Below are 111,910 nucleotides of genomic sequence, written 5' to 3'. Positions count from 1 at the left end.
GGCCTCCGCGCTGGAGCGCGCGGGCGTGCAGGTCGTCTATGGCTTCATCGAATGGAAAACCCACGCCAAGGTATCGATGGTCGTGCGGCGGGAGGAAGGCGGCTACCGCACCTACTGCCATTTCGGGACCGGCAATTACCATCCGATCACCGCCAAGGTTTATACCGACCTCAGCTTCTTCACCGCCGATCCGCGCGTCGGGCGCGATGCGGCGCAGCTGTTCAACTACATCACCGGCTATGTCGAGCCGACCAACCTTGAACTGCTGACCATTTCGCCGCTTCACCTGCGCGAGCGGCTGTCGGCGCTGATCGACGACGAGATCGCGCATGCCCGTGCGGGCCGGCCGGCGAGCATCTGGGCGAAGATGAACTCGCTGGTCGACCCCGCGATGATCGAGAAGCTCTACGCGGCCAGTGCCGCGGGCGTGCATGTCGACCTCGTCATCCGCGGCATCTGCTGCCTCAGGCCCGGCGTGCCGGGCCTTTCGGAGAATATCCGCGTCAAGTCGATCATCGGCCGCTTCCTTGAGCACAGCCGCATCTTCGCGTTCGGCAACGGCCGCGCGCTTCCCAATGACAAGGCGAAGGTCTTCATCTCGTCGGCCGACTGGATGCCGCGCAATTTCGACCGCCGCGTCGAATATATGCTGCCGATCGTGAACCCGACGGTGCACGATCAGGTTCTGGACCAGGTGATGGTCGCGAATCTGATCGACAATGAGCAGAGCTGGGAGCTTCAGCCGGACGGCTCCTATGTCCGCGATGTGCCGGGTGAGCGCCCGTTCAATCTGCACCGCTATTTCATGACCAACCCGTCGCTTTCCGGCCGCGGCAAGTCGCTCGCCAACAGCGACGCGGTGCCGACGTTGAGCCTGAGGCGCCGGTGAGCGACACCGCGCTGCTCGATCGCCCCGCCGCGCCTGCGCGCCACGCGCGTGCGGTCCGGTCTGCGATCATCGACATCGGTTCGAACTCGATCCGCCTCGTCGTCTATGGCGGCCCGGCGCGCATCCCGGCGGCGATGTTCAACGAAAAGATCATGGCCGGCCTGGGGCGCAGCCTGGATGCCACGGGGGCCATACCGCCCGCGTCGATGGACGCCGCGCTCCGCGCGCTCGCCCGGTTCAAGCTGCTCAGCGACGAGATGCGGGTGGAGCGGCTGCGCACCGTCGCGACTGCCGCGGTCCGCGACGCAGCCAATGGCGACGAGCTGCTGGCCCGCGCGGCGGAGCTGGGGCTGACGGTCGAGCTTCTTCCAGGCCAGGAGGAAGCGGAAGCGGCGGCGCTGGGCGTGCTGAGCGCCATCCCTGACGCTGACGGGCTGGTCGGCGACCTCGGCGGCGGCAGCCTGGAGCTCACACGAATCGCCGGCGGCCGCGTGCGTGATCGCGCGTCCTTCCCGCTTGGCGTGCTCCGGATCGCGGGACTCGACGGCCGCAAGGGCGCGCTCGACGCGCTGGTCGCGGAGCATCTGGCGCGCGCGCCCTGGCTCGCTTCGGCACGCGGGCTGCCGCTCTACCTTGTCGGCGGATCGTGGCGCGCTCTGGCACGGATCGACATGGCGCTGTCCGGCTATCCGCTCGCCATCGTCCACCAATATATGATGGCGCCGGCCGCCGCCGACCGGCTGGCCCGCACGGTCGCGCAAAGCAGCCGCGAACAGCTGAGGCTGGTGCCGTCGCTGTCCGGTTCCCGCATCGCGATGCTCGGCGAGGCCTCGGCGTTGCTGGCGGTGCTGGTCCGGGAGCTGCAGAGCAAGAGCCTGACCGTCTCCGCCTATGGTCTGCGCGAGGGGCTGCTGTTCCGCGACCTGCCCGACGATATCCGGGCCGAAGACCCGCTGATCGTTGCGTGCCGCGAGGAAGCCGAGGTGCAGGGCCGCTTCCCGGAGCATGGCGAGCTGCTCGATCGCTGGATCGCGCCGCTGTTCCCGAAGAACACGGACGCGCGGCTGCGGCTTGCCGCCTGCCTGCTCGGCGACACCGGCTGGCGCGCCAATCCCGAATTCCGGGCGGAGCGCGCTTTCGAGACCGGCGCGCACGGTAATTGGGTCGGCATCGACGCGCGTGGCCGCGTGCTGCTCGGCCAGGCGCTGTTCACCGCATTCGGCGGCGGCGCCGGCTCGCTCGGTGCCCTGGCGACGCTGGTCGGCGAGAACGACGTGCGCCGCGCCATCCGCTGGGGCCTCGCGATCCGCCTCGGCCAGCGCCTCAGTGGGGGCGTCGCCGGGCCGCTGCGCCGATCCTCGCTGAAAGTGGAGGGCAGGGCGCTATGCCTTAGCCTGCCCGGCCAGGACCGCGGTCTGTACGGCGAAGCGGTCGAAAAGCGCTTCCGCCAGCTCGCCGAGGCAATGGGGCTGGAAGCGAAATTGGTCTGACGCCAGGGAGCTACCCGCCCGCAACTTCCGTCCGCGTCATCTTCAGCTTGCCGTTCTTCACCGCGAAGGCGAGCCGGCCCTCGACCAGGTCGAGCGCGTCCTTGCCGAATTGCTCGCAGCGCCAGCCTTCCAGGATCGCAAGTCCGTCGCGCCGTCCCGCCGCCAGCAGCTCCAGCTCGTCGGTCCGGGCCAACAACCGCGGCGCCACGTCGATTTCGCGCGCGCGGATTTTCAGCAGCAGCTTCAGAAGGTCCGCGACCAGTCCGCCTTCCTTGCCGAGCCCGGGCCTGCGCTCCTCGCGCGGCATCTCGTCGGGGGCGAGCGGCGCGGCCTCGCCAAGTGCCTTCATCATCCTCCCGCCGATATCGTTGCCGCCCCAGCTGGCCGATAGGCCGCGGACTTTGGCAAGATCGCTCTGCTCGCGCGGCGGATGGGCGGCGATATCGGCCAGCGTCTCGTCCTTGACGATGCGGCCGCGGGGCAGGTTCTTGCCGCGCGCCTCGCGCTCGCGCCAGGCTGCGAGCGCCTTCAGCCGCCCCAGCACGTCCGCCTTGCGGCTCGGGATCTTGACGCGCTGCCACGCGAGCTCGGGATCGTTGACATAATTGGCGGGGTCCGCCAGCCGCTCCATTTCCTCGTCGAGCCAATAGCCGCGACCCTGCTTCACCAGCCGATTCACGATCAGCGGGAAGATGCGGACAAGGTGGGTGACGTCGCCGATTGCATAATCGATCTGCCGCCGGTCGAGCGGGCGGCGCGCCCAGTCGGTGAAGCGCGCACCTTTGTCGAGCTGGATACCGAGCCAGCAGTCGACCAGGTTGCCGTAGCCGATCTGCTCGCCTTGCCCCAGCGCCATCGCCGCGATCTGCGTATCGAAGATCGGGTGCGGCGTCTTGCCGGTCAGATTGTGGATGATCTCGACATCCTGTCCGCCGGCGTGGAAGACCTTCAGCACGTCCGGGTTGTCGACCAGCAGGTCCAGCAGCGGGGTCAGGTCGATGCCGTCCGCCTTGGGATCGATCGCCGCGGCTTCCTTCTCGTCGGCGATCTGGATCAGGCAGAGATCGGGCCAATAGGTGTTCTCGCGCATGAACTCGGTGTCGACCGCGACGAAGCGGGACTTGGCGAAGCGGGCGCAGAGATCGGCAAGTGTGGCGCTGTCGGTAATCAGCGGATGGATTTGCATGGTTGCGCAATAGCTTTGTCACGCGCCTTGACAATCCCGTCGCGCGCTAGGAAGCGCCCGGCCTGAACTTTCTCATCCGCTGGAAGACATCATGCACGCCTATCGCACTCACACCTGCGGCGCGCTCCGCGCCTCCGACGTCGGACAGACCGTCCGCCTGTCCGGCTGGGTGCACAGGAAGCGCGACCATGGCGGCGTGCTCTTCATCGACCTGCGCGACCATTACGGCATCACTCAGGTGGTGGCGGACGCCGACTCGCCGGCGCTGCCGGTGCTCGAAGGCGTGCGTGTCGAATCGGTCGTGACGATCGACGGCGTGGTGAAGGCGCGCGCCGCCGGCACCACCAACGCCAACCTGCCGACCGGCGACATCGAGGTCTTCGCCAACGCCGTCTCGATCCAGTCGCAGGCGCAGGAGCTGCCGATGCCGGTCGCCGGCGAGGCCGATTATCCGGAGGATATCCGCCTTCGCTACCGCTTCCTCGATCTGCGGCGCGAGCGGCTGCATGCGAACATCGTGCTGCGCAGCCATGTGATCAGCTCGATCCGCAGGCGTATGATCGACCAGGGCTTCACCGAGTTCCAGACGCCGATCCTGACCGCGTCCAGCCCCGAAGGCGCGCGCGACTATCTCGTGCCCAGCCGCGTGCATCCGGGCAAATTCTACGCGCTCCCCCAGGCGCCGCAGATGTTCAAGCAGCTGATCATGGTCGCGGGCTTCGACCGCTATTTCCAGATCGCCCCCTGCTTCCGCGACGAGGACGCCCGCGCCGACCGCAGCCCGGGCGAATTCTACCAGCTCGATTTCGAGATGAGCTTCGTCACGCAAGACGATGTTTTCGCGGCAATCGAGCCGGTGCTGTATGGCGTGTTCGAGGAGTTCGCGAACGGCCGTGCAGTGAGCCCGGCGCCATTCCCGCGCATCCCGTACCGCGAGGCGATGCTCAAATACGGCTCGGACAAGCCGGACCTGCGCAACCCGATCGTCATCACCGACGTGTCGGAGCACTTCAAGGGCTCCGGCTTCGGCCTGTTCGCGCGGCTGGTCGAGGGCGGCAGCGTCGTCCGCGCGATCCCCGCGCCGAACACCGCCGACAAGAGCCGCAAATTCTTCGACGACATGAACGACTGGGCGCGCGCCGAGGGCCATGCGGGCCTTGGCTACATCACCCAGAAGGGCGGCGAGCTGGGCGGCCCGATCGCCAAGAACCATGGCGAGGAAGCGACCCGCAAGCTCGTCGCGGCGCTGGGCCTCGGCCCCGATGACGGCATCTTCTTCGCCACCGGCAAGGAAGCGCAGGCGGCCAAGCTCGCCGGCGCCGCGCGCACGCGCATCGGGGAGCAGCTCGGGCTGATCGACCCGAACCGGTTCGAGTTCTGCTGGATCGTCGACTTCCCGATGTACGAATATGACGAGGAGGCGAAGAAGGTCGACTTCTCGCACAACCCCTTCTCGATGCCGCAGGGCGAGCTTGAAGCGCTGGAGACCAAGGACCCCTTGGACATCCTCGCCTACCAGTACGACATCGTCTGCAACGGCGTGGAGCTGTCGTCGGGCGCGATCCGGAACCACCGGCCGGACATCATGTACAAGGCGTTCGAGATCGCCGGCTACAGCAAGGAAGACGTCGACACGAACTTCGCCGGCATGATCAACGCGTTCAAATATGGCGCGCCGCCGCATGGCGGCTCGGCGCCCGGCATCGACCGCATCGTCATGCTGTTGGCCGACGAGCCGAACATTCGCGAGGTCATCCTCTTCCCGATGAACCAGCGCGCCGAGGACCTGATGATGGGCGCGCCCAGCCAGGTCACGCCGAAGCAGCTGCGCGAGCTGCATATCCGCACGGTCGACGGGCCCGGCTCGAAGGACGGGAAGGCCGCAGCGGCAGCGGTCGCGCCGGAATAAAACGCTTCTCCTCTCCCGCTTGCGGGAGGCCCCGGGGGAGGGCATGTTTCCGCCGCGCTTTGCGTCAGACGGATCAGGCCCCCCTGACTCCTCGCGCAAGCGGGAGGGGGGATTTGTGGGCGTAGACCTCAAGGATTTCGAGCGCGGCGCCGACTACCCCGGCGATTATGACGCGGATCTCGCCGCGCTGCAGGAGCGGCTCGCGCGTATCCAGGTCGCGCATATCGTCCACAAGCGCCGCGCCATCGTCGCCGTCGAGGGGTGGGACGCGGCGGGGAAGGGCGGCATCATCCAGCGCCTGACCGCCAAATGGGATCCGCGCTATTTCGAAGTATGGCCGATCGCGGCGCCCACGGACGAGGAAAAGGACCGGCACTTCCTCTGGCGCTTCTGGGAAAGGCTGCCGCGATCCGGCAACATCGCCCTATTCGACCGCAGCTGGTACGGCCGCGTGCTGGTCGAGCGCGTGGAGGGGTTCGCCAGCGAGGCGGAATGGAAGCGCGCTTATGACGAGATCAACGAGTTCGAGGCGCAGCAGCGCGACATCGGCACGACGATCGTCAAGCTGTTCGTGCACATCACCCAGCAGACGCAGGACAAGCGGCTGAAGAAGCGGTTCGAAGACCCGTGGAAGCGCTGGAAGACCGGTGTCGACGATTTCCGCAACCGATCGAAGCGCCCCGCCTATCTGTGGGCCGTTAATGAGATGCTAGGTGCCACCGATACGCGCTGGGCACCGTGGACGGTGATCGACGGCAACGACAAGAAAGCCGCCCGCATCGCCGCGCTCACTGCCATCGCCGATCAGCTCGAAGCGCGCGTGGACATGAACCCGCCGCCGCTCGACCCGGAGCTTGAGCGGCTGGTTGAGGACGAATTCAGGAGCGGCTGAGTAGCGCCGGGTCTAGGCCGCCAGCACCCGCCTCAACCGGTCGTCCCTGGTGGCGATCATGTTGCCCATGCGGAAATGATCGTCGGCGAGTTCATATGGCTTGAACGCGACATGGTCGGGGAAAAGCCGGCCGACCGCATAGCCAAAGCTCTCGAGCCGCGCCTGCACCTCGCCCAGCGTCCGGCGCGCCGGCAGCCAGGTCTCGCCATATTCGAACTGGATCATCGCCGGCGCATCGGGGCCGGACAGCAGCCCCGCCGCGCCATCCAGCACCGCTGCGTCATGACCCTCGGTGTCGATCTTCAGCAATCTGGGCGACACCTTGCCGGTCGCGAGATAGGAATCGATTGTGGTCGTGCGGCACGACACGCGCTCGACATCGGCGCCCTCGAACCAGCGGCCACCCGAACGCGGCGTGATCGCGTTGGTGCTGTCGTGGGAGTGGTTCCAGCTGACCTCCACTTCGCCGTCGCTGTCCGATAGGCCGACATTCTCCAGCGTGAACCATTGCGGATCGAAATTGCGCGCGCGAAGCCGCTCCGCGATCGGCGGAAGAATCTCGAAGCTTGTGATGCGCGCGGCCGGGATCATCCGGTGAGCGGTCTCGGCCCATTCGCCGTCATGGGCGCCGACGTCCCAGATCACGGTCTCGGCGTTGCCGTTCCAGGCGGCAAAACTGGACAAGGCAAAGCGCTCGCCATTCCGGTCGAACTCGTAGAATCCGTCATTGTGGTAGGCGCGCAGATATTTGTCGGCGGCCGATGCCAGCAGCCGGAACGGTGCCGCCCGCCGGTTGCTGCGGATGGCCTGGCGCAATGCTGCGAACATCGAAACTCCCCCTCGGACGCGATCAGCTTCTGGCGCAGGGATAGGAGATGCTCAAGACCTCATATTCCCGCTCCCCACCCGGGAGCGCGATGCGCCGCACATCGCCGATCGCGGCGCCGCGCAGCGCCCGGGCGATCGGCGCGTCCCAGCCAACCAGCCCCGTGCAGGCATCGGCTTCGTCGTTGCCCACCAGCGTCAGCGTGCGCCGGTTGTCGTCCTCGTCCGCGATGGTGACGGTCGCGCCGAAAAAGATTCTGCGCTTGTCGGGCTGACAGGCGGGATCGACGACCTTCGCCGCCTTCATCTTGGCGGAAAGCCGCCCGAGCGTCCGGTCGATCTCACGCAAGCGTTTGCGGCCATAGATATAGTCGCCATTCTCGGACCGGTCGCCATTGCCGGCGGCCCAGCTGATCGTCTCGACCAGCTTCGGCCGCTCCTCGCCGAACAGCCGGTCGTACTCGGCGCGAAGCGCGGCGAAGCCGGCGGGGGTGATGTAGTTGGGGCGGTCCATTTCCCCTCCCGCTTGCGGGAGGGGCTAGGGGAGGGCAAGTCCCTTCCGCTCAGTACTTCCGTCCAGGCCCTCCCCCGACCCCTCCCGCAAGCGGGAGGGGAGAGTTAGCCCCGTGAGCCTTTCCCCAGATACGCGCTCAGCAGGTTCGGCCCGCGCATCGTCGCCTTTTCCGGGTGCAGCGTGTCGTACACCACTGCATTCTCCAGCACGTGCTGGACATAGCCGCGCGTCTCGGAGAAGGGAATCTGCTCGATCCACTTGACGATGTCGGCCCCGGGCAAGCGCGGGTCGCCATTGGCGGCGATCCATTTGTTCACATTGCCCTGGCCGGCATTGTAGGCCGCGATCGCCAGCGGGTAATTGCCGCCATTATAGTTGAGCATCCGCTGGAAATAGCTCGATCCCAGCTGGATGTTGTAGCCGGTATCGGTGGTCAGCGCGCTCGCGTCATAGTCGAGGCCGATCTTGGCCGCCGCCTCGCGCGCGGTGCCCGGCATCAGCTGCATCAGCCCGCGCGCGCCGGCGCGGCTGACCGCCTCGCGGTCGAACTGGCTCTCCTGCCGCGCGATCGCATGGATAATCGTCGACCAGGCTTCCTGGCCCTCGGGCAGCTTCACCTGCGGATAGCCGGCGCGGACATAGTCGCTCGCGCCGTTGAGCCGCGCGCTGCGGCCCACCATCACTGCCAGGTCGGGGCGGCCGATGCCCTGCGCCAGCTCGTTGGCGAGCGCGTGGTCGGCGTCCGTCTCCACGCTCGCCGCGATCGCGCGGATGAACTGGCTCTGTGTCTGCCAGTCGCCCTGCTGGCCCAGAACACGCGCCGCGCGCACGATCTCGCGCTTGTTGAACGCGACGCGCTCGCTGGGCGATGGTGTCGTCGCCCCCAGCGTTCCCGGCGCCGGGATCGGACGGCCGAGCCGCTCCAGCGCCAGCTGCCCGTAAAATTGGTCCGGATGCTCCGCCGCTTCTTCGTAGAAGCGGTTGGCTTCGCCGGCGCGGCCTGCCGCCTGGGCAGCGCGCGCGGCCCAGAAATGCCCCTTGGCCTGGGTCTGGGGCGAGCGGGCGGCGCTCGCATAGCGTTCGAACATGCCCACCGCGTCGGCCGCGCGGCCGCCGTACAGCGCCGTCCACCCGGCGAGCCAGGCGATGCTGGTATAGTCGTCACGCTCGCCCAGCGGCTGGTCGCGCACGACGGTTCCGGGCGCATAGCTCTGGTCCAGCAGTTGCGCGATCTGGAACGCGCCGCGTGCGTCGCCGGCGCTCTGTGCGGTCCTCGCGGTAGACAGCAGCAGCTCGAACCAGCGCTCGACCTCGGCGGGCCGGCCGGTCAGCTGTCGCGGCCGCGCCAGCCAGGCACGGGCCGCATCGGGCGATGCGGTCCGCAGCCAGATCGCCTTGTCGGCGACGAAACCGGCGTCGTTCTGATCGACTGCCGGCAGCGCGTCGGCAAGCTGCTGTGCTCCCGGCGCGTTGGTGCGCAGCGCCAGCCGTGCCTGGAACAGCGCGCGTTTGGCGGGCGAGGTCAGGTCGATCTGGCGCTGCGCCGCGCTCGTCTTCCCGGCCCAGAGCAGCCGGTCCATCCGCTCGTCCTGGTCGGCCGGCGTGAATTGGCTGCCGAAGCGGCCCAGGATCAGCGCTTCGTCGGTGGGCGTCAGCGAGCCCGAGGTCCAAGCCTTGCGCGCGGCCGCGATCGCGTCGCCTGGGCGCCCGGCGGAGGCCAGCGCCTCGGCGTAGCGCGCCTGGCCGGTGTTGGTCAGCGGCGGGAATTTGTCGAAAAAGGCGATCACGCGCATCGGCGAGATCGAATCCGGTGCCAGCGCGCGCTCCGCAGCGCGGCGCATCGCCGCCTCGCCCGGCCAGCCCGGGTGCGCGATCAGGAAGCTCGCATAGCTGTCGAAGGGCAGGTTGTCGCTCTGGCGCAACGCGTTCCATTGCGGGATGGCGGCGACCACCGGATCGCCGGCGTCATAGGGCGCCTGCGGAGATGCCGGCTGCATCGCCAGCGGCGTGGTCGGGTCGGCGACCACCATGGTGGCCGTGCCGAGCAGCAGGACGGAGGGGAGCAGAAGCCGTTTCACCATGCTGGACAGGTTAGACGCCTGATCCTTATTGGGCGGTGAATTGGCCATGACGCTCCCCGTACCTGGTCTTCGACAATGCCTGACGCGGCGACTCGCGTGAAGGAGCAAATCTATGTTTTCCGGCTCGATTCCGGCCCTGGTGACCCTTTTTCGCGACGGAACGATCGATGAGGACGGATACCGGTCGTTCGTCGACTGGCAGGTCGAGCAGGGTAGCCACGCGCTGGTTCCGTGCGGGACCACGGGCGAATCGGCGACCCTGGGGTTCGACGAGCATTACCGCGTGATCGATCTCTGCATCGAGGCGGCGGCCGGCCGCGTGCCCGTAATCGCCGGCTGCGGCTCCAACGACACCGCGACGGCAAAGCGCCACATGGCCCATTCGAAGGCGGCCGGCGCCGCGGCCGCCCTGGTCGTGATGCCCTATTACAACCGGCCGAACCAGGACGGGCTCTACGCCCATTTCGCGGCCCTGGCCGATGCGTGCGACTTGCCGATCATCCTCTACAACGTACCCGGTCGCACGGTCACGGATATGACCGTCGACACAATGGCGCGGCTGGCGGAGATTCCGACCATCGTCGGCGTGAAGGACGCGACCGGCAATGTCGCCCGGGTGACGGCGCAGCGCCTCGCCTGCGGCAGGGATTTCGTCCAGCTCTCCGGCAATGACGACCTGGCGCTCGGCTTCATGGCGATGGGGGGGGTGGGCTGCATTTCGGTCACGGCCAACGTCGCGCCGCGGCTCTGCGCCGACTTCCAAAACGCCTGCCTCGCCCGCGACTGGGCCAGGGCGATGGAGTTGCAGGACCGGCTCTACCCGCTTCACGCCGCGCTGTTCAGCGACGCGTCGCCCGGCCCTACCAAATACGCCCTCAACAGGCTGAAGCCCGAATGGTCGGCCGAGCTGCGCCTGCCGATGACGCCGCCGTCGGAAACGAGCCGCCGCGCGGTCGATGCGGCGCTCGAACATGCAGGGTTGATCTGACTTGGCCCGTCCCCGTCCCACCGAGTTCGACAAGAAGAAGGTCGTCGCCGAAAACCGGCGCGCGCGGTTCGACTATTTCATCGACCAGGTGTTCGAAGCCGGGATCGTGCTGACCGGCACCGAGGTGAAGTCGCTACGCTTCGGCGAAGGCTCGATCGCCGAGAGCTATGCCGAGGTGAAGGGCGACGAGGTATGGCTGGTCAACTCGAACGTGCCCGAATTCAGTCACGGCAATCGCTATAATCACGAGCCGAAGCGGCCGCGCAAGCTGCTGCTGAAGCAGCGCGAGATCGCCAGGATGCACGGCGCGGTCGCGCGTGAGGGCATGACGCTGGTGCCGCTGTCGATCTACTTCAACGGCAAGGGCCGGGCCAAGGTCGAGCTCGCTCTCGCCCGGGGCAAGAAGGCGCACGACAAGCGCGAGACGATCAAGGAACGCGACTGGAAGCGGGAGCAGTCGCGCCTGCTGCGCGAGCATCGGTGATCGTGTGGGAGTGATAGCCGTCATCCCGGGCTTGGCCCCGGACCCACCTGCCTTCGGAAGAACGTAGGCCCCGGCTCAAGGCCGGGGTGACGGTGCGGAGTCCAATACCCGCGCCAACGCGACGAACTCATCCACGCTCACCGTCTCCGCGCGCCGCGTCGCATCGATCCCCAGCCGCGCCATCGCCTCGGCCGCGTCGGGTACGCCCTTCAGGCTCTGCCGCAGCATCTTGCGGCGTTGGCCGAAGGCCGCAGCGGTCAGCCGTTCCAGCGTCGCGACGCGGACGCCGGCGGGCGCCTCCGCCGGGACGATATGCACCACTGCGCTCATCACCTTGGGCGGCGGCGTGAAGGCGGAGCGGTGGACGTTCATCGCGATCCGCGCGGACGAGCGCCACTGGGCCAGCACCGCCAGCCGGCCATAGGCCTCGCTGCCGGGCGCGGCGACGATCCGCTCGGCCACTTCCTTCTGGAACATCAGCGTCAGCGAGGTCCACCAGGGCGGCCAGGCCTCGCCGGTCAGCCAGCCGACCAGCAGCGCGGTGCCGACATTATAGGGCAGGTTGGCGACGATATGGCCGCTGCCGCCCAGCGCGCGCTCGGCGTCGACTTTCAACGCGTCGCCCTCGATCACGCGCAGCCGTCCCGGCGCCCAATCGGCGAGCTCGGTGAGCGCGGGCAGGCAGCGCGCGTCACGCTCGACCGCAACCACCTCGGCACCGGCGCGCAGCAGCGCCCGGGTGAGGCCGCCCGGGCCCGGGCCGACCTCCAGCACGCGCTCGCCCGCCAGCGGCCCCGGCACGCGCGCGATGCGATCGAGCAATTGCTCGTCGAACAGGAAATTCTGTCCCAGCGCCTTGCTGGCGCTGAGCCCGTGCCGTGCGATCACTTCCCGTAAGGGGGGAAGGGAGCTCAAGCCGCGCAGCACTCCGCCTTGCGCCGCACGGCCGCTGCGGCCGCGAGCCGGATGGCGGCGATGGTCGCGCCGGGATGGGCGCGGTCCTGGCCCGCGATCGCGAACGCGGTGCCGTGGTCCGGCGAGGTCCGCACGATCGGCAGCCCCAGCGTCATGTTCACGCCGTCGTCGAAATGGAGCGTCTTCAGCGGGATCAGCGCCTGGTCGTGATACAGGCAGATCGCCGCGTCGTAGCCGGCGCGGGCGCGCGCGTGGAACATCGTGTCGGCGGCGAGCGGCCCGACCGCGTCGATCCCGTCCGCGCGCAGCATCTCGATCGCCGGCGCGATGAACTCGATCTCCTCGCTGCCGAGCGCGCCGTTCTCGCCGGCATGCGGGTTGATCCCGGCAAAGGCGAGCCGCGGGTTGGCGATGCCGAAATTGCGCTGCAGCCCGCGCGCGGTCGTCCGCGCCTTGGCCACGATCACTTCGACCGACAGGCTGTCGAACACCTGGCGGAGCGGCATGTGGGTGGTGACCGGCACGACCCGCAGGTCCGGCCCGGCGAGCATCATCACGACGTTTTCCGGCGCGATGCCGCAGCGTTCGGCGACGAACTCGGTCTGGCCGGGGTGGACGAAGCCGATCGCGTAGAGCTGCGCCTTCGAGACGGGGCCGGTGACCAGCGCGGCCGCCGCACCCGAGCGGGTCAGGCCGGTCGCGACTTCCAGCGAATCGAGCGAGCAGCGCGCACCTTCCAGGTTCGGCTCGCCGGGGACGATGTCGCCGCCGTCCTCCACCGAAAGGAGCGGCAGCGCGCGGGCAAAGACGTCCCGCGCCTCGGCGGGGGCGGCGATCCGTTCCACCGGCCCCGACCAGACCGCCTCGACCGAGCGGATATCGCCGACCGTGAAGAACGGCGGCAGCCTCTGTTCCGTGCGTGCACGCCAGGCCTTGACCGCGATTTCGGGGCCGATCCCGGCCGGATCGCCGAGCGCCAGTGCGAGCGGCGCGTCCGGCCAGGGCTCAGCGATAGTCAACCACGGCGTCCCGGCGCAGGTCGCGAAGGTAACGCTGCGCCCGCATATTCACTCGTTGTTCTTCCAGCTGCGCCATGATCGTCTCGGCGTTCGGCCCCTGCGCCGCCTGCGGGTCGTCGCGGCCGCACACGACCAGCACGCGCACGCCGTCCTGCACGGAGCCGAACGGCGGGCTCGCCTGGCCAACCTGGAGGCCCAGCATCATCTCCTGCAGCTGGACCGGCAGGTCGCGGACCTTGACCTGGTCGTTGTCGACCATCTCGGCGCCGACCTGCTCCGCGACCTTCTGGGCCGATCCGCAGCCGGCGATGGTATGGGTGGCGGCCGCGAACTGGGCGGCGCGCTGGCTCGCCTGCTCCTGCGTCGTGCCGGGCGGGAAGGCGATCGACAGCTGCCTGAGCGCCAGCACCGCGTCGCGCGGATCGGCGGTCAGCACCTGGCGCTTGTCGATCATGTAGAGGATCGAGACGCCGCCGGGCACCGGGATCGGGCCGGCCATCTGGCCGATCGTCATTGCCCGCGCTTCGTTGGCGAGCGCGTCGGGAAGCTGCTCGGGCCGCACCCAGCCCAGGTCGCCGCCGACCGCCGCCGTCGACGCCTGCGAATATTGCCTGGCATAGGCCACGAACGATCCGCCCTGCTTGATCGCTTCCATGATCTTGCGGGCATTCTCGATCGTCGCGGCTTCGGTCTCCGGCGTCGACGAAAGGAAGATCTCGCCGATGCGCGCCTCGGTCGCGCCTTTGGACGCTTCCAGCCGGTCGATGATGCCCTGCACTTCTTCCTGGCTGACGTTGACGAACGGCTGGATGCGCCGCTGCAGCAGGCGGTTCCAGGCGAGCTCGCCATGAATCTGTCGCTTCAGCGATGCCGCCGACGACCCGATCTTGTCCAGATAGGCCGCCATTTCCTCGGGCGTGCGCTTGAAGTTGCGCGCGACGCGGGCAAAGCTCTCGTCGATCTGCTGGGGCGTGATCTCGATCTTGTTGCCCTTGGCCTCCTGGATCTCCAGCGCCTCGTCGATCAGGTTGCGCAGCACCTGCCGGCGCAGCCGCTCGATCTCCTCCGCCGGAATCTGGCCGCCGCTCGCCGACACGATCAGCGCCAGCCGCTGCTCGACGTCGGTGCGGGTGATGATGTCGCCGTTGACGATCGCGGTGGGCTTGCGGATCGAGGGATCGTTCTTTCCGAACACGATCACGTCGGCGGGGATGTTGAGGCCGTTGGACGGCCCCTCGTCATCGCTCTGGCCGGTCTGCGCAACCGCGGCGCAGGCGAGGGCGGCCAGCGGCAACAGCGCCCAGCGGGTCGGGCGTAGCTTGGAAATCGTCACGTTCGAGACCATTCCGATCATCTGAAAGGGATAAGCTGCATTCTCTGCTGGAGCGGCTGAACGGGGGCTTAGCGGCCCAGGTTCTTGAATGAAAGCCTCAGCAGGAAAGTATTGCCGCGCCGCGCGTCGCCGGTGTCCTGATAGTCGCGCCGCCAGGTCAGGCCCATTTCAAGGCAATCGTCCTCATAGGCGATGCCGAGCCGGTGCCGGATCGGCTGATAGCCGTCCGCGGTCGAGAACGGGTCCTCCTGCCGGTCGGTCAGGTCGACGATGGCGGAGCCGAAAGCGGACCAGAACCGCCCGATCTGCACCCGCCCGCCGACGCGGATTTCCTCGCGGTCGCGCAGATCCTCGATCGAGGTGTCGATGTCGCGGTTGAGCCGCAGATAGCCGAGCAGCAGATAGGTCTGGCGGGATCCGATGGTGGCGTCGATCTCGTTGCGGCGGACCGCCAGATTGTCCTTGTCCAGCCGGTAGCGGTGGGTCAGCGACACGAAGTCGCGGAACCGGACCGTCGTGCGCCCGACGATGTCGGACAATTTGTCGGTCAGCCCCACGCCGTCCGGGAACAGGGCGGGGCGGTCCGACAGCCGGTAGCTCTGGCCGATATTGGCGTCGACGCTGATGCCCGGCAGCGTCAGCGCATAGTCGACGCCATAGGTGATGCGCGCGCCGTCCTCGAACCGGTCGTAACCGGGGAAGCGGTTCAGCGCGAACAGGTTGCTGTCTTCCAGTTCGATCGCGCGCGCGTCCTCGTTGGGAATATCGAGGTTGCGGATCGGCGGCGTCGCGACCAGCTGCACGCGCGGCGTGATCCGCTGGGTGCCGTTGCTGCCGACCGGGCCGATCAGCGGCCAGCGCACGTCGACGGCCAGCGCGCCGATCGCGCGGCTCTCCCAACCCGGATTACCGCGATAGATCAGCGTCGGCGACAGCAGGTTCTCGTCGCTGTGATAGACGTCGCCACGCGCGAACGCGGTGAAGGTCACTTCCTGGCCCCACGGCGTCAGCCGCCGCAGGTCCCATTTGAAGCTGGCGAAGGCGCGCTGCGTGTCCTGTCCGTCGGTCCGGCCGATCGCCAGCGTGTTCAGCTGCAGCTCGACGCGGCCGCCGAGCAGAGGGTCGTTGAAGCGATGCCGATAGTCGAGCTCGGGCAGGGCGATCGGCTGCTGGCCCTGGGGGTCGTTGATGCGCAGCGTCTGCGTCGCCCAGCCGGTCAGCGAGAAATAGCTGTCGGTATCGATCCGCTCCGCCCGAATGGTCGAGCGCAGCCGGTCGTCGCGCGAGATGTCGTAGCGGCGCAGGAAGGTGCGGTCGGTCGTGACGCGCAGCGATCCGCTGATGTCCCATTTGGGATCGAGCTGGAAGCGGCCGCTCGCATCCAGATAGCCGCGGATGTCGCGATCGGACGCGTTCGCGCCGGGATTGAGCTCCGCCGGCAGCTTGCGGCTCTCGGTCACCATGCCGCTGACCTGGTAGGCGCCCTTGCTCGTCAGCGCCCGGTACTGCGCCTCGATCGCGGGCAGCACGTCGCTGTAGATATGCGGCGTGATCGTCAGGTCGCGATTGGGCGCCAGCTTGATGTAATAGGGGACTGTCAGCTCGAGCCCGTTGACGCGGCTGAACTGGATATCCGGCACCAGCACCCCGGTGCCGCCCTGGTCCCCGGTCGGATTGGACAAGAGCGGCAGCGGCAGCAACGACAGGCCGAACAGATGCAGCCGCGCTCCCTTATAGAAGACGCGCTGCTTCTGCGTGTCATACACCACGCGGACGGCAGTGATCTTCCAGCTCGGCTGCTTCGGGCAGCCGTTCGAATCGACTACGGAGCAGGCGGTGTAGGCGGCATCCTCCAGCGTATAGAGATTGCCCTGCCGCGTGCCGCGCTCGGCCGCCAGCCGGCCGCCGCTCTGCAGCACGACCAGCAGATTGTCGACGACGCCGTCGCGCAGCGTATCGGTCAGCTGGACCGAGTCGCCATAGGCAACATCCCCCTGCGGGTTGGTGACGGCAACATCGCCCTCGGCGCGCACTTCGCCCGTCTGGCGGTTCCAGGTCACCTTGTCGGCGCGCAGCCGGTTGCCTTCGCGGAACATCCGCACGTCGCCGCTCGCGACGACGGTGTCAGTCGCGTTCAGATATTCCAGCGAATCGGCGGAAAAATCGACGATCTGCTCGTTCGCCGGGGCGGGCGCCGGGCTCGCCTCGGGCGGCGGCGGCGCGACGGGACGGTTCTGCAGGTCCTGCGCGTGCGCGCCGGCGGACCAGCACCAGGCCGCACTCGCCAGCCAGATCAACCGCTTCGCGTCCACGCCTACCCCGAACCACCCTGAAATGTCGCGCCGTCTGGCTTGCTTGTGCGGCGCCTATCGCACTCAAGCCCGCCCGCTGCAAATCGTTCCCGGGGGTTGCGAGCGGCGCGCGGAAGCTTAGAGGCGAAGGGGACGCGTTCAGACACAGGAAATTTCGATGCAGGTTCGTTTCGCCGACGCTCGCCCCCAGGGCTCCTATGATCTGGCGCTGATCGCGCCGCAGAGCGGCGAGGTGGCGGGCCTGCCGGCCGCGCAGACCGGGCTTGCGCGCGACGCCATGCGGGCGGCCCGGTTCGATGGCGAGGCAGGGTCAATCGTTGAGCTGTTCGTGGCCGACGAAGGCGCGACTCGCCGCCTGCTGATCGTCGGCGCCGGCAAGGGCGAGCCGGCCGATTATGAAAAGGCGGGCGGTGCGCTTGTCGCGCGGCTGCTGACCTCGGGCACCGAAACCCTGGTCGTCGACCTGAGCGGCGCCAATGCCCGGGCCGGCTCGGCGCTTCGGCTCGCGACCGCGGCCGCGCTCCGCGCGTGGCGGATCGACACCTACCGCACCAGGTTGCCGGCCAAGCAGCAGCCGACGCTGAACGAATTCGTCATCGTCGGTGCAGACGGCAGCGGCTGGGAAGATCAGCGCGCAGTGGCCGAAGGCGTGGCGCTGACTCGCGAGCTGGTCTCGCTGCCGCCGAACATCCTCTACCCCGAGAGTTTCGTCGAGCGCTGCCGCCACCTGACCGATCTCGGCGTCGAGATCACCGTTCTCGGCGAGGAGGAGATGCGCAAGCTCGGCATGGGCGCGCTGCTGGGCGTCAGCCAGGGTTCGGCGCGCGAGGGCAAGCTGCTGGTGATGCGCTGGGACGGCACCGGCGGCGCGCAGAGGGAGCCGGTCGCCTTCGTCGGCAAGGGCGTGACTTTCGATACCGGCGGCATCTCGCTGAAGCCGCCGCCCGGCATGGAAGACATGAAGTGGGATATGGGCGGTGCCGGCGCCGTCGCGGGCGCGATGAAGGCGCTCGCCGGGCGCAAGGCGAAGGCCCACGTCGTCGGCGTCTGCGGGCTCGTCGAGAACATGCCCGACGGCAATGCCCAGCGTCCGGGCGATATCGTCACGACGATGTCGGGCCAGACGGTCGAGGTGCTGAACACCGACGCGGAGGGGCGGCTGGTGCTGTCCGACGCGCTCACCTGGGTACAGCGCAATTACCGGCCGAAGACGATCGTCGATCTCGCGACGCTCACCGGCGCGATGGTGATCAGCCTCGGCCATGAGCATGGCGGCATGTTCGCGAACGACGATTCGCTGGCGGAGCAGCTGCTCGCGGCCGGCCGCGAGACGGGCGACAAATTGTGGCGGATGCCGTTGGGCGATGCCTACAACAAGCTGCTCGAAAGCCAGATCGCCGACATGAAGAATATCGGCCCGCGCGAGGCCGGCTCGATCACGGCGGCGCAGTTCCTGCAGCGCTTCGTCGAGGAGGGCGTGCGCTGGGCCCACCTCGATATCGCCGGCATGGTCTGGGCCGCCAAGCCCGGCACCACCTGGGAAAAAGGCGCCACCGGCTACGGCGTCCGCCTCCTCGACCGATTCATCGCGGATAACTGCGAGAGCTGACTCGGGGCGTCCTTCGACCGCGCGCCGGCGAGTTCCCAGCGCGCTATGGTTCCGGTCCCTGGCCGTGCCCATTGTCGCGTCGCGGCACAAGGCGACCTAATGGAAACTCTGGACGAGCAGCCCGGCATGTTGAAGCGCGGCAATGGCTGCGCCGTCATGGCCGGGCACCAGCACCAGTTGCGGGTGCTCGGCAGTCAGGCGGTGCAGGGCGATCGTCTGCAGTATCACCGCGCGCCGGTTCTCGTGCGTGAAGAAGTCGGTCACCAGCCGCGATCGGATGCGCTGCAGCCGCACATTGTCCGCCATCGATGCAGCGTCGCCTGTGAACAGGAACTCGCGCCCGTCCGCCCGGCGCACGTAGATCATCTGAGATCCCGGCGTGTGGCCCGGCGCCCGGATCAGCACGACGCCGGGCGCGATCGCCCGGACTCCGTGATAACGGAACGGCTTGTACCCCGCACGTACGCCCGGCGGCCAGCGCAGCGGCTTGATATAGGGTGAGATCGCGAACTGTTCGGGGTTGAGCAGCGCCTTGGGCAGGATCGCCCGCAGATGCGGGCTGGCCAGCAGACCGCCCAGATGGTCGCCATGTTCGTGCGTGATGACGATTGCGCCGGCCTCATCCATGGCCCGCACGAGCCGCCGCCAGGCCGCAGGATCGTAGCTGTCGTCGTTGGACGCGCGCGACGCCGCCTGATCGAAGGCTGTGTCGATCACGATCGAGCGGTCGGGGAAGACCAGCCGGTGGCTCATCCGCGCCACGTCGATCTTGCTCCAGTCGCTGCCGGCGACCATCGCGATCTTCGGCACGCGGACGTGCGACAACGTCTCGGTCTCGATCCGGACCGGGCCGCCGCCCGGCATGCGTGCCGCTTCGGCGCGGATCGCCGCCAGGTCGATCGGGAAGCTGCCCGATGTCGGCAGGCGATTGTCATAGAACAGCCAGTAAACCGCCACGACGGCGATCATGGCCAACACGCCCGCGGTTCCGATGATCCAGCGTCTCATCGCCGATCCCCCTGGAACTTGCATAAACCAGGGCGCGTCTCTAGGGGAGCGCGACTTTCCAACAGACCCAGACACGGAGCTCCCCGGCCATGGCCGCGAACCGCACTTTTTCGATCATCAAGCCCGACGCGACCCGCCGCAACCTGACCGGCGCCGTCACCAAGATGCTGGAGGATGCCGGCCTGCGCGTGGTCGCGTCCAAGCGCATCCGCATGACCCGGGAGCAGGCCGAAGGCTTCTACGCGGTCCACAAGGAGCGGCCGTTCTTCAACGACCTGGTCTCTTTCATGATCTCCGGCCCGGTCGTGGTGCAGGTGCTGGAAGGCGAGAACGCCGTGCAGCGCAACCGCGACGTGATGGGCGCGACCAACCCGGCGAATGCCGAGCCCGGCACGATCCGCAAGGAGCTCGCCGAATCGATCGAGGCCAACTCGGTCCACGGCTCGGACTCGGACGAGAACGCCGCGATCGAGATCGCCTATTTCTTCAAGCCGGAAGAAATCGTCGGCTGACCATCGACGCGGAGCTTGGATTCAACACAGCGCCTTCCCGTCAGCCTCCATTCACTGTAGTAGCGCCATAAGACACGGCAGGATTCTCCTGTGACTGACGGGCGCATGCGATACGACGAGGATTGGGACGACCGGCTGGACACGCTCGAGCCCTTGCCGGAGCTCGAGCCGCTGGCCCCGGACGTCGAGGAGCCGCGGCCGCCGCGCCGGCGCTGGATCAGGAAGCGCTACATCGCCGCCGGCGTCGTCGCGCTGTTCATGCTGCTGGTCGGCTGGCTGGCGATCACCGCGCCGCTGTCGCGCTCGCTCCAGCCGATCGCCCCGCCCAGCATCACTCTGGTCGCCGACGACGGCACCCCGATCGCGCGGCGGGGCGCGCTCGTCGCGCCGCCGGTGCGGCTGTCGGAGCTGCCCGCGCACGTGCCCCAGGCGTTCATCGCGATCGAGGACCGGCGCTACTATCGCCACTGGGGCATCGACCCGATCGGCATCGCCCGCGCCGCCTGGCACAACCTGCTCGCGGGCGGCGTGCGCGAGGGCGGCAGCACGATCACCCAGCAGCTCGCCAAGGGCGTGTTCCTGTCGAATGACCGCAGCTTCGGCCGCAAGGGCCGCGAGGCGCTGATCGCCTTCTGGCTCGAAGCCTGGCTGACCAAGCAGGAAATCCTCGAACGCTACCTCTCGAACGTCTATTTCGGCGACAATGTCTATGGCATCCGCGCCGCGGCCCGGCATTATTTCAGCCGTGAGCCGGAGGAGCTGACGCTCGGCCAGGCGGCGATGCTGGCGGGGCTGGTCAAGGCGCCGTCGCGGCTTGCCCCCACGCACAATCTCTCCGGCGCCCGCGCCCGCGGCCGTGTGGTGCTGCAGGCGATGGCCGACGCCGGCTTCATCACGCAGAAGAAGGCGCAGAGCGAACCGCGCGTCCGCCTGAAGGTCAGGCATGAGCGCGACATGCCCACCGGAACCTATTTCGCCGACTGGGTGATGCCCGCGGCGCGCGACCAGGCCGGCGCCGTCTATGAGCGCCAGGAAATCCGGACCACGCTCGACACGCGGCTGCAGAAGCTCGGCGAGGCGGCGGTGCGGCGGGGCGCGATCCGCGGCGCGCAGATGGCGCTGGTCGCGATGCGGCCGGACGGGCGGGTCGTCGCGATGGTCGGCGGCCGCGACTATCGCGACAGCCCGTTCAACCGCGTCACCCAGGCGCGGCGCCAGCCCGGCTCGACCTTCAAGCTGTTCGTCTATCTGGCCGCGATCCGGGCCGGCATGACGCCGGATTCCCCCGTGCTCGACAAGCCGGTGACGATCGACGGCTGGTCGCCGACCAACAGCGACGGCCGCTATCTCGGCGAAATCCCGCTGCGCCGCGCCTTCGCGCGCTCCAGCAACGTCGCCGCGGTCCGGCTCGCCGACCAGGTCGGGCGCAAGGCGGTGATCCAGGCCGCGCGGGATCTCGGCATCACCAGCCCGCTCGCCGACACGCCCAGCCTGGCGCTCGGCACCTCGGGCATGACCCTGCTGGAGCTGACCTCCGCTTATGCCGCGGTCGCGGGCAACAACCTGCCGGTGCGCGCTTATGGCCTGCCCAAGGAGCAGCAGGGCTGGATCGCGACGCTGTGGAACCGGCCGAAGCGGCTTTCGACCCGCGAACGCGACATGCTGCTGGACCTGCTCGCGGCCACCGTCGAGCGCGGCACCGGCCGCAATGCCCAGCTCGCCGTCGACGCGTTCGGCAAGACGGGCACCACCCAGGATGCGCGCGATGCGATCTTCGTCGGTTTCGCCGGCGATCTGGTGGTCGGCGTCTGGGTCGGCCGCGACGACAACCAGCCGGTCCCCGGCCTCGCCGGCGGCGGCGTGCCGGCGCGGGTGTGGCGCGACTTCATGAGCCACGCGATCCCCGGCGCCGCGATCCGCGCGCCCGAGCCGGTCGACGAGGATCCCGAGCCGGTGATCCAGCTTGACGAGAACGGCCTCAACGGCAGCATCGATGTCGGCCCGGTCCAGTTCGGCGTGTCGGCGGACGGGGAGGGCGTCACACTCTCTGCCCAGCCGAGCGACACGCCGCCGCCGCCGCCCGAATCGCGCCGTCCGCCGCCCGAGGAAGTCGATCCCGACATGGAGCCGCCGCGCTTCTAGCATGCCGTAGCGGCAGCCGGACCGCGCTTGCCGTTAACGTAAACCGCGCCTAACCTCGCCCCAAAAGGAGAGGTGTCGATGGACCTGGAATTCAGCCCCGAGGATCTGGCGTTCCGCGAGGAAGCGCGCGCCTTCATCGCTGAGAATTACCCGAGCGCCCTGCGCGGCAAGCAGGAGGAAGGCGAGGAGCTGGCGAAGGAGGATTTCCTCAGCTGGCACCGCGTGCTCGCGAAGAAGGGCTGGATCGCGCCCGCCTGGCCCAAGGAATATGGCGGCCCCGGCTGGACGACGACGCAGCGCTTCATCTGGTCGGAAGAGCTCGCCCGCGCCGACACGCTGCCGATCCTGCCCTTCGGCATCAACATGGTCGGGCCGGTCATCTACACCTTCGGCACTCCCGAGCAGAAGGCGCGCTTCCTGCCGCGCATCCTGTCGGGCGAGGATTGGTGGTGCCAGGGCTATTCGGAACCCGGCGCCGGCTCCGACCTTGCCAGCCTCCGCACCAGGGCGGTGCGCGACGGCGACCATTATATCGTGAACGGCCAGAAGACCTGGACCACGCTCGCCCAGCATGCGGACTGGGGCTTCTTCCTGGTCCGCACCGATCCGGACTCGAAGCCGCAGGAAGGGATCAGCTTCCTGCTGATCGACATGAAGTCGCCGGGCGTCACCGTCCGCCCGATCATCACCTTGGGCGGCGAGCATGAGGTCAACGAGGTCTGGCTGGAGGACGTGCGCGTCCCCGTCGACCAGCGCATCTATGAAGAGAATAAGGGCTGGACCTGCGCCAAATTCCTGCTCGCGCATGAGCGCACCGGCATTGCCGGCGTCGCGCGGTCGAAGCGGGGCGTCGAACGGATCAAGACCATCGCGCGCAGCGAGATGGACGGCGACAGGCCGCTGATCGCCAACCCGTTCTTCAAGCGCAAGATCGCCGAGCTGGAGATCGACCTGACCGCGCTCGAATATACCGAGCTGCGCACGCTCGCATCCGAAGCGTCGGGCCGCGGCCCGGGGCCGGAATCGAGCCTGCTGAAGATCAAGGGCACCGAGATCCAGCAGCGCCTGACCGAGCTCGCGCTGGAAGCGGTCGGCCATTACGGCGCGCCCTATTTCCGCGGCTTCGGCGAAGGGGACAACGAACACCCGATCGGGCCGGATTACGCTCACCGTGCAGCGCCGACCTATTTCAACGGCCGCAAGACCAGCATCTATGGCGGCTCCAACGAGATCCAGCGCAACATCATCGCGAAGATGGTGCTGGGGCTTTAGACCCCTCTCCCGCTTGCGGGAGAGGGAAAGACGCGCCGCAGGCGCGGCGAGGGTGAGGGCAGACCAGGCCAGACCCTCACCCGCCTCGCTTCGCTCGGCACCCTCTCCCGCAAGCGGGAGAGGGAAGGGGAGGAAAGATGAACTTCACCTACAATGAAACCCAGGACATGCTGCGCGACACCCTCGCGCGCTTCCTGGCCGACACCTATGATTTCGAAACCCGCCGCAAGATGGTCGCGTCCGACGCCGGCCGCGATCCCGGCATCTGGCGCGCGCTCGCGACCGAGCTCGGCATCCTCGGCGCACCGTTCGGCGAAGATCAGGGCGGTCTCGGCGGCGGCGCGGTCGAGAACATGATCGTGATGGAGCAAGTGGGCGAGGCGATCGCGATCGAGCCTTACCTGCAGACGGTGGTGATCGGCGGCGGCGCGCTGAAAGCAGCGGGCGGCGCCCAGGCGGACGCGCTGATCCCGGCGATCATCGGGGGCGAGGCGATCATCGCCTTCGCCTATGCCGAGCCGCAGGGCCGCTACGAGCTGCGCAACCTGCGCACCACCGCGAAGCGGGACGGCGCCGGCTGGGTGCTCAACGGGCACAAGGCCGTCGTCTATGCCGCGCCCTGGGCGACGCACCTGCTCGTCACCGCGCGCACCGGCGGCGGGCAGCGCGACACGGATGGCGTGTCGCTGTTCCTGATCGAGGCCAACCGCCCGGGCATCGTCCGCCGCGACTATCCGACCGTCGACGGCTTTCGTGCGTCCGAAATCTATTTCGAGAATTGCAGCGTGCCCGGCGAGGCGCTGCTGGGCGCAGAAGGCGCCGCACTGCCGCTGATCGAAAAGCTGGTGGACGAGGCGACCGCCGCCGTCTGTGCCGAAGCCACCGGCGTGATGCGCCGCCTCCACGCCGGCACGATGGACTATGCGAAGCAGCGCAAGCAGTTCGGCCGCGCGATCGCCGATTTCCAGGTGCTCCAGCACCGCATGGTCGACATGTTCATGGAAGTCGAGCAGGCCGCGTCGATGACCTTGATGGCAACGCTGAAGCTCGATCTGCCGGATGCCGAGCGCATGGCCGCGGTCAGCCAGGCCAAGGCGAAGGTCGGCAAGGGCCTCAAATTCACCGGCCAGAACGCGATCCAGATCCACGGCGGCATCGGCATCACCGACGAGCTGGCGATCGGCCATTATTTCAAGCGCGCGACGATGATCGAAGGGCAATTCGGGTCGGTGGATCACCACCTAGCCCGCTTCGAGCGGTTGTCGATGCCGGAATAAATCCTCCCCTGCATTTGCAGGGGAGGGGGACCACTCGGCGATAGCCGAGTGGTGGAGGGGCCCGGAGCGAAGCGGAGGGTCTGACTTCGCGCTTCGCGCTCAGCCCCTCGACCATGCTGCGCATGGTCCCCCTCCCCGAGCAAGCTCGAGGAGGAACTGGAGTTGACCCGCAACCCGCACGTCGCTATGTGCGCCCGACGCAGGACGCGGCGGCTTCGCCGCGCCCTTTTCGTTTCAACCGGACAGTTTTTGAGGACCCTCGATGGCGAATACGCCGCAAGCCAAGAAGCGCATCCGTCGCAACACCCGCCGCGCGGAGATCAACCACGCGCGTATCGGCCGCATCCGCACTTTCGTGAAGAAGGTCGAGGCGGCGATCGAATCGGGCGACAAGGCGGCGGCGGCGGCGGCGATCGCGGCGGCTCAGCCGGAGCTGGCGCGCGGCGTCGCCAAGGGCGTGCTGCACAAGAACACCGCATCGCGCAAGTTCGCGCGGCTGACGAAGCGGGTTTCCGCGCTCGCCTGAGCCCGTTCTGAAGCGGTTTGAAGAGGCCCTCGGCGCGATCCGCCGCAGGGCCTTTTTCATTTCGGAGGCGATTGTTTCCGCCAAGTGACGAAACTTACTTGATTCGTTCCGCGCGGCTTCCGCCGTTTCTTACAATATTGCCTACTATCATGTACTTAGGTTGGCGGCCGCCGGAAATGGCGGAAACCCGAGTCAACCGGGATTATTTCCATTTCGCGACATTCCGCCGCTTGATCGACTCGCGGAACGGGCCTTACACATGCCTTCCCGGCCCACGAATCGCGGTGCCGGGATCACGTCGCGAATGAGTTCCGAAGGCCGGTTCGTACCGATTCGGCCACAGGGGAACTTGCGTCCAACGAACGCCGGCGGCCGGGGGGCTCGGACAGGCGAGGGGAGGGGCAAAAGTGGGTCCAATGTTAGTGCGTGAGAGGCTGATGGATCGGGGCGAACATGTGTCCATGGCCTGGGCGGGAATCCGCGAGGGGCTGAAGCGCGATTGCGGCGCGCGGCTGTTCGACCATTGGCTGAAGCCGATCATGCTCGCCGGCGTCAGCGACAAGGCCGATGTCGTGCGCCTGACGCTGCCGACCGAATTCCACGCGAACTGGGTGCGCGCGCATTATGCCGACCGGCTGCTGCTCGCCTGGCGCGCGGCGATGCCGACCATCCGCGAAGTGCGGATCGAGGTGGCGCCCAGCGACGTCGTCACTCGCATCTACACCGCCGACGAGGCGGAGAGCGTGCCCGCAGCGCCGCCGGCGCCGGGGTTCGACGCACGCCAGACTTTCGAGCGCTTCGTCGTCGATGACGAGAATCGGGTCGCCTGCAACGCCGCCAAGGCGCTGGCGGCGGGCGAGCTGCGCTTCTCGCCTTTGTTCATCCATTCGGCGACCGGCCAGGGCAAGACGCACCTGATGAACGCGATCGGCGCCGCCTATCGCGCACGCGTGCCGGGCGCTGCGATTCTGTTCATGTCCGCCGAGCGCTTCATGGTCGAGTTCGTCTCGGCGATGCGCGACAAGGACACGCTGGCATTCAAGCAGCGGCTGCGTTCGGCCGACCTGCTGATGATCGACGACGTCCAGTTCATCGCCGGCAAGGGCTCGACCCAGGAGGAATTCCTCCACACGCTGAACGAGCTGACCTCGAGCGGCAAGAAGGTCGTGATCAGTGCCGATCGCGCCCCGCAGGCGCTGGACGGGGTTGAGACGCGCATCCTGTCGCGCCTCGCCAGCGGCCTGGTCGTCGACATCAAGCCGGCCACCTTCGCGCTCCGCCTGAAGATCGTGAAGGCGAAGCTTGCCGGCATGAGCGACGTCCAGATGCCCGAAGCCGTCGCCGAGCTGCTCGCTGCGCGCATCCAGACCAGCGTGCGGGAACTCGAAGGCGCGCTGAACCGCTTGACCGCCTATGCGCTGCTCAACGATCGCGCGATCGACCTTGCGTTTGCGCAGGAAGTCCTCGGCGAGATGCTGAACGCGTCGACTCGCCGGATCACGATCGACGAAATCCAGCGCGCGGTTTCGGCGCACTACGGCATGCGCCAGGCTGAGATGGTCTCCGCCCGCCGTGCTCGCGCCGTCGCCCGCCCGCGCCAGATCGCGATGTACCTGGCCAAGCGCCTGACGCCGCGCTCGCTGCCGGAAATCGGCCGCCGCTTCGGCGGACGCGACCACACGACGGTGATCCACGCGGTCAAGCAGATCGAGCGCCTCCGCGGCGAGGACGCCGACCTCGACGCCGACGTGCGCAGCCTGATCCGCCAGCTGGAAGCCTAACGCTCCGTCACCCCGGCCTTGAGCCGGGGCCTACCTTTTTCGTCAAACGAACAGGTCGGTCCCGGGTCAAACCCGGGATGACGATTGCGTTACCGCCGTTTCGGCGGCGGCACCGTTATCCGGACCGTCTCGCCGCTATTGCCGGGGAAGCCGGTGAACATCGCCTCGATCAGGTTCGGAACCAGATAGGGCAGGTCGTCGCTCCGCGACAGCGCCTTCGCGGTGCCTTCGAACACGCTCTTGCCGTCGCCCGTGCGGTCGATCTCCATGTGCAGCGCGCTCTGATAGACGGTGTAGCTGCGGATTTCGGGCCCGCCGAACGGGTCGCCCCACAGCCACGGATCGTACCAGCCATAGCGCCAGCCGAACCGGCCGGCATAGGGCCGGTAGAAGCCCGGTCCGCCCCAGCCATAGCCGCCCCAGCCGGGAATCGTCTCGATCCGGTCATGGCCCTGGTCGACCTCGTAGTCGAGCAGCACGACCAGGTTCGCCCCTTGCGCGCTCGCCGCCTGCCGATAGCCATATTGCTCCAGCCGCTGCGCGACCAGCTGGGCATAGGTCTGGAACTCGATGCCGCCCTGCAGCGCCGGATTGCGCGGCTGGACGACGAACGTCTCGCCCTGGGCGGGGGGCGGCAGCGCCTGGAAGCGCGACACGCGCGCGTTGAAGCCCTGCGCGCAGGCGCCGAGCGCGATCAGCGACAGCGGCGCCGCGGCCGCCAGGATTTTCTTGAATGCCGACATGGAGATAACCTTCTCGGAACACGAGCGGAACGAAGCTTAGGCCCGTTCTCGGCCGCTGTCACTGAACCGCGGTTGAACGTGCGTTCCGAACGGCTCAGCGCTGCAGGCCAAGCGCCCTGTAGGTCTCGTCGAGCACCGGCTGCGCGAGCGTCCGCGCCTTGCCCGCGCCCTCCTCGAGGATGCGGTCGAGCTCGGCATGGTTGATCTTCAGCTCGACGAAGCGCCGCCGGATCGGTCCCAGCGTCTCGATCAGCCGGTCCGCCAGCGCCGGCTTGAACGCGCCAAAGCCCTGGCCTTCGAACGCCGCCAGCACCTGCTCCACGCTCTGGTCGGTCAGCGCGGCGTAGATCGACACCAGGTTGCGCGCTTCCGGCCGTCCTTCCAGCCCGTCGGGCGAGGCGGGCAGGGGTTCCGGATCGGTCTTCGCTTTCCGGATCTTCTGCGCGATCATGTCGTCGTCGTCGGCCAGGTTGATCCGGCTCATGTCCGACGGGTCGGACTTGGACATTTTGGCGGTGCCGTCCCGCAAGCTCATGATCCGCGCCGCCGCGGGCGGGATGATCGGGTCGGGCAGTACGAACAGCTCGGTCTCGAAATCGGTGTTGAACTTGGTCGCGATGTCGCGCGCCAGCTCCAGATGCTGCTTCTGGTCCTCGCCGACCGGCACGTGCGTGGTGCGATAGATCAGCACGTCGGCGGCCATCAGCACCGGATAGACGAACAGGCCGACGCTCGCGCCTTCGCGGTTCTTGCCGGATTTCTCCTTGAACTGGGTCATCCGGTTCATCCAGCCGATCCGCGCCGTCCCGTTCAGCAGCCAGGCGAGTTCGGCATGGGCGGGGACCCGCGCCTGATTGAACAGCACCGATTTCTGCGGGTCGATCCCCGACGCGATCAGCGCCGCCGCCATCTCGCGCGTGTTCGCCGCCAGCTCCTCCGGCCTGTTGTGGACGGTGATCGCGTGGAGGTCGGCCAGGAAGAACAAGGTGTCGCCGCCCGCGGCCGCCACTTCGTCCTGCATCCGCACCCAGTTGCGGATCGCCCCCAGATAATTGCCGAGGTGGAGATTGCCGGTCGGCTGGATGCCGGAGACGATGCGCATGTCGGTCCTTACTTCTGGGTTGCCGCGCGCCGGGTGAGGAGCGCGCGCAGGTCGCTAACGCGGAATGCGCCGGTAAGGAAGCAGGCAGCGCCATAGACGGCGGCGCCGCCGCCGGTCAGCACGATCAGCGCGATCCCGCGCCGCACGATCGAGCCGGTCAGATACGGCCAGGCGATCGGTGCCAGCACCCACAGGGCCGCGCCCATGATCAGAGCCGCGACCACCAGCCGCGGGATCCGCCGCTTCAGCCGGGCATCCGCCTTGAAATGCCCGCGCTTCCTCAGCTCATGGTAGAGCATCCAGGTGTTGAGGCACGAGGCGAGCGCGGTCGCCAGCGGCGGCCCGATATGGCCGAAGCCGAACTGTCCCAGCGTCGGGATCAGGATCAGGTTTCCGATCAGGTTGACCCCGACCGAGATCGTCGCGAACTTGACCGGTGTCTTCGTGTCTGCCCGCGCGTAGAAGCCGGGGGTCAGCACCTTCACCAGCACATAGGAGGGCAGGCCGATCGAAAAGGCGGACAGCGCCCAACCGCATTTGATCGTGTCCTCGGCCGTGAAGGCGCCATGCTCGAACAGCCCGCGCACGATCGGCTCGGCGGCGAAGATGAACGCGACGGTCGCCGGTAGCGTCAGGAACAGCGCCAGCTCGATGCCGCGGTTCTGCGTGTCCATCGCTTCGCCGTCCTTGCCGGTCGAAAGCAGGCGCGAGATCGTCGGCAGCAGGATGGTGCCAAGGCCGATGCCGATCAGCCCCAGCGGCAGCTGGTTCAGCCGGTCGGCGTAATAGATGTACGAGATCGATCCGGCATCGAGCAGGCCGCCGGCCAGCGCGGTCGAGATCGCCAGGTTGATCTGCACCGCGCCGGCGCCGGCGGCGGCGGGCAGGATCAGCTTCATCAGCTGGCGGACGTCATCGTCCAGCCGCGGCATCTTCAGCTTCAGGTTCACGCCCGCCTGCCGGCACGCCCACATCAGCCAGCCGAGCTGCATCACGCCGCCGACAGTGACGGAAATCGCCTGCGCCCGCGCCGTTTCATAGGCATTGTCGCCGTGGAAGAACCACAGGGCCGCGATCATCGCTATGTTCAGCAGGATCGGCGCCGCAGCATTGACCCAGAAGCGGTCCAGCGAGTTCAGGATTCCGCCGAGGAGCGACGCGAGCGAGATCAGCATCAGATAGGGGATGGTGATTCGCGACAGCATCACCGCGAAGGCGAATTGCTCGTCCGTCGGATTCTTGAATCCGCCGGACAGCCCCCAGGTCACCGGCCAGGCCGCGACCAGCATCAGCACTGTGAAGACCGCCAGCACCGGAAACAGCACCGCCAACGCCCGCTCGGCAAAGCGCAGGCCGGCACTCAGCTCGCCGCTCTCGCCGACCTTCCTGTTGAACATCGGGATGAAGGCGGCGGAAAAGGCCCCTTCCGCGAACAGCGCGCGGAACATGTTGGGCAGCCGGAACGCGACGAAGAAGGCGTCCGACGCGAAGCCGGCGCCGACATAGGACGCCTGCAGCGTATCGCGCACCAGCGCCAGCACGCGGCTGACCAGGGTCAGTCCGCCGACGGAGCCGAGGGATTTGACGAGGGACATTTAGGTTGAAGACCCGATGAACACGGCCACACTCACCCCGTTCGGCCTGAGCTTGTCGAAGGCCTCCCTTCTTCTTCTTCTTGCGAAGATGCAGAAAAGGGAAGGGAGGGCTTCGACAACCCCGGTTCTAGTCCGGGGCCGAACGGTGTCTGGGTTCAACCTGCAAAGACCGAAGCTAAGCCTGGCCCGCCGCTTCGCCCTGCTGCAGCGAGGCCGCCTGCTGCGCCTGCTGCATGTAGAGGCCGGCGAAGTCGATCGGCTCCAGCAGCAGCGGCGGGAAGCCGCCGTCGCGCACCGCGTCGGCCAGCACGCGCCGTGCGAACGGGAACACCAGGCGCGGCGCCTCGGCATAGCAGAAGGGCTGAATCTGCTCTTCCGGCACGTTGCGGATGCCGAACAGGCCAGCATAGGAGAGCTCCACCGCAAAGGCGACGCCCTGGTCGCCATGCGCGCGCACCTCGACCTTCAGCACGACTTCATAAACATCGTCGGCGGCCTTGTTCATGCCGATGTTGAACTGCACGTCGATCTGCGGCTGCACCTGCCACTGATAGACGGCTGGCGCGTTCGGGTTCTCGAACGACAGATCCTTCACATATTGGGAAATGATCGCGACCTGCGGCATGTTGTCCGCGCCGTTCGGAAGCGTGTCTTCGCCGTGGGCGCCGGTTTCCTCAGTCATTCGTTCGAGCCTTTTCTAGAACTGGAGTGGGACCTTGAAGCCCCTCGGTGCGCGCGGTTAGCAGCCGCCGCGATGCGCGGCAATGCTTTGGGGCGCGCGCCGGGATCGAACGTCCCGCTCCAAGCATTTGAAACGTGCAGGGCATGCGCCTATGTTGCGCCTGTTCATTGTCGGAGGTTTGGTGGTCGGGATCGTTCTGCTCGCGATGGTTGCGGCGTTTTTGGCGCTGCGGCTCTACATGGTGCTCGGCAAGCGGAGCGGCCATGAGCAGGCGCTGCCGCCCAAGCCGGCGGAGGAGCGGCTTGCGCCCGCGCCCCAGCTTCGCGCGGTCGCAGAGCCGGTGAGCGAAGCGCCGCACGCTGCCGATTCGGTCATCGACGCGGGGGCAACCAGCGGCGTCCGCGCGGTCCTGTCCGCCGATTCGAGCTTCGACGTCGCCCGTTTCCTTGACGGCGCCAAGGCCGCCTACCGGATGATCCTCGAGGCCTTCTGGAAAGGCGACGAGGAAGAGCTGTCCTGGCTGGTCAGCGCCGATGTGCGCGAGGCCTTCGCTGCCGCGATCGCGGCCCGCAGGGAAGCCGGCCACACGCTCGACAATCGCCTGGTCTCGATCGAGGGCGCGCGAATCGAGGCCGCGCGGCTGGAAGGCCGCACTGCGTTCCTCACTGTCCATTTCGTGGCGGACATCGCCGCCGTCACGCGCGATGCGGAAGGCAATGTCGTTGCCGGCACGCTGACCGACGCGGTCGCGACCAACGACAGCTGGACCTTCAGCCGGAACCTGAAGGATTCCGATCCCAACTGGCTGCTCGTCGAAACCGACGAGGCCCAGTGATCGCGCGGCGCGGGGCGGCCATCGCCGTCCTGGCTTTCGTCACAGCCTGCGTTCCCAAGCCCAAGCCGCCGGTGGCGCCGCCGCCCGCGGTGCAGCCGTCGCCGACGCCCACGCCGCCGGCCAATGCGGTCAGCGCCGGCCTGCGCCCCGGCCCCGCGTCCCTGCCGATCACGGACGAGCAGGCAGCGCGGGCGCTGACGGCGTTCCGGATCAGCTGTCCGTCGCTGCTGCGCCGCCCTGATCCGTCGGGCATCGCCGCGGACTGGCAGCCCGCCTGCGACCGCGCGCGCACCGAAACCGACGCGCGCCAGTTCTTCACATCCGCCTTCGAGGCCGCCGAAGTGGGCGAGGGGACCGCGATGGTCACCGGCTATTACGAGCCGGAGATCGCCGCCTCGCGTGAGCCGATGCCCGGCTATGTGCCGATCTACCGGCTGCCCGACGATCTGGTCGAGCAGCAGCTGCCGGTCTGCCCGCCGCAGCTCGATCCGCTGGCGCCGCCGCCCGACCCCGCGACCTGCCCGCTGCAGAAGCAGCGTGGCCGCAGCGTCGACGGCCAGTTCATGCCCTATTTCGACCGGGCCGAGATCGACGATGGCGCGCTTGCCGGCCGCGGGCTGGAAATCGCCTGGGCGGCCGATCCGGTCGCGCTCTTCTTCCTCGAGATCCAGGGCTCCGGCCGGCTGCGCTTCCCGGACGGCAGCGTGATGCGGATCGGCTATGCCGGGCAGAATGGCTGGCCCTATACCGGCATCGGCGCGCTGATGAAGCAGCGCGGCCTGCTCGGGCCCGGCGAGACCAGCATGCAGGGGATTATCGCCTGGCTCCACGCGCATCCAGAGGAGGGCAAGGCGATCATGCAGGAAAACCGCAGCTACATCTTCTTCCGCGAGCTGACCGGGCCCGGGCCGCTCGGCGCGCTCGGCGTGCCGGTCACGCCGCGCGGCACCGTGGCCGCGGATCCCAATTTCACGCCGCTGGGCGCGCCCGTCTTCCTCGATGTTGACAATGCGGAGGCGGACGGCCTGTGGGTCGCCCAGGATACCGGCGGCGCGATCAAGGGCCCTAACCGGTTCGACACCTTCTGGGGCCCCGGCGAAGATGCGGCGCGGATCGCCGGCGGCATGCTCGCCCGCGGCCATGCCTGGCTGCTGCTCCCGCTCGGCACGCTCGACCGTCTCGCCCAGGGAGGGGCCGGTGGGGGATCGCCCGTTAAGCGCTGAGGAAGCCCGCCTCTGGGCGCGCCTCGTCGCCACCGTCGAGCCGCTGGAGAAGCTGCAAAGGCCGCCGGCACATCTCAGTGCTCCGGCGAAGGCCGAAGCGTTGCGGCACGCGGACCGCAAGCCCGAAGCAGCGCTCCGGCCTGCGCCGGAGCACAAAAGGGCGACGGCACCGCCTCCCCCCAACACCCTCGACGGCAGCTGGGATCGCCGCCTCGCGCGCGGCCTCGTCTCTCCCGAGCTCGCCGTCGATCTTCACGGCCACAGCCTCGATACCGCCTATCGCACGCTGGATGCGGGGCTGGAGGCCGCGATCGCGCGCGGCGTGCGCGTCCTGCTGCTGATCACCGGCAAGCCGCGCGACCGGGCGTCGGGCCGGGGCGCGATTCGCGCGGCGGTCGGCGATTGGCTCGCCGCCTCGCGCCATGCGGCCGATATCGCCGCGGTGCGCGGCGCGCATCCCCGCCACGGCGGGCCCGGCGCGCTCTACATCGTGCTGAGACGCGACCGCACCAGGGGCCGTTAACTCTTTATTAGCCTTGTCGTTTCGCCGCGCCTGCGCCACGGATCACGGGTGTTTCGTGGGAGTAGCGTCATGTTCAGGGGTGTGATCGCAGCTGCGCTGCTGGCGGGGATTTCGGTGCCGGCGAGCGCAATGACTTATGTCGCGCAGGTGAAAGGCGTCGTCACCTCGACGTTCGATACCGGCCTGACCGATCCCGCCGCGACCTCCGCGATCAGGATCGGCGACACGATCACCGCGACCTTCACCTATATGGAAGTGGAAACCGTCGCCGAGGCGTTGGCAGCCCGGATGGGCGATATGGGCCCGAAAAAGGTCACCTATCAGCTGGCCGGCTATACCTGGACCTCGGCGGGCGATTTCGACACCGATCTTCAGCCGGTCAGCTTCGATGTCGGTCGCGATCCGGTCAGCGGCTATCACTCGACGATGGACGACGCGCGCGGCACCGGCGACCTGCAGGTCAACGGCTATGATTTCCAGATCGGCGAGTTCGGCTACGCGCCCTATTTCGGCCCGGGCTTCAAGGGCAATTTCGACGCGAGCACGCTCGCCGTGTGGGTGAACGGCCGCCAGATCGTCGCGCCGAGCCATTCGAATCCGGCGTTCACGCCGCCGTCGAACGTGACCGCACCGGTGCCGGAGCCGATGACCTGGGCGATGATGATCGCCGGCTTCGGCCTGGCCGGCACCGCGCTTCGCGCCCGCAAGCAGGTTCGGGCTCTCGCCTGAAGGGGGAGGAGCGGCGGCATCCTCGCATGCCGCCGCTCTTTTTGCTGTCCTACACGCATAAAGCTGTGCCAGCATGGGCCGATGATGTTCGCCCACTCTGCCGCCCGGCCATTCCCCTCCCGCGACGGGAGGGGGAAATTTTCGCCCATAGCCAGTGCGACCTTTTGTGACCTTTCGCCGCGCGGAGCACGTGCGTGACTGAGCAGGCAGTCGCGACCGAAATGCGCGAATCGAACTGGCTGGACGCGGTCCGTCCCTATCTGGAAAAGGCGCCGCTCGCGTCCTTCTTCCTCGGCGTCTCTTCCGGCTTTCCGTACGCGCTGATCGGGGCCACGCTGACCACGCGGCTGGCGCAGAACGGCATCGACAAAAAGGCCGTGACCGCATTCGCGCTCGTCTTCCTCGCCTACAATTTCAAATTCCTCTGGGCCTGGATCGTCGACGGGGTGCGCCTGCCGATCCTCGGCCGCCTGGGGCAGCGCGTGTCGTGGATGCTGGTCACGGGCGTGCTCGTCATCGCTGCGGTCGCGAACCTCGCCTTCGCCGATCCCGCTGCGAACATCGCCAATGTCGCGACAGCCGCGATCCTGGTCGGCATTGCGGGGGCGACCTTCGACATCGTGATCGACGGCTATCGGATCGAAATCCTTGAGCCGCGCCAGCTCGGCGTCGGCTCGGGCATGAGCCAATATGGCTGGCGGATCGGATCGGCCGGGGCGGGCGCGCTTGCCCTCGTGATCGCCGCGCGCGGCGGTTGGGAAGCCGCCTATCTGGTCTGCGCCGCGCTCGCGCTTCCCGCGATGACCACCGCGCTCGTGGTCGGAGAACCCGCCCGTCATCGTGAGCCGAAACGGCGCGCCGGCCTGTCGCGCGCGGCGGAAGCGGTCTGGCGCCCCTTCGTGGAGTTCCTGACCCGGCGGGGCGCCGTCATCATCCTACTGTTCATCCTGGTCCACAAGATCGGCGACACGCTGGGACAGCTGACCGTCCGCCTGCTGTTCGACGATCTCGGCTTCACCAATGACGAGATTGCGATCTTCGACGTCGGCGTCGGCTTCTGGGCCTATCTGATCGGCATCTTCGTCGGCGGCGTCATCTATGCGCGGATGGGCCTGAAGCGCTCGGTGATGGTCAGCCTGGTCCTGATGGCGGTCTCCAATTTCAGCTTCGCGCTGCTCGCCGCGGCCGGGCACAGCAATGCCGGCATGGCGGGCGCGATCGGCTTCGAGAATTTCGCCAGCGGCATCGGCGGCGTCACTGTCGTCGCCTATTTCTCGGCGTTGACGGACCTGCGCTTCACCGCCGCCCAATATGCGCTGATCTCGGCTGCCGCGAGCATCGTCGGGCGCTTCGTCACCGGCACGTCGGCGGGCGCGCTGGTCGAGGCGATGGGCTATGTGAATTTCTATCTGCTGACCACGGTCGCGGCGCTGCCGGGCATCCTCCTTTTCTGGTGGATGATCCGATCGGGGCTCGTCGACGCCTCGATCGGCAGCGCGGGGCGCGAGCCTGCCTCGCCGGAGCAGAGCGAATAAAGGGAACCCGAGACGTTGCCGCTTCGTTCTTCAGAAACACACGCCCCGTTTCTGGAGCATTTCTCAAGTGGCAACCAAACTCGTCGCGGCCGCGTCGCCGCAATTCCTCAATAATGCTTTTCAGCGCACCCTTGCGCATTGGAACCGCGAGCGTCTCGCGCCCGCATTTCCCGACACGGATTGGCGCGGCGACTTCGACCGGAACATGCAGATGCTTCGGCTCGAAGGCGCGTTTCTTGACGAGCTCCGGGCCGAGGTCGCCGGCGACTTGGCCGGCGTGCCCGAGGAGCCCGATGCCTTCGTCGCCTGGTTCGAGGCGCTGAACGACAGCGGCCCGGGCCAGAACCATCCGCTTTTCGCCTGGCTCGCCGAGACCGCTACCGAAGGGCAGATGCGCTGGTTCCTGACCCAGGAAGCCGCCGGGGAGGCCGGTTTCGACGACCTGGTTGCCCTGACCCAGGTCAAGCTGCCGCTCGGCCCGAAGCTTGAGCTGGCCGGCAACTACTGGGACGAAATGGGCCGCGGCCAGCATCGCGGCATCCACACTTTGCTGCTTCGCGAGTTGATCGCCAACATGGGCATCGCGCCCGAGATCGACACGACCGTCTGGGAAAGCCTGGCGCTCGCGAACGCGATGACCGCCATGGCGACCACGCGCCGCTATGCCTGGCTGTCGGTCGGCGCGCTCGGCGTGGTGGAGCTGACGGCGCCGTGGCGCTGCGTCCATGTCGCCGCCGGCCTGAAGCGCCTCGGCTTTGGCCAGCGCGACCGACTCTATTACGACCTCCACAGCCATCTCGACGTGAAGCACAGCGAGACCTGGAACGAGAACGCCCTGAAGCCGCTGGTCGCGGAAGACCCGCGCCGCGCCCGCTTCATCGCCGAAGGCGCCCTGGTCCGCATGCGCTGCGCGGAACGCTGCTTCGACCGCTATGCCGAGCTGCTGGAGGGCGGGGCGGAGCTCTACTGAGGCGCCTCGCCGTTCAGCGCCAGCACGGTGCCGGCCAGATACAGCGAGCCGGCGATCAGCACCGGCTCGCCCAGCGCTTCGAGCGCGCAGGATATGTCGGTGCAGGCGCGAGCCTCCAGGCCGAGCGCGTGCGCCAGCCGGACAAGGTCCTCCGGCGCATGATGCTCATGGTTGGCCACCGGCACCGCGCTCACCGAGCGCACCACCGGCGCGAGCAGCCGGAGGAAGGCGCCGGCGTCCTTGTTGGCCAGCATGCCCAGGATCAGATGCGGCTCCGGCCGGTCGCGCAACGCCTCCGCCAGCGCCTCGCCGGCCGACTCATTGTGGCCGCCGTCCAGCCAAACCTCGCGCTCGCCGACCAGCGGACCGCGCGCGAGCCGTTGCAGCCGCGCCGGCCAACGGGCATCCCGCACCCCAGCGGCCAGCGCCCGGTCCGGTACCGTGATCGCATCCTGGTGCCGCAGCATCGCCACCGCCAGTCCGGCATTCAGCCACTGGTGCGCGCCGGGCAGGGCAGGGGCAGGCAGCGCGACCGCGCCGAACCGGTCGCGATAGGTCCCGTCCTCGACCGACCACGCCTCGCCTTGCTTCAGCCGGACCGCGCCGGTCGCCGCAACGACAGCCTCGATGCTCTCTTCCGCGGCTTGCGGATAGGCAAGCGTCACCAGCGGCACGCCGGCGCGCGCGATGCCCGCCTTCTCGCCCGCGATCTGCCCGAGCCGGTCGCCAAGGAACGCCTGATGGTCGATGCCGAGCGCGGCGATCCCGCATGCGGCCGGCTTCGGGATCACGTTGGTCGCATCCAGTCGCCCGCCAAGCCCGACCTCGATGATGCAGGCATCCGCGGGCGTCCGCGCGAAAGCCAGGAACGCCGCCGCCGTCGTCACTTCGAAGAAGCTGGCGCCGAGATCGCCCGCCGCGTCCAGCGCTTCCTCCAGCAACCCGGCCAGCGCCGCATCGCCGATCAGCTTGCCCGCGACCCGGATACGCTCGTTGAACCGCACCAGGTGCGGGCTGGTATAGACATGCGTGACCAGCCCCGCCGCCTCGATCGCGGCGCGCAGGAAGGCGCAGGTCGATCCCTTGCCGTTGGTGCCTGCCACATGCAGCACCGGCGGCAGCCGCCGCTCCGGATTGCGGAGCCGGCCGAGCAGCGCCGTGATCCGCTCCAGCCCCAGAATGTCGCGCCCGGGCGACAGCGCCGCCAGCCGGTCGAGCTGGCGCTGCACGGCGGGATCGGACGAGCGCGCGAAGTCCACCTGGGTTCAGGCCGCCACCTGCTCCGGCATCAGGAAGCCGATCACCCGGCCCAGCGTCTCGCGCAGCTCGCGGCGGGGGACGACCATGTCGAGCATGCCGTGGTCCAGCAGATACTCGGCACGCTGGAAGCCTTCGGGCAGTTTCTCGCGGATGGTCTGCTCGATCACACGCTGGCCGGCGAACCCGATCAGCGCGCCCGGCTCGGCGATCTGGATGTCGCCCAGCATCGCATAGCTCGCCGTCACGCCGCCGGTGGTCGGGTCGGTCAGCACGACGATATAGGGCAGCCCCGCTTCCTTCAGCTCGGCGATCGCGGCAGTCGAGCGCGGCATCTGCATCAGCGACAATATGCCTTCCTGCATCCGCGCGCCGCCGGCCGCGGTGAAGATGACATAGGGCAGGTGCGCGTCGATGGCGGCGCGGATGCCGGCGACGAACGCCTCGCCCACGCCCACGCCCATCGACCCGCCCATGAAAGCGAAATCCTGCACGCCGGCGACCACCGGATGCCCGACGATCGTCCCGCGCGCGTTCAGCAGCGCATCGGGCTCGCCGGTCGCGCCGCGCGCCGCCTTGATCCGGTCGGTATACTTCTTTGTGTCGCGGAACCTCAGCGGGTCCTCCGGCACGCGCGGTGCCGTCAGCAGCGTGTACTCGCCACCGTCGAAAATCTGGGCGAAGCGCTTCTTCGCGCCGATGCGGCCGTGATGGTCACAATTCGGGCAGACCGACAGATTCTCCTCATACTCCTTGGTGAAGATCATCTGCCCGCAGCTCGGGCATTTGTGCCAGAGATTCTCGGCGGTCTCCTTCTGGGTGACCGACGCGATCGCGTTGCGGACGCGGGTGAGCCAACTCATGCGGCATGCTCCTGACGGGCGCAGGCCTGGGCCAGCGCGGAAACGAATGAACGGACGGCCGCGGGGGCGTTCTCCCCTTCGCTGCCGACCAGGTCGACGATCGCCGAGCCGACGACGACGCCGTCGGCGACGCGGCCGATCGCTGCTGCCTGTTCCGGGCTGCGGATGCCGAAGCCGACGGCGATCGGCAGATCGGTCGCGGCGCGCAGCCGGGCGACGGCCGACTCGATCGAGTGCTGGGCCGCCTGCTGCAGCCCGGTGATCCCGGCGACCGAGACATAATAGAGAAATCCCGAGGCGCCTCTGAGCACCGCCGGCAGCCGCGCCGCGTCGCTGGTAGGCGTGGCCAGCCGGATCGGATGCAGCCGGGCTGCGCGCAGCGCCGGCCCCAGCGCCTCATCCTCCTCGGGCGGAATATCGACGCAGATCACGCCGTCCGCTCCCGCCGCTGCGGCTTCCCGGGCGAACCAGCCGGCGCCGCGCGCCAGCATCGGATTGGCATAGCCCATCAGCACCAGCGGCGTGTCGGGATGCCGATCCCGAAAGCCTCGCACGATATCGAGCAGGTCGCGCGTTGTCGTCCCAGCGCCGAGCGCCCGCAGGTTGGCGCGCTGGATGGCCGGGCCATCCGCCATCGGGTCGGTGAACGGCATGCCGAGCTCGATGATGTCTGCGCCGCCCTCGACCAGCGCATCCAGTATCGCGCCGGTCCCGCCCGGAGACGGATCGCCGCCGGTCACGAACGTCACCAGCGCCGCGCGTCCGTCGGCGCGGCAGGCGGCGAATCGGGCGGAAAGGCGATCGCTCACAGCGCCACGCCGAGCGCGTCGGCGACGGTGAAGATGTCCTTGTCGCCGCGCCCGCACAGATTGGCGAGGATGATCCGGTCCTGCTCCATTTCCCTGGACTTGCGCGTCGCCGCTGCGAGTGCGTGAGACGGCTCGAGCGCGGGGATGATGCCTTCGGTGCGGCACAGCAGCTGGAACGCGTCCAGCGCCTCGCGATCGGTCGCGCTCTCGTACCGGACGCGCCCGATCTCGTGCAGCCAGCTATGCTCCGGCCCGATACCCGGATAGTCGAGCCCGGCTGAGATCGAATGGGCCTCGGAAATCTGCCCATCCTCGTCCTGAAGCAGGTACGTCCTGTTGCCGTGGAGCACACCGGGGCGCCCGCCCGCCAGGCTCGCTGCATGCTGGTCGGTATCGAGCCCGTGGCCGGCGGCTTCCACACCCAGCATCGCCACCTCAGTGTCGTCCAGGAACGGGTGGAACAGCCCGATCGCATTGGACCCGCCGCCGATCGCCGCGACCAGCAGGTCGGGCAGCCGGCCCTCGCGCTCCAGCATCTGCGTGCGCGCCTCGCGGCCGATCACGGATTGGAAGTCGCGCACCAGCTCCGGATACGGGTGGGGGCCCGCCGCCGTGCCGATGATGTAGAAGGTATCGTCGACGTTCGCGACCCAGTCGCGCAGCGCCTCGTTCATTGCATCCTTGAGCGTCTTGGCGCCGCTTTCCACCGGGCGCACTTCCGCGCCCAGCAGCTTCATCCGGAACACGTTGGGCGACTGCCGCTCGACGTCGCGTGCGCCCATGTAGATCGTGCAGGGCAGGCCGAAGCGCGCCGCCACCGTCGCGGTCGCGACGCCGTGCTGGCCCGCGCCGGTCTCGGCGATGATCCGCGTCTTGCCCATCCGGATCGCGAGCAGGATCTGACCGATGCAATTGTTGATCTTGTGCGCGCCGGTATGGTTCAGCTCGTCGCGCTTGAAATAGACTTTCGGCCCCATCCCAGCCGGCGCGCTGTCGCGCAGCGCCTCTGTCAGCCGCTCGGCGAAGTAGAGCGGGCTCGGCCGCCCGACATAGTGCTCCAGCAGGTCGTCGAACTGGGCCTGGAACGCCGGATCGGCCTTGGCCGCGCGATAGGCGCGCTCCAGCTCCAGGATCAGCGGCATCAGCGTCTCGGCGACGTAGCGGCCGCCGAATTGGCCGAAATGCCCGCGCTCGTCGGGCTGGGTGCGAAGCGAGTTGGCGAGGGTCATGACCGCGCGACCGCTTGGAGGAAGGCGGCGATCTTGTCCACATCCTTCACCCCCGGCGCACTCTCGACGCCCGACGACACGTCGACCATCCGCGCGCCGGTCACCCCGATCGCGTCGGCGACGTTCCCGGGGGAGAGCCCTCCGGACAGCGCCCAGGGCAGCGGGTGCGAGAAGCCATCGAGCAGCTTCCAGTCGAAGCGCAGGCCCATACCGCCGGGCAGCGCGCCCGCGGGAGTCCTGGCGTCATAGACCAGGCGCTGCGCGATGCCTTTCCACCCTCGCCCCTGGTCAAGATCGGCCCGCGTCCTGATGGCGATCGCGATCCATAGCGGCAGTCGGAAACGGGCAGCGATCGCCGCAGCGCGCTCTCCGCGCACCTTGTGCAGCTGCAGCGCATCGAGTCGTCCGGTCTCGATCGCCTTGGCCAGCAGCGCGTCGTCCGGATCGACGAACACGCCAACACGTCCGACCCGCGCAGGCACGCATGCGGCCAGCCCTGCGGCGAGGTCAAAGGTCAGGTGCCGGGGGCTCTGCGGGAAGAACACGAACCCGACATGGCTCGCGCCGCCCGCGATCGCCGCGTCGAGCGTCTCGGGCGTGGACAGGCCGCAGATCTTGGTGGCGACTCGCAACTTCAACTCCGTGATCCGCCCGGAATGCGGGCGCTCCGCTTTTGCGGGACCGACGCAAAGCCCCCTAAAGCGTCGCCTCGATCGCCCGCGCGGCTTCGTCAGGATCGGCGGCCGCGGTGATCGGCCGTCCGACCACCAGGATCGACGCGCCGTCGTTCAGTGCCTGGCGCGGCGTCACGACGCGCTTCTGGTCACCGGCCTCGCCGTCCGCCGGCCGCACGCCAGGCACTACGAAGAACCCGCCGGGCCACAGCTTCTTCGCTGCCTTCACCTCGGCGCCGGAGCACACGACACCATCCAGCCCGGCTTCGCGCGCGAGTGCCGTCAGCCGCTCGACCTGCGCGTGCGGATCGCCGGCCAGCCCGATCGACGACAGGTCGCTGCCGTCAAGGCTCGTCAGCACTGTCACAGCGACCACCTTGGTGCCGGACGGGGCCGCGGCCTTCGCGTCCTCCATCATCGCCCGGCCGCCGGCGGCGTGGACGGTCAGCACGGCAGGCTCCAGATCGCGCAGCGCCTGCACAGCCTTGCCGACCGTGTTCGGGATGTCGTGCAGCTTCAGGTCCAGGAAGATCGGCAAGCCCAACTGCGCCATTTCCTTGACGCCGGAGCGGCCATTCGCAGCGAAGAATTCCAACCCCAGCTTGATGCCACCGACATGGTGGCGGACCTTCCCGGCAATGGTCTTCGCGCGTTCCAGGTCGGGCGTGTCGAGCGCGACGAAAATCGGTCCGCTCATGCGCCGCCCGGCGGCATCGTCGTGATCGGGCCCGGCGGCAGCGGCTCGACGCTCGGCTGCACGGCCGCGACGTTCCCGGCTTCGCTCATCATCCGCCGTCGCAACCGGTAGCGGGTCGCCTGCCACAGCAGCAGCGGCGGGATCAGGCCGAGCAGGAAGAACACGGCGAGCAGCAGCGGCAGCTTGGTTTCCAGGATCAGCCCGTTCCACAGGTTCACGTCGACAACCGTCCAATTGTTGAAGCAGAACAGCGCGACGATCACCGCCACCACGATCCAGAAAAGTGTCTTCAGGAACGACATGCCGCGAACCTTAGGGCGTAGATTAGCGCAAGGCTAGCCGATCTCCGCCCGAAGCTTCTCGAACAGGCCGGGCACCGCCGTCAGGCGCGGCTCCTCTTCGGCGAGGATCGCGCGGAACAGGGCATGCTTCAGGTCCGCGGCGACACCAGGCGGCAGCGTCCGGTGCGCCGGCAGGGTCGACAGCACGATGTCGACCAGTCGGTCGGCGCCATGGAGGCGCCCCCACAGATAGTCATTCTCCCGGTATCCCCTGCTGAAGAATGCCCCGAAGCTGTTGAATCTGATGCCCTTCAGCGTCGCCTCGGCACCGCCTTCGCGGATCGCGGTCGCGTCATCGGGTGAAATGCGGTCGACCTTTACCGGATCGAATTCGCCATCGCCTTCGGGCCCGGTCAGCGACAGCGTGGCGAGGTCGTAAAAGGCGAAACCCAGATAAGCGAACAGCAGGTCGCGTCGCTCGACCCGGGGCAGCTCGGCCAGCGCATCTGCCAGCATCCGGTCCGCTTCCTCGTCGATTCGCCGCAGGTCCCGCGCGGCGCCGATCGCGTCGATCGCTGCGCCCGCCTCCTCGACCACCGCGCAGGCGAGGGCGGCAACCACCCCGTCGAAATAGCCCGCCATCTCGCGCTCCAGATACAGCGCCAGGATCGCATAGATGCAGCGCTCGAACGCTTCGCAGGCGGGCGCGAGCTCGTCATTGGCTTCCTGGATCGCCGCCAGACGCTGGGCGAGGAAGCGCATGCGCCGGATGCGGAAGCCCAGGTCATGCTCGCGAAAGAAGCTGATCACCGCCGCGGTCGCCCCGCCGCCGGCCGCTCTCACCCGGTCGAGCCCGCGGCGCTGCAGCTCCGCCCAGATCGCCTCGCGGCTCTGGGTACGGGTCGGCCCGATGCCGCGCGGCGTCATGCGGCGAACCAGGCCGGCAAGCTCCTCGACCACGCCGGAGAGCTTCAGATGCCCGTATGCGGCATAGGCGGGGCCGGAACGCCGCGCGGCTTCAGTCTGGGCCTTCGCCCGCCACGCCGCGATTCGCGCCGGGGTCGGGCTGTCGAGGAAGAAAGTACCGCCGAACAGCTGGACGATCGCTTCCTCCACCTCGTCCTTCAGCGCGTCGATCACGCGCCGCATGCGCGCGATTCGCTCCGATCGACCCTGCAGCGCCTCCAGATTGTCGCGGATCGGCTGCTCGCGCGGGATCTCGGTCAATGCGCCGAGGATCGCCTGGAAAAAGCCGGGCGTCTCGGTCCCGCTGGCGCCGCCGAGGCGGATGCTGCGGATGCCGGGCTTGGGATCGATATAGACGAAGCGCCGGTCGATCTCGCGGCGCGCAGACCGGTTCTTCAGCGCGTCCATCGCCGGACGGAACGGCGCGTTCGACAGCACCGATCCATCGATCAGCGCCGCCGTGTCGGCCATCCCCGCGGCCATGTGGCGGGGGAGGGCGCGGGCGAGGAATTTGTCGCGCCCGGGCCACTCGACCGCACGCGCGGCGAGCACCGCGTCAAGCTCGCGCACCGTGAAGGGCGGGAATGCGCCCGGAAAGCTCGCCGTCGCGCGCGCGGCAAAGGCCAGCTCCGCGGCCGCCCCGAGCGCCCGCTCCGGGCCCCCGCGATCGCCGAAACTGATCGTCAGTCTGTGTTCGGTTTCAACGACTTCTGACGGACTGTTGAGGCGAAGCCTCTCCGGGTGACCGCGAAAATCCGTGACCGTGACGTAGAGGTCGAGCGGCTGCTCGTCGGGCAGGAGCGGCGGCCCGGCCTCGCTCGCCGCCATCGCGTCCAGCGCGTCCAGCAGCAGGCCCGTGAACACCTCGCCGCCGAACGGCGGTTCGAACCAGCGCGCGCGCACGAAGCTGGACAGTTTGCGGCGCACTTCGGCGCGCGTTTCCGGGTCGACGCTCTCGATCGCCTCGCCGCCGCGATCGGCCAGCATGGCGAGGGGAATGGCCCACAGCTTGGACAGCCGCGTCGCGCGCGCTTCGGGGTCGATCAGCCGCTCGACGTCGGCGGCTTCGAGCCACAGGTCGGTCAGCGGGTCGAGCGACTGACCGGTGGCGATCGCCTGCGCCAGGAAAATGCCGTTGATGCCGCCCGCGCTGGCTCCCGCGACGATGTCGGAAAAGACCGTCAGCCGGATTCCCGCATGCGCCTCGATGCGCTCCAGCAGCCGGCGATAGACCGCCTGGCTGCCCATACAGGGCTCGCCGTCCTGAAAGGCGCGGCTGGCGCGGGCCAGGCGCCACACCTCCTTGGTGATCCCGTGCATATAGACGGCGAGGCTGATTCCGCCGTAGCAGACCAGCGCCAGCCGCAGTTCCTTTTCCCGCATCGGCATGAACGTGGACGAGAACTTTCAGCCTGTCGAGGCGAAGTCGGCCCAGATCGGCAGATGGTCCGAGGCCTTGCGCGCCATCGGCGAGCAATGGACGCCGCAATCGGCCAGCTCGAGCCCGCGGAACATGATCCGGTCGAGTGCCGCCACCGGCCGTCGCGCGTGAAAGCTGCGGCCGGTCGGCGCGAAGGCGAAGTGATGGCTGAAATCGCGCAGGCACCCGCCGCCCGCGGTCCATTCGTTCAGGTCGCCCATCATCACGGTGGGCAGCGGCTCGCCCTGGTCGACGCGATGCAGGATCGCGCGGCTCTGCCGCCGCCGCCACAGCCCGGACAGATCGAGGTGCATGCCGACGATGCGCAGCGCGTCGCCGCCGACGCGCACTTCGCTCAGCACCGCGCCGCGCGGTTCCAGCGCCGGGATGTGGAGCGCCTCGCAGGCCGTGATCTCGACGTCGTCGCGCACCAGGATCGCATTGCCGTGCCAGCCGATCCCGCCGGTGCGGTGGGGCAGGGGCACCGGGCGATAGCGGCTGTGCTCCTCCAGCAAATGCGCGGGAAGCGCGCTGAGCCGCTCGCCGAAGCGCCGGTCGGCTTCCTGCAACGCGATCACATGCGCGTCGATCTCGCAGAGCACATCGATCACCCGCTCCGGATTGCGCCGCCGGTCGGTCCCGATCGCCTTGCGCATATTGTAGCTCGCAACCCGGATCATGAAGTCTCAACTATGCAGACGCCGATCGGGTCGCAACCGCAGGCGCGGGATCGCAATCGCTCGTTCGATCGTTTGACGCGAATCGGAGGTAACCACCGTGTTCGGCTCTCCCTTCGCGCCTTTCCTGCTGATCGCGCTCGTCGCGCTGATCCTGATCGTCGCGCTGCTCTATGCGCGCAACCGGGGCTGGGTCGGCGGCAAGCCTGCCGGCGCGATCGCCGTGCTGATCGTCATCGTCACCGCGTCGTCCACGATCATCATGCCGGCGCTGCCGACGATCGACAACAAGCTGGGTGACGGCATCCCGCTCGACAATCACTAGGCACCGGTTGGCGGACAGGGTGGGATTCGAACCCACGGTGGGCGTGAACCCACGGCGGTTTTCAAGACCGCTGCCTTAAACCACTCGGCCACCTGTCCGGAGCCGCCGCTTATCGCCGGATCGAGCGCGCGCGCAAGAAAAGCCTGTTGCATGCCCGGCCCGCTCTGGCGATTAAGGGGCGAGAGGGGACGGCGATGCGTAAATTTTTTGCCGCTGCCGCTCTGGCGTTGAGTTTGAGCGCGCCGGCTGCGGCCCAGGACGAAGCGGGTTTTCAGGCCTTCCTGGCCCAGATACGAACGCAGGCGCTCGCGCAGGGCGTCTCCGCCCGCACGCTCGACAGCGTGCTGCCGACGCTGACGTTCAATCCGCGCGTGATCGAGCTCGACCGCTCCCAGCCCGGCGGCAATCCCAATGCCCCGCCGAGTGCGATCCCGGCCTTCGCGCCCTACCGCATCAAGCATGTCGACCAGGCCCGCATCTCGCGCGGGCGCGCCAAATACCAGGCGCTCAGGCCGCTGCTGACCCGGGTCGAGGCGGAGACGGGTGTTCCTGAATCGATCATGGTCGCGATCTGGGGGCACGAGACCAATTACGGCGGCTACACCGGCAATTTCGACCTGCCGCGCTCGCTCGCCAGCCTCGCCTATGACGGCCGCCGCCGCGCGCTGTTCACGCAGGAGCTGATCGACACGTTCAAGCTGATCGACCGCGGCATCCCGCGGGAAAAGCTGAAAGGAAGCTGGGCCGGCGCAACGGGCGATCCGCAATTCCTGCCGAGCGTCTATCTCCGCCTTGCCCGCGATGGCGACGGCGACGGCAAGGCGGACATCTGGTCGTCGGAGCCGGACGCGCTCGCGTCGATCGCCAATTACTTCGTCAACGCCGGCTGGCGGCCGGGCCGGCCCTGGGGCGTACCGGTGAGCGTACCGCCCTATCTGGATCGGAAAGCGATCGAGGGGAAGGTCGTCTCGCCCCGTTGCCCGCGCGTGCATGACCGGCACAGCCGCTGGCTCACGGTCGCCGAATGGCGCCGGCGCGGCGTCGTCCAGACCGGCGGTCCGCCGCTGCGCGACAACGAGCTGGTGACGCTGCTGGAGCCGGACGGCCCGGGCGAGACCGCCTATCTGCTGACAGGCAATTACCGCGTCATCCTCGATTATAACTGCTCCAATTTCTACGCGCTTTCGGTAGGGCTGCTGGCCGATGCCGTCGCGCAAGCTTCGTGAGACTGTCTGAATGAAAGCCTATCTGCTCGGTTCGCTGTTCCTGGTCGCGCTGTCGACGCCTACCGTCGCCGCCGCGCCGCCCTTCGACACGCCGGCGCCGATCGCCTATATGATCGACCTGTCATCGGGCGCGCAGCTCTACGCGAAGGACGCCGACCGCCGCATCCCGCCGGCATCGATGGCGAAGATGATGACGGTCTATGTCGCCTTCGACATGATCAAGAAGGGCGAGCTGAAGCCCAGCCAGATGTTCACGGTCCGGCCCGAGACGTGGCAGGAATGGCACGGGCCGGCGGCCGGCTCGACGATGTTCCTGAGCCCCAATGAGCAGGTCAGCGCGGAGAACCTCCTCTACGGGATCGTCACCCTGTCCGGGAACGACGCGTGCGTCGTGCTCGCCGAAGGAATTGCCGGAACCGAGGAAGCCTTCGTCCAGCGGATGAACGACGCGGCGAAGCGGCTCGGGATGACGGGCAGCCATTTCGGCAATTCGAACGGCTGGCCGGACGAAGGCGTCACCTATGTGACCGCCCGCGATCTCGCGAAGCTCGCCGCCGCGACGATCGAGGACTTTCCGCAGCTCTACAAGCAATATTACAGCAAGCTCGATTTCACCTGGGGCAAGACGATGGGCGGCGAGGCCATCACCCAGGCCAATCGCGATCCGCTGCTGGGCCGCGTTCAGGGGGCCGACGGCCTCAAGACCGGCCATACCGAGGAAGCGGGCTACGGCTTCACCGGCTCGGCCGAGCAGAATGGGCGCCGGCTGGTCATGGTGATCGCCGGGCTCGACAGCTTCAACCAGCGCATCGGCGAGTCGGTACGCTTCATGGAATGGGGCTTCCGCGCCTGGCAGTCGAAGCCGCTGTTCAAGCAGGGCGCGAAGGTCGAGACCGCAGAGGTGCAATTGGGCGACGACGATCAGGTCGGTCTGGTCGCGCCGCGCGATCTCGCCGTCACCCTGCCGGGCGGCGCCGCGTCCAATTTCGCCGTCAAGGTCGTCTATGACGGGCCGATCAAGGCGCCGATCAAGAAGGGCGACCATATCGCCGACCTGGTCGTGCAGGCGGCCGACACGCCGCCGCAGACGATGCCGCTGGTGGCCGCGAACGATGTCGGCACGGCAGGCTTTTTCGGCCGCGTCTGGGCCGCGATCCTGTCCTTCTTCGCTTGACGGCCCGCTTCATAAGCCTCGAAGGCGGTGAAGGCGTCGGCAAGTCGACCCAGGCGCGCCGCCTGGCCGACGCGCTGCGCGCGCGCGGCCTCGACGTGCTGCTGACCCGGGAACCGGGCGGGAGCCCGGGCGCGGAGGCGATCCGCCGGCTGCTGCTGGAAGGCGATGCGAACCGCTGGTCGCCAAGCGCCGAGGCCCTGCTGTTCGCGGCCGCGCGCGCCGATCATGTCGCGAAGACGATTGATCCTGCAGTCGCTGCTGGCCGATGGGTGATCTGCGACCGCTTCCTCGACAGCTCCCGCGCCTATCAGGGCGCAGCCGGCGGCATCGGCGATGCCGCGATCCTGGGCCTGCACCAGGTCGGCAGCGGCGGCCGGCTGCCCGACCGCACGCTTGTGCTCGCGCTCGGCGATGCCGATGCCGCCGCCCGCGCCGACGCGCGTGACGCGGGCTGCCCGGACCGGATCGGCGGCCGGGAGCAGGGCTTCCACACCAGGGTCGCTGCCGCCTTTCGCGATTTCGCACGCCAGGAACCGGATCGGGTCCGCCTCGTCGATGCGAGCGGGGACGAGGCGCAGGTCACGGATCGTCTCCTCGCCGCCCTCGCCGATCTGCTGCCATGACGTCACTTCTGGGCCATGATGAGCAGGCGGCGGCCTTCCTGGCCGCGATGCGCTCGACGCGGCTGCACCATGCCTGGCTGCTGACCGGCCCGCGCGGGCTGGGCAAAGCGAGTTTCGCCCGCGCCGCGGCGCTGCGCCTGCTCGCGGAGGCCGCGGACCCGGAGCTGGACGGGCAGGGGCTGGACGTCGATCCCGAGCACCGGATCGCCAGGCTGTTCGCGGCCAGGAGTCACCCCGATTTCCGCCTGGTCGAGCGCGAGCCGTGGAAGCAGGACGAGATCATCCCCGAAATCGACCGCAAGGGCGACGAGCCGCTCGCGCGCAGCATCCGGGTCAAGCAGATCCGGATGCTGGAGCGCGTGCTGTCGGTCTCGCCGGCTTTGTCGGCCCGGCGCGCGATCGTCATCGACTCGGCCGACGATCTGGAACGGAGCGCCGCCAACGCGCTGTTGAAAAGCCTGGAGGAGCCGCCGGCCGGCACCGTCTTCTTCCTGGTCAGCCACATGCCGGGCCGGTTGTTGCCGACGATCCGCTCGCGCTGCCGTACGCTGCGTTTCGGCCCGCTGTCCGACGAACAGATGCGCGTCGTGCTGCGCCGCGCGTTGCCGGCGACGGCGCCCGACGAGATCGATGCGCTGATGAAGGCGGGCGAGGGCGCGCCGGGCCAGGCGCTGCGCTTTGCCGGGCTCGATATCGGATCGCTCGATGCGGCGCTGGAGACCATGGCGCGCACCGGCGATCCGTCGAACGCCACGCGCGCATCGCTCGCCAGATCGCTGGCGCTGAAGGCCGCGCATCCCCGCTACGAGGCGCTGCTGGAACGCGCGCCCGCCCTCATCGCCCGCGAGGCGCGCGGCCGCCGCGGCCCGGCGCTCGACCGGGCGCTCGAGCTTTGGGGCAGGGCCCGCGACCTCGCCGCCAGCGCGATCGGCCTGTCGCTGGACCCGCAGGCGACGGCGTTCCAGCTCGGCAGCTATGTCGCTCAGCTGGCCGAGGAATAGCGCCGGTCATTTCGAGCGAGCGGAGGTTGGTGGTTCAATTCGGCGAAATCGGCCACTAAGGCCGCGCTATGGCCGATCCCTTCTACATCACCACCGCCATCGCCTATCCCAATGGCCGGCCGCATATCGGCCACGCCTATGAAGCGATCGCGACCGACGCGATCGCACGATTCCAACGGATGATGGGCCGCGACACCTTCTTCCTGACCGGCACCGACGAGCATGGGCTGAAGATGGCGCAGACCGCCCGCGACCGCGGCGTCGAGACGCGCACGCTGGCCGATGAAATGTCCGGCTATTTCCAGGAGATGGACCGCGCCCTTAACATCAGCTTCGATCGGTTCATCCGCACGACCGAAGCCGACCACCATGTAGCTAGCCAGGCGATCTGGAAGGCGATGGAAGCGAAAGGCGACCTGTATCTCGGCCGCTACGAAGGCTGGTATTCGGTCCGCGACGAGGCCTTTTACGACGAAAAGGAGCTGGTCGAAGGGGAAGGGGGCGCAAAGCTCTCGCCCCAGGGCACGCCGGTGGAATGGACGGTCGAGGAAACCTGGTTCTTCAGGCTGTCTGAATATCAGCAGCCGCTGCTCGACCATTATGCACGGCATCCCGACTTCATCCGTCCCGAGCGCAGCCGGAACGAGATCGTTCGTTTCGTCGAAGGCGGCCTTGCGGACCTGTCGGTCTCGCGCACCAGTTTCGACTGGGGCGTGAAAGTCCCCGGCTCCGAAGGCCATGTGATGTATGTGTGGGTCGATGCTCTCACCAACTACCTGACCGGCGCCGGCTATCCAGAGCCCGGCTACACGAGCCGCTGGCCCGCCGACCTGCATGTGATCGGCAAGGACATCGCCCGTTTCCACGCCGTCTATTGGCCGGCGTTCCTGATGTCGGCAGGCATTGCCCTTCCGAAGACGGTGTTCGCGCACGGCTTCGTCCTGCACCGGGGCGAGAAGATGTCGAAATCGACCGGCAATGTCGTCGACCCGATGGAGCTCGCCAGCCGCTACGGCGTCGATGCGCTCCGCTATTTCCTGCTGCGCGAGGTCGTGTTCGGCCAGGACGGCAGCTATTCGGACGAAGCGATCGTCACTCGCGCCAATGCGGACCTCTCGAACAGCTTCGGCAACCTCGCCCAGCGCGTGCTGAGCTTCATCGCCAAGAATGTCGGCCGCGTACCGGGCGCGGGCAGGGCGGAGCCTGCCGATGCCGAGCTGCTGGCCACCATCGCCGCCGCCACCGGGCAGGAGCTGCCCGCCGCGTTCGAGCGGCTCGCCCTCTCCGAAGGCTGTGAAGCCTGGATGCGCGCGGTCTTCGCCTGCAACCAATATGTCGATGCCCAGGCGCCCTGGGCGCTGCGCAAGACGGATCCCGAGCGGATGGAGGCGGTGCTTCGCACGCTGCTGCTCGCGATCCGCGATCTCGCCATCGCGATCCGTCCGGTCATTCCCGCTTCGGCGGACAAATTGCTGGACCTGCTCGGCGCGACCGGCCGTGCGTATGCCGACCTCGCGGACCGCGGCTGGATCGAGACGGCGGTGCTCCAGCCGCCCAGCCCGATCTTCCCGAGGCTTGAACTGCCGGCAAACGAGACGGTTTAGCGCCTAAACTCCGTTCGGCCTGAGCTTGTCGACGGCCTCCCTTCTTCTTTTCTGAGTCGCCGGAAGGGGAAAAGAGAGGGCTTCGACAAGCTCAGCCCGAACGGGTAACGGATCGTGAATGCTCACGGACAGCCATTGCCACCTGAACTATAAGGGCCTGATCGAGGACCAGGCCGGCGTGATCGCGCGGGCGCGGGCGGCGGGAGTCGGCACGATGCTCAACATCTCGACGCGCGAGCGCGAATGGGACGCGATCATCGCAACGGCCGCGACCGATCCGGACATCTGGGCGTCGATCGGCATCCATCCGCACGAAGCCGATGCCCATCCCGACGTCGACACCGCCAAGCTTGTCGCCAGGGCCGCGCACCCCAAGGTCATCGGCATCGGCGAGACGGGTCTCGATTATTATTACGATCATAGCGACCGCGCCCGCCAGCGCGCGAGCTTCCGCGCCCATATCGCGGCCGCGCGGGAGACCGGCCTGCCGCTGATCGTCCACACGCGCGACGCGGAGGACGACACGGCCGAAATCCTCGCCGACGAAATGGGGAAGGGCGCCTATGCGGGCGTGATCCACTGCTTTACCGCCAGCGACGCCTTTGCCGACCGGGCGCTGGAGCTCGGCCTCTATATCTCCATTTCCGGGATCGTGACGTTCAAGAACGCCCGGGAGCTGCAGGAAACCGCCGCGCGCATCCCCGAGGACCGGCTGCTGATCGAGACGGATTCGCCGTTCCTCGCGCCGGTGCCGCACCGGGGCAAGCCCTGCGAGCCGGCCTTCGTCGCCGATACGGCGCGCTTCCTCGCCGACCTCTGCGGCACCAGCGTCGAGGCGCTGGGCGCGGCGACCACGCGCAACTTCCGCGCGCTGTTCACGAAGGCAGCGACTGCGTGAAGGTCACGATTCTCGGCTGCGGCACGTCCTCGGGCGTCCCGCGGATCGGGAATGATTGGGGCGCCTGCGATCCCGCCGAGCCGCGCAATGCCAGGCGCCGCGTCTCGATCCTGGTTAACACCGCGTCAACCACGATCCTGGTCGATACCTCGCCGGACCTGCGCGCCCAGCTGCTGGATGCACGCGTCGGCCATGTCGACGCGGTGATCTGGACGCACGATCATGCCGACCATGTCCATGGCCTCGACGATCTGCGCCAGCTCTTCCATCTCCAGCGCGCGCCGATCGCCGGCTTTGCTCGGCCGGCGACGATCGCGGTGCTGCGGGCGCGCTTCGGCTATGTGTTCGAAGGCGCGGACGGCTATCCCGCGACCGCGACCCTCACTGATCTGCCCGATGCGCTGCGGATCGGGGACATTGACATCACCGTGACCGATCAGCCGCACGGCAGCATCACCTCGGCCGGCCTGCGCTTCGAAGCCGGGGGAAAATCAGTGGCTTACGCGACCGACTTCCACCGGATGACGGATGCGATGCGCACCCTGTATTCAGGGCTCGACCTCTGGATCGTCGACGCGCTGCGCCGGCGCCCGCATCCGACCCATCCGCATCTGGGCGAAGCGCTCGGCTGGGTGGCGGAGCTGGCGCCCCGGCAGGCGCTGCTGACGCACATGGATAATTCGATGGATTACAGGACCTTGCTGGCCGAACTGCCGAAGCGCATCGAACCGGCCTATGACAATCAGGTGATCGCCCTGTGACCGGCGACCAGACCCTGCAGGTGATCGCGGCGGTGATGATGCTCACGCTGGTCGGATCGAGCCTGCTCTCGCGCCGGCTGGCGCTCGGCCAGGTCGCGCGGATGATCGCGGGCTGGCTGCTGATCTTCGCCGCGGTGCTGGTCGGCTACAGCTATCGCTTCGAGCTGAACGCCGTCGTCCAGCGCGTCGCCGGCGACCTGCTCGGGGAGCGCGGCCAGACGGTCGGCGGCACGCTGCGCGTACCGATGGCGCCCGACGGCCATTTCTGGGTGCGCGCGCGCATCAACGGGCATGAACAGCGTTTCCTGATCGACAGCGGCGCGACCACCACAGCGCTGTCCGCCAGGACCGCCGACGCTGCCGATCTCACGGTCGATCGCGGCGGGTTCCCGGTCCTGATCAACACCGCAAACGGCACGGTCGAGGCGCAGCGTACGCGCATCGAACGGCTGACGATGGGGCCGATCGTCGCGAAGGACATGGCCGCCGTGGTTTCGCCGGCATTCGGCGACATGAACGTGCTCGGCATGAATTTCCTGTCGTCGCTTGAGAGCTGGCGCGTGGAGGGGCGGACTCTGATCCTGGTGCCCCACCAGCCGCGGGTTTGAGACGGACTTTACATAATGTATATTATCAGGATTTGAAATGGACGGACAGACGGCTCCCCTCGCGCTCGATCGGCTCGCCAAAATCATGGCGCGGCTGCGCGATCCGCAGCGCGGCTGCGAATGGGATGTCGCCCAGACCTTCGCGACGATCGCGCCGTACACGATCGAGGAAGCCTATGAAGTCGCCGACGCGATCGAGCGCGACGATCTTGACGCGCTGAAGGACGAGCTCGGCGATCTTGCGCTCCAGGTCGTGTTCCACGCGCGCATGGCCGAGGAGCTGGGCGCGTTCGACCTGGCCGACGTGCTGACCGCCATTGCCGACAAGATGGAGCGCCGCCACCCGCACATCTTCGGCGACGACGCGCATTCGCCCGGCTGGGAAGCCGTCAAGGCCGCGGAGCGCGCCGGGACCGACGATCCCAGCGCCCTCGCCCATGTCGCGCGTGCGCTGCCGGCGCTGCTCCGGGCCGAGAAATTGCAGAAGCGCGCTGCCCGTACCGGCTTCGACTGGCCCGACGCCGGCGGCCCGCGCGCCAAGATCCTCGAGGAGCTGGACGAGATCGCCAGCGCACCGGCGGACACGATCGAGGAAGAAGTCGGCGACCTGCTCTTCGCGGCCGTCAACCTCGCACGCCATCTGAAGATCGACCCGGAGGCCGCTCTCAGAAAGGCGAACGACAAATTCGAACGTCGCTTTCGCGCGATGGAAGCGATGGACGCTGGCTTCGCCGAACTGGATCTGGACGGGAAGGAAGCGCTCTGGCAGCGGGCGAAGGCGGCGGTCTAGGCCCGCGCCTGGAACCGGTGCCAGTCGCGATCCGACAGGCGCACGTCATAGGCGATCCGGTCGCCGTCGATCGTTTCCTCGGCCATCACTTCGCCATGCTCGTGCAGCCAGGCGAGCGCGGCGCCGTCGGCGATCGGCACCTCGATGTGGCGCAGCCGGTTGGCCCCGGTCAGGCGGCCGGACATCATCCGCTTGAGCGCCTCCACACCCTCGCCGGTCAGTGCGGAGATCAGCACCACGTCGTCCCGCTTTGCCGCCTCCGCCTCGATCGCGGCACGTCGCTCCGGATCGAGGCTGTCGAGCTTGTTCCACGCCTCGATCCGCGGCGCCTCCGCGCCGATTTCCGCCAGCACGCGCTCGACATCGTCGCGCTGCGCGTCGGAATCAGGGTGCGCGATGTCGCGGACATGGACGATCAGATCGGCGGAGATCACTTCCTCCAGCGTCGCGCGAAAGGCAGCGACCAGCTGCGTCGGCAAGTCTGAAACGAAACCCACCGTGTCCGACAGGATGGCCTTGTCCAGCCCCGGCAGCGCGATCTGCCGCATGGTCGGGTCCAAAGTCGCGAACAGCAGGTTCTCGGCCATCACGTCGGCACCGGTCAGCCGGTTGAACAGGGTGGACTTGCCGGCATTGGTGTAGCCGACCAGCGCGATCACCGGCCAGGGCGCACGCCGCCGCCGGTCACGGTGCAGCGTGCGCGTGCGGCTGACGGTTTCCAGCTCGCGCCTGAGCTTCGCCATGCGGTCGCGGATCAGGCGCCGGTCGGCCTCGATCTGGGTTTCGCCGGGGCCGCCCAGGAAGCCGAAGCCGCCGCGCTGCCGCTCGAGGTGCGTCCAGCTTCTGACGAGGCGCCCCGCCTGGTAGTCGAGATGCGCGAGTTCGACCTGCAGCCGGCCTTCCGCCGTCGCCGCGCGCTCGCCGAAAATTTCGAGGATCAGCCCGGTGCGGTCGATCACCTTGGCCTTGGTTGATTCCTCCAGGTTGCGCTGCTGGACGGGCGTGATCGCGCCGTCGACGACGACCAGCTGCGCGTCCTGCGCGCGTACCGCCGTCGCGATCTCCTCGACCTGGCCGCTGCCGAACAGAGTCGCGGGCTTCGGCGCCCGCACCCGGAACGCCAGCCGCTCGACGACCTCGATCCCGATCGCCTCCGCCAGCCCCGCCGCTTCATCCAGCCGCGCCGCGATGTCCCTCCCGTCCCCGCTCCGCAGGTCAGGATAGGCAATCACCGCCCGTGCGCCGCGGGCGAATTCGTCATAGTCGCGTTCGAAACCGGTCATCGGGGCGGAGATAGGCACTCCGCCCGGAGACGCAACGACCTCACTCCCCCTGCGCCTGCTCTTCCGCCAGATTGAGCGGGTGCGCCGGCTGCACGGTGGAGATCGCGTGCTTATAGACCAACTGCGTCTGGCTCTCGCGGCGGAGCAGCAGGCAGAACAGGTCGAAGGCGGCGACCTCGCCTTGCAGCATGACGCCGTTCACCAGGAACATCGTCACCGGCTCCTCGCTGCGGCGCACCGCGCTCAGGAACACTTCCTGCAGCAGCACCGGCTTCTTCTGGCTGTCGGCGAACGCCTTTTCGATCGGCGCCAGGTCGACCGGCGCGGCCGGCATCACGGTCGAGATCGCATGCTTGTAGACCAGCTGCGCATTGCCGTCGCGCCGCAGCAGCACGGAGAAATTGTCGAACCAGGTGATGATTCCCTGCAGCTTGACCCCCTTCACCAGGAACATCGTCACCGGTGTCTTGGACTTGCGCAGCGAATTCAGGAAAATGTCCTGCAGATTATTGACCTTGTCGGCCATCACTTGCCTCCGCTCTTTTGGCGGCTTCTCGGCTCCCCCTGTGGAAGCGTCCTCTGCATAACCTGAAAGCGTGGGACGGTCGAGTCGCGCCTATTCCTCTTCGCGCGTGTCGGCGAGGCCCAGCAGCTTCAGCTTCCGGTGCAGCGCCGATCGCTCCATGCCGATGAAGCTCGCGGTGCGCGAAATGTTCCCGGAAAAGCGTCGGATCTGCACGCGGAGATACTCGCGCTCGAAAGTTTCGCGCGCTTCCCTGAGCGGCGCACCCATCATCGCCGTGGTGGTCGCGTTGGAGGCGAGCTGCGGCTGGTCGCTCAACACTTCGGGCGGCAGCATGTCGATGTCGATCCGGCCGATCCGGTCGCCCGGCGCCATGATGATGGTGCGCTCGACGATGTTGCGCAGCTGGCGAACGTTGCCGGGCCAGTCATAGGCCTGCAGCGCGGCCATCGCGTCGCCGGCCACTTCCGGCGTCGGCACGCGGCGTTCGGCGGCGTAGCGGGCGACGAAATGGTCGACCAGCGCCGGAATGTCCTCGCGCCGCTCGGTCAGCGGCGGAAGGTGCACCGGCACGACGTTCAGCCGGTAATAGAGATCCTCACGGAACCGGCCCGCCGCGATCTCGTCCGGCAGCGGCTTCGCAGTCGCGGAAACGACCCGCACGTCCACCTTGACGGTCCGCTGGCCGCCCACGCGGGCGAAGCTCTGGTCGGTCAGCACCCGCAGGATCTTCGCCTGGGTGGTGATCGGCATGTCAGCGATCTCGTCGAGGAACAAGGTGCCGCCATGCGCCTGTTCGAGCAGGCCGGGCCGGGCGAGCTCGCCCCCCTCCTCCACCCCGAACAATTCTTCCTCCACCCGCTCGGGCGTCATCCGCGCCGCGCTGACGACGACGAAAGGCGCAGCGGCGCGCGGGCTCCAGATGTGGAGCAGCCGCGCCGCCACTTCCTTGCCGACGCCGGCGGGACCGGTGATCAGCACCCGGCTGCCGGTCGCAGCCACCCGCTTCAGCGTCGCGCGCACCTGGTTGATCGCGGACGAGCTGCCGGTCAGCTCGTCGTCACCCCCCATCTGCGCCTTCAGATCCGCATTCTCGCGGCGCAGGCGCTCGGTCTCGGTCGCACGGCTGACGAGCAGCAGCAGCCGCTCCGCCTCGAAAGGCTTTTCGATAAAGTCGGCCGCTCCCCGCCGGACGGCGGCGACCGCGGTGTCGAGGTTGCCATGGCCCGAAATCACCAGCACCGGCAGCGACGGATCGCGGCGCTTGATCTCGTCGAGCAACTCCAGGCCGTCGAGCTTCGATCCCTGCAGCCATACGTCAAGCAGCACCAGCGACGGGCGGCGGTCGCGGATCGCGTCCAGCGCCGCATCGCTGTCGGCTGCGCTGCGGGCGGTATAGCCTTCGTCTTCCAGCACGCCGGAGACAAGGTCGCGAATATCCTGCTCATCGTCGACGATGAGGACGTCCAGCGCCACGGTCCTCAACTCCGCGTCAGCGCGATCGGCGCGCGCTCTTCTTCGAGTTCCGGTTCGCGATCCACCAGCGGCGCCAGCGCCTGCGGATCGAACGTCATGGCCACGATGGTTCCGCCTCCTTCCCTGTCCCTGAGCTCGATGGTTCCGAAATGCTCCTCGACGATCTTCTTGACGATCGCGAGGCCGAGCCCGGTACCGCGCGCGCGCATCGTGAAATAGGGCTCGAACAATTGCCCGCGCTCGGCCGGCAGGCCGGCGCCATTGTCCTCGACCTCGATCGTCAGGCGATGCTCGTCTGCCTCGACGATGCGCATCGCGACCTCGCCTTCGACCGGGCCGGATTCGCATTTCCGTTCAATGGCCTCAACGCCGTTCTTGACGATGTTGGTCAGCGCCTGGCCAAGCTGCCGGCGGTCGCAGACCAGCGTCGGCGACGGTTCGGGCGCGTCCAGCGTGAAGCGGATGCCGGCATGGGCGACTTCATGCAGGAACAGCGCCTGGCGGGCGATGTCGACGATCGCCTCGGCGCGGAACATCGGCTTCGGCATCCGCGCGAAGGACGAGAATTCGTCGACCATCCGGCGCAGGTCGCCGACCTGGCGGACGATCGTCTCGGTCAGCCGGTCGAAGGTCGAGCGGTCGTTGGCGATGTCCTTACCATAGCGTCGCTGCAGCCGCTCGGCGGCCAGCTGGATCGGCGTCAGCGGGTTCTTGATCTCATGGGCGATGCGGCGGGCCACGTCGGCCCAGGCGGCGCGGCGCTGGTCGAGCAATTGCTGGGTGATGTCGTCGAACGTCAGCACCGATCCGCCGCTGCCGGCAACGATCTTGACGGCAAGCGTGCGCGGCTCGCCGCCGCTGGTCAGCTGGACGATCTCCTCGCGGTCCTGGCCGTCCAGCAGCGCCGCGAGCTCCGGCGCGACGCTGTCCAGCTTCTGGCCGACCGCTTCGTCGCCGCTCCTGAGCAGCTCCGCGGCCGGATTGTTGATCAGGCGGACGCTGCCGTCAGGATCCACGGAGATCACGCCGGCGGTGACGCCGGACAGCACGGCTTCGGTAAAGGCGCGGCGGCGGTCCAGCTGGTCGTTGGCGCTGACCAGCTGCAGCGTCTGCTCCTCTAGCCTGCGGGTCATCCGGTTGAAGGCGTTGGCGAGCGTGCCGATCTCGTCGCGTTCGCGCGGTGTCTCGACTCGTGCGGAGAGGTCGCCGGCCGTCACCTTGCGCGCCGCGTCGACCAGCTCGCCGACCGGGCGGACGAGCCGGTCGGCGACCCGCAAGGCGATCCACACCGCCGCCGCCGCGATCAGCAGCGAGATCAGCAGCAGCGCGGCGTTGAACCGGATCTGCAGCGATCGGGTGCGGTCAAGCAGCGCGTTATAGTCGCGCAGCACCGCCTTGGCGCGCGCGCTCTGCGTCAGCGCCTGCGGGTCCGAGATGCGCGAGGCATAGAGATAGGTGTTCCCGGTGGGCATCAGCCTGGTGACGGCCTCGATCCGGTCCGGGCTGTTGGTGACGACGACCGGCTCGCCGTGGTTGAGCCTGGCGACGATATCCGGCGATACCCGCCGCTCGACCGGCCGGGCATCCGGATTGACCATCGCCAGCGTGTGCGCGCTGCCGTCCGGGCTGATCGTGACGATCGCGGATTCGCTGAACTTGCGCACCAGCACCTGCCAGCCATAGCCTTCCGCAAACTCGGGGCTGTCGGAGCGCGCCTGCGACAGAAAGTCGCGCAGGTCGCCGGCCATGGTGACGGTCTCGGCGGCCACTTCCTGGTGCTTTTCCTGATAATAGCCCTGCGCCAGCTCGCCGGCATTCTCCAGCATCCCGCGGGCGCGGTCGGAGAACCAGAATTCGACGCCGTACTGGAACAGCAGCGAAGCGAAGATCACGACCAGGATCGTCGGCACCGCCGCGATCACCGAGAAGAGCGCGACGAGGCGGACGTGCAGCCGCCCTCCCCCGCCGATCGGCGACTGGGCGGCGCGCTTCTTCGCCACGCGCCGGCCCCACAGCACCAGCAGCGCGATCGCCGGCACCAGGTTGGCGATCAGCAGCAGCGCGACCAGCGGCGGCGTCAGCGGCCGGCTGCCGGGCTGGCCCTCAAGCAGGAAATAGCTGCCCACCGCGATGCCGATCGCGAGCAGCAGCGTCAGCAGCTCGACCGCGGGCATGTAGCGCGAGCGGCGGCGGATCACGGACAGCGTCCGCCTCCAGCGCGGTGCGCGGATCGGGGTGTCTGCCTTGCCGGCGCTCATCGTTGCACGGATACAACAGTTTGGCGGATTGCCAAACATATGTTGCGCGGTCGCAACAGGTTTTCGGCGCGTCCCGTCGTCAGGCCGCCGCCCGGCTCAGCCACGGACTGTAGAATTCGCGCAACATCCCCAGCACGTTCGCGGCGCCCGGTTCCTGGTTGACCTGGTTGCGGAAGTCGGCCGATCCGGGCAGGCCCTTGGTGTACCAGCCGATATGCTTGCGTGCCATGTTGACGCCGGTCATCTCGCCATAATGTTCGAGCATCGCCTCGTAATGCTCGATGATCAGGTGATATTGTTCCTCGACCGTCGGGTCGGGCAGCGCCACGCCATGCGCGAACCAGTGCATCACCTGGCGCAGCAGCCACGGCTTGCCATAGGCGCCGCGGCCGATCATCACCCCATCCGCGCCGGACTGCTCGAGCGCCCGCTCGGCATCGGCGATCGAGCAGATGTCGCCGTTGACGATCACCGGCACCTTGACCGCGTCCTTGACGCTGCGGACGAACCCCCAGTCGGCCCCGCCCTTGTACATCTGGCAGCGGGTGCGGCCGTGGATGGTGATCATCTGCACGCCCAGATCCTCGGCGATCCGCGCGAGCTCGGGCGCATTGAGGCTCTGGTGATCCCAGCCCATCCGCGTCTTCAGCGTGACCGGCACTTTCACCGCCTTGACGGTCGCCTCGATGATCGCGGCGGCAAGCGGGATGTCGCGCATCAGCGCCGATCCGGCGTCGCCGTTCACCACCTTCTTCACCGGGCAGCCCATGTTGATGTCGATGATCGCGGCGCCGCGATCCTCGTTCAGCTTCGCCGCTTCCGCCATCTCGCGCGGCGTGCAGCCGGCCAGCTGCATCGAGACCGGCTCCTCGATCGGGTCCCAGGCCGCCTTCTGCAGCGACTGACGCGTCTCGCGGATCATCGCCTGGCTGGCGATCATCTCGGTCACGTTGAGGCCGGAGCCGTAGCGCCGCACGATCCGCCGGAACGGCAGGTCGGTCACGCCGGTCATCGGCGCCAGCAGCACCGGGCTGTCGATCCGCACCGGGCCGATCTGGATGGGCTTGATCTGGGTCATGGGAGGGCCGGCACATAGCGACTCCGCCCCTTTTCGGCAAGGCAAGGGCGGGCTAGGGCGCGGGCGTGAACAGGGTCGTGGCAGTGATCGTCGCCGCCGGCAAAGGCGAACGCGCAGGCGGCGGCATGCCGAAGCAATTCCGCAGCATTGCCGGCAAGCCGCTGGTCGCGCACGCCTATGACCGGCTGGCCGCGCATCCGCGCATCGATGCGGTGCTGGTCGTCGGCGACGAAGGACCGCTCCGCGCCGCGCTGGGCGAGCGCGCGCCGCTCGGCATCGTTCCCGGCGGCGCGAGCCGGCGGCTATCGGTGCGCGCCGGGCTGGACGCGATCGAGACCCTCGGCGGCGCCGACGTCGTGCTGATCCACGACGCCGCCCGCCCCTTCACGCCGGCCGCAGTCATCGACCGGCTGCTGACGGCGTTGGAGGCCAGCCCCGGGGCGGTCCCGGCCCTGCCCGTCGCCGACACGCTCGCACGGCACGGCGCCACCCTGGGCGATGTGGTCGACCGCGACGCGCTGGTGCGGGTCCAGACGCCCCAGGCCTTCCGCTTCGGCGACATCATGACGTCACATCGCGCCTGGCAGGGAGACGACGAGCCGACCGACGATGCGCAGATGGTACGCGCGGCGGGCTTCGCGGTCGCAGCGGTGGCAGGCGACGCGATGCTCGAGAAGATAACCCGGCCGGAGGATTTCGCCGCGGCGGAAGCGCGGCTCGGCCAGCGCTCGTTCCGCACCGGCACCGGCTTCGACGTGCACCGGCTGGCCGAAGGCGAGCAACTGTGGCTCGGCGGCACCCAGATCCCGCACGTCAAGGGCCTCGCGGGCCATTCCGACGCTGACGTCGCCCTTCACGCGCTGACCGACGCGATCCTGGGCGCGATCGCCGAGGGCGATATCGGCACCCATTTCCCGCCCGGCGACCCGCAATGGCGCGGCGCTCCCTCGGCCCGCTTCCTGGAACACGCCGCGGCGCTCGTGGCGCGGCGCGGCGGCCGTATCGAGCATGTCGACCTGACCATCATCTGCGAGGCGCCGAAGATCGGCCCGTATCGGGACGCCATGCGCGCACGCATCGCCGAACTGTTGCGGCTTGCGTCCGGCAGGGTTAGCGTCAAAGCGACCACGACCGAGCGGCTCGGCTTTACCGGCCGCGGCGAAGGGATCGCGGCCCAGGCCGCCGCGACGATCAGCCTTTACGAGGATTTCCAATGAGTGCCCCCGATCACCCCAGCGTCGAATTCCTGTTGCCGCGGGAGCTGGTCGACAAGGCGCGCGCTGTGATCGAGGCGAACCGTGTCGTCGGCCGCCGCCTCGCCGTCGCCGAAAGCTGCACCGGCGGCCTGGTCGGCGCCGCGCTGACGGAGATTCCGGGCTCGTCCGACGTATTCGAGGCGAGCCTCGTCACCTATTCCAATGACGCGAAGATGAAGCTCGTCGGCGTCGCGCTCGACGTGCTGGAGACCTTCGGATCGGTGTCGATCGCCAATGCCTGGGCGATGGCGCAAGGGGCGCTGGAGCGTGCCGGCGTTGATGTCGCGGTCGCGATCACCGGCATTGCCGGCCCGGACGGGGGTTCCGAGAAAAAGCCGGTCGGCACCGTCGTCTTCGCCCGCGCCGAACGCGACGCTCCGCCGGACAAGATCAAGGCTGAGCGCCGCGAGTTCGGCGATCTCGGCCGCGGCGGCATCCGGCTTCAGGCGGCGTTGTGCGCGCTCGAACTGCTGATGCCCGACGCGCCGATGGCCGGGTCCGCGCCTCCCGCTCCGTAGAGCACCGCCGCGCGCTCCTCGAACGCGTTGATCATGCGCCTCAGCGCCATGTCGAACATCTGGCCGGCCAGCGCCTCGAACACGCGGTTCTTGAACGCGAAGTCGACGCAGAAATCGACCAGCGTGCCGCCCTTCCCGTCCGGGCGGAATTTCCAGTCGTTGCTCAGATGCTTGAGCGGGCCTTCCAGATAATCGACATGGATATGCCCCGGCCGCTCCTTGTGGACGCGGCTGGTGAAGCGCTCACGCAATGCTTTGAAGCCGACGATCAGGTCGGCGACCATCTCGGTCGGACTGTTCGACCGCACCCTGACCGCCGCCACCCAGGGCAGGAACTCGGCATAGCGGCCCACGTCCGCGACCAGATCGAACATCTGCTCGGGGCTGTAGGGAAGCTGGCGAGTCTCCGAATGACGCGGCATTCAATCCCTCATCCGTTCGTATCGAGCGAAGTCGAGATACGCCCGCACAGAGCTAACGCTTCTCGACTTCGCTCGAAGTGAACGGAGACTTGGTCGCCAGTTTCTGTTCCCGCGCCGCCCGCATCCGCGCGAAATCGTCGCCGGCGTGATAGCTCGACCGCGTCAGCGGCGAGGATGCGACCAGCAGGAAGCCCTTGGCGCGGGCAATCGCGGCATAGGCGTCGAACGCCTTGGGGGTCACGAATTCCTCGACCTTGGCGTGGCGCGGGGTCGGCTGGAGATACTGGCCCATGGTCAGGAAATCGACATCGGCCGAGCGCATGTCGTCCATCACCTGGTGCACTTCCAGCCTTTGCTCGCCCAGTCCCAGCATGATGCCGGATTTGGTGAAGATCGACGGGTCGAGCTTCTTGACGCTCTCCAGCAGGCGCAGCGAGGCGTAATAACGCGCGCCCGGCCGGATCGTCGGATACAGCCGCGGCACGGTCTCCAGATTGTGGTTGTACACGTCCGGCCGCGCCGCGACGATCGCCTCGACCGCCGCTTCATGCTTGTTGCGGAAATCGGGCGTCAGGATCTCGATCGTGGTCGCGGGCGTGGTCCGCCGGAGCGCCTCGATCACCTTGACGAATTGCGAGGCGCCGCCGTCCGCCAGATCGTCGCGGTCGACCGACGTCACGACGATATGCTGCAAGCCCATCTCGGCCGCCGCGTCGGCGACATGCTGCGGCTCCCTGGGATCGACCGCGCGCGGCATGCCGGTTTTCACGTTGCAGAACGCGCAGGCGCGGGTGCAGGTGTCGCCCAGGATCATCACCGTCGCGTGCTTCTTGGTCCAGCACTCGCCGATATTCGGGCACGCCGCTTCCTCGCACACGGTGGCGAGGTTCAGCCGACGCATCAGCTGCTTGGTCTCGGCAAAGCCGGTGCTGGTCGGGGCCTTGACCCGAATCCAGTCGGGCTTGCGGACGCGTGGCGGTCTTCCCTCGACACGGCTCGGGACAGGTGCGATCGGATCGGCTTCGCTCATATGGGCGCAGATAGCGAGCCGCGGCGCGGCTTGCCAGCCCCGCCTCATCTTCTTAACGCGGAGGGCCATGAGCAAGGGATTTGACGAACTCATCGCCGGCTATCGCCGCTTTCGTGAAACCGGGTGGAGCCAGCAGCGCGAGCGCTGGGCCGAGCTGAAGGAAGGCCAGGCGCCGCGAACCATGGTCATCGCCTGTTCCGACAGCCGGGTCGATCCCAGCATCATCTTCGATACCTCGCCGGGCGAGATCTTCGTGGTGCGCAACGTCGCGGCGCTGGTTCCTCCGTTCGAGCTCGGCGGCCTGCGCCACGGCGTGTCCTCGGCGCTGGAGTTCGCGGTCACTCAGCTGGAGGTCGAGGAAGTCGTGATCATGGCGCACGGCGCCTGCGGCGGCGTCAATGCCGCCCTCACCCGGCGATTCCGCGACGCGCCGCCGGGCGAAGGCGGCTTCATCGCCCGCTGGATGTCGATGCTCGACGAAGCGCGCGACCGCATCGTCGCGGAGCTCGGCGACGGCCCCGAAGCGATCCGCGCGCTGGAGCTCGAAAGCGTGCGGGTCAGCCTCGCCAACCTGCGCACCTTTCCCTGCATCCCGGTCCGCGAATCGGCCGGCCGGCTCAGGCTGCGCGGCGCCTATTTCGCGATCGCGGACGGCGTTCTCCACCTGCTCGACGAAGACAGCGGCCGCTTCTCGCCGGCCTGATTCGGAACGGGTCGGCCTCTCAAGCCGTTAAGGCGCCAGTTTCGTTGAGAGGAGAGAACGATGCTGAAGCGCCTGATTGCGGGCGCGGCGCTGGTCGCGCTGGCCGCCCCGCTCGCCGCCCAGAACGCCGCGCCGACCAACCCGCCGACTCAGCCGGGGACGAAGGAAGACCCGGGCACGCCGCGCACGCCGCTGCCGGCCGATCGTGGCTATGACAAGCCGCAGGTCCGCACGGAAGCGATCAACAATCCGAACAAGGACGAGGTCGCGGCCGCCAACAGCATGACCTCGGGCAGCTCTGCCGCCGGTACGGCCGCCGCGATCAGCGCCGACCTGCAAGGCCAGTATAATGCCGACATGGCCGCCTGGCTGGACGCGATGCGCACCCGCGATGCCCGCATCGCCGCCAACGCGTCGCATTATGACCGGCAGCAGCGCGCCTACGCCGACGCGATGTATGTGTGGCGCATGCAGGTCCGCGACTGCGAACGCGGCTTCCAATTCGCCTGCAACCGCCCGACGCCGAATCCGGCCGATTTCATGCGGTAGCCCAAAGTCCTCCCCGAGCGTGCTCGGGGAGGAGCCTGCTTCTTACTTCTTGCCCAGCGTCAGGCCGCCGAAGCGCTTGTTGAAGCGCGCGACCTGGCCGCCCTGGTCGAGCAGGCGCTGCGAACCGCCGGTCCAGGCCGGGTGCGCGAGCGGATCGATCTCGAGCGCCAGCGTGTCGCCTTCCTTCCCCCAGGTGGAGCGGGTCTGGTACACGGTGCCGTCGGTCATCTGCACCTTGATCATGTGATAATCGGGGTGCGTGTCTTTCTTCATGACTTCAAATCTCCGGAGTGGCTGGTTCCGACCAGCCTGAGGAAAGGCGGGCCGCTAGCAGAAGCGGCCGCCGGTGACAACTGTCAGGCAGAGGGCGGATCGGCGATCATCGCGGTGAAGTTCGCTTCCGCCGCCACCTGCCCGTCGACCAGCGCGCGGCCGGCGAATTTACACACCCGCGCGCGCTTCTGGACGAACTCTACCTCCAGGCGCAGCAGCACGCCGGGTTCGACCGGCTTCCTGAACTTCGCGTCCTCGATCGCCATGAAATAGACGAGCTTGCCGGAGCCGCTGAGCCCCAGCGATTCAACCGCGAGCACGCCGGCTGCCTGCGCCAGCGCCTCGACGATCAGCACGCCAGGCATGATCGGCCGGCCGGGGAAATGGCCCTGGAAGAAGCCTTCGTTGAACGTCACCGCCTTGACCGCCGCGATCGACCGGTCGGGAATGATCTCCTCGACCCGGTCGACCAGCAGCATCGGATAGCGGTGGGGAAGCGCCGCCAGGACCCTGGTGACGTCCAGCGGGCCGATCGCCGCGCTCCCCTCTCCCGCCTCGCTCATGTTAGCGGCCCTGCGGCTGCTTCTGCTGCGGCTGCTGCGTGGCCGGCTGGGCCGGCTGCTGGCCCGCTTCCTGGCCGCCCGGCTGCCAATTGGCCGGCGGCGTGATGCTGACCGACGGCACGAGCCGGTTCAGCTCGGTCGTCACGTCGGCGGTGATGTCGGCGGCCGGCTGGTAGGACAGCGCGGCCTCGGGACGCACCACCAGGCTGACGTTCTTGCGGGTCATCGCGGCGCGCAGCGCGTCGTCCAGCTTGCCGACGATCTGCTCCTCGACATAGGCGCGGGCGCGGCTGACCGGCTGGCCGATCCGCGCCAGCTCCTGCTGCGCCGCATTCTGCCGCTGCTGCAGCGTGGTGTATTGCTGCTGCAGCGCCTGCTGGTTCGGGTTCGGCGCCTTCGCGTCGGTCTGCAGCTTGGTGACGAGCGGCTGCAGCTCGGTGCGGATCGCCGTCTCGCGGGCGTTCAGCTGGTCGATCGTCGCCTTGTAGGTGGTCTGCATCTGCGTCATCGCCGTCGTCCAGGCGGTCGAGCGCTGCACGGCGGCGTCGAGATTGGCGACGCCGATGCTGTTCACCTGCGCGGCCGCCGGTGCCGCGGCAAGGGCGGTCGAAAGCGCCAGGCCGGCGGCGAGCGTCTTGATCATGGTCTTCATCAGAATTGGGTTCCTACGTTGAAAGTGACGAGCTGCGGGTCGTCGCCCGGTTGCGTGATCAGCGCCTTCGCGATGTCGATCCGGAACGGACCGAACGGCGAGTTCCAGTTGACGCCGAAGCCCACTGAAACGCGCGGCTTCGGCGTATCGCCAAGGAAGACCTCCCTGAATGCCGGAATGGTTTGGGTGAACGGTGTCGTCCCGGTCGGGCAGCCGGCCGACGGACGCGGGATCAGCGTGGAGGTGCCGCCATCCTGGGCCGGCGGCACCGTGCACTGCGCATTGCCGTTGATGTCCAGGATGTCGCGGGTCAGGCGCGGGTCGCCCGGTGGCAGGTTGATCAGCTGCGGCTTCTTCACGCCGAAGACGGAGCCGATGTCGACGAACACGGAGGGCCGGATGCCCAGCTCGCGTACGCCGGAGCCGAGCGGGATCTGCATCTCGATATGGCCGAGATAATAGGCGCGGCCGCCGATCGCGTCGTCGGCGAGCAGGTTTTTGCGCGTGGTGTCGACCTGGAACTGGCCCGGCATGCCCGGGATCGGCACATATTGGCCGGTGTCCTTGTCGATCAGATAGGCCTGGCGCTGGACGCGGGGACCGAGGCCGCGAATATCGAAGCCGCGCATCTGCGGCTGGCCCAGATAGAAGCGGTCGATCAGGCGCACCGGGTCGACTTCATTGCCCGACGCGTCGAACCTCTTGCCCTCCAGCGAATGGATGTAGCCGCCCTGCAGGCTGAAGTTGACGACGAAGCCGCGGCCCAGGTTCACATATTTGTCGGCAGTAGCAACCGTCTTCAGATACTTGACGCTGCCGCCCAGGCCGGCGAAATCCTGGCTGAGCACGAGCCGGCTGCCCCGGGTCGGCCGGATGCCGTTGTCGAGCGTGCTATAGACCAGCGAGTAGCCGACCTTCGAGGTCGTGCGGGTCCCGATCGCGTCGCAGAGGAAGCGGCCGGCCAGCAGCGGGTCGCAGGCGCCGTTGGTGAAGAACGACCGCGACAGATTCACGTCGTCGACGGAAAGCTCGTAGCGCCCCTGCAGCTGGATATATTCGGTGATCGGCACGCCGACGCGGACGCCGAAGCCGGTCTGGACCTGGCTGTAGGTGGTGTTGCGCTGGTTGCCGCTGACGAAGTTGAACGAGTTGAAGTCGCGGCGGAAGATGTTGCCGCCCAGCGCGATGTTCTTGTCCAGGAAATAGGGCTCGGTGAAGCCGAGCTCGACCGACTTCGAATAGGCCGAATAGTTGACCGATGCCGACAAGGACTGGCCCATGCCGCGGAAATTGGTCTGCTCGATCGAGGCGTTGATCAGGAACCGCTCGAGGCTCGAATAGCCGGCCGACAGCGACAGCGATCCGGTCGGCTTCTCCTCCAGATTGGCTTCGAGGATCACCCGGTCCGGCGTCGAGCCGGGCTTCTGGTCAATCTCGAATTTCTCCTGGAAATAGCCGAGCGACTGGATGCGGTCCTTCGACCGCTTGACCTGGAACGTGTTGAACGGGTCGCCTTCCTGCAGGCGGAACTCGCGGCGCACGACCTTGTCCTGTGTGATCGTGTTACCATTGATGTTGATCCGCTCGACATACACCCTGGGCGTCTCCGCGAGCCGGAAGGTGAGGTTCATCTCCTTCTTCTCGGGGTCGCGGTCGAACAGCGGGTCGGCCTCGGCAAAGGCGTAGCCGAGCAGGCCGGCGGTCTCGTTCAGGCCGTTGACCGTGTCCTCGACCTGCTTGGCGTCGTACCAGTCGCCCTTCTTCATCGGCAGCAGCGTCTTGGCGAAGTCGGGCTTCAGGTCGCGCAGGTCGCTTTCGACCTTCACGTCGCCATATTTGTAGCGGTCGCCTTCCTCCACCACATAGGTGATGATGAAGTCGCGCTTGTCCGGCGTCAGCTCGGCGATCGCGGAGACGACGCGGAAATCGGCATAGCCTTCGGTCAGGTAGAATTGCCGGAGCTTCTGCTGGTCATAGGCGAGCCGGTCGGGGTCGAACGTCGTGTTCGAGCTGAAGAAGCTGGTCAGCCGCGCCTGCTTGGTCGCCATTTCGTGGCGCAGCCGGCCGTCGCTGAATTTCTCGTTGCCGATGATGTTGATCTGCTGGACGCGCGACTTGCCGCCCTCGTGGATCGAATAGACGATGTCGACGCGGTTCTGGTCGAGCATGACCATCTGCGGGTCGACCGTCGCGCCGTAGCGGCCCTGGCGGCGGTACAGCTCGATGATCCGGGCGACGTCGGCGCGCACCTTCGAGCGCGTGAAGATCTGGCGCGGCGCGAGCCGGATCTCCTTGAGGATCTTGTCCTCCTTCAGCCGCTTGTTGCCTTCGAAGATGATGCGGTTGATGACCGGGTTTTCCTTGACCTCGATCGTCACCACCCCGTTCGCCTCTCGGATCGTGACGTCGGCGAACAGCTCGGTCGCGAACAGGTCCTTGATCGCCTGGTCGCCGGTCTCGGCGGTATAGACGTCGCCGGGGCGCAGCTTAATGTAGGAGCGCACCGTGTCCGGCTCGATGCGCTGGGAGCCGACCACGTCGACCCGGCTGATGATGATCGGCGCGGCCGCCGGGGCCGGTGCCGTAGCCGTAGCCGTAGCTTCCGCCGCGGGCTGGGCCTGGCTTTCGGCCGGTGCCGGGGTCGTTGCCGTCTGCGCGCAAAGCGGGGCCGACAGGCCGGCCAGCATGGTGCCGGCCAGCAGGGCGGGAATGGGGCGGTTGCGGAACATATGCGAAGAAGAGGCCGTCACCAGATACCCACCCCGAAAACTTTTTGGATTGCGGAAAAAGTCGCTCGCGCCCTGCCCGAACCCGATCAGCCGATCAACCCGCTAAGACCCCGCCACAGGCCGAAGGCAGACAAATCGTTGAACGTCGCAAACAGCATCAGCCCCAGCAGGAGCAGCAGGCCGGAGCGGAATGCCCATTCCTGCACCTGCGGCGCCACCGGCTTCCGCCGGACCGCCTCGAGCGCATAGAAAAGCAGATGTCCGCCATCCAGCATAGGGACTGGCAACAGGTTGATGAATCCGAGATTAATCGAGATCAGCGCGATGAAGAAAGCGAACGGCCCCAGCCCGTCCGCGGCCATCTGGCCCGATGCCTGCGCGATCCGAAGCGGCCCGCCCAACTCCTGAGCCGATCGGCTTCCGGTCAGGATCTCGCCGAGCCCGTCGGCCATGATCCGGACGATGTACCAGCTCTGCTGCGCGCCGAGGCGCAGCGCGGTCAGCGGCCCGACCGGCTCCGTCTGCCCGGAAATCCCGAGCATCCCCATCTTGACCGGCTGGCCCTGCTGATCGACCGCCGGAACCGCGCGCGGCGTCACCCGGATCGCAATCTCCTCCCCGCCCCGCGCCACGTCGGCCGTGATCGGGGTGTCGGGGCGGCTGCGCACATAGCTGGTCAGCGCGGCGAAGCTGGCGATCGCCTGCCCGTCCACCCGCTTGACCACGTCGCCGGAGGCGAAGCCAGCCTGCTCGGCAGGGGAGCCGGCCATGATCTTGCCCGCGATCGGCGCCGTGCTCGGCTGTCCCTGGACAAGCACGAACCCGGCGATGATCAGGATCGCGAACAGGAAATTGGTGAGCGGCCCGGCCGCGACGATCAGCGCGCGCCGGCCGACCGACTTCGACTGGAAGGTGCGGTTGCGCTCCTCGGCCGGCAGCAGCATCCAGGCGGGGTCCGGCTGGCTCGCCGGGTTCATGTCGCCGGCGAAGCGGACATAGCCGCCCAGCGGCAGCCAGCCGAATTTCCAGCGCGTGCCGAGCCGGTCGGTAAAGCCGAAAATCTCCCGGCCGAAGCCGATCGAGAAGACCTCCGCCTTCACGCCGAACCAGCGGCCGACGAGATAATGCCCCATCTCATGCACGAACACGAGCGGGCCGATCACGGCCAGGAAAGCGAGGATGGTCAGCAGCAGACCCGGAGCATTGTTCAATCGACGAACACCTTCATCGCCTCGGCGGCCTTGTGCCGGGCCTCGCGATCGATCGCGATCACGTCCTCGATCGCGCCGGGCGCCGCCGGGTCATAGCGCTCCATCGTCTGCTCGACAATTGCGGCGATATCGAGGAAGGCGATGCGCCGGTCCAGAAACGCGGCGACCGCCACTTCGTTCGCGGCATTCAGGACCGCCGGGCGCGCGCCGCCGGCCGCCAGTGCCTCGCGCGCCAGCCGCAGCGCCGGAAAGCGCTCGGGATCGGGTGCCGCGAAATCGAGCCGGCCGACGGCGGCGAGGTCGAGCGGCGCGACCGGGGTATCCATCCGGTCCGGCCAGGCGAGCGTGTGCGCGATCGGCGTGCGCATGTCCGGCGAGCCGAGCTGCGCCAGCACCGATCCGTCAACATATTCGACCAGCGAATGGATCACCGACTGGCGGTGCAGGATGATCTCGATCCGCGCCGGATCGACCGGGAACAGCCGGGCCGCCTCGATCAGCTCCAGCCCCTTGTTCATCAGGGTCGCCGAATCGACCGAGATCTTGGCGCCCATTGACCAGACCGGATGCGCAACCGCCTGTTCCGGCGTGACCTGCGCCATCTCCGCCCGGCTCATGTCGCGGAACGGCCCGCCGCTCGCGGTCAGGATGATCCGCCGTACCCGCTCCGGCCGCGCGAAGTCGAAGCATTGGAAGATCGCGTTGTGCTCGGAATCGGCCGGCAGAATCGTCGCGCCGTGCCGCGCGGCCGCCGCCAGGATCAGCTCGCCTGCCGAAACCAGCGGCTCCTTGTTGGCAAGCACGACCGTGCCGCCCTGCTCGACCGCCGCCATGACCGGCTCCAGCCCCGCACAGCCGACGATCGCCGCCATCGTCCAGTCCGCGCCCGCCGCCGCGGCTTCCACCAGCGCGGCTTCGCCACCGCCCGTTTCGATCCCGGTGCCGCTCAGCGCGTCGCGCAGCTCCGGCAAGCGCCGCTCGTCGGCGATCACGGCCAGCTTCGCGCGCGTGCGCCGGGCAATCTCCGCCAGCTTGCGAACGTCGGAGCGCGCGGTGAGCGCGACCACCTCGAACCGCTCCGGCGCCCGCTCGATCAGGTCGAGCGTGGAGGTGCCGACCGACCCCGTCGCGCCGAGGATGCTGACGGTGCGCGTCACAGCAGCGTGTCCAGCAGGATCAGCGCCGCCGCCGCCGGCGCGACCGGGACCAGTCCGTCCAGCCGGTCGAGCACGCCGCCATGGCCGGGCAGGATCGTGCCGCTGTCCTTGACCCCCGCCTGCCGCTTCAGCCAGCTCTCATAGAGGTCGCCGATCTGCGCGATGACGGCCAGCACCGGGCTGGCAAAGGCCAGCTGCGGCGGCAGGCCCGCGAATTGCCACAGCAGCAGCCCCAGGATCAGCGCCGATGCGACGCCGCCGATCAGGCCGGCCCAGGTCTTGTTGGGGCTGACGGTCGGCGCCAGCTTCGGCCCGCCGATGCTCCGCCCTGCGAAATAGGCGCCGATGTCCGTGACCCATACCGTTGCGAGCGTCCACAGCGCGAGCAGCAGCCCGTCCGCGCGCCCCCGCAGGAACAGCAACGCCAGGGCCGGCAGGGCGACATAGGCGATGCCGAAGCCCAGCCGCGGCCTCAGCGTCACGATGGTCACGAAAAAGGCCGTGCCGATAATCAGCCCGAACGAGAAGAAGCTGACGCCGGACGCCAGCGGCGACATGATCGCCAGCGGCACGCAGCCTGCGAACATCGCCAGCCGCTTCTGGCGCGGATCGGGCTGGACCAGGTCACTCCACTCCGCGAGCATCAGCATCGCCGCGATCGAGGTCAGCAGCCACAGCCACACGCCGCCGCCCCACAGGGCCGCGAGCGCCAGCGCGATCAGCGCGATCCCGCTCACGGTGCGGACGGCCAGGTCCCCGCTTCGTGCCGCGTTCATAATCCGCCGAAGCGGCGTTCCCGTCGCGCGAAATCGTCGAGCGCCTCGGCCAGCTCGGCCTCGCCGAAATCCGGCCACAGCGTGTCGACGAACAACAGCTCCGCATAAGCGGCCTGCCACAGCAGAAAATTGGAAAGGCGCCGCTCGCCCGAGGTCCGGATCAGCAGGTCGACCGGCGGGATGTCCGCGGTGTCGAGCTCGGCGGCGATCGCGTCGGCGGTGATCGAGGAGGGCTCGATCTCGCCGGCCCGGGCGCGCTCGGCCAGCCGTTGCGCCGCGCGCGCGAGCTCGTTCTGCGAGCCGTAATTGAGCGCGATCACCAGCGTCATGCCGGTATTGGCCGCAGTGCGTTCGATCGCGCCGTCGATCAGCTTCACGACATCGTCCTGGAACGCGCGATAGTCGCCGATCACGCGGATGCGCACGCCGGCCTCGGCGATCTCGTTCAGGTCGGCGCGGATGAAGTGCCGCAGCAACCCCATCAGGTCAGAGACTTCCTCGACCGGGCGCCGCCAATTCTCCGACGAGAAGGCATAGAGCGTCAGCACTTCGATGCCGATCTCGCCGGCCTTGCGGACGATCCGCCGCACCGCCTCGACCCCGCGGCGATGGCCGGCGGCGCGCGGCAGCCGGCGCGCCTTGGCCCAGCGGCCATTGCCGTCCATGATGATGGCGACGTGGCGCGGCAATGCCCCGGCCCCGCCTGCGGCCATGGGTTCGGGGCTGGCCTTCAGCGGAATCACTGGCCGAGGATTTCTTTCTCTTTGGCGTGGGTGGCGGCGTCGATCTCGGCGATGGTCGAGTCGGTCAGCTTCTGCACTTCGGTCTCGTGCCGCTTGCGCTCGTCCTCGCTGATCTCGTGCTTCTTCTCGTCGGTCTTCAGCGCGTCCATGCCGTCGCGGCGGACGTTGCGGGCGGCGACCCGTGCCTTTTCCGCATATTGGCCGGCCAGCTTCGCCAGCTCCTTGCGCCGCTCCTCGGTCAGGTCCGGGATCGGCAGGCGCAGCGTCTGGCCGTCGACGATCGGGTTCAGGCCCAGGCCTGCCGAGCGGATTGCCTTGTCGACCGGGCCGACATTGGACTTGTCCCACACCTGCACCGACAGCATCCGCGGCTCCGGCGCCGAGACGGTCGCGACCTGGTTCAGCGGCATGTTCGACCCGTAAACCTCGACGTGCACGGGATCGAGCAAGGTCGTCGACGCGCGGCCGGTGCGCAGGCCCTGCAGGTCGTGCTTCAGCGCCTCGACCGCGCCGTGCATGCGGCGCTCCAGGTCGCTCTTGTTGTATGCGGGCATATCAGTCCCCTTCCCTCTGCACGATCGTGGCGACGCCTTCGCCGGCCAGCACCCGGGCAAGATTACCCTGTTCGCGGATGTTGAACACCACGATCGGAATATTGTTGTCGCGGCACAAGGCCACGGCGGACGCGTCCATCACTTTCAGATTGTCCGCGAGGACACGGTCGTAACTGATTGTATCGAAACGCCTGGCGGTCGCGACCTTCTTCGGATCGGCATCATAGACACCGTCCACCGACGTGCCCTTGAACAGCGCGTCGCACTTCATCTCGGCCGCGCGCAGCGCCGCGCCCGAATCGGTCGTGAAGAAGGGGCTGCCGACGCCGGCGGCGAAGATCACGATCCGGCCCTTCTCCAGGTGCCGCTCGGCGCGCCTGCGGATATAGGGTTCGCACACCGACGACATCGGGATCGCCGACTGCACGCGCGTGTCGACGCCGATCTGCTCCAGCGCGTTCTGCACCGCCAGCGCGTTCATCACGGTCGCCAGCATGCCCATATAGTCGGCGGTCGCCCGCTCGAAGCCCTTGGCGGCTGCCGCGAGCCCGCGGAAGATGTTGCCGCCGCCGACGACGACGCAGACTTCATAGCCCTGCGCCTTCACATCGGCGATTTCGCGCGCGACGCGGGCGGTGACGGCGGGATCGATCGCGTGGCCATCGCCCATCAGCACTTCGCCGGACAGCTTCAGGAGGATACGTTTGAAGCGAGGGCGGGTCATGCTGTTCCGTTCGGGCAAGTGCAGGGTGTCTTAGTCAGGGCAAAGCCGCAAGAAAACCCCTCTCCCCTTCAGGGGAGAGGGCGGCGCGGCGGAGCCGCCGCCGGGAGAGGGCTGAGCTGAGACTGCCCCTCTCCTTGGCCGCTGCGCGACCGTTCCTCTCCCTTCGAAGGGGAGAGGAAGCATTCACGCAACCGGCTCGGTCTTCTTGACGCCGGCGGTCGCCGCGACCTCGGCCGCGAAGTCGCTCGCCTGCTTCTCGATGCCTTCGCCCAGCTGGAAGCGGACGAAGTCCTTGACCGCGATCGAGCCGCCGGCGGCCTTCGCCTCGGCAGCGACGACGTCGCCCACCGGGGTCTTGCCGTCGATCACGAACGCCTGGGTCAGCAGCGCGTTCTCCTTGCGGAACTTGTCGACGGGGCCCTTGACGATCTTCTCGACCACTTCGGGCGGCTTGCCGGCAATCTTGTCGGCGGCCTTTTCCTTGGCGATCGCGGCTTCGCGCTCGATGATCGCCGGATCGATCGCCTCGCCGGTCAGCGCCAGCGGCGCAGCGGCGGCGATGTGCATCGCCAGCTGCTTGCCCAGCGCCTCGATCTTGGCGGCCGGGGCATCGCCTTCCAGCGCGACCAGCACGCCGATCTTGCCCATGCCCGGCGCCGCGGCGTTGTGGACATAGGAGACGACGGCGCCCTGGTTGACGCTCAGCGCCTTGGCGCGGCGCAGATTCTGGTTCTCACCGATCGTCGCGATGTTCTCGGTCAGCGCTTCCTGCACGCTCTTGCCCGACGGCATGGTCGCGTTCAGCAGCGCCTCGACATTGTCGCCGGCGTCGAGCGCCAGCTTGGTCACGTCGCGCACGAACGCCTGGAACTGCTCGTTCTTGGCGACGAAGTCGGTTTCCGAGTTCACCTCGACGGCAACGCCCTTGGTGCCCGCGGTGGCGACGCCGACCAGGCCCTCGGCGGCGGTGCGGCCCGCCTTCTTGCCCGCAGAGGCGAGGCCCTTGGCGCGCAGCCAGTCGATCGAGGCTTCGATGTCGCCGCCGGTCTCCGCCAGCGCCTTCTTGCAGTCCATCATGCCGGCGCCGGAGCGCTCGCGCAGATCCTTGACCATCGCGGCCGTGATTTCCGCCATGTTTCTACTCCTTAAAGATCAGTGCCCCTCCGGCCGCAGCCGGAGGGGCGAATGGGCTTACGCCGCCGCGGGCTCGCCTTCGTTCAGCGCCTCCTCGGCCGGCGGTTCGGCCATCGCGCCGATGTCGACGCCGCGCTGGGCCTGGCCCTGCTGGCCGCCGCGGGTCGCCGCCTGGGCCACCGCATCGACATAAAGGCGGATCGCGCGGCTGGCGTCGTCATTGCCCGGCACCGGGAAAGCGATGCCGTCCGGCGACACGTTGGAATCGAGGATCGCGACGACCGGGATGCCAAGCGTGTTGGCTTCCTTGATCGCCAGCTCTTCCTTGTTGGCGTCGATCACGAACATCACGTCCGGGATGCCGCCCATGTCGCGGATGCCGCCCAGCGACAGCTCCAGCTTGTCGCGCTCGCGGGTCAGCTGCAGCACTTCCTTCTTGGTCAGGCCGTGCGTGTCGCCGGAAAGCTGCTCTTCCAGCGCCTTGAAGCGCTTGATCGAGTTGGAGATCGTCTTCCAGTTGGTGAGCATACCGCCCAGCCAGCGGTGGTTGACGAAATGCTGGCCCGAACGGCGCGCCGCCTCGGCGATCGGCTCCTGCGCTTGGCGCTTGGTGCCGACGAACAGCACCTTGCCGCCGGCGGCGACGGTCGAGCTGATGAAGTCCAGCGCGCGCGCGAACAGCGGCACGGTCTGCGACAGATCGAGGATGTGCACGCCATTCCGCTCGCCGTAGATGTACGGCTTCATCTTGGGATTCCAGCGATGCGTCTGGTGGCCGAAATGCGCGCCCGCTTCGACGAGCGCATTCAGAGAGACGGTGGGAGCCGCCATAGGATGTTCTCCTTACCCGGTTATACCTCTGGAAGGCAGTGATCCCTCGACAAGCGCGGGACACCGGTATGAGCGCCTTCCATGTGGAATGCGGCGGCCCTTAGCGGCGAACCGAGTCATTTGCAAGCTTGACAGCGCCGGAACAAATAGGGAACACAGGAACCAACGGAGTCATGGGCGGTTGGCGCCCTGACCTCAGGGAGGTTCCGATGGCCCAGATTTTCTCCGCGCTTTTCTTCACCTTCGCCGCGATCGGCGCGTCCTTGCTGCTGGTCCGCATGCTGCGCGACGAAGCGGCGCGCGTGCTCGCGATCCTGGCGGGGGAGGAACTGGTGCACGCGCGTGCGCTGGCCGCGCCGCCGGTGCGGGTCAGGGTGCGGGCGTGGCGAGGTCCGGCGCCGCGCCGCGTGCCGCCGCTGCGCGCCGCTGCCTGACGCGGGCATAGGAGCGCAGGCTGAACGGGATCAGCGCCAGGTAGATCACCGCGACCACGGTGAGCGTCTCCCAGGGCACCGTGACCAGCGCGCCGCCCAGCAGGGCTACGCCCGCGATCGCCTCCAGCCGGATCGTGCGCCGCAGCCGCAGCGACGACCAGCTATAGGTCGCGACGTTGGAGATCATCAGGAACGCGACCAGCGCCATCCAGGGCGCTACGATCCAGACCGCCCGCAGATGCTCTTCGCCCGACCAGAGCCAGATGAAGATGGGCAGCAGCGCAAGGCCCGCTCCCGCAGGGGCGGGCACGCCCGTCAGGAAGCCGGCCGATTTGTGCGGCTGTTCGCTCGCGTCGATCTGGGCATTGAACCGCGCCAGCCTGAGCGCACAGCAGACGGCATGGCCCAGCGCGAATAGCCAACCATAGCGGGGCAGCGCCTGCAGCGACCAGAGATAGAGGATCAGCGCCGGCGATACGCCGAACGCGATCACGTCGGACAGCGAATCGAGCTCGGCGCCGAACCGGCTCTCGCCTTTCAGCAGCCGCGCGATGCGGCCGTCCAGGCCATCGAGCACGCCGGCGACGATGATCGACGCGACCGCCAGGTCCCATTGCCCGCCGACCGCGAAGCGCACGCCCGACAGCCCCATGCACAAGGCGAGCGCGGTCACCGCGTTGGGGGCGACGGCGCGCAGCGAGATGCCGCGCCGGGGCCGGTCCGGGATCATTGCGGGATGCCGATCCCTGCGTCCGGCTCGCCCAGTTTCGCGATGATCGTCTCGCCGGCGATCGTGCGCTGGCCGAGCGCGACGCGCGGCGACGTCCCGGCCGGCAGATAGACGTCGACCCGGCTGCCGAAGCGGATCAGGCCGATCCGCTGCCCGCGTCCCACGGTGTCGCCGACCTTGACGAACGGCACGATCCGCCGCGCGACCAGCCCCGCGATCTGGGTGAAGCCGATCCGCACCCCGTCCGCGCCTTCCACCAGGATATGCTGGCGCTCATTGTCCTCGCTCGCCTTGTCGAGGTCGGCGTTCAGGAACTTGCCCGAGATATAGGCGACCTGCCGCACCGTCCCCGCGATCGGCGAGCGGTTGATGTGCACGTCGAAGACGCTCATGAAGATGGAAACGCGCGTCATCGGCGCGTCGCCCAGGCCGTTCTCGCCGGCCATTTCGGGCGGCGGCGCGACCTGCTGGATCAGCGTGATCAGCCCGTCGGCGGGCGCGATCACCAGCCCCTCCCCTTGCGGCACGCTGCGGATCGGGTCGCGGAAAAAGGCGGCGACCCAGATCGTCACCGCGGCCATCGGCCAGGCCAGCGTCTCCCACGCGAACCAGGCGAAGATCAGCGTCACGACCGCCGAGATCAGGACGAATTTGCGTCCGTCGGGATGGACGGAGGGCCAGCGCCACTTGACGTTCGTCGTCGCGACCGGCGGCTTTTCAAGCGATGCCATTGCGCCTCCTTAGCAGCACCCGATCCCGAAACAATGATCGAGCGCGCCCAAGGCTCCGCTCAGGGCCGCACCGGCGTCGCGGCGTGCTTGCCGACGACCGTGGTCCAAGGCCGCACCCGCCATTCCTGCACAAGGCCCTGCGCGACATAAGGGTCGCTCTTCGCGAACGCCTCGGCCGCCGCTTTGTCCGAGAACAGCAGCAGCGCCGATTCGGGCGGATCGCCGACCGCGCCGCCCAGCAGCAGCGCACCCTGGTCGGCCGCCTCCCAGGCGAGTGCCAGATGCTCGCCCCGGAATTGGCCGCGCCGCTCCAGATAGTCGGGCGCGAGATCGTAGGTCAGTATGAAATGGGCCATGTTGCCGCTCCTCTGGGCTCCGGTTGACAGGCCGGGCGCTTCGCCTAGGGAAAGCGCCAAATCAATCTTCCTGGGACGAATACGCAATGGCCAAGATCAAGGTGAAAACCCCCGTCGTCGAGCTCGACGGCGACGAGATGACGCGGATCATCTGGGCCTGGATCCGCGAGCGCCTGATCCTGCCCTATCTCGACATCGACCTCGAATATTACGACCTCGGCATCCAGAAACGTGACGAGACCGAGGATCGCGTCACCGTCGAGTCCGCGCGCGCGATCAAGAAATACGGCGTCGGCGTGAAGTGCGCGACGATCACCCCGGACGAGGCGCGAGTTCAGGAATTCGACCTCAAGAAGATGTGGAAGTCGCCGAACGGCACGATCCGCAACATCCTGGGCGGCGTCGTCTTCCGCGAGCCGATCGTCATCAGGAACGTGCCGCGGCTGGTCCCCGGCTGGACCGACCCGATCGTCGTCGGCCGCCACGCGTTCGGCGACCAGTACAAGGCGACCGACTTCCGCGTGCCCGGCCCCGGCAAGCTGCGCATGGTCTTCGAGGGCGACGACGGCACGGTGATCGACGAGGAAGTCTTCCAATTCCCGTCGTCGGGCGTCGCGATGGGCATGTACAATCTGGATGATTCGATCCGCGACTTCGCCCGCGCATCGTTGAACTACGGCCTGCTGCGCGAATGGCCGGTGTACCTCTCGACCAAGAACACGATCCTGAAGGCCTATGACGGCCGCTTCAAGGACATCTTTGCCGAGGTTTATGAGAATGAATTCAAGCCCCAGTTCGACAAGCTTGGTATCGTGTATGAGCATCGCCTGATCGACGACATGGTCGCCTCCGCCCTGAAGTGGAGCGGCAAATTCGTCTGGGCCTGCAAGAATTACGACGGCGACGTGCAGTCCGACTCGGTCGCCCAGGGCTTCGGCTCGCTGGGCCTGATGACCTCGGTCCTGCTCTCGCCCGACGGCAAGACCGTGGAAGCGGAGGCGGCGCACGGCACCGTCACTCGCCACTATCGCATGCACCAACAGGGCAAGGCGACCTCGACCAACCCGATCGCGTCGATCTTCGCCTGGACCGGCGGCCTGAAATATCGCGGCCGCTTCGACAATACGCCGGACGTCACCCGCTTCGCCGAGACGCTGGAGCGCGTCTGCATCCAGACGGTTGAAAGCGGCGCGATGACCAAGGATCTCGCCATCCTGATCGGCCCCGACCAGCCCTGGATGACCACCGAACAATTCTTCGAAGCGATCCGCGCCAACCTCGAAACGGCGATGGCCGATTGGAAGTAGGGGGTAGGCTGAAAAGGCGTTTGACTAGAGGCCGGCGGTTCACACGCTGGGCCAACGCGATCTATCGCTTTGCTCTACTCGCCGCCTTTTTGTTGCCTTTGCCGATCCTGTCTCAGGCCGGGCTTCTTTGGCTTTGGCCGATCGTTGGCTTGTCCGCGATCGCTTCTGGAACGATCGTGCACGAGATCGGCCATGCCGTCGGCTGTCTCGCCGCGCGTGGGCGCATTGCGATGCTCGCCGTCTATCCGCTGGTGATCGAGTTGTCGCCGTTACGCCTTCGATGGCAGCCTCGGCGGCGAGTCTGGTTCGCTACCGGTCGAACCGAATATATCTTCGCCAGACGCCACGGACGGCGATACATGCTGGCGACTCTCGGGGGCCCATGTGCTGACGCGTTGATGGCCTTTGTCAGTTTCGCGATGCTTGATCTGACTTCGTCTTTTCCCCTGGCTCGTGGCTTTTTCGCTGCGCTCTTGGTCCAGTGCTCATTGCACGTCATGTCGAATTTGCTTCCTTGTCCCGGGAGCGACGGCCGTTCGTTACTAAATATCGCCCGGGCCAATCGTCTACGGATTGACCATATCTAGTCTTCCGGTGAGAGCTGTGTAGCATCCGGTGAACGCACATGCTCCCGCCGGATGCCGAGACCGACCAGGCGGGCGGGAATCCGCCGCAGCACCGGGAACCAGTCGAACAGTCGCAGCGGGAACGGCACCGCGTCGATCACTGCCTTGCTCTCGAGCAACGGCTTCAGCAGCCGGTCGTGCACGGCCTTCTGCGCCGCCTGCGTGACCCGCACCGGCAGCATCCGCCGCTGCTCGATCTTCGGCAGCAGCGCGTCGACCGGCTCGCCTCGCGCCATCGGGGCGGCAAGGATGTTCGCCGCCGCCACCGCGTCCTGGATCGCAAGGTTGATCCCCACCCCGCCCACCGGCGACATCGCGTGCGCGGCGTCGCCGATCGCCAGCAGTCCCGGCCGGCTCCAGCGCTCCAGCCGGTCGAGCGCCACCGACAGTAATTTGATCTGGTCCCAATCGGTCAGCGTATCGACGACGTCGGCCAGTTCCGGCGCCGCCGCGCCGACGCCGCGCCGGAACGCCTCGATGCCGCGTGCCTTCAGCGCCTCCGCTCCGCCTTTTGCGACGACATAGGCGCACTGCCAATAGTCGCCGCGATCCAGCTGGACGACCAGCGTGCCGTTGCCGAAGGTCCCGCCGGTCAGGTTTACGCCGCTGCGCCCCTTGGGCAGCCGGAACCACAGCACGTCGATCGGCGCGCCGAGATCGCGCTTGGGCAGGCCCGCTTTCTCGCGCAGCACCGATCGCCGCCCGTCCGCCGCGATCGTCAGCCTTGCCCGCATCTCCTCGCCGCTCGCCAGCCGCACGCCCGCGACCCGGCCGCCGTCCAGCAGCAGGTCCGCCGCTTCCGCCTCCATCCGCAGTGCAAAGGTCGGGTGTCGCCGCGCCTCGTCGGCAAGGAAATCGAGGAAATCCCATTGCGGCATCAGCGCGATGAACGGGCATTTGACCGGCAGGTGGCGGGTATCGGCGACCGTGATCCGCGCGTCCGCCACCCGCACCGTCAGCGTCTGCACTTCGTCATGCGGCCGCTCCAGGAAAGCATCGAGCAGCCCCAGCTCGTCGATCAGCTCCATCGTCGAGGGGTGGACGGTGTCGCCCCGGAAGTCGCGCAGGAAGTCGGCATGCTTTTCCAGCACCAGCGTCTGCACGCCGGCCCGCGCGAACAACAGGCCGGCCATCATGCCGGCCGGGCCGCCGCCGGCGATCACTAGGTCATGCACGCGCTTCTCCCTTTGCCTGGCCAACGCGCCGTCCGCGCCCGGGGTTCGACAGGCATGGCTCTCCCCACCCGCGCCGTCGAGCCTGCCAGCAAATTCGCCGCGAAGCCCAGGAAAAAGCTGACAAGCCGATTTCGGCTCAGCAATGAAGGGCCATGGCTCTCCCGATCGATTCAGACGCGTTCAGTGATTCCCTCGTCGTCCTCGGCGCTGCCGGTCTCGTTATCCCGGCGTTCGCCCGCCTCCGCGTCAGCCCGGTCATCGGCTTCATCCTGGTCGGCATGCTGGTCGGCCCCAACGGCCTGGGATCGCTGGTCGATCGCTATCCCTGGCTCTACCACGTCACGATCACCCAATCGGAATCGATCAGCCCGTTCGCGGAGCTCGGCATCATCCTGCTGCTGTTCTCGATCGGGCTGGAGCTGTCGTTTCGCCGGCTCTGGTCGATGCGCAAGCTGGTGTTCGGGCTCGGCGCGTCGCAGCTGGCGCTGTGCGGTTTGCTGATCGGCGCGGCGCTCTACCTGATCGGGCAGAGCTGGGCCGGCGCCTTCGGGCTCGGCATGGCGCTCGCCTTGTCCTCGACCGCGCTGGTCCTGCCGATGACGGGCACGCGCAGCCAGGTCGGCCGGCCCGCCTTCGCGATGCTGCTGCTGGAAGACGTCGCGCTGGTGCCGATCATCTTCGCGCTGGGCGTGCTCGCGCCCCAGGCCCAGGATGCCGGCCTGGAGCCGCTGCTGACGACGATCGGCCTCGGCGCGCTGACCATCGTCCTGATGCTGATCGCCGGCCGCATCCTGCTGCCGCCCCTGTTCGCCCAGGCCGCACGCACCAAGAGCCCGGAGCTGTTCCTTGCCGCGAGCCTGCTGATCGTGATCATCGCCAGCGTCGCGACCACGGCGGCCGGCCTGTCGCCGATCGTGGGCGCCCTGCTCGCCGGCATCCTGATCGCGGAAACCGAGTTCCGCAGCGAGGTCGAGATCACCACCGCGCCGTTTAAGGGTCTGGCGCTCGGCGTGTTCCTGATCACGATCGGGATGAGCGTGGACGTCCGCCAGATCGCCGCCAATTGGCCTTCGCTGGTCACCGCCGTGATCGGCGTCGTGCTGGTCAAGACGATCGTCACTGGCGCGCTGCTGCGCTTCGCCGGCGCCCGGCCGGGGGTCGCCCTGGAAACCGGCGTGCTGATGTCGTCGCCGTCGGAAACCACGCTGATCGTGCTCTCCGCCGCCGTCGGCGCGCGGCTGATCACGCCGTCCACCGCCGCCTTCTGGCAGACCGTCACCGCGATCGGGCTGACGATCACGCCGGTGCTTGCCCGCGTCGGCCACGACATGGCGCGGCGGATCGAGCTGCGGCGCGCCGGGGGCCTGGGCGAGCTCGCCGACACCCCGGTGCCGGAACAGCGGGTGGCGATCATCGGGTTCGGGCGGGTCGGCCAGCTGGTCGCCGACCTGCTGCGCACCCATGGCAAGGGCTTTGTCGGCGTCGATGCGGACATCGACGCGGTCGCGACCGCGCGCAGCCAGGGCTATCCGGTCCTGTTCGGCGACATCTCGCGGCCGGGCCTGCTCGAGCGGCTGGAGCTTGGCAATTCGGCGGCGCTGGTGCTGACGATGGACCAGCCCCAGCTGTCGCTGAAGATCGTCCGCCTTGTCCGCGCCCGTTTCCCCGATCTTACCATCGTCGCCCGCGCCCGCGACGTCTATCACGCTGCCGAGCTCTACCGGCTGGGGGTGACGGACGCGGTTCCGGAAGCGCTGGAAAGCTCGCTGCAGCTGTCGGAGGCCGTGCTCGTCGATCTGGGCGTGGCGATGGGCCCGGTGATCGCCTCGATTCACGAAAAGCGCGACGAGCTGCGCAAGGAGATCAGGGAAACCGGCGAGCTCGACCGCGAACCCCGCCTCCGCCGCACCCGGTTGAGCGACGTCGAAGCCGAATCCTGAAGGGGTGGTGCGGGCGGTCGGACTCGAACCGACATGACCGAAGCCGCGGCATTTTGAGTGCCGTGCGTCTACCAATTTCGCCACGCCCGCGCGCGGTCGCGACCGCCTAGCCGAGCGGGCGCCGTCCCGCAACCGGCCGCGGAACGCACGCCCGCCCGCGCCGTTTGTTACGGCCATGGAAGAACTGCACATCGGCGACGGCTATTCCGCGCTGGTTGAGACGGTGCGGGCGCGCCGCTGCGTGCTGTTCGCCGGCGCCGGCCTGTCGATGGCGGTCGGCCTGCCCTCCTGGTCGCAGCTGATCGAGCATATGCGCGCGGATCTCGGCCTCACCGAGCAGGACAGCGACGCCGATTACCAGATGCTCGCCGAATATTACCGGCTGCAGCAGGGCAGCATCGGCGCGCTCAGGAGCTGGATGGACCGCAGCTGGAGCGTCTCCGAAGCGAAAGTCGCCAGGTCGAAGCTGGACGAGCTGATCGTCCGCCTCGACTTTCCGATCCTCTACACGACCAATTACGACAACAATCTGGAGGTCGCCTATCAGCTTGCCGGCCGCCGCTACGTGAAGATCGTCAACGCCCGCGACCTCGCCCGCGCCGGCGACGGCTGCCCGCAGATCGTCAAATTCCACGGCGACTTCGAATCCGACGCGTCGCTGGTGCTGGCCGAGACCGACTATTTCGACCGCCTGAACTTCGATTCGCCTCTGGACGTTAAGTTTCGCGCCGACGCGCTCGGCCGCACCATCCTGTTCATCGGCTATTCGATGTCGGACCTGAACATCCGGCTGCTGCTGCACAAATTGTGGCGCACCTGGGCCCATACCGGCCGGATCAAGGATCGCCCGCCGTCCTTCGTCTTCGCCGCGCGCCCCGATCCGGTGCGCGACGCGGTGCTCGGCCAATGGGGGATCACCGTGCTCAGCGGCGGCAAGGAGCGGGATCCGGAACGGGCGCTGGTCAGGTTCCTCGACCAGCTTGCCGGCGATGTGGACTCGTGAGCGGCCGGCCGATCGTCGAGACATTGCTCGACACGGACTTCTACAAATGGCTGATGCTGCAGCTGATCCGGCGGCTGCACCCGGACGTGCGCACCGAATGGGCGCTGATCAACCGCACCCGCTCGGTCCGCCTCGCCGAGCAGATCGATATCGGCGAACTCCGCGAGCAGCTCGATCATGTCCGCACTCTCCCCCTTGCCCCCGCCGAGCGGGCCTGGCTCGGCCGGCTCTGCTTCGACGACATGTGCCCGATCCTGGAGCCCGGCTTTCTCGACTGGGCCGAAAGGTTGCGCCTGCCCGCCTATGAACTCGCCGTCCGCGACTGCCAGGTCGATCTCCGCTTCGATGGCCCATGGGCGGAAACCACGTTGTGGGAGATTGCCGCGCTGGCGATCGTGAACGAGCTGCGCAGCCGCGCCGCGCTCCGGGGTGTGGACGCCCGCTCCCTCTACGCCGGCGCGCGCGAGCGGCTACGCGCGAAAGCTTCGCGGCTGGCGGCCATCCCGGACCTGATGCTGTCGGATTTCGGCACCCGCCGCCGCCACGGCCGAGACTGGCAGGAGGACTGCATCCTGACGCTCCGTGACGCGCTCGGCAGCCGTCTGGTCGGCACCAGCAACGCCCTATTCGCGATGCGCCACGGCCTGGAGCCAATCGGCACCAACGGCCATGAGCTGCCGATGACGCTCGCCGCGCTTGCCCCGGACGACGACGCGCTCGCCCGCTCGCCCTATCTCGTGCTGGAGGAATGGGACCAGCTTTATGGCGGCCGCCTGCTGGTCGCGTTGCCGGATACGTTCGGCACCCGCGCCTTCCTGCGCGATGCGCCTGCCTGGGTCGCGGACTGGACGGGCTTTCGTCCCGATTCCGCGCCGCCGGTCGAAGCGGGCGAGGAGATCATCGCCTGGTGGCGCCGCCATGGCGTCGACCCGGCGGGCAAGCGGCTGATCTTCGCCGACGCTCTGGACGTGGACGCTATCGAGCGACTCCACGGCCATTTCGCCGCGCGCGTGCGCACCAGCTTCGGCTGGGGCACCGACCTCACCAACGACACGGGCAGCGCCGATCCCCGGCTGATGCCGCTCTCGCTGGTCTGCAAGGTGACCGCGGCGAACGGCCGCCCCGCCGTCAAGCTCTCCGACAATCCGGCCAAGGCGCTCGGCCCGCCGGCGGAGGTCGCCCGCTATCTTCGCGTGTTCGGCAGCGAGGGGATGATCGAACGCTCGCTGCGCTATTGAGCAGCCGCGCGACTCGGCGCACAGTTGCGCCATGAACGCGCTCACGCCCACGCCCGGCCAGCTCGCGCTCGCCGAGACTCTCGCCGATGGTTCGATCAAGCGCGGCGACGGCATCACCACCGTCCCCGCGTCCGTCTATACCGACCCGGCGCGCCACGATCGCGAATGGGCGGCGCTGTTCGCCGCGATGCCCAACGTGATCGCGCCGTCCGCGCTGCTGCCCGGGCCGAACATGGCGGTGCCGCACGACGGCTTCGGCAAGCCGCTGCTCGTCACCCGCGACAAGGCCGGCAAGGCGCATGTGTTCCTGAACGTCTGCCGGCATCGCGGCACAAGGCTGGTCGAAGGGAGCGAGGCGGTGTGTGCGCCGCGGCTCGTCTGCCCCTATCACGCCTGGTCCTACGCGCTCGATGGCCGCCTCTCCGGCCTGCCGCGCGCCGAGACCTTTCCCGGCCTCGACAAGAGCACGCATGGCCTGAAGGAGCTGCCGAGCCTTGAGGCGGGCGGCTTGATCTGGTTCGCGTTCGACGAGCAGGCGGATTTCGCGGCCGCCGAGGCCCTGTCACACGATTTCGACGCGTTCGGCCTGGCCGGCCAGCATCTATTCGCGCGCAACACCCACCAGGTGGCGGCGAATTGGAAGCTGATCGTCGATGCTTTTTCCGAAAGCTACCATGTCCAGCGGCTGCATGCCGAAACGATCGGCCCGATGTTCCAGGACGGCGTGACCGCCGGCGACCGGGTCGGCCCGCACCAGCGATCCGCGGTCGGCCGCGCCGCGGCGATCGCCGGGCTCGATCGCAGCGACTGGGCCGCGCTTCGCTCCGCCGTCACCTATGCCTATCAGCTCTTCCCCGGCGGCATCCTGATCGTCAGCCCCGATTACGTGAACCTGATGGTGCTGATGCCGCAGGCGGTCGACCGCAGCCTGGTCGAGGATTTCATGCTGATTCCCGAGGCGCCGAAGACCGAAAAGGCCCTCTCCCACTGGCAGCGCAGCTGGCAGCTGCTCGATCAGGGCGTGTTCGGTAGCGAGGATTTCCGCGCCGCCGCGCTCGGCCAGCAGGGCCTGTCGAGCGGCGCCGTCGACCACCTGACGCTGGGCACCCTCGAAACCGGCATCCGCGCCTTCCACGACCAGGTCGAAATGCGGCTTTGATAAGGTCCTCCCCGAGCTCGCTCGGGGAGGGGGACCGCGCGAAGCGCGGTGGAGGGGCCGGAGCGGAGCGGAGGGTTGCTTCCGCCCGCTTCGCGGTCGGCCCCTCCACCACCGGCTCCGCCGGCGGTCCCCCTCCCCTCAGCAAAGCTGAGGGGAGGATTTTCAAGCCGCCGGCACGCTGTCCGCGTAGAGGTGCAGGCCGGGCGGCGCCTTCTTCACGCTGCCGCGCGCGAGCAGGGTCTCGATCGCCTCGATCGCGCCACGCAGGTCCCTGGGCGTGAACGGCTTTTCCAGGCAGCCGATGCCGAGCGACTCGCCGCCTTTCGGGCAGCGCCCGGTGACGAACAGCACCTGAAGGCCGGCCCGCCGCGCTGCCGCCGCGACCTCGACGCCGTTGCCGCCGTCGGTCAGCCCCAGGTCGACCAGCGCCAGGTCGATCTTCTTCGACCCGATCACCTCCAGCGCCGCTTCGACGCTGTCGACGGTGCCGACCACCTGATAGCCGCCTTCGATCAGCACATGCTCGGTATCGAATGCGATCAGCGGCTCGTCCTCGACGATCAGGATACGCTGGATCTTCCTGGCCCGCTTACCGAACACCATTGCCGCCCTGCTTTTCCTCCGCCATGGAACGCGCCCTGTTCGCGCCCCTTACCGGCTGATGAACATAACGCATGCCGCACGGTTTTTGTGGCTTGCCAGCAAAAAGATTTTGGGAGCGACGAAGTGCCCGCGCCGCAAGCTAAGTCACGGGAAGCGCAACGGATCGCCAAGCTGCTGGCGCGCGCCGGGGTCGCCTCGCGCCGCGAAATCGAGCGGATGATCGCGGAGCGGCGAATCGCGATCGACGGCACCGTGGTCGAGACGCCGGCGACCCTGGTCGAATCCCTCCACGGCGTCACCGTCGACGGCAGGCCGGTGAAGCCGCCGGCGCCCGCGCGCCTGTTCCGCTACCACAAGCCGGCTGGGCTGCTGACGACCGAGCGCGACCCGAAAGGCCGCCCGACCATCTACGATCGGCTGCCCAAGGGCCTGCCGCGGCTGATGCCCGTCGGCCGGCTCGACCTCAACACTGAAGGGCTGCTTCTGCTCACCACCGACGGCGAGCTGAAACGCGCGCTGGAGCTGCCGCGCACCGGCGTCCCCCGCACCTACCGCGCGCGCGCCTATGGCAATGTCACCCAGGCGCAGCTGGAGGAGCTGATCCACGGCGTCGAGATCGACGGCGTCCGCTACGGTTCGATCGACGCCAATCTCGAGCGCCGCACCGGCGCCAATGTCTGGATCGAGCTCACCCTCGCCGAGGGCAAGAACCGCGAGGTGCGCCGCGTGCTGGAGCATCTCGGCCTGCGCGTCTCCCGCCTGATCCGCACTTCCTACGGCCCCTTCGCCCTTGCCGACCTTCCCGCCGGCGCCGTCGACGAAGTCCGCCAGCACGACCTGGTCGTCTTCCGAAACACCCTGAAATCAGCTCCTCCCCGAGCTCAGCTCGGGGAGGGGGACCGCGACGCGAAGCGTCGTGGTGGAGGGGCCGCACCCCGGCCTCGAGCCGGGGGAGGACAACCTAGCCCTCCGCTTCGCTCCGGGCCCCTCCAACGCTCGCCTGACGGCAAGGGGTCCCCCTCCCCTCGGCGGCGGCGAGGGAAGGAGCCGAAATGAGGATCATCGCCGGCCGCTGGCGCGGGCGCACGCTCGTGGCACCGCCCGGCGCGGCGACCCGCCCCACCGCCGACCGCACCCGCGAGGCCCTGTTCTCGATGCTGACCTCCCGCATCGGCAGTTTCGAGGAGCTGCGCGTCGCCGACATCTTCGCCGGCACTGGCGCGCTCGGCCTTGAAGCGCTGTCCCGCGGCGCCCGCAGCTGCGTCTTCGTCGAACGCGACCGTGAGGCCGTCGCCGCGCTCAAAGCCAATATCGCGAAGCTCGGCGCAGAAGGCACCGATATCCGCGCCCAGGCCGCCGAAGGCTTTGCGGGCGGGCCGTTCGACATCGTCTTCATGGACCCGCCCTACGGCTCCGGCCTCGGCCGGAAAGTCCTGCCGCGGCTGACGCTTGAGGCAGGCGCCTGGGTCAGCATCGAAACCGCGCTCAACGAGGATGTCGAGGTCCCCGGCTTCGAAGCCGACGCCGTCCGCACGCACGGCAAGGCCAAGCTCACCCTTCTCCGCAAGCTTTGACCGCAAGCGCCGGGATGGCGCAGGCCCCACGCACGTGCCAGACGTTAGCCATGCGGAATGATAGCATGAGCGGGCGCGACTGGACCACATTGCTGGTCCTCTCGGTGCTGTGGGGCGGCTCCTTCTTCTTCCTCGCGGTCGCGCTGAAGGAGCTGCCGCCGATCACGATCATGCTGCTGCGCGTGTCGCTTGGCGCGATCCCGCTGATCGCCTTCCTCTATCTGCGCGGCGAAAGCCTGCCGACCAGCGCGCGCATCTGGGGCATGCTCGTGATCCTCGGCCTGCTCAACAATGCCCTGCCCTTCGTCCTCTACGCCTTCGCGCAGCTTCGGATCGCGAGCGGCCTCGCCTCGATCCTGAACGCGACGACGCCGCTCTGGGGCGTATTGGTCGCGCACATCTTCACCCGCGACGAGCGCGCGACACCGGCGAAGATCGTCGGCGTGCTGCTCGGCTTCGGCGGCGTCGCCGTGATGATCGGCACCGGCGCGCATCTGGGCGGCGAAGCGATCGCGATCCTGATGTGCCTGGCCGCGACGCTCAGCTACGCCTTCGCCGCCGTCTATGCCCGCCGCTTCCGCCCGCTCGGTATCCCGCCGCTGACCGTCGCGACCGGCCAACTGATCGGCGCCAGCCTCTTGCTGCTGCCGTTCAGCCTCTTGCTCGAACGGCCCTGGACGATCGCCGCGCCCGGTGCCGCCACCTGGGCCGCGATCGCCGGCTTCGCGCTGATCTGCACCAGCTTCGCCTATTGGCTCTATTTCCGCCTGCTCGCCAGCGCCGGCGCCACCAACGCGCTGCTGGTCACCTTCCTGATCCCCGTCACCGCGATCCTGCTCGGCGCCCTCGTTCTCGGCGAAGCGCTGGCGCCGCGCCACTACGCCGGCATGGCCCTGATCGCCCTCGGCCTAGCCGCCATCGACGGCCGCCCCTTCCGCCGCCTTGTGCCAAGGGCCGCCGTTCCCTAGCTGTTCACGGGTGACTCACCCGATCGCCGACCCGAACGAACCGCCCTATCTGAAGGGCCTGAACCCGCCGCAGCGCGAGGCCGTGCTGACGACCGAGGGACCGGTGCTGGTCCTGGCCGGTGCCGGCACCGGCAAGACGGCGGCGCTGACCGCGCGGCTCGCCCACCTGATCTACACCCGCCGCGCCTGGCCGTCGGAGATCCTCGCCGTCACCTTCACCAACAAGGCGGCGCGCGAGATGCGGGAGCGGATCGGCCGCATGGTCGGCGACGCGGTCGAGGGCATGCCCTGGCTCGGCACCTTCCACTCGATCGCGGCGAAGATGCTCCGCCGCCACGCCGAGCTGGTCGGCCTGCAATCGAACTTCACGATCCTCGACACCGACGACCAGCTCCGCCTGCTGAAGCAGCTGATCGCCGCCTCCGACCTCGACGAGAAGCGCTGGCCCGCCCGCCAGCTCGCCGGCCTGATCGACAAATGGAAGAATCGCGGCTGGACGCCGGCCGATGTCGACGCCGGCGAATCCGAGCTGTTTGCGAACGGCCGCGGCGCCGATCTCTACGCCCAGTACCAGGCGCGGCTGAAGGCGGTGAACGCCTGTGATTTCGGCGACCTGCTGCTGCACATGCTGGTGATCCTGAAGACTCACCGCGACGTGCTCGAACGTTACCAGCAGCGGTTCAAATACATCCTCGTCGATGAATATCAGGACACCAATGCCAGCCAGTATCTCTGGCTCCGCCTGCTCGCCCAGGCCCGCAAGAACATCTGCTGCGTCGGCGACGACGATCAGTGCCTCCCGGCCGGAACCCATATCACCCTCGCTGATGGCGAAACTCGTCCGATCGAGAAGATCAGACCGGGCGATCTGGTACTGTCCTGTTATGGCTCGGGGGAGTTTCGCCCGGCGGAAGTGACCGAGGTCTTTCGCCGGAGAGCGAAGCGGCCGCTCGTCAGGCTCCGCATGGCATCGGGGCGTGAGCTGGTCAGCACGCCCGAACATAGCCATTTCGCGGACTTCATCCGTACCGCAAGCCCGCAGAAGAACTTCGCCTATCTGATGTGGAAACGCGGCCAAGGCTATCGGCTCGGCACCAGCCAGATCTACACCCGCGGCCAGAAACGGCCGGTGATCGGCTTCAGGCAGCGCTGTCTGCAGGAAGGTGCCGATGCCGTCTGGCTCATTTCAAGTTTCGAGACGGAAGCCGAAGCGCGGGAGTGCGAACATCTCCTGAGCCTGCGCTACGGTATCTCCACCCTGCCGTTCGTCGCTCGCAAAGGCGGCAGCACGAACGGGCTGGTGCACGACCAGGCGACGCTCGACCGAATTCACCGCGCGGTGGACAGCCAAGCGCGGGCCCAACAGCTGCTGGCCGATCATGGCCTGTTGGCCGATCATCCCCATCATGTTCCGCAGACCGCGCCGGGTCGCCGCAAGGCGCTCAATCTTACACTGTATGCGGAACGGCGTGGGGCTACGCCGATGCATCGCCTGTCGCTCAGCGGCAACGATCCCGTCGATCGTGAGAAGGTTCGCGCGCTCGGCCTGAACCCGCGCGTCTATGCCCGCAATCCGGACAATTGGCGTTACGAGACGCTGTATCGCGACATGAAGAAGGTCGGGGAAATTCGTGACCGCCTCGAAGAGCATTTTGAGCTGGATGTCCAGCTCAAGGCCAATCTGCTCGGCACGGCGCTGGCGGTCCGGCCTGCCTCGACGATTCGGCCCGGTATGATGGTCGCCGGCGAAGACGGCAGCCACGACGTTGTAATCGCGGTCGAAACCGTCGACGGGAAGCAGGCCGACATTTTCGACCTCAACGTGGCGGGCACGCACAACTATGTCGCGAACGGGATCGTGACGCATAACTCCATCTACTCCTGGCGCGGCGCCGAAGTCGCGAACATCCTGAGGTTCGAGAAGGACTTCCCCGGCGCCGTTATCATCCGGTTGGAACAGAATTACCGCTCGACGCCGCACATTCTGGGCGCCGCCTCCGGGTTGATCGCGGCCAATGCCGGCCGGCTGGGCAAGACGCTCTGGACGGAAGCGGGCGAAGGCGAAAAGGTGCGCGTGCTCGGCGTCTGGGACGGGCCGGAGGAGGCGCGCCGCGTCGGCGAGCTGATCGAGGCGCACCAGCGTTCCGGCGGCGAGCTCGACGATATCGCGATCCTGGTCCGCGCCCAGTTCCAGACCCGCGAGTTCGAGGACCGGTTCATCGCGATCGGCCTGCCCTACCGCATCGTCGGCGGCTTCCGCTTCTACGAGCGGCAGGAGATCCGCGACGCGCTCGCCTATCTCCGCGTCGTCAACCAGCCGGCCGACGACCTTGCTTTCGAACGCATCGTCAACACGCCGAAGCGCGGCCTCGGCGACAAGGCGCTGGCAAAGGTCCACGCTCTCGCCCGCGCCCAAGCCATCCCGCTCACGCTCGCCGCCGCGCGTATCCTCGACACCGACGAGCTGACGCCGCAGGCGCGGCGCGCGCTCGGCAATCTGATCGGCGACATCGCCCGCTGGCGCGACATGGCCGGCCAGCTCCCGCATCCGGAGCTCGCTCGCCAGATGCTGGACGAGAGCGGCTATACGGCGATGTGGCAGGCGGACCGCTCCGCCGACGCCGCCGGGCGGCTGGAAAACCTGAACGAGCTCGTCCGCGCGATGGAGGAATATGAAAATCTTGGCGCGTTCCTCGAGCATGTCAGCCTGGTCATGGACAATGACGAGCGCGCAGGCGGCGAGCAGGTGACGATCATGACGATCCACGCCGCCAAAGGCCTGGAGTTCGACACTGTCTTCCTCGCCGGCTGGGAAGAAGGCGTGTTCCCGTCGCAGCGTTCACTGGACGAAGGCGGCAATGCGAGCCTGGAGGAGGAACGCCGCCTCGCCTATGTCGCGATCACTCGCGCCCGCCGCCGCGCCTATATCCTCCATGCCGCCAACCGTCGCATCTACGGCCAGTGGACCAGCTCCATCCCCTCCCGCTTCGTGGGCGAATTGCCGGCCGCGCATATCGAGGAGGAAACCAGCATGACCGGCGGCGAAAGCCTCTGGCGCGCCAATTGGTCCGAACGCGCCGACCCGTTCGCGAACGTCGCCCGCGGCACCGGACGCGGCCCCGGCTGGCAGCGCGCCGCTTCAGTGGGCGGCTACCAGACCACCACGGCCCGCGTCGTCGAGGCCCGCGCCAGCGCCGTCAGCCTCGGCAACAAGGGCCGCAGCGATCTCTCGCTCGGCCAGCGCGTCTTCCATCAGAAATTCGGCTACGGCACGATCGCCGAGATCGAAGGCAACAAGCTCGAAATCGACTTCGAGCAGGCCGGGCGGAAACGCGTGATGGATAGTTTCGTGAGCGTGGAGTGATGCAGGTCTAACGGGCAAGCTGTTGATGAAACAAGGTCGATCAGATTGCCCCTCTTTCGCCTTGAACTCACTCCAGTCACTGCCGCCTCCTATATCGGCAAGACAATTGCAGGCCATATTGCGATTAGTGAGCAAGGTGGTCGGCGGTGACCACGGGCCTGTTAATTCAACAGACTCTCATAATCCCGCCCCCGGTAGAAAATCCCAAGCACCTCCACCCTGTCCTCGTCGACCGCATAGGCGATCGTCACGGCGCGGCGGAATGCGATCGTGCGTAGGCCTGGCTGGATATCGTCGCGTGGCGTTCCGCGGTTTGGAAAGTGCGACAGTGCCTCGCATTGCTCGACTATCGCGTCGGTGAAGCGCTCCGCGACCTCGATCGAGGCATCCTGCGCAATATACATGAACAGGTCTTCGAGCTGCGCTTCTGCCTCGGCGTCAAGCACGACCTCGTAGCGCTTGATCATTCTTGCTCGATCGCTTCGCGCGTATGCCGGAGTTTTTCACGCACCTGCGCGATCGTTCGGGCCCGTGAAGGATCGGCGCGCAGCTTCTCATATGCCGAGACCACATCCGTTCGTAGCCAATGCTCGACCGCGCGCTCACGCTCGGCTAGCGCCCGCAACCCTTCACGAACCACTTCGCTGTCGCTCGCATAGTCGCCGGACTCGACACGTTGACGCACTGCCACCGCCATCTCCTGGGGCAGAGTGATGCTCAATTGGCGAGTCGCACGCATGGCCTATTCTCCTTTTAATAGGATTTAATCCTATCATGCGTCTGCCACAAGATGCTGTCCTACACGCCCCCCGATCGGTCATAGACTCGCGGATGACCGAGTCGCCCGCTCCTGAGCTCGCCTTCGTTCCCGTCCCGCTTGCCCGCGCGCGGCACGACGGCTGGTCCGCCGCCCGGCAGCGCATGTTCATCGAGCAGCTCTCCCGCATCGGCCTGGTCTCGGCGGCGGCGCGGGCCGTCGGGATGAGCGCCAAGTCCGCCTATGCGCTGCGCAAGCGGCCCGGCGCCGAAAGCTTCGCCGCGGCATGGGACGAGGCGGTCGGGCTCGGACAGTTCCTCGCCCAGGCGGCGGCGATCCATCGGGCGGTGGATGGCGAGGTGCGGCCGGTCTTCTATCGCGGCCGGCAGGTCGGCGAGCGCAGGGTCTATAACGACCGGCTGCTGATTGCGGTGCTGAATGCGCAAAGGCTGCGTAAGGTAACGCCTCCGCCAAAGGACGTGCCGTGACTTTCGTTACCTTTGATGCGTTCCCGGAGGCAGACCTCAGGGAGAATGACTTGGAACAGCTGTTCGACGCCAACGCTTTCCGCCTGCTGCCGCATTTTCTTGCGCTGTTGGTCGCCTATGCGCTCGCGCTGCCGATCGGCTGGAACCGGGAAAAGGAAGAGCGGAGCGCCGGCCTGCGCACCTTCCCGCTTGTCGCCGTCGCGAGTTGCGGGTTCGTGCAGGCGGCGGAGCCGCTGACGGCCAGCCACCCGGAAGCAATGGCGCGGGTCGTCGAGGGGCTGATCACCGGCATGGGGTTCATCGGCGGCGGCGCGATCCTCAGGATGAAGGACAGCGTGCGCGGCACCGCCACCGCTGCGAGCCTCTGGGCGACCGGTGCGATCGGCACGGCGGTCGGCCTCGGCAGCTACGACGTGGCGGTGATGCTGGCGGTGTTCACGATGGTTACGATGTGGGTGCTTTCGCCGCTGAAACGCAGCATCGATCCTGAAGGCGATGCCGCCGGGCCGGCGTCCGGCGGCAAAACGGGCGGCACGAACGGCTTGCCCTCGCGCCCCGAATGACTATTCCGGCCCCGATGCTGGACCAAGCGCCCCCGCCGCCGTCTGTGCAGGCGCCCGCCCCCGCCGCCGCGATTCCCGCCGACCTGAAGGCGATGCTCGACGCCGCCATCGCCGATGGCGACGCGAAGACGATCGCAAAGATGTTCGACTATGCCGCCCGGGCGCGGCCCGATCTGGCGCCCGCCTTGGCGGAGCTGCGCACAGGCTGGCAGGCACAGGTCGCCGCGCGCCAGGCAGAGACGGACGCGGCCGCCCAGCGACGGCTCGCCGATGCCGGCGCGTTCGAGCTCTGGTCCGGCCAGGTCGAGTTCGGCGCCTCCTGGTCCGCCGGTCCCACCGACAGCCTCGGCGCGCTCGCCTCGCTGGACCTGAAGCGCGACGGCATCGACTGGAGCCACCGGCTGCAGTTGCGCGGCGAGATCCAGGACACCGACGGCGTCCGCGCGGTCGAACGGCTGCTCGCCTCGTGGCAGCCGCGCTACGCGACCTCGCCCAAGGGCTATGTGTTCGGGCTCGGCCAGTTCGAGCATGATCCCGCGCTCGGCTACGACCAGCGCTACACGGCCGGCCTCGGCGCGGGCTGGTCGCTCAGTTCGGGCCGGACGCTGAAGCTGGCGCTGGAAGGCGGCCCGGCAATCCGCCGCACCATCGGCGACGGCGGCGAGGCTCAGACGCGCCTGGCCGGCCGCGGCACGCTCGATCTCGGCCTCGCGATCGGCCCCCGGCTCGATTTCACGCAACGTGTCTCGGTCTTCTACGAAGACGGCACCAGCAGCGGCCTTCTCAGCGCCGCGCTCGACAGCAAGATCTCGGACAAGCTGAAGCTCCGCCTCAGCTACGAATACCGGGTCGAGGAAGACGGGCTGCGCGGCGTCAGCACCAGTGGCTCGGTCAGCCGCGCGAGCCTCGTGTACAAGCTTTGAAGCCCGGCAAAGCTGGCCTTGGGGCGCGTGAAGCGAGTTCGCGGTTGCGGGTGACTGGTCCGCGTGACTAGGAGCGGCGCCGTGCAGGCCCAACCGTCACCGCTCGCGATCCCGGACTTTCGCGCCTACTGGATCGCCCGGTTCTCGGCGGTGCTGGCGACCATGTCGATGGTCGTGATCCTCGGCTACCAGGTCTATGACACCGCGCGCGCCGATTACGGCATGTCGGTCAGGGAAGCGAGCTTCTATCTGGGGCTGATCGGCCTTGCCCAATTCGTGCCCCTGTTCCTGCTGACGCCGGTCGCCGGCTGGGTCGCGGACCGGTTCGAGCGGCGGCTGGTCGCGCGGCTGGCGAACGGCATCGACCTGTCGATCGCGCTGACGCTCGGCATCACCACCTACACCCAAACACTCACCCTGCCGCTGCTGTTCGGCCTCGCGGCGCTGCACGGCGTCGCCCGCGTCTTCCTCGGTCCGTCGATGACGGCCATCGCCCCGAACATCGTGCCCGCCGCCGTCCTGCCCCGGGCGATCGCGATGAGCTCGATCGCCTGGCAGAGCGCGTCGGTCAGCGGGCCCGCCCTCGCCGGCTTCCTCTACAGCGTCGATCCGGCGATGCCCTATTGGATGGCGGCGGGCTTCCTCGTTGTCTCGATCCTCGCCTTGACGCCGATCCGCCGGATCATGCCCGCGGCCATGTCCGGCAGCACCCACCCGGTCCGGCAGATGGTGGACGGCCTCAGCTATGTCCGCAGCCACCGCTTCCTGCTGGGGGCGATCACGCTGGACCTGTTCGCGGTGCTGCTAGGCGGGGCGACGGCGCTGCTTCCGGTCTATGCCCGCGATATCCTGCATGTCGGACCGGAAGGCCTGGGGTGGCTGCGCGCCTCTCCGGCAGTCGGGGCCGCGGTGGTCGCCTTATGGTTCGCGTGGCGCCCCCTCCACCACAATGTCGGCGTCAAGATGCTGCTCGCGGTCGCCGGCTTCGGCCTCGCGACGCTGGCGTTCGGTTATTCCAAGTCGATGCCGGCATCGATGGCGGCACTGATCGTGCTGGGTGGCATGGACATGCTGTCGGTCTATGTCCGCTCGTCGCTGGTCCAGCTCTATACGCCCGACGCGATGCGCGGCCGCGTCTCGGCCGTGTCCGGCCTCGCCATTTCCGCGTCAAACGAGCTGGGCGAGGTCGAATCGGGCCTGCTCGCCTCCGTTCTGGGCCCCATCGGTGCAGTCGCGTTCGGCGGCATCGGCGCCATAGCGGTCGCCGGCATTTGGGCCTATCTGTTCCCGGAAATCCGCCGCGCCCGCACCTTCGATCTGCCCGAAACCGCCCTTCCCGAAGCCGTGATGCAGGAGAAGCCCGCATGAAAGCCGCCAACATCCTCGAAACGATCGGCAACACGCCGCACATCCGGATCAACCGCCTGTTCGGCGACGCCGAAGTGTGGATCAAGTCGGAGCGCGCGAACCCCGGCGGCTCGATCAAGGACCGCATCGCCCTGTCGATGGTCGAGGATGCGGAGCGCAGCGGCAAGCTGAAGCCCGGCGGCACGATCGTCGAGCCGACCTCGGGCAACACCGGCATCGGCCTCGCCATGGTCGCCGCGGTCAAGGGCTACAGGCTGATCCTGGTCATGCCCGAAAGCATGTCGCTGGAACGGCGGCGGCTGATGCTCGCTTATGGCGCGACCTTCGACCTGACGCCCAAGGAAAAGGGCATGAAGGGCGCGATCGAGCGGGCGCTGCAGATCGTCGACAGCACTGATGGCGCCTGGATGCCGCAGCAGTTCGACAATCCCGCGAACATCGCCGTGCATGCCAATGAAACGGGCCAGGAAATTCTGAGAGACTTCCGCGACTCCCCGATCGACGTGCTGATCACCGGCGTCGGCACCGGAGGCCATATCACCGGCTGCGCCGAGGTGCTGAAGAAGGAATGGCCGCAGCTGAAGGTATTCGCGGTCGAGCCGACGCTGTCGCCGGTCATCTCGGGCGGCCAGCCTGGTCCGCACCCGATCCAGGGCCTCGCCGCCGGCTTCATCCCGGAAAACCTGCACACCCAGCTGCTGGACGGAGTGATCCTGGTCGAAGCGGAGGTCGCCAAGGACATGGCGCGCCGCGCCGCGCGCGAGGAAGGCATGCTGGTCGGCATCAGCTCGGGCGCGACGCTCGCGGCGATCCTGCAGAAACTGCCCGACCTGCCCGACAATGTCCGCGTGCTCGGCTTCAACTACGACACCGGCGAACGCTACCTCTCGGTGCCGGATTTCCTGCCCGAGGCCTGATCTTGATCGCGTAAACCATCAATCTCATCTTAACCGAACTGACAGCGCGGGCGCATTCTGCTATGCGCCCGCGCTTCGTCTGCTTGGAGAGATCGCGTTTGTTCTCCGCATTGAAGGCGCGCCAGGACCTGCACGACATGATCGCCGCCGCGGTCGTGGTGCTGCTGCTCGCCACCGCCATCTGGGCCGCCCAGGGCCGCGGTCTCGTACTGTCGCGGAGCGCCCGGGTCGTGGAGCTGTCGCGGTCCGGCGCGCCGCCCGCCGACGTTCCCGCCCCGCCGGTCGAGCCGGTCCAATATGCGGACGTGACGCCCGACGACGCCGTGAAGATCAACGCGGCCATCCCGTTCTCGACTGCGCCCAACCCGGCGGCGAAGCCGTTCCGGCTGGCCAGCGGCAGCGAGGATTATGCCCGCTCGGTCGATTGCCTCGCCGCCGCCGCCTATTACGAGGCCGCGGCCGAAGGCGATGACGGCATGCGCGCGGTCGTGCAGGTCGTGCTGAACCGCCTCCGCCATCCCGCTTTCCCGAAGACGATCTGCGGCGTCGTCTTCCAGGGCTCCGACCGGGATACGGGCTGCCAGTTCACCTTCACCTGCGACGGCTCGCTCGCCCGCATCCCCTCGATTTCCGGCTGGCAGCGCGCGCGTGAGCTCGCCGAGGCCGCGCTGAAGGGCAAGGTGTACAAGCCGGTCGGCTATTCGACCCATTACCACACGAACTGGGTCGTGCCCTATTGGAGCGGGACGCTGGACAAGGTCGCAGCGGTCGGCACGCACCTGTTCTTCCGCTGGCAGGGCTGGTGGGGAACGCCGGGCGCGTTCCGCGGCGGCTATGCCGGCTCGGAGCCCGCGATCGCCAAGCTCGCGGCCTTGTCTCCGGCCCATCTGGCGGGGGCCGAGGTGCAGGTCGCTGGTGAAGGCGCCGTGACGCCCGAGAAGCTCGCCGATCGCGGCGCGCGGCAGGTGAAGATCGTCTCCCCCGGCGGCGACGCTTTCGTCGTCGTGCTCGACAAGAAGGTCGGCGCCAACAACTTCCCTGCCCTCGCGCTCGCCGCCTGCGGGCAGAAGGACTTCTGCAAGTTCATGGGCTGGACCGACCCGCACAAGGCGCCGAAGGGCTTCCCGATCGAGCCGGAGCAGCACCAGGCCCTGTCGTTCAGTTATCTGCGCAACCGCTCCAACGGCTTCGAGAAGATGCTGTGGAATTGCCGCGAGTTCAAACGCGCCGACGACAGCCAGTGCATGAAGACCAGCTAGCCTCTTAACGTCTCCGGTTTTGTGCTCTAGCCGGGGCGCATGACCGCCGCGCCCGCCTCCCGTCCTGTCGATCGCCCGATCGTGCTGATCGGGCTGATGGGCGCGGGCAAGACCACGGTCGGGCGCCGCCTTGCCCAGCGGCTCGGCCTGCCGTTCGTCGACGCGGACGAGGAGATCGAGGCGGCGGCGGGCATGACCATCACCGAGATCTTCCAGATGTTCGGCGAGGACTATTTCCGCGACGGCGAGCGCCGCGTGATCGCCCGCCTCATCGACGGCAGCCCGAAAGTGATCGCGACCGGCGGCGGCGCCTTCATGAACGAGCGCACGCGCGCGCTGATCCTCGACAAGACGACCGCGGTGTGGCTCGAGGCCGATCTGGAGACGCTGGTCGATCGCGTGCGCCGCCGCTCCACCCGCCCGCTGCTGAAGGACCGCGACCCGCGCCAGGTGCTGACCGACCTCGCCGCTGCGCGCAACCCGGTTTATGCGCTCGCGCCGATCCATGTCCGCAGCCAGCCGTCGCCGCACGACGCGACGGTCCGCGCGATCCTGAGGGCGCTCGGCCAATGACCATCGTCCCCGTCGAACTCGGCGCTCGCCGCTATGACGTGCTGATCGAAGCCGGCGCGCTCGACCGCGCCGCCGATCTGCTGGCGCCCTATGCGCGCGAGCGGCTGATCGTCGTCACCGACGAGACGGTCGCGGCCGCGCAACTGCCGCGGCTGCGCCACCCGAACCTCGTCCCGATCGTGCTGCCGGCCGGCGAGTCCACCAAGAATTGGACGCAGCTCGAAGCGCTGTGCGACCGGCTGCTGGCGCTGGAAGTCGAACGCGGCGAGCATGTGGTGGCGCTCGGCGGCGGCGTGATCGGCGATCTGGCCGGCTTTGCCGCCGCGATCGTCAAGCGCGGCATCGGCTTCGTGCAGGTGCCGACGACGCTGCTGGCGCAGGTCGACAGCTCGGTCGGCGGCAAGACCGCGATCAACGCGCGCGCCGGCAAGAACCTGGTCGGCGCCTTCCACCAGCCGAGCTTCGTGCTGATCGACCCGGCCGTCCTTGACACGCTGCCTGCGCGCGAGCTCCGCGCCGGCTATGCCGAGGTCGTCAAATACGGGCTGATCGCAGACCCCGATTTCTTCGCCTGGTGCGAGGATCATGGCGGGGAGCTGCTTGCCGGTGACCCAGCGGCCCGCGCCCATGCGATCGCCTACAGCGTCGCCGCCAAGGCCCGCATCGTCGCCGAGGACGAGCGCGAGACCGCCGACCGGCGCGCGCTGCTGAACCTCGGCCACACCTTCGGCCATGCGCTGGAGGCCGAAACCGGCTTCGGCGCTGCCCTGCTCCACGGCGAAGCGGTCGCTGCCGGTATGGGCCTCGCCTTCCGCTTCTCGGCCGCGCGCGGCCTCTGCCCCCCGTCCGACGCGACGCGGGTCGTCGAGCATCTGCGCCGGATCGGCCTGCCGCACGATGCCGTGTCCGCAGGCGTCGACGCGTCCGGCGAGCGCCTCGCCGCGCACATGGCGCACGACAAGAAGAAGGCCGGCGGCCGCGTCCCCTTCATCCTCGCCCGCGGGATCGGCGCCGCGTTCGTCGACAAGTCGATCGCGCTGGACGAGGTGGCCGCATTCCTGGACGAGCTACGTTAGCGCGCGGACCAGGCAATCCAGAGCCATGCCGCGATCATCACCGCGCCGCCCACCGGCGTGACCGCGCCCAGCCAGCGCGGCGCGCCGAAGGCCATCGCGTAGAGCGTCGCCGCGAACAGCGCCGAGCCGCCGAGCAGCGTCCAGAGCGGAGCCGACGCCGCGGAGCGGGCGAGTGCCAGCACCGCGACCGCGTGGACCAGTTGGTAGAATCCGCCGGTCCGTAGCCAGTCGGCTTCCTTGCCGGCGAAGCGGTGCGCGCCGAACGCGCCTGCGGCGATCGCGATCGCGGCGGACAGCGCCGCCAGCCGTATCAGCCAGAGCATCAGCCGCTCTCCGCCGGAATCGGGATCGCTTCCCCAGGCGGCGGCGGCTCGTTCGGACGGACCATCAATTCCTCCCCGGCATGCAGGTCGCCCGCCGTTGCCTGCGCGGCGAGCCGCTTCGCATCCACGTCGCGATAGCGCGCTTCGGTACGATCGATCTCGTCGCCGTCCACTTCGACAGCGGCCAGCGCCATCCTGCCCATGCAGATCGCGGATTCATAGACTTCGCGCACCGTCCCAGCGATCGGCGCCCCGTTCAGCCGCATCAGCTGGCGCCGGTCGAAGGCGCGCACGAACATCTGGGCATTGGGAAAGGAGTGGGCGATCGCGTCCATCGCTTCGCGGTCCAGGGTGCCGCCGTCGATGCAGAACAGCAGGAGCTGCGCCTGCTCCGCGCCCGCCTGGCGCAGCAGGTCGACGCGCGTACCGTCGCCGAAATAGACCTTGACGCCGAACTCCTGCCCCACGTCCACCTGCGACGCCTTGCGGTCGATGATCGTGACGGAAATGCCCTGCAGCGCCAGCATGAAGCCGACCGTCTGGCCGAACCGCCCCCAGCCGACCACGATCGCGTTCGCGCAGTCGTTGCGCGGGCCTTCCAGATCGGTGCGCTGCCGCGGCGGCGGCTCGCGGAAGCGGCGGCTCAGCATCATCAGGAACGGCGTCGTCGCCATCGACAGCGTCACCACCGCGCCGAACAGGCTCGCTGCCTCGGGCGCGATCAGCAGCGCGCGCTGCGCCTGCGCGAACAGGACGAAGCCGAACTCGCCCCCCTGGCTCAACAGGAGGCCGGTCGCCAGCGCAGTGCGCCATTCCTGTCCGAACCGCCGCGCGAGCCCCAGGATGATCGCGGCCTTGATCGCGACCAGCCCGGCGGCGATCGCGATAACGAACAGCGGCCGATCGGCAATCGCCTGCAGGTCGAGCAGCATGCCGACCGCGATGAAGAACAGGCCAAGCAGGATCGACCTGAACGGGTCGACATCGGCTTCCAGCTCGTGCCGGTAAGGCGAGTCGGCCAGCATCACGCCGGCCACGAACGCGCCGAGCGCGGTTGAAAGCCCAAGCGACTCCATCACCGCCGCGCTCGCCAGCACCGCGAACAGCCCAGCCGCGACGAACAGCTCGCGCTCGCCGAGCCCTCCGATCAGGCGGAACAGCGGGTTCAGGATGAACCGGCCGGCCAGCACCAGGCCGATCACTGCGCCCACGGTATAGAGCGCAAGCAGCCATCCGGGCGGCGCGCTGGCCGCGTCGGGCGCCCGCGACATCGCCGCGACGATCGTGATCAGCGGCACGATTGACAGGTCCTGCAGCAGCAGCACCGAAAAGGCGCGCTGGCCGAACGGCGTTCGCAGCCGGCCGGCGGACTCCAGCATCGGTAGTACCTGCGCGGTCGAGGACAGCGCGAGCGGCAAGCCGATCGCCAGCGCCGCTTCCGTCGTCAGTGGCGTCACCGCATAGACGAACGCCGCCAGCGCCAGCCCGCACAGCACCACCTGCGCCAGGCCGAAGCCGAAGATGTCGTTCCGCAATCGCCACAGCCGACGCGGCGACAGCTCCAGCCCGACCAGGAACAGCAGCAGCGCTATGCCGATCTCGGCGATGCCGAGCTTGGCCTGTGGGTCGCCGACCAGTCCGAGCCCATGCGGACCGATGATCACGCCGCTGATCAGATAGCCGAGCGTCGCGCCGAGCCCCAGTCGCCGGAACACCAGCACCAGCACCAGCGCCGCACCCAGCATCACGAACCCGTCGCGCAGCAGCGATCCGGGTCCGTGCGCCTCCATCAGCCGCGCGCGCGCTCGGCCGCTTCGGCGGCGGCTTCAAACGGCAGCCGGATCGCCGGATGCCGTCCGCGGTGCGGCAGCGCACGCTCAAGCCGGTTCAGGTCGGGCCAGTCGCCCGGCTCGTCCCGCTCCCCTGCCAGCCACGCCGCCAGCGCGTCGCGAGCGGCCGCCAGCTCCTCCGGCGTCCGCCCGATCGCATGCGAGGCCATCAGGTTGGCCGATGCCTGCCCCAGCGCGCAGGCCGACACCTCCAGCCCCAGCGCGGCGATCCGTCCGCCTGCGTCCAGCACCACGTCGGCGACGACGCGGCTGCCGCATGTCGCGGACCTTTTGTCGGCGGAGCCTTGCGGATCGGGCAACCGCCCCAGATGGGGGATCGTGGTCGCCAGCCGCAGCAGCGCCGCGTCGTAGAGCGGTGCGTTCATGGCCCGGCGCTGCCGTTGTCGGCCTCGCGAAGCGCGCCGCGCCGCTGGTTCATATAGTCGACCATCGCCCGGCTGGTCGCGCTCATAAGCGAATAGGTCCGCGCCTTGCGCACCCAGTCGGGCCGGTGCGCCGGGCCGCCGCGCACCGTATCGATCACCAGCGTCGCCAGCAGAAACAGCAGCGCCGCCAGGATCAGCCCCTTGACGAAGCCGAACCCGAACCCGAGCACGCGGTCGACGGGGCCCAGCACCGACTGCCGCGTCCGCTTGCCGAGCGCGCGCGCGAGCAGCCGCCCGACGATGAAGGTTCCGCCGAACAGCAGCACCACGGCCGCGACCGCGGCGCCGGACGGCGACCCGATCGGACCAGACAGGGCGTCCATCACCGGCGTGTGGAAGAAGGTCACCGCCATCACGGCGAGCACCCAGGCGATCAACGACAATGCCTCGTGCACGAAGCCGCGCAGCGCGCCCAACACCGCGCCTCCGCCCATCAATACCAGCGCAACGACATCCAGAGCGGTCATGCCGGGGTGGCTAACCGCGCCCGAGGAGATGGTCAACGAGCGCGCCCAGCCGGGCAAAGCCCGAAAGCCGCACGCCGGCGCTGTCCTTCAGGCTGGACGGGACCAGCGCCCGCTCGAAGCCGAGCTTTGCCGCTTCCTTCAATCGCAAGGCGCCGTGCGCGACCGGGCGTAGCTCGCCGGATAGAGCGACCTCGCCGAACGCGACCGCATCTGACGGCAGCGGCCGCTCCGTCAGCGCCGACACCAGCGCAGCAGCGACGGCCATGTCGGCGGCGGGATCGGACACGCGGTAGCCGCCCGCGACGTTCAGATAGACTTCGGCGCTGGAGAAGCTGAGCCCGCACCGCGCCTCCAATACCGCCAGGATCATCGCCAGCCGCCCCGCATCCCAGCCCACGACGGCCCGCCGCGGCGTAGCCCCGCTCGCCAGCCGCACCGTCAGCGCCTGGATCTCGACCAGCACCGGCCGCGTGCCTTCCAGCGCCGGAAACACGATCGCGCCGCTCACCGTCTCGTCACGGTGCGTCAGGAACAAGGCGGAGGGGTTGGAGACCTCGTCCAGCCCCAGCTCGCCCATCGCGAACACGCCGATCTCGTCGGTGCCGCCGAACCGGTTCTTGATCGCGCGCAGGATACGATATTGGTGGCTGCGCTCGCCTTCGAAGCTGAGCACGGTGTCGACCATATGCTCCAGCACGCGCGGACCCGCGATCGACCCGTCCTTGGTGACGTGCCCGACCAGCACCACCGCCGTGCCGCGCTCCTTGGCGAAGCGGATCAGCTCGCCGGCCGAAGCGCGCACCTGGCTGACCGTGCCCGGCGCGCCTTCGATCAGGTCCGAATGCATGGTCTGGATCGAATCGATCACAAGCAGGTCGGGCACCGCGCCCTGCAGCGTCGTCAGGATGTCGCGCACCGATGTCGCGGCGGCGAGCTGCACCGGCGCACTGCCCAGCCCGAGTCGACGCGCGCGCAGCCGCACCTGGTCGGCCGCTTCTTCGCCCGAGACATAAGCGACCGCCTTGCCCGCTCCCGCCAGTTTCGCCGTCGCCTGCAGCAGCAGCGTCGACTTGCCGATGCCGGGGTCGCCGCCGATCAGTGTCGCCGAACCTGCCACGAAGCCGCCGCCCAGCGCCCGGTCCAGCTCTGCGATCCCGGTCGGCATCCGCGCCGGCAGCGACACGTCGGCATTGAGCCCGACCAGCTCGATCGCCCGCCCGCCGGACTGGAGATTGTGCCGCGCCTGGAACGGCGTCACCACGGCCCCAGCATCCTCGACCAGGCTGTTCCATTCCTGGCAGTCGCCGCACTGCCCCGCCCATTTCGGCGAAACCGATCCGCAGACCTGGCAGACATAACGCTTCTGGGGCTTGGCCATGGCCCAAGCTTAGGAACAAAAGGCGACCGGCGCTAGAGCCCGAACGGCCAGGTTTCGTCGGCGCCGTGCTCCTCGGGCCCGGGCAGCGGCGTGACCGCCTGCGTTCGGTCGAACCAGATGAACGCGTCATACTGCTTTGGCAGCGTCGCTTCGGAATAATGGCTCCAGCGCTCGGTCGCAGGCCGATAGATCACGCCGATATAGCGCTCCAGCCGCTCCTCCATCAGCGCCTCGCGGACCTCGGAGTGCTCGCCGTCGCGGAGATCGAGCAGGAACCGCTCCTGTCCGCTGTCGTGCATCAGCCGCTCGTAGCTGTCCGGACGGGACGGATTGACCTGCTTGATCTTCATCGGCGCGTCCCAGTCGTCCGCCGCCGCGACCGTGCCGGCGTGGGTCCCAAAGCCGATCAGCCGCGCCTTGTCGCCGTGCGCCTCGCGCACCAGCTGCCCCAGGTTCAGCTCCTCCCGTCCCTGCCCCATGTCGGTAAAGCGCGCGTCGCCGATATGGCTGTTGTGCGCCCAGACGACCGCCTTTGCGTCCGGTCCCTTCCAGCGCAACAGCAGTTCCAGCGTGTCGGCCATATGCTCGTCACGCAGGTTCCAGCTCGCTGCCGAGCCGTGGTACATGGCGCGGTAATAGGCCTCGGCATTGGCGACCAGCCGCGCATTCTGGGCAGCATCGATGAACGCGTCCGGATCGCCGTCGACATAGGCTTGCTGCCTGGCGAACAGGTCGCGCAGCGTCTGCACGACGGCCTTCTCGCACCGGCCATAGCCTTCGCTGAGCGCGATCCGGCCGTAGATCGCCGGCTCCTCCTTCCACGGCTTCAGACAGCCATAACGCCGCCGCGCGTCCGCAGCCGCCTCCGGGTCGACACGATCGAGATAGCCGATCACCGCCCCGATCGAGCCATTCATGTTGTAGAGGTCGAGGCCGTGGAAGCTGACCTTTCCGTCGGCCCGATTATGGTCGCGCAGCCATTCGACGAAGGCCGCGAACTCGGCGTTGCGCCACATCCAGGTCGGGAAACGCTTGAACGGCGCCTCGGCCTCCGGGGATGCCGGCTTGTCCCGCACGATCCGGTCGATCACTGCCGCGTCGGGCCAGTCCGCCTCGACCGCCACCATCGTGAAGCCGTGCCGCTCGATCAACGCTTTCGTGATCGCCGCCCGCGCGCGGTAGAATTCCGACGTCCCGTGACTCGCCTCTCCAAGGCAGACGACCCGCGCCTCGCCGAACCGGTCGAAGAAGGTGCCGAACGCCGGATCGTCAATTTCCGGCAGCGGCTCGGCCGCGCGGGCAATCAGCTCGGCGGCACTCCGCGCCTGCACTTCCAGTTCCGCCATGTCCTGCTCCTGTCATTAAGGAACAGAACGAGCGGCGGAGCCGAGGGTTCTTACCGCGTCAGCTTCTTGTAGCTCATCCGGTGCGGGCGATCGGCTTCGTCACCGAGGCGGCGGCGCTTGTCTTCCTCATAGGCCTCGAAATTGCCCTCGAACCATTCTACATGGCTGTCGCCTTCGAATGCCAGGATGTGAGTCGCGAGCCGATCGAGGAAGAAGCGGTCGTGGCTGATCACCACGGCGCAGCCGGCGAAGCTTTCGATCGCTTCCTCCAGCGCGCGCAGCGTCTCGACGTCGAGGTCATTGGTCGGCTCGTCGAGAAGCAGCACGTTGCCGCCCTTCTTCAGCATCTTGGCCATGTGCACCCGGTTGCGTTCGCCGCCCGAGAGCTGGCCGACCTTCTTCTGCTGGTCCGGGCCCTTGAAGTTGAACGCGCCGACATAGGCGCGGGTCGACATCTCGTGCTTGCCGATCGTCATCAGGTCGTGCCCGCCTGACACTTCTTCCCAGACATTCTTGTTGGGATCGAGCGCGTCGCGGCTCTGATCGACATAGCCGAGCTGCACGGTCGGGCCGATGTCGATCTCGCCCGAATCGGGCTTTTCCTGGCCGGTGATCAGGCGGAACAAAGTCGACTTGCCAGCACCGTTCGGGCCGATCACGCCGACAATGCCGCCCGGCGGCAACGTGAAGCTCAGGTCCTCGAACAGCAATTTGTCGCCATAGGCCTTCGAGACATTCTTCACCTCGATGACCTTGCCGCCCAGCCGCTCCGGCGTCTGGATGACGATCTGTGCCTTGCCGGGCGCGCGCGCTTCCTGTTTCTCGACCAGCTCGTCGAAGGCGCGGATGCGGGCCTTGGACTTGGCCTGGCGGGCCTTGGGAGACTGCCGGATCCATTCCAGCTCGTCCTTGATCGCCTTCTGGCGCCCGGCTTCCTCGCGCTCTTCCTGCTCCATGCGCTTGGCCTTGGCCTCGAGCCACTTGGAGTAATTGCCCTCGAACGGAATGCCGCGGCCGCGATCGAGCTCCAGCACCCAACCGACGACATTGTCGAGGAAATAACGGTCGTGGGTGACGAGGATGACGTTGCCCGGATAGTCGATCAGGTGCTTTTCCAGCCACTGGACGCTTTCCGCGTCGAGGTGGTTGGTCGGCTCGTCGAGCAGCAGGATGTCGGGCTTTTCCAAGAGCAGCCGGCAGAGCGCCACGCGACGCTTCTCGCCGCCTGACAGACTGGTGACCGGCCAGTCGCCCGGCGGGCACCTGAGCGCGTCCATCGCGATTTCGAGCTGGTTGTCGAGCGTCCAGCCGTCGACCGCGTCGATCTTCTCCTGAAGCTCGCCCATCTCGGTCATCAGCGCGTCGAAATCGGCGTCCCCGGGCGGGTCCGCCATCAGGTTCGAGATCTCGTTGAACCGGTCGACTAAGTCCGCCACGGGGCGGACGCCATCCATCACGTTTTCCTTGACGGTCTTGTTCGGGTCGAGCGCCGGTTCCTGCGCCAGATAGCCGACGCGGATGCCTTCCGCCGCCCAGGCCTCGCCCTGATACTCGGTATCATAGCCGGCCATGATCTTCATCAGGGTCGACTTGCCGGCGCCGTTGACGCCGATGATCGCGATCTTGGTGCCCGGCAGGAACTGCAGGTGGATGTTGTTCAGCACCGGCTTGGGCTGGCCGGGGAAGGTCTTGGTCAGGCCCTTCATCACAAAGCTATACTGCACGGCCATCGGCCACGGTCTCCGGTGTTCGATTGTCGTTGAGGATTGCGCGCGCCCGTAGCGCAAGGCGCCGGGGCTTGGCAAACGCGTGTTCCGGTAGGTAGGGCACACCCATGCAAATACAACGGCTCGCACTCCTCGCCCTTCCCTTTCTCCTGGTCGCGGCGGCGCCGCCGCACGATCCCGCCAAGCTGCGCGACGCGGCGTTGAAGGACGACACCGCCTGGAAGATCACCGAAGGCCTGACGACGGAGATCGGGCCGCGCCTCGCCGGCAGCCCAGAGGAAGCGCGTGCCCGCGACTGGGCCGTGCAGAAGCTGAAAAGCCTGGGTTTCAAGAACGTCCGCATCGAGACCTTCGACATTCCCGGCTGGGAACGCGGCGAGGAGCGCGGCGCTATCGTCGCGCCATACCCGCAGCCGGTGGCGCTGACCGCGCTCGGCTATAGCGGCGCGACCCCGCCCCAGGGCGTCGAGGCGCCGCTTGTCGCCTTCCCGAACGTCGCCGCCCTCCAGGCCGCGCCCGCCGATCAGGTCAAGGGCAAGATCGTCTATGTCGGCAACGAAATGCGCGCGACGCAGGACGGGTCGAGCTACGGCTATTTCGGTGCGGTCCGCCGCTCCGCGCCCAGCATCGCGTCGCAGAAAGGCGCGCTGGCGATCGTGATCCGGGGGCTCGGCACCGACAGCCACCGCGTGCCCCACACCGGCACCACCAATTTCGAACCGGGTGTCACGCCGATCGCCGCCGCCGCGCTGTCGAACCCCGATGCCGACCAGATCGAGCGCATCGTCGCTGACGGCAAGCCGATGACGCTCCGCCTCGTCATCACGCCGCGCGCGGTCGGGCCGCGCCAATCCGGCAACGTCATCGCCGAGGTGCCGGGCAGCGATCCGTCGGCCGGCATCGTCGCGATCGGCGGCCATCTCGACAGCTGGGACCTCGGCACCGGCGCGATCGACGATGCCTCGGGCGTCGCCATCACCGCCGCCGCCGCCAAGCAGATCATGGACGCAGGGCGGCCGCGCCGCACGATCCGCGTGATCTGGTTCGGCAGCGAGGAGATCGGCGGGCTTGGCGGCCGCGCCTATTTCGAGCGGCACAAGGCCGAGCCGCATGCCGCGGTGGGCGAATCCGATTTCGGCGCGGACCGGGTCTGGCGATTCGAGACCAAGCTCAATCCCGCGGCCGCGCCGCTGGTCGGACGCCTGGAAGCAGCGCTCTCGCCGCTGGGCATCGCCAAGGGATCGGGCAGCGCCAGCGCAGGCGCCGATCTCGGGCCGTGGGTGCGCGCCGGCACCAACGGCATCGACCTCGACCAGGACGGCTCGCGCTATTTCGACATCCACCACACGGCGGACGACACGCTCGACAAGATCGATCCCGCCCAACTGGCGCAGAATGTCGCCGCCTGGACCGCTATGCTGGCGATCGTCGCGAACGCCCCGGAGACGCTCGTGGCCGGCGCTCGGGAGTAACTCTACTGAAACAGTTTGACTAAGTCTCGCTTGCCGCTAATTACGCGTCCGCGACGGCAACGGGCCGGGCGCACGTTATTTCCCTTGGGGAGCACAGGAATGAAGAAGCTGATCGTTGTTGCTGCTGCCGCCGGCCTGATCTCGCTGGCTGCTTGCAATAAGAGCACTCCGGCCGAGAACGCCTCGGACAACACCGCTGCGGCGCTGGAGAACACCGCCGACAACCTCGAAGCGGCTGCCGACAACGCGACCAACGCGACGACCGAGAACGCGCTCGAGAACGCCGCCGACAACGCCTCGGCCGCTGCCGACGCTGCCAAGGAAGCGGGCGACAACAACGTTGCCGTCAACGCTGCCGAAGCCAACGCGGCTGCCGCGAAGAAGTAAGCTTTCGCTGCTTCAAGCTTTCGAAGGGCGGTTCCGAAAGGAGCCGCCCTTTTCGTTTGGGAGAAGCGGACGCTGATCGGATGGCCCCGATGGAAAGCAGATGGGGTGGATGGCTCCCGCTCCCGGCATCTGAGTGCCAAAGTGTGGTTGCTGTCGAAGCGTCCACGCACGAGAGG

The 111,910-nt window shown here is 68.0% G+C and carries 107 protein-coding genes, 2 tRNA genes and 1 pseudogene (1 of these 110 cut by a window edge); 53 read left to right on the top strand and 57 right to left on the bottom strand.

The annotated features are described in order from the left end of the window. Both GON01_RS10080 and GON01_RS10075 read left to right on the top strand, forming a co-directional pair. Window positions 1–889, top strand: partial view of an RNA degradosome polyphosphate kinase gene (locus GON01_RS10080; RefSeq protein ID WP_157027250.1) — the 3' portion only. Its footprint begins 1,250 nt before the window's first position; 889 of the gene's 2,139 nt are visible here — the last part of the coding sequence; the start codon falls outside the window, past its left edge; its stop codon occupies window positions 887–889. Next, entirely contained in the window at window positions 886–2,379 is a 1,494-nt protein-coding gene (locus GON01_RS10075; protein WP_309503440.1) for a Ppx/GppA family phosphatase, read from the top strand. The genes GON01_RS10080 and GON01_RS10075 overlap by 4 nt, the downstream gene beginning before the upstream one ends. 10 nt (window positions 2,380–2,389) lie before the next feature. Here GON01_RS10075 and rnd read toward each other — a convergent pair whose 3' ends face one another. Beyond that, window positions 2,390–3,565, bottom strand: coding sequence for a ribonuclease D (gene rnd, locus GON01_RS10070; protein WP_157027249.1), 1,176 nt, complete (start codon window positions 3,563–3,565; stop codon window positions 2,390–2,392). A gap of 91 nt (window positions 3,566–3,656) precedes the next feature. Here rnd and aspS point away from each other — a divergent pair, with 91 nt between their 5' ends. Together aspS and GON01_RS10060 are read left to right on the top strand one after the other, a co-directional pair. Further along, entirely contained in the window at window positions 3,657–5,474 is a 1,818-nt protein-coding gene (gene aspS, locus GON01_RS10065; protein WP_157027248.1) for an aspartate--tRNA ligase, read from the top strand. Window positions 5,475–5,589: 115 nt separating this feature from the next. Continuing rightward, entirely contained in the window at window positions 5,590–6,366 is a 777-nt protein-coding gene (locus tag GON01_RS10060; RefSeq protein WP_181600033.1) for a polyphosphate kinase 2 family protein, read from the top strand. 12 nt (window positions 6,367–6,378) lie between these two features. Here GON01_RS10060 and GON01_RS10055 read toward each other — a convergent pair whose 3' ends face one another. The 3 genes from GON01_RS10055 to GON01_RS10045 form a co-directional block, all read right to left on the bottom strand. Then, entirely contained in the window at window positions 6,379–7,194 is an 816-nt protein-coding gene (locus GON01_RS10055) for an FkbM family methyltransferase (RefSeq protein ID WP_157027246.1), read from the bottom strand. Window positions 7,195–7,216: 22 nt separating this feature from the next. After that, window positions 7,217–7,705: a GreA/GreB family elongation factor gene (locus GON01_RS10050; RefSeq protein ID WP_157027245.1), complete on the bottom strand. Its 489-nt coding sequence runs from the start codon at window positions 7,703–7,705 to the stop codon at window positions 7,217–7,219. A 104-nt stretch (window positions 7,706–7,809) separates the two neighbouring features. Next, window positions 7,810–9,786 (bottom strand): lytic transglycosylase domain-containing protein, encoded by a 1,977-nt coding sequence (locus GON01_RS10045; RefSeq protein WP_157027519.1) that lies wholly within the window; start codon window positions 9,784–9,786, stop codon window positions 7,810–7,812. Window positions 9,787–9,898: 112 nt separating this feature from the next. Between GON01_RS10045 and dapA the strand changes: the two genes are divergently transcribed. Then, a complete protein-coding gene (dapA, locus tag GON01_RS10040; RefSeq protein WP_157027244.1) occupies window positions 9,899–10,774 on the top strand; it encodes a 4-hydroxy-tetrahydrodipicolinate synthase in 876 nt (291 codons plus the stop codon). A gap of 1 nt (window position 10,775) precedes the next feature. Continuing rightward, window positions 10,776–11,258, top strand: a complete 483-nt coding sequence (smpB, locus tag GON01_RS10035; protein ID WP_157027243.1) for an SsrA-binding protein SmpB — start codon at window positions 10,776–10,778, stop codon at window positions 11,256–11,258. Between the two features lie 75 nt (window positions 11,259–11,333). Here the strand turns inward: smpB and rsmA are convergent, their stop codons facing one another. Genes rsmA through GON01_RS10015 form a run of 4 tightly spaced genes read right to left on the bottom strand, consistent with a single transcriptional unit; the run spans window position 11,334 to window position 16,837 of the window. Beyond that, entirely contained in the window at window positions 11,334–12,173 is an 840-nt protein-coding gene (rsmA, locus tag GON01_RS10030; protein WP_157027242.1) for a 16S rRNA (adenine(1518)-N(6)/adenine(1519)-N(6))-dimethyltransferase RsmA, read from the bottom strand. Next, window positions 12,170–13,192 (bottom strand): 4-hydroxythreonine-4-phosphate dehydrogenase PdxA, encoded by a 1,023-nt coding sequence (gene pdxA, locus GON01_RS10025; protein ID WP_157027241.1) that lies wholly within the window; start codon window positions 13,190–13,192, stop codon window positions 12,170–12,172. The genes rsmA and pdxA overlap by 4 nt, the downstream gene beginning before the upstream one ends. Beyond that, on the bottom strand, window positions 13,179–14,537 hold the full coding sequence (locus GON01_RS10020; RefSeq protein WP_408640920.1) for a peptidylprolyl isomerase: 1,359 nt from the start codon (window positions 14,535–14,537) through the stop codon (window positions 13,179–13,181). Before GON01_RS10020 ends, pdxA begins: the two co-directional genes overlap by 14 nt. Window positions 14,538–14,593: 56 nt before the next feature. After that, window positions 14,594–16,837: an LPS-assembly protein LptD gene (locus GON01_RS10015; protein ID WP_408640917.1), complete on the bottom strand. Its 2,244-nt coding sequence runs from the start codon at window positions 16,835–16,837 to the stop codon at window positions 14,594–14,596. A gap of 157 nt (window positions 16,838–16,994) precedes the next feature. On the opposite strand from GON01_RS10015, the gene GON01_RS10010 reads away from it, so the two are divergent. After that, window positions 16,995–18,446, top strand: a complete 1,452-nt coding sequence (locus GON01_RS10010; RefSeq protein WP_157027239.1) for a leucyl aminopeptidase — start codon at window positions 16,995–16,997, stop codon at window positions 18,444–18,446. Between the two features lie 96 nt (window positions 18,447–18,542). Here GON01_RS10010 and GON01_RS10005 read toward each other — a convergent pair whose 3' ends face one another. After that, window positions 18,543–19,454 (bottom strand): MBL fold metallo-hydrolase, encoded by a 912-nt coding sequence (locus tag GON01_RS10005; protein ID WP_181600032.1) that lies wholly within the window; start codon window positions 19,452–19,454, stop codon window positions 18,543–18,545. An 89-nt stretch (window positions 19,455–19,543) separates the two neighbouring features. Between GON01_RS10005 and ndk the strand changes: the two genes are divergently transcribed. The 6 genes from ndk (at window position 19,544) to dnaA (ending at window position 26,964) form a co-directional block, all read left to right on the top strand. After that, entirely contained in the window at window positions 19,544–19,966 is a 423-nt protein-coding gene (ndk, locus tag GON01_RS10000; RefSeq protein ID WP_157027237.1) for a nucleoside-diphosphate kinase, read from the top strand. A 105-nt stretch (window positions 19,967–20,071) separates the two neighbouring features. Further along, on the top strand, window positions 20,072–22,108 hold the full coding sequence (locus GON01_RS09995; RefSeq protein ID WP_157027517.1) for a transglycosylase domain-containing protein: 2,037 nt from the start codon (window positions 20,072–20,074) through the stop codon (window positions 22,106–22,108). A 78-nt stretch (window positions 22,109–22,186) separates the two neighbouring features. After that, a complete protein-coding gene (locus GON01_RS09990; RefSeq protein ID WP_157027236.1) occupies window positions 22,187–23,380 on the top strand; it encodes an acyl-CoA dehydrogenase family protein in 1,194 nt (397 codons plus the stop codon). A gap of 137 nt (window positions 23,381–23,517) precedes the next feature. Further along, window positions 23,518–24,657, top strand: coding sequence for an acyl-CoA dehydrogenase family protein (locus tag GON01_RS09985; RefSeq protein ID WP_157027235.1), 1,140 nt, complete (start codon window positions 23,518–23,520; stop codon window positions 24,655–24,657). A 262-nt stretch (window positions 24,658–24,919) separates the two neighbouring features. Continuing rightward, on the top strand, window positions 24,920–25,183 hold the full coding sequence (gene rpsT, locus GON01_RS09980; RefSeq protein WP_157027234.1) for a 30S ribosomal protein S20: 264 nt from the start codon (window positions 24,920–24,922) through the stop codon (window positions 25,181–25,183). A 461-nt stretch (window positions 25,184–25,644) separates the two neighbouring features. Then, window positions 25,645–26,964, top strand: coding sequence for a chromosomal replication initiator protein DnaA (dnaA, locus tag GON01_RS09975; protein WP_332308482.1), 1,320 nt, complete (start codon window positions 25,645–25,647; stop codon window positions 26,962–26,964). 89 nt (window positions 26,965–27,053) lie between these two features. Here the strand turns inward: dnaA and GON01_RS09970 are convergent, their stop codons facing one another. From GON01_RS09970 to secB, 4 genes are all read right to left on the bottom strand, one after another. Next, a complete protein-coding gene (locus tag GON01_RS09970) occupies window positions 27,054–27,707 on the bottom strand; it encodes a DUF4136 domain-containing protein (protein ID WP_157027232.1) in 654 nt (217 codons plus the stop codon). A 94-nt stretch (window positions 27,708–27,801) separates the two neighbouring features. Next, complete coding sequence (gene trpS / locus GON01_RS09965; RefSeq protein WP_157027231.1) at window positions 27,802–28,809, bottom strand: tryptophan--tRNA ligase; 1,008 nt, start codon at window positions 28,807–28,809, stop codon at window positions 27,802–27,804. A gap of 8 nt (window positions 28,810–28,817) precedes the next feature. Further along, complete coding sequence (murJ, locus tag GON01_RS09960; protein WP_157027230.1) at window positions 28,818–30,404, bottom strand: murein biosynthesis integral membrane protein MurJ; 1,587 nt, start codon at window positions 30,402–30,404, stop codon at window positions 28,818–28,820. 175 nt (window positions 30,405–30,579) lie between these two features. Next, window positions 30,580–31,086 (bottom strand): protein-export chaperone SecB, encoded by a 507-nt coding sequence (gene secB, locus GON01_RS09955; protein WP_157027229.1) that lies wholly within the window; start codon window positions 31,084–31,086, stop codon window positions 30,580–30,582. A 151-nt stretch (window positions 31,087–31,237) separates the two neighbouring features. Between secB and GON01_RS09950 the strand changes: the two genes are divergently transcribed. The 6 genes from GON01_RS09950 (at window position 31,238) to GON01_RS09925 (ending at window position 36,901) form a co-directional block, all read left to right on the top strand. Continuing rightward, window positions 31,238–31,921 (top strand): Tim44/TimA family putative adaptor protein, encoded by a 684-nt coding sequence (locus GON01_RS09950; RefSeq protein WP_157027228.1) that lies wholly within the window; start codon window positions 31,238–31,240, stop codon window positions 31,919–31,921. Then, complete coding sequence (gene mltA / locus GON01_RS09945; protein WP_181600030.1) at window positions 31,918–33,144, top strand: murein transglycosylase A; 1,227 nt, start codon at window positions 31,918–31,920, stop codon at window positions 33,142–33,144. Before GON01_RS09950 ends, mltA begins: the two co-directional genes overlap by 4 nt. Next, window positions 33,119–33,667 carry a Smr/MutS family protein gene (locus GON01_RS09940; protein ID WP_309503432.1) on the top strand — a complete coding sequence of 183 codons (549 nt, stop codon included), beginning with the start codon at window positions 33,119–33,121 and terminating at the stop codon, window positions 33,665–33,667. The genes mltA and GON01_RS09940 overlap by 26 nt, the downstream gene beginning before the upstream one ends. Window positions 33,668–33,736: 69 nt before the next feature. Beyond that, window positions 33,737–34,396: a PEPxxWA-CTERM sorting domain-containing protein gene (locus GON01_RS16980; RefSeq protein ID WP_232328771.1), complete on the top strand. Its 660-nt coding sequence runs from the start codon at window positions 33,737–33,739 to the stop codon at window positions 34,394–34,396. A 221-nt stretch (window positions 34,397–34,617) separates the two neighbouring features. Next, on the top strand, window positions 34,618–35,931 hold the full coding sequence (locus GON01_RS09930; RefSeq protein WP_157027516.1) for an AmpG family muropeptide MFS transporter: 1,314 nt from the start codon (window positions 34,618–34,620) through the stop codon (window positions 35,929–35,931). 67 nt (window positions 35,932–35,998) lie between these two features. Further along, complete coding sequence (locus GON01_RS09925) at window positions 35,999–36,901, top strand: iron-containing redox enzyme family protein (protein ID WP_181600029.1); 903 nt, start codon at window positions 35,999–36,001, stop codon at window positions 36,899–36,901. Here the strand turns inward: GON01_RS09925 and GON01_RS09920 are convergent. The 9 genes from GON01_RS09920 to GON01_RS09885 all read right to left on the bottom strand — a co-directional run bounded on the left by GON01_RS09920 (window position 36,895) and on the right by GON01_RS09885 (window position 45,777). Then, on the bottom strand, window positions 36,895–38,160 hold the full coding sequence (locus GON01_RS09920; protein WP_181600028.1) for a bifunctional folylpolyglutamate synthase/dihydrofolate synthase: 1,266 nt from the start codon (window positions 38,158–38,160) through the stop codon (window positions 36,895–36,897). The two genes, GON01_RS09925 and GON01_RS09920, sit on opposite strands and share 7 nt — an antisense overlap. 6 nt (window positions 38,161–38,166) lie before the next feature. Then, window positions 38,167–39,021: an acetyl-CoA carboxylase, carboxyltransferase subunit beta gene (gene accD / locus GON01_RS09915; RefSeq protein ID WP_157027224.1), complete on the bottom strand. Its 855-nt coding sequence runs from the start codon at window positions 39,019–39,021 to the stop codon at window positions 38,167–38,169. Next, on the bottom strand, window positions 39,018–39,830 hold the full coding sequence (trpA, locus tag GON01_RS09910) for a tryptophan synthase subunit alpha (protein WP_181600027.1): 813 nt from the start codon (window positions 39,828–39,830) through the stop codon (window positions 39,018–39,020). Before trpA ends, accD begins: the two co-directional genes overlap by 4 nt. Continuing rightward, entirely contained in the window at window positions 39,827–41,059 is a 1,233-nt protein-coding gene (gene trpB, locus GON01_RS16680) for a tryptophan synthase subunit beta (protein ID WP_181600026.1), read from the bottom strand. The genes trpA and trpB overlap by 4 nt, the downstream gene beginning before the upstream one ends. After that, the gene (locus GON01_RS09905; RefSeq protein ID WP_157027222.1) at window positions 41,056–41,691 is read right to left on the bottom strand and encodes a phosphoribosylanthranilate isomerase; all 636 of its coding nucleotides are present in this window, start codon (window positions 41,689–41,691) and stop codon (window positions 41,056–41,058) included. The genes trpB and GON01_RS09905 overlap by 4 nt, the downstream gene beginning before the upstream one ends. 64 nt (window positions 41,692–41,755) lie before the next feature. Then, window positions 41,756–42,430, bottom strand: a complete 675-nt coding sequence (gene pyrF / locus GON01_RS09900) for an orotidine-5'-phosphate decarboxylase (protein ID WP_157027221.1) — start codon at window positions 42,428–42,430, stop codon at window positions 41,756–41,758. After that, complete coding sequence (locus GON01_RS09895) at window positions 42,427–42,732, bottom strand: hypothetical protein (protein WP_157027220.1); 306 nt, start codon at window positions 42,730–42,732, stop codon at window positions 42,427–42,429. The genes pyrF and GON01_RS09895 overlap by 4 nt, the downstream gene beginning before the upstream one ends. Window positions 42,733–42,765: 33 nt before the next feature. Next, window positions 42,766–45,060 carry a patatin-like protein gene (locus tag GON01_RS09890; protein WP_157027514.1) on the bottom strand — a complete coding sequence of 765 codons (2,295 nt, stop codon included), beginning with the start codon at window positions 45,058–45,060 and terminating at the stop codon, window positions 42,766–42,768. A gap of 24 nt (window positions 45,061–45,084) precedes the next feature. Beyond that, the gene (locus GON01_RS09885) at window positions 45,085–45,777 is read right to left on the bottom strand and encodes an endonuclease/exonuclease/phosphatase family protein (RefSeq protein WP_157027219.1); all 693 of its coding nucleotides are present in this window, start codon (window positions 45,775–45,777) and stop codon (window positions 45,085–45,087) included. A 97-nt stretch (window positions 45,778–45,874) separates the two neighbouring features. Here GON01_RS09885 and GON01_RS09880 point away from each other — a divergent pair, with 97 nt between their 5' ends. Next, window positions 45,875–46,099, top strand: a complete 225-nt coding sequence (locus tag GON01_RS09880) for a hypothetical protein (protein WP_157027218.1) — start codon at window positions 45,875–45,877, stop codon at window positions 46,097–46,099. Window positions 46,100–46,107: 8 nt separating this feature from the next. Here GON01_RS09880 and GON01_RS09875 read toward each other — a convergent pair. After that, window positions 46,108–46,197: transfer RNA gene (locus GON01_RS09875), tRNA-Ser, on the bottom strand. 96 nt (window positions 46,198–46,293) lie between these two features. On the opposite strand from GON01_RS09875, the gene GON01_RS09870 reads away from it, so the two are divergent. From GON01_RS09870 to mazG, 9 genes are all read left to right on the top strand, one after another. Next, on the top strand, window positions 46,294–47,325 hold the full coding sequence (locus tag GON01_RS09870; protein WP_157027217.1) for a lytic murein transglycosylase: 1,032 nt from the start codon (window positions 46,294–46,296) through the stop codon (window positions 47,323–47,325). Window positions 47,326–47,335: 10 nt separating this feature from the next. Continuing rightward, complete coding sequence (locus GON01_RS09865) at window positions 47,336–48,499, top strand: D-alanyl-D-alanine carboxypeptidase family protein (RefSeq protein WP_157027216.1); 1,164 nt, start codon at window positions 47,336–47,338, stop codon at window positions 48,497–48,499. Continuing rightward, window positions 48,496–49,122 carry a dTMP kinase gene (tmk, locus tag GON01_RS09860; protein WP_157027215.1) on the top strand — a complete coding sequence of 209 codons (627 nt, stop codon included), beginning with the start codon at window positions 48,496–48,498 and terminating at the stop codon, window positions 49,120–49,122. The genes GON01_RS09865 and tmk overlap by 4 nt, the downstream gene beginning before the upstream one ends. Further along, window positions 49,119–50,123 carry a DNA polymerase III subunit delta' gene (locus tag GON01_RS09855; RefSeq protein WP_157027214.1) on the top strand — a complete coding sequence of 335 codons (1,005 nt, stop codon included), beginning with the start codon at window positions 49,119–49,121 and terminating at the stop codon, window positions 50,121–50,123. Before tmk ends, GON01_RS09855 begins: the two co-directional genes overlap by 4 nt. 68 nt (window positions 50,124–50,191) lie before the next feature. Then, window positions 50,192–51,727 carry a methionine--tRNA ligase gene (metG, locus tag GON01_RS09850; RefSeq protein WP_157027213.1) on the top strand — a complete coding sequence of 512 codons (1,536 nt, stop codon included), beginning with the start codon at window positions 50,192–50,194 and terminating at the stop codon, window positions 51,725–51,727. 118 nt (window positions 51,728–51,845) lie between these two features. Continuing rightward, the gene (locus tag GON01_RS09845; RefSeq protein ID WP_157027212.1) at window positions 51,846–52,625 is read left to right on the top strand and encodes a TatD family hydrolase; all 780 of its coding nucleotides are present in this window, start codon (window positions 51,846–51,848) and stop codon (window positions 52,623–52,625) included. Beyond that, window positions 52,622–53,386, top strand: a complete 765-nt coding sequence (locus GON01_RS09840) for an MBL fold metallo-hydrolase (protein WP_181600025.1) — start codon at window positions 52,622–52,624, stop codon at window positions 53,384–53,386. The genes GON01_RS09845 and GON01_RS09840 overlap by 4 nt, the downstream gene beginning before the upstream one ends. Then, on the top strand, window positions 53,383–53,994 hold the full coding sequence (locus tag GON01_RS09835) for a retropepsin-like aspartic protease family protein (RefSeq protein ID WP_181600024.1): 612 nt from the start codon (window positions 53,383–53,385) through the stop codon (window positions 53,992–53,994). Before GON01_RS09840 ends, GON01_RS09835 begins: the two co-directional genes overlap by 4 nt. Before the next feature lie 37 nt (window positions 53,995–54,031). Next, window positions 54,032–54,784 (top strand): nucleoside triphosphate pyrophosphohydrolase, encoded by a 753-nt coding sequence (mazG, locus tag GON01_RS09830; protein ID WP_157027210.1) that lies wholly within the window; start codon window positions 54,032–54,034, stop codon window positions 54,782–54,784. Here the strand turns inward: mazG and hflX are convergent. The 5 genes and pseudogenes from hflX to dusB form a co-directional block, all read right to left on the bottom strand. Then, window positions 54,781–56,067 carry a GTPase HflX gene (hflX, locus tag GON01_RS09825; protein ID WP_157027209.1) on the bottom strand — a complete coding sequence of 429 codons (1,287 nt, stop codon included), beginning with the start codon at window positions 56,065–56,067 and terminating at the stop codon, window positions 54,781–54,783. The genes mazG and hflX overlap by 4 nt on opposite strands. 40 nt (window positions 56,068–56,107) lie before the next feature. Then, a pseudogene (gene hfq, locus GON01_RS09820) lies at window positions 56,108–56,665 on the bottom strand (RNA chaperone Hfq); the annotation flags it as partial. A gap of 18 nt (window positions 56,666–56,683) precedes the next feature. Further along, on the bottom strand, window positions 56,684–58,066 hold the full coding sequence (gene ntrX, locus GON01_RS09815) for a nitrogen assimilation response regulator NtrX (protein WP_181600023.1): 1,383 nt from the start codon (window positions 58,064–58,066) through the stop codon (window positions 56,684–56,686). Window positions 58,067–58,071: 5 nt separating this feature from the next. Further along, window positions 58,072–60,324: a sensor histidine kinase gene (locus GON01_RS09810; protein WP_408640916.1), complete on the bottom strand. Its 2,253-nt coding sequence runs from the start codon at window positions 60,322–60,324 to the stop codon at window positions 58,072–58,074. A 79-nt stretch (window positions 60,325–60,403) separates the two neighbouring features. Then, window positions 60,404–61,402: a tRNA dihydrouridine synthase DusB gene (gene dusB / locus GON01_RS09805; protein WP_157027206.1), complete on the bottom strand. Its 999-nt coding sequence runs from the start codon at window positions 61,400–61,402 to the stop codon at window positions 60,404–60,406. Between the two features lie 65 nt (window positions 61,403–61,467). Between dusB and GON01_RS09800 the strand changes: the two genes are divergently transcribed. Together GON01_RS09800 and GON01_RS09795 are read left to right on the top strand one after the other, a co-directional pair. Further along, window positions 61,468–62,619, top strand: a complete 1,152-nt coding sequence (locus tag GON01_RS09800) for a bifunctional 2-C-methyl-D-erythritol 4-phosphate cytidylyltransferase/2-C-methyl-D-erythritol 2,4-cyclodiphosphate synthase (RefSeq protein ID WP_309503425.1) — start codon at window positions 61,468–61,470, stop codon at window positions 62,617–62,619. Continuing rightward, window positions 62,616–63,176 carry a CinA family protein gene (locus tag GON01_RS09795; protein ID WP_157027205.1) on the top strand — a complete coding sequence of 187 codons (561 nt, stop codon included), beginning with the start codon at window positions 62,616–62,618 and terminating at the stop codon, window positions 63,174–63,176. Before GON01_RS09800 ends, GON01_RS09795 begins: the two co-directional genes overlap by 4 nt. Here GON01_RS09795 and GON01_RS09790 read toward each other — a convergent pair. Continuing rightward, on the bottom strand, window positions 63,101–63,598 hold the full coding sequence (locus GON01_RS09790; RefSeq protein ID WP_157027204.1) for a type II toxin-antitoxin system RatA family toxin: 498 nt from the start codon (window positions 63,596–63,598) through the stop codon (window positions 63,101–63,103). The genes GON01_RS09795 and GON01_RS09790 overlap by 76 nt on opposite strands. A gap of 52 nt (window positions 63,599–63,650) precedes the next feature. Then, window positions 63,651–64,628: a lipoyl synthase gene (gene lipA / locus GON01_RS09785; RefSeq protein ID WP_157027203.1), complete on the bottom strand. Its 978-nt coding sequence runs from the start codon at window positions 64,626–64,628 to the stop codon at window positions 63,651–63,653. Window positions 64,629–64,695: 67 nt separating this feature from the next. On the opposite strand from lipA, the gene GON01_RS09780 reads away from it, so the two are divergent. Together GON01_RS09780 and GON01_RS09775 are read left to right on the top strand one after the other, a co-directional pair. Continuing rightward, the gene (locus tag GON01_RS09780) at window positions 64,696–65,331 is read left to right on the top strand and encodes a carbonic anhydrase (protein WP_157027202.1); all 636 of its coding nucleotides are present in this window, start codon (window positions 64,696–64,698) and stop codon (window positions 65,329–65,331) included. Window positions 65,332–65,391: 60 nt separating this feature from the next. Then, window positions 65,392–65,880 (top strand): hypothetical protein, encoded by a 489-nt coding sequence (locus GON01_RS09775; RefSeq protein ID WP_157027201.1) that lies wholly within the window; start codon window positions 65,392–65,394, stop codon window positions 65,878–65,880. A 42-nt stretch (window positions 65,881–65,922) separates the two neighbouring features. On the opposite strand, the gene rpmE is transcribed toward GON01_RS09775, so the two are convergent. From rpmE to rpsB, 12 genes are all read right to left on the bottom strand, one after another. After that, window positions 65,923–66,153, bottom strand: coding sequence for a 50S ribosomal protein L31 (gene rpmE, locus GON01_RS09770; RefSeq protein WP_157027200.1), 231 nt, complete (start codon window positions 66,151–66,153; stop codon window positions 65,923–65,925). An 83-nt stretch (window positions 66,154–66,236) separates the two neighbouring features. Then, entirely contained in the window at window positions 66,237–66,716 is a 480-nt protein-coding gene (fabZ, locus tag GON01_RS09765; RefSeq protein WP_157027199.1) for a 3-hydroxyacyl-ACP dehydratase FabZ, read from the bottom strand. Window position 66,717: 1 nt separating this feature from the next. Continuing rightward, window positions 66,718–67,368, bottom strand: a complete 651-nt coding sequence (locus tag GON01_RS09760) for an OmpH family outer membrane protein (RefSeq protein ID WP_157027198.1) — start codon at window positions 67,366–67,368, stop codon at window positions 66,718–66,720. After that, a complete protein-coding gene (gene bamA, locus GON01_RS09755; protein ID WP_157027197.1) occupies window positions 67,368–70,097 on the bottom strand; it encodes an outer membrane protein assembly factor BamA in 2,730 nt (909 codons plus the stop codon). Before bamA ends, GON01_RS09760 begins: the two co-directional genes overlap by 1 nt. An 86-nt stretch (window positions 70,098–70,183) precedes the next feature. Next, window positions 70,184–71,308, bottom strand: coding sequence for an RIP metalloprotease RseP (gene rseP / locus GON01_RS09750; protein WP_157027196.1), 1,125 nt, complete (start codon window positions 71,306–71,308; stop codon window positions 70,184–70,186). After that, entirely contained in the window at window positions 71,305–72,465 is a 1,161-nt protein-coding gene (locus GON01_RS09745; protein WP_181600022.1) for a 1-deoxy-D-xylulose-5-phosphate reductoisomerase, read from the bottom strand. Before GON01_RS09745 ends, rseP begins: the two co-directional genes overlap by 4 nt. Beyond that, the gene (locus GON01_RS09740) at window positions 72,462–73,241 is read right to left on the bottom strand and encodes a phosphatidate cytidylyltransferase (RefSeq protein ID WP_181600021.1); all 780 of its coding nucleotides are present in this window, start codon (window positions 73,239–73,241) and stop codon (window positions 72,462–72,464) included. The genes GON01_RS09745 and GON01_RS09740 overlap by 4 nt, the downstream gene beginning before the upstream one ends. Beyond that, a complete protein-coding gene (locus tag GON01_RS09735; RefSeq protein WP_157027194.1) occupies window positions 73,238–73,954 on the bottom strand; it encodes an isoprenyl transferase in 717 nt (238 codons plus the stop codon). Before GON01_RS09735 ends, GON01_RS09740 begins: the two co-directional genes overlap by 4 nt. Before the next feature lie 26 nt (window positions 73,955–73,980). Next, entirely contained in the window at window positions 73,981–74,538 is a 558-nt protein-coding gene (gene frr, locus GON01_RS09730) for a ribosome recycling factor (RefSeq protein ID WP_157027193.1), read from the bottom strand. A 1-nt stretch (window position 74,539) separates the two neighbouring features. Next, entirely contained in the window at window positions 74,540–75,262 is a 723-nt protein-coding gene (gene pyrH / locus GON01_RS09725) for a UMP kinase (protein ID WP_157027192.1), read from the bottom strand. Window positions 75,263–75,445: 183 nt separating this feature from the next. Continuing rightward, on the bottom strand, window positions 75,446–76,396 hold the full coding sequence (tsf, locus tag GON01_RS09720) for a translation elongation factor Ts (RefSeq protein ID WP_157027191.1): 951 nt from the start codon (window positions 76,394–76,396) through the stop codon (window positions 75,446–75,448). A 57-nt stretch (window positions 76,397–76,453) separates the two neighbouring features. After that, window positions 76,454–77,227, bottom strand: a complete 774-nt coding sequence (gene rpsB, locus GON01_RS09715) for a 30S ribosomal protein S2 (RefSeq protein ID WP_157027190.1) — start codon at window positions 77,225–77,227, stop codon at window positions 76,454–76,456. A 209-nt stretch (window positions 77,228–77,436) separates the two neighbouring features. Here rpsB and GON01_RS09710 point away from each other — a divergent pair, with 209 nt between their 5' ends. Beyond that, the gene (locus GON01_RS09710; RefSeq protein WP_157027189.1) at window positions 77,437–77,661 is read left to right on the top strand and encodes a hypothetical protein; all 225 of its coding nucleotides are present in this window, start codon (window positions 77,437–77,439) and stop codon (window positions 77,659–77,661) included. Here the strand turns inward: GON01_RS09710 and GON01_RS09705 are convergent. Genes GON01_RS09705 through GON01_RS09695 form a run of 3 tightly spaced genes read right to left on the bottom strand, consistent with a single transcriptional unit; the run spans window position 77,597 to window position 79,478 of the window. Beyond that, window positions 77,597–78,391 carry a CDP-alcohol phosphatidyltransferase family protein gene (locus tag GON01_RS09705; protein WP_157027188.1) on the bottom strand — a complete coding sequence of 265 codons (795 nt, stop codon included), beginning with the start codon at window positions 78,389–78,391 and terminating at the stop codon, window positions 77,597–77,599. The genes GON01_RS09710 and GON01_RS09705 overlap by 65 nt on opposite strands. Further along, window positions 78,388–79,122 (bottom strand): phosphatidylserine decarboxylase, encoded by a 735-nt coding sequence (locus tag GON01_RS09700; RefSeq protein WP_157027187.1) that lies wholly within the window; start codon window positions 79,120–79,122, stop codon window positions 78,388–78,390. The genes GON01_RS09705 and GON01_RS09700 overlap by 4 nt, the downstream gene beginning before the upstream one ends. 59 nt (window positions 79,123–79,181) lie before the next feature. Further along, entirely contained in the window at window positions 79,182–79,478 is a 297-nt protein-coding gene (locus GON01_RS09695; protein WP_157027186.1) for a YciI-like protein, read from the bottom strand. Between the two features lie 86 nt (window positions 79,479–79,564). Here GON01_RS09695 and GON01_RS09690 point away from each other — a divergent pair, with 86 nt between their 5' ends. After that, window positions 79,565–80,785: an NADP-dependent isocitrate dehydrogenase gene (locus tag GON01_RS09690; RefSeq protein WP_157027185.1), complete on the top strand. Its 1,221-nt coding sequence runs from the start codon at window positions 79,565–79,567 to the stop codon at window positions 80,783–80,785. Between the two features lie 583 nt (window positions 80,786–81,368). On the opposite strand, the gene GON01_RS09685 is transcribed toward GON01_RS09690, so the two are convergent. Beyond that, complete coding sequence (locus GON01_RS09685; RefSeq protein ID WP_181600020.1) at window positions 81,369–82,586, bottom strand: FAD-dependent oxidoreductase; 1,218 nt, start codon at window positions 82,584–82,586, stop codon at window positions 81,369–81,371. 152 nt (window positions 82,587–82,738) lie between these two features. Here GON01_RS09685 and GON01_RS09680 point away from each other — a divergent pair, with 152 nt between their 5' ends. After that, complete coding sequence (locus GON01_RS09680; protein ID WP_157027183.1) at window positions 82,739–84,526, top strand: cation:proton antiporter domain-containing protein; 1,788 nt, start codon at window positions 82,739–82,741, stop codon at window positions 84,524–84,526. 5 nt (window positions 84,527–84,531) lie between these two features. Here the strand turns inward: GON01_RS09680 and GON01_RS09675 are convergent. Then, window positions 84,532–84,616: transfer RNA gene (locus tag GON01_RS09675), tRNA-Leu, on the bottom strand. An 85-nt stretch (window positions 84,617–84,701) separates the two neighbouring features. On the opposite strand from GON01_RS09675, the gene GON01_RS09670 reads away from it, so the two are divergent. The 3 genes from GON01_RS09670 to GON01_RS09660 are packed head-to-tail and all read left to right on the top strand — an operon-like array spanning window position 84,702 to window position 87,926. Then, window positions 84,702–85,529 (top strand): SIR2 family protein, encoded by an 828-nt coding sequence (locus GON01_RS09670; protein WP_157027182.1) that lies wholly within the window; start codon window positions 84,702–84,704, stop codon window positions 85,527–85,529. Next, the gene (gene pncB / locus GON01_RS09665; protein WP_309503417.1) at window positions 85,526–86,767 is read left to right on the top strand and encodes a nicotinate phosphoribosyltransferase; all 1,242 of its coding nucleotides are present in this window, start codon (window positions 85,526–85,528) and stop codon (window positions 86,765–86,767) included. The genes GON01_RS09670 and pncB overlap by 4 nt, the downstream gene beginning before the upstream one ends. Window positions 86,768–86,798: 31 nt before the next feature. Next, a complete protein-coding gene (locus GON01_RS09660) occupies window positions 86,799–87,926 on the top strand; it encodes an aromatic ring-hydroxylating oxygenase subunit alpha (protein ID WP_157027180.1) in 1,128 nt (375 codons plus the stop codon). Between the two features lie 162 nt (window positions 87,927–88,088). Here the strand turns inward: GON01_RS09660 and GON01_RS09655 are convergent, their stop codons facing one another. Further along, window positions 88,089–88,529: a response regulator gene (locus tag GON01_RS09655; RefSeq protein WP_157027179.1), complete on the bottom strand. Its 441-nt coding sequence runs from the start codon at window positions 88,527–88,529 to the stop codon at window positions 88,089–88,091. A gap of 123 nt (window positions 88,530–88,652) precedes the next feature. Between GON01_RS09655 and GON01_RS09650 the strand changes: the two genes are divergently transcribed. Genes GON01_RS09650 through GON01_RS09635 form a run of 4 tightly spaced genes read left to right on the top strand, consistent with a single transcriptional unit; the run spans window position 88,653 to window position 94,435 of the window. Then, the gene (locus GON01_RS09650) at window positions 88,653–89,585 is read left to right on the top strand and encodes a pseudouridine synthase (RefSeq protein ID WP_309503415.1); all 933 of its coding nucleotides are present in this window, start codon (window positions 88,653–88,655) and stop codon (window positions 89,583–89,585) included. Continuing rightward, window positions 89,582–90,103 (top strand): 16S rRNA (guanine(966)-N(2))-methyltransferase RsmD, encoded by a 522-nt coding sequence (gene rsmD / locus GON01_RS09645; RefSeq protein ID WP_157027177.1) that lies wholly within the window; start codon window positions 89,582–89,584, stop codon window positions 90,101–90,103. Before GON01_RS09650 ends, rsmD begins: the two co-directional genes overlap by 4 nt. A 50-nt stretch (window positions 90,104–90,153) precedes the next feature. Further along, window positions 90,154–91,071: a DMT family transporter gene (locus GON01_RS09640; protein ID WP_232328770.1), complete on the top strand. Its 918-nt coding sequence runs from the start codon at window positions 90,154–90,156 to the stop codon at window positions 91,069–91,071. A 10-nt stretch (window positions 91,072–91,081) separates the two neighbouring features. Then, window positions 91,082–94,435 (top strand): UvrD-helicase domain-containing protein, encoded by a 3,354-nt coding sequence (locus GON01_RS09635; protein ID WP_181600019.1) that lies wholly within the window; start codon window positions 91,082–91,084, stop codon window positions 94,433–94,435. Window positions 94,436–94,596: 161 nt separating this feature from the next. Here GON01_RS09635 and GON01_RS09630 read toward each other — a convergent pair whose 3' ends face one another. Next, window positions 94,597–94,902, bottom strand: a complete 306-nt coding sequence (locus GON01_RS09630; RefSeq protein ID WP_157027175.1) for a type II toxin-antitoxin system RelE/ParE family toxin — start codon at window positions 94,900–94,902, stop codon at window positions 94,597–94,599. Continuing rightward, the gene (locus GON01_RS09625; RefSeq protein WP_157027174.1) at window positions 94,899–95,174 is read right to left on the bottom strand and encodes a type II toxin-antitoxin system ParD family antitoxin; all 276 of its coding nucleotides are present in this window, start codon (window positions 95,172–95,174) and stop codon (window positions 94,899–94,901) included. The genes GON01_RS09630 and GON01_RS09625 overlap by 4 nt, the downstream gene beginning before the upstream one ends. 92 nt (window positions 95,175–95,266) lie before the next feature. Between GON01_RS09625 and GON01_RS09620 the strand changes: the two genes are divergently transcribed. The 8 genes from GON01_RS09620 to aroB all read left to right on the top strand — a co-directional run bounded on the left by GON01_RS09620 (window position 95,267) and on the right by aroB (window position 102,359). After that, complete coding sequence (locus tag GON01_RS09620; protein WP_157027173.1) at window positions 95,267–95,680, top strand: hypothetical protein; 414 nt, start codon at window positions 95,267–95,269, stop codon at window positions 95,678–95,680. A gap of 50 nt (window positions 95,681–95,730) precedes the next feature. Next, the gene (locus GON01_RS09615; RefSeq protein WP_157027172.1) at window positions 95,731–96,243 is read left to right on the top strand and encodes an MgtC/SapB family protein; all 513 of its coding nucleotides are present in this window, start codon (window positions 95,731–95,733) and stop codon (window positions 96,241–96,243) included. Window positions 96,244–96,257: 14 nt separating this feature from the next. Beyond that, the gene (locus GON01_RS09610) at window positions 96,258–97,166 is read left to right on the top strand and encodes a DUF481 domain-containing protein (RefSeq protein ID WP_181600018.1); all 909 of its coding nucleotides are present in this window, start codon (window positions 96,258–96,260) and stop codon (window positions 97,164–97,166) included. 81 nt (window positions 97,167–97,247) lie between these two features. Next, window positions 97,248–98,534, top strand: coding sequence for an MFS transporter (locus GON01_RS09605; protein WP_181600017.1), 1,287 nt, complete (start codon window positions 97,248–97,250; stop codon window positions 98,532–98,534). Beyond that, window positions 98,531–99,451: a cysteine synthase A gene (gene cysK, locus GON01_RS09600; protein WP_157027169.1), complete on the top strand. Its 921-nt coding sequence runs from the start codon at window positions 98,531–98,533 to the stop codon at window positions 99,449–99,451. Before GON01_RS09605 ends, cysK begins: the two co-directional genes overlap by 4 nt. A 110-nt stretch (window positions 99,452–99,561) precedes the next feature. Further along, window positions 99,562–100,710 (top strand): cell wall hydrolase, encoded by a 1,149-nt coding sequence (locus GON01_RS09595; protein ID WP_181600016.1) that lies wholly within the window; start codon window positions 99,562–99,564, stop codon window positions 100,708–100,710. A 39-nt stretch (window positions 100,711–100,749) separates the two neighbouring features. Continuing rightward, window positions 100,750–101,283 (top strand): shikimate kinase, encoded by a 534-nt coding sequence (locus GON01_RS09590; protein WP_157027167.1) that lies wholly within the window; start codon window positions 100,750–100,752, stop codon window positions 101,281–101,283. Beyond that, a complete protein-coding gene (gene aroB / locus GON01_RS09585) occupies window positions 101,280–102,359 on the top strand; it encodes a 3-dehydroquinate synthase (protein ID WP_157027166.1) in 1,080 nt (359 codons plus the stop codon). The genes GON01_RS09590 and aroB overlap by 4 nt, the downstream gene beginning before the upstream one ends. Here aroB and GON01_RS09580 read toward each other — a convergent pair. The 7 genes from GON01_RS09580 to ettA are packed head-to-tail and all read right to left on the bottom strand — an operon-like array spanning window position 102,356 to window position 109,878. Next, a complete protein-coding gene (locus tag GON01_RS09580; protein WP_157027165.1) occupies window positions 102,356–102,682 on the bottom strand; it encodes a DUF423 domain-containing protein in 327 nt (108 codons plus the stop codon). The genes aroB and GON01_RS09580 overlap by 4 nt on opposite strands. After that, the gene (locus GON01_RS09575) at window positions 102,682–104,472 is read right to left on the bottom strand and encodes a monovalent cation:proton antiporter-2 (CPA2) family protein (protein ID WP_157027164.1); all 1,791 of its coding nucleotides are present in this window, start codon (window positions 104,470–104,472) and stop codon (window positions 102,682–102,684) included. The genes GON01_RS09580 and GON01_RS09575 overlap by 1 nt, the downstream gene beginning before the upstream one ends. Further along, window positions 104,472–104,897 (bottom strand): iron-sulfur cluster assembly scaffold protein, encoded by a 426-nt coding sequence (locus GON01_RS09570; protein WP_157027163.1) that lies wholly within the window; start codon window positions 104,895–104,897, stop codon window positions 104,472–104,474. The genes GON01_RS09575 and GON01_RS09570 overlap by 1 nt, the downstream gene beginning before the upstream one ends. After that, window positions 104,894–105,424, bottom strand: coding sequence for a CvpA family protein (locus GON01_RS09565; protein WP_157027162.1), 531 nt, complete (start codon window positions 105,422–105,424; stop codon window positions 104,894–104,896). Before GON01_RS09565 ends, GON01_RS09570 begins: the two co-directional genes overlap by 4 nt. A gap of 10 nt (window positions 105,425–105,434) precedes the next feature. After that, window positions 105,435–106,802: a DNA repair protein RadA gene (gene radA / locus GON01_RS09560; protein ID WP_157027161.1), complete on the bottom strand. Its 1,368-nt coding sequence runs from the start codon at window positions 106,800–106,802 to the stop codon at window positions 105,435–105,437. A gap of 32 nt (window positions 106,803–106,834) precedes the next feature. After that, on the bottom strand, window positions 106,835–108,148 hold the full coding sequence (locus tag GON01_RS09555) for an erythromycin esterase family protein (protein WP_157027160.1): 1,314 nt from the start codon (window positions 108,146–108,148) through the stop codon (window positions 106,835–106,837). Window positions 108,149–108,198: 50 nt separating this feature from the next. After that, complete coding sequence (ettA, locus tag GON01_RS09550; RefSeq protein ID WP_157027159.1) at window positions 108,199–109,878, bottom strand: energy-dependent translational throttle protein EttA; 1,680 nt, start codon at window positions 109,876–109,878, stop codon at window positions 108,199–108,201. 104 nt (window positions 109,879–109,982) lie between these two features. On the opposite strand from ettA, the gene GON01_RS09545 reads away from it, so the two are divergent. Then, window positions 109,983–111,347: a M20/M25/M40 family metallo-hydrolase gene (locus GON01_RS09545; RefSeq protein ID WP_157027158.1), complete on the top strand. Its 1,365-nt coding sequence runs from the start codon at window positions 109,983–109,985 to the stop codon at window positions 111,345–111,347. 99 nt (window positions 111,348–111,446) lie between these two features. After that, window positions 111,447–111,734, top strand: coding sequence for a hypothetical protein (locus tag GON01_RS09540; protein WP_157027157.1), 288 nt, complete (start codon window positions 111,447–111,449; stop codon window positions 111,732–111,734). Window positions 111,735–111,910: the final 176 nt, after the last annotated feature.

It is taken from the genome of Sphingomonas horti (assembly GCF_009753715.1).
In the GTDB taxonomy this organism is placed as follows: domain Bacteria; phylum Pseudomonadota; class Alphaproteobacteria; order Sphingomonadales; family Sphingomonadaceae; genus Sphingomonas_B; species Sphingomonas_B horti.
The sequence above is the reverse complement of the archived record's forward strand: the minus strand, read 5'-3'. Positions and strand labels throughout refer to the sequence as shown.

What these genes read in the sequence shown, in the direction of transcription:
- GON01_RS09630 (WP_157027175.1), bottom strand. Translation starts at nt 94,902, where the DNA reads ATGATCAAGCGCTACGAGGTCGTGCTTGACGCCGAGGCAGAAGCGCAG.
- accD (WP_157027224.1), bottom strand. Translation starts at nt 39,021, where the DNA reads ATGAGTTGGCTCACCCGCGTCCGCAACGCGATCGCGTCGGTCACCCAG.
- rpsT (WP_157027234.1), top strand. Translation starts at nt 24,920, where the DNA reads ATGGCGAATACGCCGCAAGCCAAGAAGCGCATCCGTCGCAACACCCGC.
- hflX (WP_157027209.1), bottom strand. Translation starts at nt 56,067, where the DNA reads ATGACCGGTTTCGAACGCGACTATGACGAATTCGCCCGCGGCGCACGG.
- GON01_RS09890 (WP_157027514.1), bottom strand. Translation starts at nt 45,060, where the DNA reads ATGCGGGAAAAGGAACTGCGGCTGGCGCTGGTCTGCTACGGCGGAATC.
- GON01_RS09930 (WP_157027516.1), top strand. Translation starts at nt 34,618, where the DNA reads ATGCGCGAATCGAACTGGCTGGACGCGGTCCGTCCCTATCTGGAAAAG.
- GON01_RS09545 (WP_157027158.1), top strand. Translation starts at nt 109,983, where the DNA reads ATGCAAATACAACGGCTCGCACTCCTCGCCCTTCCCTTTCTCCTGGTC.
- GON01_RS09970 (WP_157027232.1), bottom strand. Translation starts at nt 27,707, where the DNA reads ATGTCGGCATTCAAGAAAATCCTGGCGGCCGCGGCGCCGCTGTCGCTG.
- ettA (WP_157027159.1), bottom strand. Translation starts at nt 109,878, where the DNA reads ATGGCCGTGCAGTATAGCTTTGTGATGAAGGGCCTGACCAAGACCTTC.
- bamA (WP_157027197.1), bottom strand. Translation starts at nt 70,097, where the DNA reads ATGTTCCGCAACCGCCCCATTCCCGCCCTGCTGGCCGGCACCATGCTG.
- GON01_RS09570 (WP_157027163.1), bottom strand. Translation starts at nt 104,897, where the DNA reads ATGAACGCACCGCTCTACGACGCGGCGCTGCTGCGGCTGGCGACCACG.
- cysK (WP_157027169.1), top strand. Translation starts at nt 98,531, where the DNA reads ATGAAAGCCGCCAACATCCTCGAAACGATCGGCAACACGCCGCACATC.
- rpmE (WP_157027200.1), bottom strand. Translation starts at nt 66,153, where the DNA reads ATGAAGAAAGACACGCACCCCGATTATCACATGATCAAGGTGCAGATG.
- GON01_RS09710 (WP_157027189.1), top strand. Translation starts at nt 77,437, where the DNA reads ATGGCCCAGATTTTCTCCGCGCTTTTCTTCACCTTCGCCGCGATCGGC.
- GON01_RS09695 (WP_157027186.1), bottom strand. Translation starts at nt 79,478, where the DNA reads ATGGCCCATTTCATACTGACCTACGATCTCGCGCCCGACTATCTGGAG.
- GON01_RS09610 (WP_181600018.1), top strand. Translation starts at nt 96,258, where the DNA reads ATGCTGGACCAAGCGCCCCCGCCGCCGTCTGTGCAGGCGCCCGCCCCC.
- GON01_RS10045 (WP_157027519.1), bottom strand. Translation starts at nt 9,786, where the DNA reads ATGGTGAAACGGCTTCTGCTCCCCTCCGTCCTGCTGCTCGGCACGGCC.
- GON01_RS10010 (WP_157027239.1), top strand. Translation starts at nt 16,995, where the DNA reads ATGCAGGTTCGTTTCGCCGACGCTCGCCCCCAGGGCTCCTATGATCTG.
- GON01_RS09790 (WP_157027204.1), bottom strand. Translation starts at nt 63,598, where the DNA reads ATGCCGCGTCATTCGGAGACTCGCCAGCTTCCCTACAGCCCCGAGCAG.
- aroB (WP_157027166.1), top strand. Translation starts at nt 101,280, where the DNA reads ATGACCATCGTCCCCGTCGAACTCGGCGCTCGCCGCTATGACGTGCTG.
- GON01_RS10020 (WP_408640920.1), bottom strand. Translation starts at nt 14,537, where the DNA reads ATGGTCTCGAACGTGACGATTTCCAAGCTACGCCCGACCCGCTGGGCG.
- GON01_RS09540 (WP_157027157.1), top strand. Translation starts at nt 111,447, where the DNA reads ATGAAGAAGCTGATCGTTGTTGCTGCTGCCGCCGGCCTGATCTCGCTG.
- murJ (WP_157027230.1), bottom strand. Translation starts at nt 30,404, where the DNA reads ATGTCCCTCGTCAAATCCCTCGGCTCCGTCGGCGGACTGACCCTGGTC.
- GON01_RS09855 (WP_157027214.1), top strand. Translation starts at nt 49,119, where the DNA reads ATGACGTCACTTCTGGGCCATGATGAGCAGGCGGCGGCCTTCCTGGCC.
- GON01_RS09810 (WP_408640916.1), bottom strand. Translation starts at nt 60,324, where the DNA reads ATGAGCGCCGGCAAGGCAGACACCCCGATCCGCGCACCGCGCTGGAGG.
- GON01_RS09780 (WP_157027202.1), top strand. Translation starts at nt 64,696, where the DNA reads ATGAGCAAGGGATTTGACGAACTCATCGCCGGCTATCGCCGCTTTCGT.
- rnd (WP_157027249.1), bottom strand. Translation starts at nt 3,565, where the DNA reads ATGCAAATCCATCCGCTGATTACCGACAGCGCCACACTTGCCGATCTC.
- rsmD (WP_157027177.1), top strand. Translation starts at nt 89,582, where the DNA reads ATGAGGATCATCGCCGGCCGCTGGCGCGGGCGCACGCTCGTGGCACCG.
- GON01_RS09795 (WP_157027205.1), top strand. Translation starts at nt 62,616, where the DNA reads ATGAGTGCCCCCGATCACCCCAGCGTCGAATTCCTGTTGCCGCGGGAG.
- mazG (WP_157027210.1), top strand. Translation starts at nt 54,032, where the DNA reads ATGGACGGACAGACGGCTCCCCTCGCGCTCGATCGGCTCGCCAAAATC.
- GON01_RS10050 (WP_157027245.1), bottom strand. Translation starts at nt 7,705, where the DNA reads ATGGACCGCCCCAACTACATCACCCCCGCCGGCTTCGCCGCGCTTCGC.
- tsf (WP_157027191.1), bottom strand. Translation starts at nt 76,396, where the DNA reads ATGGCGGAAATCACGGCCGCGATGGTCAAGGATCTGCGCGAGCGCTCC.
- GON01_RS09620 (WP_157027173.1), top strand. Translation starts at nt 95,267, where the DNA reads ATGACCGAGTCGCCCGCTCCTGAGCTCGCCTTCGTTCCCGTCCCGCTT.
- GON01_RS09655 (WP_157027179.1), bottom strand. Translation starts at nt 88,529, where the DNA reads ATGGTGTTCGGTAAGCGGGCCAGGAAGATCCAGCGTATCCTGATCGTC.
- rpsB (WP_157027190.1), bottom strand. Translation starts at nt 77,227, where the DNA reads ATGGCGGCTCCCACCGTCTCTCTGAATGCGCTCGTCGAAGCGGGCGCG.
- radA (WP_157027161.1), bottom strand. Translation starts at nt 106,802, where the DNA reads ATGGCCAAGCCCCAGAAGCGTTATGTCTGCCAGGTCTGCGGATCGGTT.
- GON01_RS09565 (WP_157027162.1), bottom strand. Translation starts at nt 105,424, where the DNA reads ATGACCGCTCTGGATGTCGTTGCGCTGGTATTGATGGGCGGAGGCGCG.
- GON01_RS09985 (WP_157027235.1), top strand. Translation starts at nt 23,518, where the DNA reads ATGAACTTCACCTACAATGAAACCCAGGACATGCTGCGCGACACCCTC.
- GON01_RS09950 (WP_157027228.1), top strand. Translation starts at nt 31,238, where the DNA reads ATGTTGCGCCTGTTCATTGTCGGAGGTTTGGTGGTCGGGATCGTTCTG.
- GON01_RS09885 (WP_157027219.1), bottom strand. Translation starts at nt 45,777, where the DNA reads ATGATCCGGGTTGCGAGCTACAATATGCGCAAGGCGATCGGGACCGAC.
- ndk (WP_157027237.1), top strand. Translation starts at nt 19,544, where the DNA reads ATGGCCGCGAACCGCACTTTTTCGATCATCAAGCCCGACGCGACCCGC.
- GON01_RS09760 (WP_157027198.1), bottom strand. Translation starts at nt 67,368, where the DNA reads ATGAAGACCATGATCAAGACGCTCGCCGCCGGCCTGGCGCTTTCGACC.
- GON01_RS09575 (WP_157027164.1), bottom strand. Translation starts at nt 104,472, where the DNA reads ATGGAGGCGCACGGACCCGGATCGCTGCTGCGCGACGGGTTCGTGATG.
- trpS (WP_157027231.1), bottom strand. Translation starts at nt 28,809, where the DNA reads ATGCGCATCGTCTCCGGCATCCAGCCGACCGGCAATCTCCACCTCGGC.
- GON01_RS09670 (WP_157027182.1), top strand. Translation starts at nt 84,702, where the DNA reads ATGGAAGAACTGCACATCGGCGACGGCTATTCCGCGCTGGTTGAGACG.
- GON01_RS09700 (WP_157027187.1), bottom strand. Translation starts at nt 79,122, where the DNA reads ATGGCATCGCTTGAAAAGCCGCCGGTCGCGACGACGAACGTCAAGTGG.
- dusB (WP_157027206.1), bottom strand. Translation starts at nt 61,402, where the DNA reads ATGACCCAGATCAAGCCCATCCAGATCGGCCCGGTGCGGATCGACAGC.
- GON01_RS09640 (WP_232328770.1), top strand. Translation starts at nt 90,154, where the DNA reads ATGCGGAATGATAGCATGAGCGGGCGCGACTGGACCACATTGCTGGTC.
- GON01_RS09740 (WP_181600021.1), bottom strand. Translation starts at nt 73,241, where the DNA reads ATGAACGCGGCACGAAGCGGGGACCTGGCCGTCCGCACCGTGAGCGGG.
- GON01_RS09775 (WP_157027201.1), top strand. Translation starts at nt 65,392, where the DNA reads ATGCTGAAGCGCCTGATTGCGGGCGCGGCGCTGGTCGCGCTGGCCGCC.
- lipA (WP_157027203.1), bottom strand. Translation starts at nt 64,628, where the DNA reads ATGAGCGAAGCCGATCCGATCGCACCTGTCCCGAGCCGTGTCGAGGGA.
- trpB (WP_181600026.1), bottom strand. Translation starts at nt 41,059, where the DNA reads ATGACCCTCGCCAACTCGCTTCGCACCCAGCCCGACGAGCGCGGGCAT.
- pyrH (WP_157027192.1), bottom strand. Translation starts at nt 75,262, where the DNA reads ATGACCCGCCCTCGCTTCAAACGTATCCTCCTGAAGCTGTCCGGCGAA.
- GON01_RS09895 (WP_157027220.1), bottom strand. Translation starts at nt 42,732, where the DNA reads ATGTCGTTCCTGAAGACACTTTTCTGGATCGTGGTGGCGGTGATCGTC.
- GON01_RS09625 (WP_157027174.1), bottom strand. Translation starts at nt 95,174, where the DNA reads ATGCGTGCGACTCGCCAATTGAGCATCACTCTGCCCCAGGAGATGGCG.
- secB (WP_157027229.1), bottom strand. Translation starts at nt 31,086, where the DNA reads ATGACTGAGGAAACCGGCGCCCACGGCGAAGACACGCTTCCGAACGGC.
- GON01_RS09870 (WP_157027217.1), top strand. Translation starts at nt 46,294, where the DNA reads ATGCGTAAATTTTTTGCCGCTGCCGCTCTGGCGTTGAGTTTGAGCGCG.
- GON01_RS09580 (WP_157027165.1), bottom strand. Translation starts at nt 102,682, where the DNA reads ATGCTCTGGCTGATACGGCTGGCGGCGCTGTCCGCCGCGATCGCGATC.
- GON01_RS09990 (WP_157027236.1), top strand. Translation starts at nt 22,187, where the DNA reads ATGGACCTGGAATTCAGCCCCGAGGATCTGGCGTTCCGCGAGGAAGCG.
- GON01_RS09680 (WP_157027183.1), top strand. Translation starts at nt 82,739, where the DNA reads ATGGCTCTCCCGATCGATTCAGACGCGTTCAGTGATTCCCTCGTCGTC.
- GON01_RS09845 (WP_157027212.1), top strand. Translation starts at nt 51,846, where the DNA reads ATGCTCACGGACAGCCATTGCCACCTGAACTATAAGGGCCTGATCGAG.
- GON01_RS09690 (WP_157027185.1), top strand. Translation starts at nt 79,565, where the DNA reads ATGGCCAAGATCAAGGTGAAAACCCCCGTCGTCGAGCTCGACGGCGAC.
- GON01_RS09590 (WP_157027167.1), top strand. Translation starts at nt 100,750, where the DNA reads ATGACCGCCGCGCCCGCCTCCCGTCCTGTCGATCGCCCGATCGTGCTG.
- GON01_RS09735 (WP_157027194.1), bottom strand. Translation starts at nt 73,954, where the DNA reads ATGGCCGCAGGCGGGGCCGGGGCATTGCCGCGCCACGTCGCCATCATC.
- dnaA (WP_332308482.1), top strand. Translation starts at nt 25,645, where the DNA reads ATGGCCTGGGCGGGAATCCGCGAGGGGCTGAAGCGCGATTGCGGCGCG.
- GON01_RS10055 (WP_157027246.1), bottom strand. Translation starts at nt 7,194, where the DNA reads ATGTTCGCAGCATTGCGCCAGGCCATCCGCAGCAACCGGCGGGCGGCA.
- frr (WP_157027193.1), bottom strand. Translation starts at nt 74,538, where the DNA reads ATGCCCGCATACAACAAGAGCGACCTGGAGCGCCGCATGCACGGCGCG.
- fabZ (WP_157027199.1), bottom strand. Translation starts at nt 66,716, where the DNA reads ATGAGCGAGGCGGGAGAGGGGAGCGCGGCGATCGGCCCGCTGGACGTC.
- pyrF (WP_157027221.1), bottom strand. Translation starts at nt 42,430, where the DNA reads ATGAGCGGACCGATTTTCGTCGCGCTCGACACGCCCGACCTGGAACGC.
- GON01_RS09995 (WP_157027517.1), top strand. Translation starts at nt 20,072, where the DNA reads ATGCGATACGACGAGGATTGGGACGACCGGCTGGACACGCTCGAGCCC.
- metG (WP_157027213.1), top strand. Translation starts at nt 50,192, where the DNA reads ATGGCCGATCCCTTCTACATCACCACCGCCATCGCCTATCCCAATGGC.
- GON01_RS09865 (WP_157027216.1), top strand. Translation starts at nt 47,336, where the DNA reads ATGAAAGCCTATCTGCTCGGTTCGCTGTTCCTGGTCGCGCTGTCGACG.
- GON01_RS16980 (WP_232328771.1), top strand. Translation starts at nt 33,737, where the DNA reads ATGTTCAGGGGTGTGATCGCAGCTGCGCTGCTGGCGGGGATTTCGGTG.
- dapA (WP_157027244.1), top strand. Translation starts at nt 9,899, where the DNA reads ATGTTTTCCGGCTCGATTCCGGCCCTGGTGACCCTTTTTCGCGACGGA.
- aspS (WP_157027248.1), top strand. Translation starts at nt 3,657, where the DNA reads ATGCACGCCTATCGCACTCACACCTGCGGCGCGCTCCGCGCCTCCGAC.
- GON01_RS09660 (WP_157027180.1), top strand. Translation starts at nt 86,799, where the DNA reads ATGAACGCGCTCACGCCCACGCCCGGCCAGCTCGCGCTCGCCGAGACT.
- GON01_RS09705 (WP_157027188.1), bottom strand. Translation starts at nt 78,391, where the DNA reads ATGATCCCGGACCGGCCCCGGCGCGGCATCTCGCTGCGCGCCGTCGCC.
- GON01_RS10005 (WP_181600032.1), bottom strand. Translation starts at nt 19,454, where the DNA reads ATGAGACGCTGGATCATCGGAACCGCGGGCGTGTTGGCCATGATCGCC.
- GON01_RS09555 (WP_157027160.1), bottom strand. Translation starts at nt 108,148, where the DNA reads ATGGCGGAACTGGAAGTGCAGGCGCGGAGTGCCGCCGAGCTGATTGCC.